This is a genomic window from Nostoc sp. JL23, from assembly GCF_017115065.1.
GTDB lineage: Bacteria > Cyanobacteriota > Cyanobacteriia > Cyanobacteriales > Nostocaceae > Nostoc > Nostoc punctiforme_A.
The window spans coordinates 1-115,343 of the sequence record NZ_JABXKN010000145.1 but is presented as its reverse complement, the minus strand read 5'-3'; the positions used below and the strand labels follow the sequence as shown (position 1 = coordinate 115,343).

Annotated in this window: 89 protein-coding genes and 4 pseudogenes (1 of these 93 running past the window's edge); 41 read left to right on the top strand and 52 right to left on the bottom strand. The window is 41.3% G+C overall.

Annotation, left to right across the window (positions count from 1 at the left end; translation table 11 throughout):
• Together HWQ42_RS31785 and rimI are read right to left on the bottom strand one after the other, a co-directional pair.
• Positions 1 to 801, bottom strand: the 5' end (the start) of a protein-coding gene (locus tag HWQ42_RS31785; RefSeq protein ID WP_292740456.1) for an ATP-dependent Clp protease ATP-binding subunit. Its footprint begins 1,668 nt before the window's first position; only the first 801 of its 2,469 coding nucleotides appear in the window; the start codon lies at positions 799 to 801; its stop codon lies beyond the left edge, outside the window.
• A 419-nt stretch (positions 802 to 1,220) separates the two neighbouring features.
• Positions 1,221 to 1,772 carry a ribosomal protein S18-alanine N-acetyltransferase gene (gene rimI / locus HWQ42_RS31780; protein WP_292819142.1) on the bottom strand — a complete coding sequence of 184 codons (552 nt, stop codon included), beginning with the start codon at positions 1,770 to 1,772 and terminating at the stop codon, positions 1,221 to 1,223.
• 92 nt (positions 1,773 to 1,864) lie between these two features.
• Here rimI and lysA point away from each other — a divergent pair, with 92 nt between their 5' ends.
• From lysA to HWQ42_RS31765, 3 genes are all read left to right on the top strand, one after another.
• The gene (gene lysA / locus HWQ42_RS31775) at positions 1,865 to 3,262 is read left to right on the top strand and encodes a diaminopimelate decarboxylase (RefSeq protein ID WP_292740460.1); all 1,398 of its coding nucleotides are present in this window, start codon (positions 1,865 to 1,867) and stop codon (positions 3,260 to 3,262) included.
• A gap of 88 nt (positions 3,263 to 3,350) precedes the next feature.
• On the top strand, positions 3,351 to 4,274 hold the full coding sequence (gene cdaA / locus HWQ42_RS31770; RefSeq protein WP_292740462.1) for a diadenylate cyclase CdaA: 924 nt from the start codon (positions 3,351 to 3,353) through the stop codon (positions 4,272 to 4,274).
• The gene (locus tag HWQ42_RS31765; RefSeq protein WP_292740464.1) at positions 4,271 to 5,020 is read left to right on the top strand and encodes an isoprenyl transferase; all 750 of its coding nucleotides are present in this window, start codon (positions 4,271 to 4,273) and stop codon (positions 5,018 to 5,020) included. Before cdaA ends, HWQ42_RS31765 begins: the two co-directional genes overlap by 4 nt.
• 70 nt (positions 5,021 to 5,090) lie before the next feature.
• Here the strand turns inward: HWQ42_RS31765 and HWQ42_RS31760 are convergent, their stop codons facing one another.
• Positions 5,091 to 6,107 carry a TrkA family potassium uptake protein gene (locus HWQ42_RS31760; RefSeq protein WP_292819139.1) on the bottom strand — a complete coding sequence of 339 codons (1,017 nt, stop codon included), beginning with the start codon at positions 6,105 to 6,107 and terminating at the stop codon, positions 5,091 to 5,093.
• A gap of 327 nt (positions 6,108 to 6,434) precedes the next feature.
• Here HWQ42_RS31760 and HWQ42_RS31755 point away from each other — a divergent pair, with 327 nt between their 5' ends.
• Both HWQ42_RS31755 and HWQ42_RS31750 read left to right on the top strand, forming a co-directional pair.
• A complete protein-coding gene (locus HWQ42_RS31755; RefSeq protein WP_292740468.1) occupies positions 6,435 to 7,058 on the top strand; it encodes a Uma2 family endonuclease in 624 nt (207 codons plus the stop codon).
• A gap of 372 nt (positions 7,059 to 7,430) precedes the next feature.
• Positions 7,431 to 8,738, top strand: a complete 1,308-nt coding sequence (locus HWQ42_RS31750; protein WP_292819136.1) for an aspartate aminotransferase family protein — start codon at positions 7,431 to 7,433, stop codon at positions 8,736 to 8,738.
• A gap of 46 nt (positions 8,739 to 8,784) precedes the next feature.
• Here HWQ42_RS31750 and HWQ42_RS31745 read toward each other — a convergent pair whose 3' ends face one another.
• The 10 genes from HWQ42_RS31745 to HWQ42_RS31700 all read right to left on the bottom strand — a co-directional run bounded on the left by HWQ42_RS31745 (position 8,785) and on the right by HWQ42_RS31700 (position 22,405).
• Positions 8,785 to 9,390: a DUF4129 domain-containing protein gene (locus tag HWQ42_RS31745; protein WP_292819133.1), complete on the bottom strand. Its 606-nt coding sequence runs from the start codon at positions 9,388 to 9,390 to the stop codon at positions 8,785 to 8,787.
• 140 nt (positions 9,391 to 9,530) lie between these two features.
• The gene (locus HWQ42_RS31740; RefSeq protein WP_292740474.1) at positions 9,531 to 10,019 is read right to left on the bottom strand and encodes a DUF2243 domain-containing protein; all 489 of its coding nucleotides are present in this window, start codon (positions 10,017 to 10,019) and stop codon (positions 9,531 to 9,533) included.
• Positions 10,020 to 10,115: 96 nt separating this feature from the next.
• On the bottom strand, positions 10,116 to 10,508 hold the full coding sequence (locus HWQ42_RS31735; RefSeq protein ID WP_292819130.1) for a pentapeptide repeat-containing protein: 393 nt from the start codon (positions 10,506 to 10,508) through the stop codon (positions 10,116 to 10,118).
• Positions 10,509 to 10,595: 87 nt separating this feature from the next.
• A complete protein-coding gene (locus HWQ42_RS31730) occupies positions 10,596 to 11,033 on the bottom strand; it encodes an Rrf2 family transcriptional regulator (RefSeq protein WP_292819127.1) in 438 nt (145 codons plus the stop codon).
• A gap of 183 nt (positions 11,034 to 11,216) precedes the next feature.
• Complete coding sequence (locus tag HWQ42_RS31725; RefSeq protein WP_292819124.1) at positions 11,217 to 12,566, bottom strand: ATP-binding protein; 1,350 nt, start codon at positions 12,564 to 12,566, stop codon at positions 11,217 to 11,219.
• Between the two features lie 243 nt (positions 12,567 to 12,809).
• On the bottom strand, positions 12,810 to 15,779 hold the full coding sequence (gene pgmB, locus HWQ42_RS31720; protein ID WP_292819121.1) for a beta-phosphoglucomutase: 2,970 nt from the start codon (positions 15,777 to 15,779) through the stop codon (positions 12,810 to 12,812).
• Positions 15,780 to 15,810: 31 nt separating this feature from the next.
• Positions 15,811 to 16,275, bottom strand: a complete 465-nt coding sequence (locus tag HWQ42_RS31715; RefSeq protein WP_292819118.1) for a hypothetical protein — start codon at positions 16,273 to 16,275, stop codon at positions 15,811 to 15,813.
• Positions 16,272 to 18,683 carry a sucrose synthase gene (locus HWQ42_RS31710; protein WP_292819115.1) on the bottom strand — a complete coding sequence of 804 codons (2,412 nt, stop codon included), beginning with the start codon at positions 18,681 to 18,683 and terminating at the stop codon, positions 16,272 to 16,274. Before HWQ42_RS31710 ends, HWQ42_RS31715 begins: the two co-directional genes overlap by 4 nt.
• Positions 18,684 to 19,028: 345 nt before the next feature.
• Positions 19,029 to 19,412, bottom strand: coding sequence for a sulfur transferase domain-containing protein (locus HWQ42_RS31705; RefSeq protein WP_292819112.1), 384 nt, complete (start codon positions 19,410 to 19,412; stop codon positions 19,029 to 19,031).
• 146 nt (positions 19,413 to 19,558) lie between these two features.
• A complete protein-coding gene (locus HWQ42_RS31700; RefSeq protein ID WP_292819109.1) occupies positions 19,559 to 22,405 on the bottom strand; it encodes a PAS domain S-box protein in 2,847 nt (948 codons plus the stop codon).
• 475 nt (positions 22,406 to 22,880) lie between these two features.
• Here HWQ42_RS31700 and HWQ42_RS31695 point away from each other — a divergent pair, with 475 nt between their 5' ends.
• A complete protein-coding gene (locus HWQ42_RS31695) occupies positions 22,881 to 23,132 on the top strand; it encodes a hypothetical protein (RefSeq protein ID WP_292819106.1) in 252 nt (83 codons plus the stop codon).
• A gap of 539 nt (positions 23,133 to 23,671) precedes the next feature.
• Here the strand turns inward: HWQ42_RS31695 and HWQ42_RS31690 are convergent.
• Positions 23,672 to 23,893, bottom strand: a complete 222-nt coding sequence (locus tag HWQ42_RS31690) for a DUF4327 family protein (RefSeq protein WP_292740488.1) — start codon at positions 23,891 to 23,893, stop codon at positions 23,672 to 23,674.
• Between the two features lie 613 nt (positions 23,894 to 24,506).
• On the opposite strand from HWQ42_RS31690, the gene HWQ42_RS31685 reads away from it, so the two are divergent.
• A complete protein-coding gene (locus tag HWQ42_RS31685; RefSeq protein ID WP_292819103.1) occupies positions 24,507 to 25,739 on the top strand; it encodes a cysteine desulfurase-like protein in 1,233 nt (410 codons plus the stop codon).
• 259 nt (positions 25,740 to 25,998) lie between these two features.
• On the opposite strand, the gene glp is transcribed toward HWQ42_RS31685, so the two are convergent.
• Positions 25,999 to 27,240, bottom strand: coding sequence for a gephyrin-like molybdotransferase Glp (gene glp / locus HWQ42_RS31680; RefSeq protein WP_292819100.1), 1,242 nt, complete (start codon positions 27,238 to 27,240; stop codon positions 25,999 to 26,001).
• 23 nt (positions 27,241 to 27,263) lie between these two features.
• The gene (locus tag HWQ42_RS31675) at positions 27,264 to 27,890 is read right to left on the bottom strand and encodes a PEP-CTERM sorting domain-containing protein (protein ID WP_292819098.1); all 627 of its coding nucleotides are present in this window, start codon (positions 27,888 to 27,890) and stop codon (positions 27,264 to 27,266) included.
• A gap of 310 nt (positions 27,891 to 28,200) precedes the next feature.
• Here HWQ42_RS31675 and HWQ42_RS31670 point away from each other — a divergent pair, with 310 nt between their 5' ends.
• The 6 genes from HWQ42_RS31670 (at position 28,201) to HWQ42_RS31645 (ending at position 32,536) form a co-directional block, all read left to right on the top strand.
• Positions 28,201 to 28,758 (top strand): RDD family protein, encoded by a 558-nt coding sequence (locus tag HWQ42_RS31670; protein ID WP_292740495.1) that lies wholly within the window; start codon positions 28,201 to 28,203, stop codon positions 28,756 to 28,758.
• A 44-nt stretch (positions 28,759 to 28,802) separates the two neighbouring features.
• Positions 28,803 to 28,997: a 50S ribosomal protein L33 gene (rpmG, locus tag HWQ42_RS31665; RefSeq protein WP_012411241.1), complete on the top strand. Its 195-nt coding sequence runs from the start codon at positions 28,803 to 28,805 to the stop codon at positions 28,995 to 28,997.
• A gap of 5 nt (positions 28,998 to 29,002) precedes the next feature.
• Positions 29,003 to 29,218: a 30S ribosomal protein S18 gene (gene rpsR, locus HWQ42_RS31660; protein ID WP_012411240.1), complete on the top strand. Its 216-nt coding sequence runs from the start codon at positions 29,003 to 29,005 to the stop codon at positions 29,216 to 29,218.
• 138 nt (positions 29,219 to 29,356) lie between these two features.
• On the top strand, positions 29,357 to 31,417 hold the full coding sequence (locus HWQ42_RS31655) for a ribonuclease catalytic domain-containing protein (RefSeq protein ID WP_292740497.1): 2,061 nt from the start codon (positions 29,357 to 29,359) through the stop codon (positions 31,415 to 31,417).
• A 12-nt stretch (positions 31,418 to 31,429) separates the two neighbouring features.
• On the top strand, positions 31,430 to 31,582 hold the full coding sequence (locus HWQ42_RS31650; protein ID WP_334813485.1) for a type II toxin-antitoxin system RelE/ParE family toxin: 153 nt from the start codon (positions 31,430 to 31,432) through the stop codon (positions 31,580 to 31,582).
• Positions 31,583 to 31,687: 105 nt separating this feature from the next.
• Positions 31,688 to 32,536, top strand: coding sequence for a 2-isopropylmalate synthase (locus tag HWQ42_RS31645; RefSeq protein WP_292819095.1), 849 nt, complete (start codon positions 31,688 to 31,690; stop codon positions 32,534 to 32,536).
• An 18-nt stretch (positions 32,537 to 32,554) separates the two neighbouring features.
• On the opposite strand, the gene HWQ42_RS31640 is transcribed toward HWQ42_RS31645, so the two are convergent.
• The 5 genes from HWQ42_RS31640 to HWQ42_RS31620 form a co-directional block, all read right to left on the bottom strand.
• Complete coding sequence (locus HWQ42_RS31640) at positions 32,555 to 33,691, bottom strand: FAD-binding oxidoreductase (protein WP_292819092.1); 1,137 nt, start codon at positions 33,689 to 33,691, stop codon at positions 32,555 to 32,557.
• A 44-nt stretch (positions 33,692 to 33,735) separates the two neighbouring features.
• The gene (locus HWQ42_RS31635) at positions 33,736 to 35,334 is read right to left on the bottom strand and encodes a B12-binding domain-containing radical SAM protein (RefSeq protein ID WP_292819089.1); all 1,599 of its coding nucleotides are present in this window, start codon (positions 35,332 to 35,334) and stop codon (positions 33,736 to 33,738) included.
• A gap of 248 nt (positions 35,335 to 35,582) precedes the next feature.
• Positions 35,583 to 36,542: an NAD(P)-dependent oxidoreductase gene (locus tag HWQ42_RS31630; RefSeq protein WP_292819086.1), complete on the bottom strand. Its 960-nt coding sequence runs from the start codon at positions 36,540 to 36,542 to the stop codon at positions 35,583 to 35,585.
• 174 nt (positions 36,543 to 36,716) lie between these two features.
• Positions 36,717 to 37,778, bottom strand: coding sequence for a uroporphyrinogen decarboxylase (gene hemE, locus HWQ42_RS31625; protein ID WP_292740507.1), 1,062 nt, complete (start codon positions 37,776 to 37,778; stop codon positions 36,717 to 36,719).
• Between the two features lie 361 nt (positions 37,779 to 38,139).
• On the bottom strand, positions 38,140 to 38,826 hold the full coding sequence (locus HWQ42_RS31620; RefSeq protein ID WP_292819083.1) for a PEP-CTERM sorting domain-containing protein: 687 nt from the start codon (positions 38,824 to 38,826) through the stop codon (positions 38,140 to 38,142).
• A gap of 663 nt (positions 38,827 to 39,489) precedes the next feature.
• On the opposite strand from HWQ42_RS31620, the gene HWQ42_RS31615 reads away from it, so the two are divergent.
• Positions 39,490 to 40,227 carry a hypothetical protein gene (locus HWQ42_RS31615; RefSeq protein ID WP_292819080.1) on the top strand — a complete coding sequence of 246 codons (738 nt, stop codon included), beginning with the start codon at positions 39,490 to 39,492 and terminating at the stop codon, positions 40,225 to 40,227.
• Positions 40,228 to 40,304: 77 nt separating this feature from the next.
• Here the strand turns inward: HWQ42_RS31615 and HWQ42_RS31610 are convergent, their stop codons facing one another.
• The 3 genes and pseudogenes from HWQ42_RS31610 to HWQ42_RS31600 form a co-directional block, all read right to left on the bottom strand.
• A complete protein-coding gene (locus tag HWQ42_RS31610) occupies positions 40,305 to 41,615 on the bottom strand; it encodes an ABC transporter substrate-binding protein (protein ID WP_292819077.1) in 1,311 nt (436 codons plus the stop codon).
• A 70-nt stretch (positions 41,616 to 41,685) separates the two neighbouring features.
• Complete coding sequence (locus tag HWQ42_RS31605) at positions 41,686 to 42,429, bottom strand: bifunctional 2-polyprenyl-6-hydroxyphenol methylase/3-demethylubiquinol 3-O-methyltransferase UbiG (RefSeq protein WP_292819074.1); 744 nt, start codon at positions 42,427 to 42,429, stop codon at positions 41,686 to 41,688.
• Positions 42,430 to 42,736: 307 nt separating this feature from the next.
• Positions 42,737 to 43,085, bottom strand: a pseudogene (locus HWQ42_RS31600) (hypothetical protein).
• 55 nt (positions 43,086 to 43,140) lie between these two features.
• Here HWQ42_RS31600 and HWQ42_RS31595 point away from each other — a divergent pair.
• Positions 43,141 to 44,187, top strand: coding sequence for a glycosyltransferase family 4 protein (locus HWQ42_RS31595; protein ID WP_292819071.1), 1,047 nt, complete (start codon positions 43,141 to 43,143; stop codon positions 44,185 to 44,187).
• A gap of 76 nt (positions 44,188 to 44,263) precedes the next feature.
• Here the strand turns inward: HWQ42_RS31595 and HWQ42_RS31590 are convergent, their stop codons facing one another.
• The gene (locus HWQ42_RS31590; RefSeq protein ID WP_292819069.1) at positions 44,264 to 45,178 is read right to left on the bottom strand and encodes an LD-carboxypeptidase; all 915 of its coding nucleotides are present in this window, start codon (positions 45,176 to 45,178) and stop codon (positions 44,264 to 44,266) included.
• 155 nt (positions 45,179 to 45,333) lie between these two features.
• Entirely contained in the window at positions 45,334 to 46,806 is a 1,473-nt protein-coding gene (gene dacB, locus HWQ42_RS31585; protein WP_292819066.1) for a D-alanyl-D-alanine carboxypeptidase/D-alanyl-D-alanine-endopeptidase, read from the bottom strand.
• Between the two features lie 213 nt (positions 46,807 to 47,019).
• On the opposite strand from dacB, the gene HWQ42_RS31580 reads away from it, so the two are divergent.
• On the top strand, positions 47,020 to 47,619 hold the full coding sequence (locus HWQ42_RS31580; protein ID WP_292819178.1) for a hypothetical protein: 600 nt from the start codon (positions 47,020 to 47,022) through the stop codon (positions 47,617 to 47,619).
• Positions 47,620 to 48,132: 513 nt separating this feature from the next.
• Positions 48,133 to 49,518 carry an ATP-binding protein gene (locus HWQ42_RS31575; RefSeq protein WP_292819063.1) on the top strand — a complete coding sequence of 462 codons (1,386 nt, stop codon included), beginning with the start codon at positions 48,133 to 48,135 and terminating at the stop codon, positions 49,516 to 49,518.
• 54 nt (positions 49,519 to 49,572) lie between these two features.
• Here HWQ42_RS31575 and HWQ42_RS31570 read toward each other — a convergent pair whose 3' ends face one another.
• The 3 genes from HWQ42_RS31570 to HWQ42_RS31560 all read right to left on the bottom strand — a co-directional run bounded on the left by HWQ42_RS31570 (position 49,573) and on the right by HWQ42_RS31560 (position 53,171).
• Complete coding sequence (locus HWQ42_RS31570; RefSeq protein WP_292819060.1) at positions 49,573 to 50,094, bottom strand: hypothetical protein; 522 nt, start codon at positions 50,092 to 50,094, stop codon at positions 49,573 to 49,575.
• 8 nt (positions 50,095 to 50,102) lie between these two features.
• On the bottom strand, positions 50,103 to 51,380 hold the full coding sequence (locus tag HWQ42_RS31565) for an AAA family ATPase (RefSeq protein ID WP_292819057.1): 1,278 nt from the start codon (positions 51,378 to 51,380) through the stop codon (positions 50,103 to 50,105).
• Positions 51,381 to 51,569: 189 nt separating this feature from the next.
• Positions 51,570 to 53,171, bottom strand: coding sequence for an alkaline phosphatase (locus HWQ42_RS31560; protein ID WP_292819055.1), 1,602 nt, complete (start codon positions 53,169 to 53,171; stop codon positions 51,570 to 51,572).
• Positions 53,172 to 53,408: 237 nt separating this feature from the next.
• On the opposite strand from HWQ42_RS31560, the gene HWQ42_RS31555 reads away from it, so the two are divergent.
• Positions 53,409 to 54,311 (top strand): ABC transporter ATP-binding protein, encoded by a 903-nt coding sequence (locus tag HWQ42_RS31555; protein WP_292819052.1) that lies wholly within the window; start codon positions 53,409 to 53,411, stop codon positions 54,309 to 54,311.
• Positions 54,312 to 54,313: 2 nt separating this feature from the next.
• On the opposite strand, the gene HWQ42_RS31550 is transcribed toward HWQ42_RS31555, so the two are convergent.
• The gene (locus HWQ42_RS31550; protein ID WP_292740534.1) at positions 54,314 to 54,994 is read right to left on the bottom strand and encodes a tetratricopeptide repeat protein; all 681 of its coding nucleotides are present in this window, start codon (positions 54,992 to 54,994) and stop codon (positions 54,314 to 54,316) included.
• A gap of 662 nt (positions 54,995 to 55,656) precedes the next feature.
• On the opposite strand from HWQ42_RS31550, the gene HWQ42_RS31545 reads away from it, so the two are divergent.
• Both HWQ42_RS31545 and HWQ42_RS31540 read left to right on the top strand, forming a co-directional pair.
• A complete protein-coding gene (locus tag HWQ42_RS31545; RefSeq protein WP_292740536.1) occupies positions 55,657 to 55,983 on the top strand; it encodes a YbjQ family protein in 327 nt (108 codons plus the stop codon).
• A 353-nt stretch (positions 55,984 to 56,336) separates the two neighbouring features.
• On the top strand, positions 56,337 to 56,969 hold the full coding sequence (locus HWQ42_RS31540) for a hypothetical protein (RefSeq protein WP_292819049.1): 633 nt from the start codon (positions 56,337 to 56,339) through the stop codon (positions 56,967 to 56,969).
• 161 nt (positions 56,970 to 57,130) lie between these two features.
• Here the strand turns inward: HWQ42_RS31540 and HWQ42_RS31535 are convergent, their stop codons facing one another.
• Both HWQ42_RS31535 and sufR read right to left on the bottom strand, forming a co-directional pair.
• Entirely contained in the window at positions 57,131 to 57,391 is a 261-nt protein-coding gene (locus HWQ42_RS31535) for a hypothetical protein (RefSeq protein ID WP_292819046.1), read from the bottom strand.
• Positions 57,392 to 57,473: 82 nt separating this feature from the next.
• Positions 57,474 to 58,157 (bottom strand): iron-sulfur cluster biosynthesis transcriptional regulator SufR, encoded by a 684-nt coding sequence (sufR, locus tag HWQ42_RS31530; RefSeq protein WP_292819043.1) that lies wholly within the window; start codon positions 58,155 to 58,157, stop codon positions 57,474 to 57,476.
• A 402-nt stretch (positions 58,158 to 58,559) separates the two neighbouring features.
• Here sufR and sufB point away from each other — a divergent pair, with 402 nt between their 5' ends.
• The 7 genes and pseudogenes from sufB (at position 58,560) to HWQ42_RS31495 (ending at position 65,507) form a co-directional block, all read left to right on the top strand.
• Positions 58,560 to 59,999: a Fe-S cluster assembly protein SufB gene (gene sufB / locus HWQ42_RS31525; RefSeq protein ID WP_099103157.1), complete on the top strand. Its 1,440-nt coding sequence runs from the start codon at positions 58,560 to 58,562 to the stop codon at positions 59,997 to 59,999.
• Positions 60,000 to 60,102: 103 nt separating this feature from the next.
• Positions 60,103 to 60,891 (top strand): Fe-S cluster assembly ATPase SufC, encoded by a 789-nt coding sequence (gene sufC, locus HWQ42_RS31520; protein WP_292819041.1) that lies wholly within the window; start codon positions 60,103 to 60,105, stop codon positions 60,889 to 60,891.
• Complete coding sequence (sufD, locus tag HWQ42_RS31515; protein ID WP_292819038.1) at positions 60,891 to 62,261, top strand: Fe-S cluster assembly protein SufD; 1,371 nt, start codon at positions 60,891 to 60,893, stop codon at positions 62,259 to 62,261. The genes sufC and sufD overlap by 1 nt, the downstream gene beginning before the upstream one ends.
• Before the next feature lie 14 nt (positions 62,262 to 62,275).
• Complete coding sequence (locus HWQ42_RS31510) at positions 62,276 to 63,538, top strand: cysteine desulfurase (protein ID WP_292819035.1); 1,263 nt, start codon at positions 62,276 to 62,278, stop codon at positions 63,536 to 63,538.
• A gap of 103 nt (positions 63,539 to 63,641) precedes the next feature.
• A pseudogene (locus HWQ42_RS31505) lies at positions 63,642 to 64,250 on the top strand (hypothetical protein).
• A gap of 1 nt (position 64,251) precedes the next feature.
• Complete coding sequence (locus HWQ42_RS31500; RefSeq protein ID WP_292819033.1) at positions 64,252 to 64,884, top strand: Uma2 family endonuclease; 633 nt, start codon at positions 64,252 to 64,254, stop codon at positions 64,882 to 64,884.
• 47 nt (positions 64,885 to 64,931) lie between these two features.
• Positions 64,932 to 65,507: pseudogene (locus HWQ42_RS31495) on the top strand (Uma2 family endonuclease).
• Here HWQ42_RS31495 and HWQ42_RS31490 read toward each other — a convergent pair.
• Together HWQ42_RS31490 and HWQ42_RS31485 are read right to left on the bottom strand one after the other, a co-directional pair.
• Positions 65,485 to 65,727 carry a hypothetical protein gene (locus HWQ42_RS31490; protein WP_292819031.1) on the bottom strand — a complete coding sequence of 81 codons (243 nt, stop codon included), beginning with the start codon at positions 65,725 to 65,727 and terminating at the stop codon, positions 65,485 to 65,487. The pseudogene HWQ42_RS31495 and the gene HWQ42_RS31490 overlap by 23 nt on opposite strands.
• 250 nt (positions 65,728 to 65,977) lie before the next feature.
• A complete protein-coding gene (locus tag HWQ42_RS31485) occupies positions 65,978 to 66,460 on the bottom strand; it encodes a tetratricopeptide repeat protein (RefSeq protein ID WP_292740555.1) in 483 nt (160 codons plus the stop codon).
• A 218-nt stretch (positions 66,461 to 66,678) separates the two neighbouring features.
• Here HWQ42_RS31485 and HWQ42_RS31480 point away from each other — a divergent pair.
• Positions 66,679 to 66,855 (top strand): annotated as a pseudogene (locus tag HWQ42_RS31480) (hypothetical protein); the annotation flags it as partial.
• A gap of 691 nt (positions 66,856 to 67,546) precedes the next feature.
• Positions 67,547 to 67,951 (top strand): DUF2294 domain-containing protein, encoded by a 405-nt coding sequence (locus tag HWQ42_RS31475; protein ID WP_292819028.1) that lies wholly within the window; start codon positions 67,547 to 67,549, stop codon positions 67,949 to 67,951.
• Here the strand turns inward: HWQ42_RS31475 and HWQ42_RS31470 are convergent.
• Together HWQ42_RS31470 and HWQ42_RS31465 are read right to left on the bottom strand one after the other, a co-directional pair.
• The gene (locus tag HWQ42_RS31470; protein ID WP_292819025.1) at positions 67,932 to 68,315 is read right to left on the bottom strand and encodes a response regulator; all 384 of its coding nucleotides are present in this window, start codon (positions 68,313 to 68,315) and stop codon (positions 67,932 to 67,934) included. The two genes, HWQ42_RS31475 and HWQ42_RS31470, sit on opposite strands and share 20 nt — an antisense overlap.
• A gap of 400 nt (positions 68,316 to 68,715) precedes the next feature.
• Positions 68,716 to 70,020, bottom strand: coding sequence for a CCA tRNA nucleotidyltransferase (locus HWQ42_RS31465; protein WP_292819022.1), 1,305 nt, complete (start codon positions 70,018 to 70,020; stop codon positions 68,716 to 68,718).
• 86 nt (positions 70,021 to 70,106) lie between these two features.
• Between HWQ42_RS31465 and HWQ42_RS31460 the strand changes: the two genes are divergently transcribed.
• From HWQ42_RS31460 to tsaB, 3 genes are all read left to right on the top strand, one after another.
• Positions 70,107 to 70,355: a Ycf34 family protein gene (locus tag HWQ42_RS31460; protein WP_251960287.1), complete on the top strand. Its 249-nt coding sequence runs from the start codon at positions 70,107 to 70,109 to the stop codon at positions 70,353 to 70,355.
• Between the two features lie 173 nt (positions 70,356 to 70,528).
• The gene (locus HWQ42_RS31455) at positions 70,529 to 71,020 is read left to right on the top strand and encodes a 6-aminohexanoate hydrolase (protein WP_292819019.1); all 492 of its coding nucleotides are present in this window, start codon (positions 70,529 to 70,531) and stop codon (positions 71,018 to 71,020) included.
• Between the two features lie 160 nt (positions 71,021 to 71,180).
• Positions 71,181 to 71,837, top strand: coding sequence for a tRNA (adenosine(37)-N6)-threonylcarbamoyltransferase complex dimerization subunit type 1 TsaB (tsaB, locus tag HWQ42_RS31450; protein WP_292819016.1), 657 nt, complete (start codon positions 71,181 to 71,183; stop codon positions 71,835 to 71,837).
• Positions 71,838 to 71,868: 31 nt separating this feature from the next.
• Here the strand turns inward: tsaB and HWQ42_RS31445 are convergent, their stop codons facing one another.
• Positions 71,869 to 72,786, bottom strand: a complete 918-nt coding sequence (locus tag HWQ42_RS31445; protein ID WP_292819013.1) for an AEC family transporter — start codon at positions 72,784 to 72,786, stop codon at positions 71,869 to 71,871.
• A gap of 102 nt (positions 72,787 to 72,888) precedes the next feature.
• Between HWQ42_RS31445 and HWQ42_RS31440 the strand changes: the two genes are divergently transcribed.
• Positions 72,889 to 73,698 carry a D-alanyl-D-alanine carboxypeptidase family protein gene (locus tag HWQ42_RS31440; protein WP_292819010.1) on the top strand — a complete coding sequence of 270 codons (810 nt, stop codon included), beginning with the start codon at positions 72,889 to 72,891 and terminating at the stop codon, positions 73,696 to 73,698.
• A gap of 273 nt (positions 73,699 to 73,971) precedes the next feature.
• Here HWQ42_RS31440 and mrdA (HWQ42_RS31435) read toward each other — a convergent pair whose 3' ends face one another.
• Together mrdA (HWQ42_RS31435) and mrdA (HWQ42_RS31430) are read right to left on the bottom strand one after the other, a co-directional pair.
• Complete coding sequence (gene mrdA, locus HWQ42_RS31435; protein WP_292819007.1) at positions 73,972 to 75,810, bottom strand: penicillin-binding protein 2; 1,839 nt, start codon at positions 75,808 to 75,810, stop codon at positions 73,972 to 73,974.
• A 341-nt stretch (positions 75,811 to 76,151) separates the two neighbouring features.
• Positions 76,152 to 77,999, bottom strand: a complete 1,848-nt coding sequence (gene mrdA, locus HWQ42_RS31430; RefSeq protein ID WP_292819004.1) for a penicillin-binding protein 2 — start codon at positions 77,997 to 77,999, stop codon at positions 76,152 to 76,154.
• Between the two features lie 288 nt (positions 78,000 to 78,287).
• On the opposite strand from mrdA (HWQ42_RS31430), the gene HWQ42_RS31425 reads away from it, so the two are divergent.
• Positions 78,288 to 79,415 (top strand): ABC transporter ATP-binding protein, encoded by a 1,128-nt coding sequence (locus HWQ42_RS31425; protein ID WP_292819001.1) that lies wholly within the window; start codon positions 78,288 to 78,290, stop codon positions 79,413 to 79,415.
• Positions 79,416 to 79,766: 351 nt separating this feature from the next.
• Here the strand turns inward: HWQ42_RS31425 and HWQ42_RS31420 are convergent, their stop codons facing one another.
• Positions 79,767 to 81,665, bottom strand: a complete 1,899-nt coding sequence (locus tag HWQ42_RS31420; RefSeq protein WP_292818998.1) for a PAS domain S-box protein — start codon at positions 81,663 to 81,665, stop codon at positions 79,767 to 79,769.
• A gap of 225 nt (positions 81,666 to 81,890) precedes the next feature.
• A complete protein-coding gene (locus tag HWQ42_RS31415) occupies positions 81,891 to 87,731 on the bottom strand; it encodes an AAA family ATPase (protein WP_292818995.1) in 5,841 nt (1,946 codons plus the stop codon).
• Positions 87,732 to 88,230: 499 nt separating this feature from the next.
• On the opposite strand from HWQ42_RS31415, the gene HWQ42_RS31410 reads away from it, so the two are divergent.
• From HWQ42_RS31410 to HWQ42_RS31400, 3 genes are read left to right on the top strand one after another with little or no spacing between them, the layout of a single operon-like run.
• On the top strand, positions 88,231 to 89,316 hold the full coding sequence (locus HWQ42_RS31410) for a spermidine/putrescine ABC transporter substrate-binding protein (RefSeq protein ID WP_292818992.1): 1,086 nt from the start codon (positions 88,231 to 88,233) through the stop codon (positions 89,314 to 89,316).
• Positions 89,317 to 89,337: 21 nt separating this feature from the next.
• Positions 89,338 to 90,231, top strand: coding sequence for an ABC transporter permease (locus HWQ42_RS31405; RefSeq protein ID WP_292819175.1), 894 nt, complete (start codon positions 89,338 to 89,340; stop codon positions 90,229 to 90,231).
• 54 nt (positions 90,232 to 90,285) lie between these two features.
• Positions 90,286 to 91,014 (top strand): Uma2 family endonuclease, encoded by a 729-nt coding sequence (locus HWQ42_RS31400; RefSeq protein WP_292818990.1) that lies wholly within the window; start codon positions 90,286 to 90,288, stop codon positions 91,012 to 91,014.
• Positions 91,015 to 91,096: 82 nt separating this feature from the next.
• Here the strand turns inward: HWQ42_RS31400 and HWQ42_RS31395 are convergent, their stop codons facing one another.
• The 8 genes from HWQ42_RS31395 to HWQ42_RS31360 all read right to left on the bottom strand — a co-directional run bounded on the left by HWQ42_RS31395 (position 91,097) and on the right by HWQ42_RS31360 (position 103,500).
• Positions 91,097 to 94,714, bottom strand: coding sequence for a hybrid sensor histidine kinase/response regulator (locus HWQ42_RS31395; RefSeq protein WP_292819172.1), 3,618 nt, complete (start codon positions 94,712 to 94,714; stop codon positions 91,097 to 91,099).
• A 172-nt stretch (positions 94,715 to 94,886) separates the two neighbouring features.
• Positions 94,887 to 94,967: a hypothetical protein gene (locus tag HWQ42_RS31390; RefSeq protein WP_292819169.1), complete on the bottom strand. Its 81-nt coding sequence runs from the start codon at positions 94,965 to 94,967 to the stop codon at positions 94,887 to 94,889.
• 247 nt (positions 94,968 to 95,214) lie between these two features.
• Positions 95,215 to 98,523, bottom strand: a complete 3,309-nt coding sequence (locus tag HWQ42_RS31385) for a GAF domain-containing protein (protein ID WP_292818987.1) — start codon at positions 98,521 to 98,523, stop codon at positions 95,215 to 95,217.
• 124 nt (positions 98,524 to 98,647) lie between these two features.
• The gene (locus tag HWQ42_RS31380) at positions 98,648 to 99,121 is read right to left on the bottom strand and encodes a chemotaxis protein CheW (RefSeq protein ID WP_292818984.1); all 474 of its coding nucleotides are present in this window, start codon (positions 99,119 to 99,121) and stop codon (positions 98,648 to 98,650) included.
• A 124-nt stretch (positions 99,122 to 99,245) separates the two neighbouring features.
• The gene (locus HWQ42_RS31375; RefSeq protein WP_292737695.1) at positions 99,246 to 99,608 is read right to left on the bottom strand and encodes a response regulator; all 363 of its coding nucleotides are present in this window, start codon (positions 99,606 to 99,608) and stop codon (positions 99,246 to 99,248) included.
• Between the two features lie 486 nt (positions 99,609 to 100,094).
• A complete protein-coding gene (locus HWQ42_RS31370; protein ID WP_292818981.1) occupies positions 100,095 to 101,303 on the bottom strand; it encodes a response regulator in 1,209 nt (402 codons plus the stop codon).
• 609 nt (positions 101,304 to 101,912) lie between these two features.
• The gene (murQ, locus tag HWQ42_RS31365) at positions 101,913 to 102,839 is read right to left on the bottom strand and encodes an N-acetylmuramic acid 6-phosphate etherase (RefSeq protein ID WP_292737699.1); all 927 of its coding nucleotides are present in this window, start codon (positions 102,837 to 102,839) and stop codon (positions 101,913 to 101,915) included.
• A gap of 232 nt (positions 102,840 to 103,071) precedes the next feature.
• Positions 103,072 to 103,500, bottom strand: coding sequence for a DUF3110 domain-containing protein (locus HWQ42_RS31360; protein WP_292737701.1), 429 nt, complete (start codon positions 103,498 to 103,500; stop codon positions 103,072 to 103,074).
• A 260-nt stretch (positions 103,501 to 103,760) separates the two neighbouring features.
• Here HWQ42_RS31360 and HWQ42_RS31355 point away from each other — a divergent pair, with 260 nt between their 5' ends.
• Entirely contained in the window at positions 103,761 to 109,742 is a 5,982-nt protein-coding gene (locus tag HWQ42_RS31355) for a translocation/assembly module TamB (RefSeq protein WP_292818978.1), read from the top strand.
• Between the two features lie 14 nt (positions 109,743 to 109,756).
• Here HWQ42_RS31355 and HWQ42_RS31350 read toward each other — a convergent pair whose 3' ends face one another.
• Together HWQ42_RS31350 and HWQ42_RS31345 are read right to left on the bottom strand one after the other, a co-directional pair.
• Positions 109,757 to 110,332: a DUF2887 domain-containing protein gene (locus tag HWQ42_RS31350; RefSeq protein ID WP_292818975.1), complete on the bottom strand. Its 576-nt coding sequence runs from the start codon at positions 110,330 to 110,332 to the stop codon at positions 109,757 to 109,759.
• Complete coding sequence (locus HWQ42_RS31345; RefSeq protein ID WP_292818972.1) at positions 110,316 to 111,242, bottom strand: carbohydrate ABC transporter permease; 927 nt, start codon at positions 111,240 to 111,242, stop codon at positions 110,316 to 110,318. The genes HWQ42_RS31350 and HWQ42_RS31345 overlap by 17 nt, the downstream gene beginning before the upstream one ends.
• 169 nt (positions 111,243 to 111,411) lie before the next feature.
• Here HWQ42_RS31345 and HWQ42_RS31340 point away from each other — a divergent pair, with 169 nt between their 5' ends.
• The 3 genes from HWQ42_RS31340 (at position 111,412) to rtcA (ending at position 114,797) form a co-directional block, all read left to right on the top strand.
• Entirely contained in the window at positions 111,412 to 112,074 is a 663-nt protein-coding gene (locus HWQ42_RS31340) for a GIY-YIG nuclease family protein (RefSeq protein ID WP_292818970.1), read from the top strand.
• Between the two features lie 187 nt (positions 112,075 to 112,261).
• Positions 112,262 to 113,605 (top strand): FAD-binding oxidoreductase, encoded by a 1,344-nt coding sequence (locus HWQ42_RS31335; protein ID WP_292818967.1) that lies wholly within the window; start codon positions 112,262 to 112,264, stop codon positions 113,603 to 113,605.
• Positions 113,606 to 113,750: 145 nt separating this feature from the next.
• Complete coding sequence (gene rtcA, locus HWQ42_RS31330; RefSeq protein WP_292818964.1) at positions 113,751 to 114,797, top strand: RNA 3'-terminal phosphate cyclase; 1,047 nt, start codon at positions 113,751 to 113,753, stop codon at positions 114,795 to 114,797.
• A 344-nt stretch (positions 114,798 to 115,141) separates the two neighbouring features.
• Here the strand turns inward: rtcA and HWQ42_RS31325 are convergent.
• Positions 115,142 to 115,343: hypothetical protein (locus tag HWQ42_RS31325; RefSeq protein ID WP_292818961.1), on the bottom strand; the 202-nt coding region annotated here is incomplete at its 5' end.

Here is a 115,343-nt window from a genome sequence, read left to right as displayed (position 1 = left end):
GATTTCATCCATGATTTTTTTCAAGCGTTCTTCAAATTCACCCCGGTACTTGGTTCCTGCTACGAGCAAACCAATATCCAACGTGACGACGCGTTTATCTTCCAGGATGTCAGGGACATCTTTGGTGGCAATGCGTGAAGCTAAACCTTCAGCGATCGCTGTTTTACCAACCCCTGGTTCCCCAATCAACACTGGGTTATTTTTAGTTCGGCGACCCAATATCTGAATCACCCGCTCAATTTCCTTGGCGCGTCCCACCACTGGATCGAGCTTATTGTCAATCGCCATCTGGGTTAGGTTTGAGCCAAATTCATCCAGAGTCGGGGTTTTTGTGCGCCCGGATGAACCGCCTGGTGAAACTTCGGCAGTTTCTCCCAACATCCGAATGACTTGGGTTCTTACCTTAGATAGATCCACACCGAGGTTTTCTAGCACCCTGGCTGCGACACCTTCCCCTTCGCGGATTAGGCCCAACAGCAGATGCTCGGTACCAATGTAGTTATGCCCCAGTTGGCGTGCTTCTTCCAAGGAGAGTTCTAGAACTCGCTTTGCCCGTGGCGTAAACGGAATTTCCACGGCAACAAAGCCTGATCCCCGTCCTATAATTTTTTCAACTTCAATTCGGGCATCTTTGAGATTGACGCCCATTGATTTCAGCACCTTGGCAGCCACACCAGTGCCTTCGCCAATCAGACCCAGGAGGATCTGCTCGGTTCCAACAAAGTTGTGACCTAAACGGCGGGCCTCTTCTTGGGCCAGCATGATTACCTTAATGGCTTTTTCTGTGAAGCGTTCAAACATGGCATTTTTCCCATCACCTGCGGTCGTGCCGGTATGCTGATTTTAGCACAGGCAAAGCTTTTGGATGCCTGTATAACAGATTATAGACATCCTGAAGCTATGACTTGGGTTGATGGGCTTATTGTTAACTATTCGCTACTTTTATCTGGCTAGTGTACTGAGGAGCTTTAGTTCACCAGCGTTTTTGGGATTTATTACAAATAGCTGACTGCTTAGATTAAGGGTTTTTTGACTCAATCCCAAACATTTATATTTAACATATATTTTTTTTTAGAGCAAGCAAATATAATTCATATAATATTTACTTATTAAACTATTTATATAGATAAAATATTTAAATAATAATAGGCGATATAAAGTTGCATTTTTTTGCTGAAGCCGATCGTAAGCCCCAAAAGATGAAAATTAATAATGCCCAACTACTTAAAAAGCAAGTGCCAAGAGGATTTGTCCAAGCGATCGCTGACAATGGAATACCATTGGTCTAAAGTTGCTTTAAATTTGCGGTGTTGTAAATCTGGGAGCCAAAGGATTAAAGCATCCTCATCGTTATCTTGGTAGTAACGCCGCCGCCGCCCAGCTGTTTTGAAGCCAAATTTTTGATATAAAGATATTGCCGCCAAGTTGGAAGCTCGGACTTCGAGGGTAGCTCGTTCCATTTTGCGATCGCAAGCTGTCTTAATGAGTGAATATAATAAAGCCGCACCCATTCCTTGACGGTGATATTGAGGATGAACCGCCAAAATTGTAATGTGAGCTTCGTCTAAAATTGACCAAAAGCAACCCATTCCTAGCAAACTTGTGCTGGAGGAGGGAGAAAATAAACCGAGTAAATCGCTGTTGGGACTATCCAATTCTCGTTTGTAGCCGTCCAGAGTCCAAAGTCCGCCAAAACAGGCTTGATCGAGTTCCAGAATAGCACTGAGATTTTCTAATGCCAGTAATTTAATTTCTAAGTCTAATGAAATCACATTTATTGAATAACGTTACAAACCCTTTGTAAACTGGGAATCGGGAGACGAACTCAAAGCCCGTAATTTGAACAAGGAAAACTTTTATAGTTATGGTATCGACTCACCCCACTGGGGTTCAACATTCTGGAAGTCAATATTTACCTCAAAGGCACGACACCAAGGCAAATCCATCGCCTAATCAAGAACTTTTACCCTTGACTGCCAGAGTTCATCATCATGACCTCTTGGAAATTGGTGGGTGTGATGTCACAACCCTAGTTGAGCAGTTTGGTTCACCTTTATATATTTTAGATGAAGAAACCCTGCGTTCGGCTTGTCAGCAATACCGAGATGCTTTCAAGCAATACTATAAGGGTGAATCTCAAGTATTGTACGCCTCAAAAGCTTGGAATTGTTTAGCAGTTTGTGCGATCGCCGCCTCTGAAGGTTTAGGAATCGATGTCGTTTCTGGCGGCGAACTTTACACCGCCTTGCAAGCGGGTGTTAGTCACGATAAAATTTACCTTCACGGAAATAATAAATCTCGTGAAGAATTAATTTTAGCGATCGAGTCTGGTGTTACCGTTGTGGCGGATAACTGGTATGAGTTGCATACCCTTGTGGAAATTGCCCAACCTGGTCAATCAATCCGCATCATGTTACGGCTTACTCCCGGTATCGAGTGTCATACGCACGAATATATTCGCACGGGACACTTAGATAGCAAATTTGGCTTTGATCCCAACGATTTAGATGAAGTTTTTGCCTTTGTCAGTCAACAATCTGCCCTGAATTGCGTAGGAGTACACGCTCATATTGGTTCCCAAATTTTTGAGCGCCAACCGCATCAAGATTTGGCGGCTGTTATGGTGCAGTGGCTGCGGGATGCCGGGAAGTATGGTTTAAATATTACAGAGTTAAATGTTGGTGGCGGTTTAGGGATTAAGTACATAGAATCAGACGATCCCCCTAGTATTGAAGAGTGGGTGAAGGCGATTTGTGAAGTAATTCAAGCAGCTTGTGCAGCCGAAAATCTGCCTTTGCCGAAATTACTGAGTGAACCAGGGCGATCGCTAATTGCTACAGCTTGCGTTACTGCCTATACTATTGGTTCATCCAAAGTCATCCCAGAAATTCGTACCTACGTAGCAATTGATGGCGGAATGTCTGACAATCCCCGCCCGATTACTTACCAATCAGTTTATCGGGCAGTCATTGCCAATAAAATGTCTTCTCCCCTAAGCCAAACAGTCACAATTGCTGGTAAACATTGTGAATCAGGAGATATTTTGATTAAAAATGCTCTACTCCCAAAGACTGAACCAGGGGATATTCTCGTAGTTATGGGAACTGGTGCGTACAATTACAGTATGGCATCTAACTACAACCGCTTGCCCCGACCGGCAGCAGTCGTAGTGGCGAATGGCGAAGCAAATTTAATTTTGCAACGTGAAACTTATGAAGATTTAATTCGACAAGATCGCCTACCAGAAAGATTAAAGAAATAGTCATTAGTCATTAGTCATTAGTCATTTGCAAATGACTAATGACTAATGACCAACTGTAAATTAGAGGCAAAAGTTTAATCCAGATGTCATGAGAGATTGGTGGAAGCAATGGCTGACAAACCTGGGGTGGTCACAGTCCTTGCTACTTGGGACTCTGGATATTGTGTTAGTGCTGGCGCTGACGTACATGATACTAGTTATTATTAGTGAGCGCCGGACACTATGGATGGTGCGGGGATTCATTATCTTAATGCTAGCCTCAGCACTAAGTGGCAGATTCGGACTACCTCTGCTAAGTTTTGTACTAGAAAAGTTGGTGATTGGCTGTGCTGTGGCGATGGCAGTTGCTCTACAGTTAGAGTTTCGGCGGTTTTTGGAGCAATTGGGGCGTGGCGAATTCCGCCAGATGTTTCAACCCGACCGTCTGGCAATCCCCAAATCTGATAGTGTAATTGATGAAATTGTTGAGGCTGTTAAAGAATTGTCAAAAAACCGCATTGGAGCTTTACTAATTGTGGAAACCACGGGGCCAATTGATGAGCGAGATTTTTCTGTGCCAGGAGTAAAGCTAAATGCGGAAGTTTCTAAAGAACTGATCCAAACAATTTTTCAGCCGAAAACTTTGTTACACGATGGAGCGACATTGATTCGTGGCTCACGGATCGTGTCATCAGGTATAATTTTACCACTTTCGGGACGCACAGCCTCACGCCAGCTGGGAACACGCCACCGAGCAGCAATGGGAATTACTGAGCGGGTCGAAAATTGCATTTGTGTCGTTGTCTCTGAAGAAACAGGTTCTATTTCCTTAGCGGAACGGGGAACCCTAAATAGACCGCTGACGATTAGGAAACTGAAAGAGTCATTAGAAGCTCTTTTGTCTCCAACCGTGGATAGGGAAGCTGTTGCTCCTGGTCTGTTGAGTTTTGTTCGTCGGATAGGTGGGAAGACACTAGCACTGGTTTCACGTTTACTCAGATTACCATCGACCGCTTCTCGAGATAAAAAATGACAGCACAACAAACTAAACTGCAAGATTTACCTACCGATTTAAAACGAGAATTATTGCCGCAGCACGTTGCGGTAATTATGGATGGTAATGGTCGATGGGCTAAACGTCAGGGTCTACCCCGAATTATGGGTCATAAACGAGGAGTAGATGCTCTTAAGGATTTACTTCGTTGTTGTCAGGATTGGGGAATTCAGGCGTTGACAGCTTATGCTTTTTCAACGGAGAACTGGAAAAGACCGCAGGAAGAAGTAGATTTTTTGATGACTCTGTTTCAAAGAGTTTTGCGCCAAGAACTGCGGGAAATGGTCGAAGAGAATGTTCAAATTAAGTTTGTAGGGAATTTGCAAGACCTGCCGCGATCGCTCCAACAAGAAATTTCTCGTTCAATGGAAGCAACTAAGAATAATCGTGGTATCCGGTTTTCGGTAGCAACTAATTATGGCGGACGGCAAGAAATTTTACAAGCTTGTCAGGCGATCGCCAAACAAGTTCAGCAAGGGCTGCTACAACCCGATGAAATTAATGAACAGGTCTTTGAGAGCCACTTGTACACAGCCGGAATTACTGACCCAGATTTATTAATTCGCACCAGTGGAGAAATGCGCCTTTCAAATTTTCTTCTCTGGCAAATGGCTTATGGAGAAATTTATATTACCGATGCTCTCTGGCCCGATTTTGACCGCGCCGAATTTCATCGTGCCTTGTGTGCCTACCAGCAACGGGAGCGGCGATTTGGGAAAGTCTAAATTTTCTTACGCAGTTATACTTATAAAACTATAGTCAACTAGTATAAAATAGTAATTAAAGAAAATATAATCAAGTATTTTTCGGTCGTCGCAGTTTCTTGGAATTCATTGGGCCGAGAATTTGATTCAGGCTACGCAACTGCTCTGCTGTACCCATACCAATTAGCCGATCTCCCGGCATTAAAATTGTATCGCCAGTGGGGCCACCGATTAAAGTCCCATCAACGCGGCGAATTGCAAGAACCAATGCTCCAGACTGCGATCGCAATCTCGCCTTTTGCAAACTTTGACCCACAAAAGGACAGAAAGCCGGGTCGAGTAAAAATTCTTCCATATACAACTGGCGGTCTGCACCTGTCAAAATCCCATCTACAAAGTCCAACACCTGGGGTCTAAGTGCCGCAGCAGCCATCCGCTTTCCACCAGTAATATAGGGGGATATCACTTCATCTGCGCCACCGCGTCGTAACTTCTGCAAAGCTTCTTCTGTACTTGCCCGTGCAATCACCCGAATTCCCGAATTCAGTGTTTTAGCCGACAATACGATGTATAAGTTTTCAGCATCAGAAGGAAGGGCTGCAACGATACAAACCGCCCGTTCAATACCAACTTTCAAAAGTGTGTCATCTAATGTAGCGTCACCCTGGTATGCTGTATAACCTTCAGTCTGCGCCCTTTGTACTGATTCCATCTCCGAATCAATCACCACAAAAGGTGCGTCTTCTGCCTGAAATTCCTTGGCAATTTGACGACCAGTCCGGCTAAATCCACAAATGATGTAGTGTTCTGTTAGGGATTCCATTAACCGCCTCTGTTGCTGTAGCCGAATTCCTTCTTGAAAGTAGCCTTGAATGATCGCTTCGGTAAATCTATTGACAATGTAACCGATGTTAACTACACCCAACAAAATCAGGGCAATGGTAAATAATCTTCCTCGGCTACCTAGTGGGTGCGTCTCTCCATATCCCACAGTTGCTAAAGTGATGACTGTCATGTAAGCTGCATCTTCCCACGCCCAGCCCTCAACTAGTGCGTACCACGAAGTGCCAATTAGGAAAACACCGCCGAGAGCGATCGCCCCAGCCATTAACTCCTTTTGGATACGTTGATATTTTTGCTCAAGTGTTGAGAATGACGTAAAAATAGTACTTTTAACCCAATATTTCTAGTTTTCTAGTAACTTTTTAATATTCGTCCTTTTTAGTATATTTAATCTAAGTAAGTGGGCAAGAATAAATCAAACTAAGTTACGCCATGTAAAATTAATTAAATTGTCTCTTAGCAAGGGCTGAAGCCGCTTACTACAAACCTTTAATTATTCATACTTATTTACTTACAAGTTATTTAAGTAACTCATGACTACTTAGATTGTTTCTTCTTTTCAGCTCATAAGTTTCGCATTGAGGATTAATCGATGACTCAAGCCCTACAAAGAAAACTAGTTACATTTGAAGAATTTATCGCTAAATACCCCGACAACTCAAATAAACGCTACGAATTACACGATGGAGTAGTAATCGAGATGCCACCACCTACAGGCGATCATGAGGAGATTATTTTATTTTTAATCGAGAGATTTATTTTAGAATATACCCGACTAAAACTACCTTATGGCTGCCCCAAAACAGCATTGGTTAAACCATCTGAAAGTGAATCCGCTTATTTACCAGATGTGCTGTTGTTAAACCGCCCCAATCTAGCAAATGAACCTTTGTGGAAAAAAGAATCTACTCTTACTCAAGCAGAGTCAATCCCTTTGGTAGTTGAGGTTGTAAGTACAAACTGGAGAGATGATTATTTCACGAAATTGGGTCGTTATGAAGAAATCGGCATCCCGGAATACTGGATTATAGACTACGCAGCACTGGGAGGCAAGCGATTTATTGGCAACCCCAAACAACCGACAATATCGATTTATTCACTAGTTGAGGGCGAATACCAACTCTATCTGTTTCGTGGAAGCGATCAAATTATCTCACCCACTTTCCCAGAATTGAATTTAACCGCAGAGCATATTTTTAATGCTGGTAATATTTAAACGGCATTTTAAAAAGCTCAAAGTTGAACAATGTTACAGTTTTCCCAGACACAGCAAAGGTAATTTCGTCATTTGCCCTAGTACCATCAAAATTGTAGGCTAGTATTTGACGAGTCAGGCTTAGACATCAGTGAGAAAACCCCTACACGCTACCCAAGATTTGGACGGCTGCGTCTATGGAAATTGCCTGTTGCTCATACTCTTGCTCAAGCGTTGAGTACAAAATTTTTTTCACCACTGCCAAGCGTTTGAGGTGACATAAGCGTTAGCCTAAGAAGAAGTACGATCTGTGCTAAATAAAAAGTATTTTTTAGGGATTTCTAGGAAACTAGTAAATAACTATATAATGAAAAACTTTCAGGAGGAGCGGTAGTGAGCCTACAAACTCTCGTTGACCAAGCCACCATCCCCCCAGATTCAGGGTCAGCATCTAGTCCCTTTGATGCAGATAGCTTTAATGAAGCTGTCATGTCTACCTACGCCCGGTTTCCCTTAGCCCTAGAACGGGGTGCTGGATGCCGGGTTTGGGATACGCAGGGGCGGGAATATCTGGATTTTGTAGCGGGAATTGCTACTTGTACTTTGGGACACGCCCACCCAGCGATGGTAGAAGCGGTAACACGCCAAATCCAAAAGCTGCACCATGTCTCTAATTTGTATTACATTCCTGAGCAAGGTGAATTGGCAAAATGGCTTGTCGATCATTCCTGTGCCGATCGCGTATTTTTCTGCAACTCTGGAGCGGAAGCTAACGAAGCCGCAATTAAACTGGCGCGGAAATATGCCCACACAGTATTAGAAATTGACAAACCAATTATTTTAACCGCCAATGCCAGTTTCCACGGACGGACTTTGGCGACCATTACCGCTACCGCACAACCGAAGTATCAAAAGTATTTTGATCCCTTGGTTCCTGGGTTCCACTACGTAAATTACAACGATATTAACGCTGTGGAAGTGGCGATTAGCGAGTTGGATGAAGGCGATTACCGGGTAGCGGCAATTCTGATTGAGCCATTGCAAGGAGAAGGCGGTGTGCGTCCAGGAGATGTTGCCTATTTCAAAAAGCTCCGGCAGATTTGCGATGAAACTGGCATTTTATTGATTTTTGATGAAGTGCAAGTTGGTATGGGACGCAGTGGCAAATTATGGGCTTATGAACATCTCGGCGTTGAACCGGATATTTTCACCAGTGCCAAAGGCTTAGGTGGCGGTATCCCCATTGGTGCAATGATGAGCAAGAAATTCTGCGACGTTTTTCAACCAGGAGAACACGCTAGCACCTTTGGTGGTAATCCTTTTGTGTGTGGCGTAGCACTCAGTGTTTGCCAGACATTGGAACGAGAAAATATTTTGCAGAATGTGCAAGACAGGGGTGAACAGTTGCGATCTGGATTAAAAGCGATCGCAGCAAAATATCCTCAGCACATTGGCGAAGTTCGGGGTTGGGGTTTAATCAACGGTTTAGAGTTGCGAGCCGATATCCAACTAACCGCAGCCGATGTCGTCAATGCTGCTATCAAAGAGGGTCTATTACTCGTACCCGCCGGGCCAAAAGTAGTTCGATTTGTGCCACCGCTAATTGTCACAGAAGCAGAAGTAAATACTGCCTTGGAAACTTTGGAAAAAGTGATGTCTAACGAAAAGACGCAGAGCGCCTACGCAACTGCCACAAAGTAGGCAATCTGGAAAATAAATTAGGGTAGCACAGATGTGCTATCCTTTTTCATTCCGGGGAGATTTCCCGATAAGCTTGCCGACACTGTTCATAATTGTCTGGCAAAATCTCAGCATTCCCGAAACATAATTGTTCGTGAGTGGTAATTAAAGTTTCGTAAGGCTGTACGGGAGTCACAGACGATCGCAGCAATTGCAGATATTCTCCATCGGTACGGCTAAGTTTGTGGGGTGCGATCGCTTTTTGATGCAACTGCTGTAACATCGCTAAATAAACACAACGGCAAGCTTCACGGTAGTTACCTTGACGGTAGAATTCTTGCGATCGCTCCAACAAAAGAGCAATAGATGAATCATTAGAGCGATTTTTGACGCGAAAATCAGTGATATTGCCACTTCTATTTAGCCAAGAATAAACATAAGGACTGAATTCTCGCCATAATCGCCAACCCACCCAGGCTATAAATAATCCCAATACCAGCCAAAACAGGAATTTCAGCAATTCACTAAGCCTTGGGCTAATTGACCATCCAGTAGGCAATTCTGGTAGAGCTTGTTCAAAGCGGTAAAACTGGTATTCCCACCATTCACCCGCTTGTTGTTGGAATTGAGATAAATGCCAACTCCAGCTAGTTTTTTCAAAAGTATCTGTCATAGAGGAGAGTGGAGAGTGGGGTGGTAGAGGAGCAGGGGGCAGGGGAGCAGGGGGGCAGGGGGAGAATTATTGAACAAGTCTCTTCCTTGTCTACCTTGTCTCTTCTCCATACCCAATGCCCCATGCCCCATGCCCAATTACTAATGACTAATGACTGTTGACTCTTTTTTTATCATTAGCCAGCCGATGGCGACAAGTAGCGCACCTAACGCAAGAAATCCTAAGTCCCAAGCTAACTCATTTGGACCTGATTTCACATGATGGACACCGAGAATTTGGTGGTCAATTAAACCTTCAACCAAGTCGAACAACCCAGTCCCAATCAGTATCGATCCGATAAAGGTTTGTGATGACCAAGGAACATCATCACGTCTTCCAGCACGCCATAGTAACACAAGTCCTGCCACGGTGAATACCCAATTTAAGGTATGAAAGAACCCATCCCATACCATGTTCAAATCTATATTCGCCCTGTTTGTCAGAGGTCTAATGTTACTGAGCATGTGATGCCACTGGAGGATTTGATGCAGTAAAATTCCATCAATAAACCCTCCAAGACCCACACCAAGAAAAATTCCAGCAGTAATTAGTGGTGCGCGTCGGTTGAGGGTTTCACTTTTCGCCTCCATTGTCAACCTCATAGATAGGCTTTTTTACCAAAATACAACTCTTTTGAGAGAAATATCTTCTATCTTGAGGCAAGTACCATGTTTAACTTAAATTAATCAATCTTCAAATTTAATCTGCATACCCGCTTTCACTGGGTCGAAATCTTGAGGTAAATGGGTGTTGCGATCGTAGTCTGCTTTTTCGAAGTTTGCTCCTTTGAGAGCGGCTTGGCGGAGATTTGCTGACATCAACAATGCTCCCCTAAGATCGGCATCCTTCAGATTAGCTTGACCCAGATCGGCAAAGCTCAAATCAGTCCCCCTCAAATTAGCGCTACTCAGGTTAGCTTCACTCAAGTCTGCATAACTCAGGTCAGATCCTTTCAAGTTAATGCCTTGCAAATCGGCATTACCCAGTTCTGCTTTACTAAAGTTCCGTTTTCCTGCTGCATAACTCTCCACGAGAGTAGCGGCACTATTTATAGGCTGTTGAAAATTGACTTCAGGCATATAACAGCGTCACAGGTTGCTCGTTATTACTTTCACGTACCCTTTTTAATTACGAATTACGAATTAGTAATTATTTGGTCATCCTTCCTAAATGTAATACATTAGTTCCTTCTGTTCTCGGATCGATCTTCGTTCACAAAGGTCTTGGAGGGTATATTTTTCCAAAACGGAGTTAGCAGCCTGACGTGCTTCTTGCCAAACTTCCTGAATTAGCTCACCTTCTACCGTGTTGGGAGTCGGCTCACAGGGAGAGACAACAATATCTGACCCTTCCATGCAGCTAAAAGCATCCAAAACTGTAATCTTTCCGGGATCTCGTGCCAGAACATAGCCACCTTTGGCTCCGCGTATACTCTTAATTAAACCTCCACGTCTTAATGTTGCTAGGAGTTGTTCTAAATAGCGGTTCGGGATGTCTTGCAATGCCGCTATCTCTCGAATTTGTAGGGCTTCACCGTTAGGGTAGCAGGTTGCCAACTCTAACAGGGCTAGAAGTGCGTATTCTGATTTGTTAGAGATTACCACAGGCGTAATATTTTAAGCTCATATTTAAAGATACAAAGTTTTTGAGTTTGTTTCCCTAAGCTACTGCGAAGAAAAACTTTACAATCAACCTATTGTTGACCGGCTTACTCTACTTTAAAGACCTTCTAGCATACAAGCAATTACTTTTTTTTTTAAATCCAATAAATAAAAGTGATTGATTAGCTATACATGGAAATTTATTGAAAATGGGAGAATGACTGTAAAGGTAGTTCCCGCACCGATCGCACTTTCGACTGTAATCTCGCCGCCATGTAAATCTACAGCCTGCTTGACGATGGACATCCCCAATCCCATTCCTGGAATATTGGCTGTATTACTAGCGCGATGGAAGGGTTCAAAGATGTGTTCAATGTCAGAAGGGGGAATGCCAATACCAGAGTCTTGAGTCTGAAATATAGCTTGCTCGTTGCTAGTGGTTAGAGAAAACCTAACTGTACTACCAATGGGAGAATATTTTAGACAATTCGAGAATAAATTACTCAAGATTTGCCGTAGTAGTTTGGCGTCTAAATTAGCTCTTGTAGATTGGCACTCACTGCTAAAAACGATCGCATGTTGTGAGCGATCGCTCTGTTGTAATTCTTCTAATAAATCGCAGCAAAATTCCACCAAATTTATAGGTGTTGGATTAAACTCTAACTTGCCTGTTTCATCCTGACTCACCACTAAGACATCATTCAACAACTGGGTTATATGCATAACTGATGTTTGAATACGACGCAAGTGCGTTTCTTGTCGCTCTTGGCTCCAGAGGTGGCGATAATGTTCTAGTAGTTCCGCAGAAGAGTGGATGGTAGCCAAAGGGGTGCGAAACTCATGGGAAGTGATGGTGAGCAAGCGGGATTTAAGTTCGCTAAATTCCCTTTCTTTGGCAAGCGCTTGTCGCATCGCCTCTTCTGCCCATTCTAGCTTGGCTTGGGTTCGCTTGCTTTCGCTAATATCCCGCAATAGCCAGCGCAGACCAACTAACTCACTATATTGATTACGGATAGCAACCACCTTAACCGCAGCCATAGTAGATGTTTTGTCACGTGGTCGCAGGTTTACTTCCCACTCTTGCATTTTCCAGTCTGGGAATTGGGCGCGATCGCGCAGATGAGTTAGTTTCAAATGAAAAGCAATTATTTCTTTCTCAAGTATAAAAATCCCTATGGAGTGGCCCAACAATGAACTTTTAGAAATGTTAAGCAGAGTGGTGGCGGCTGAGTTAGCTTCCTGAATTATCCCTTTTGTATCAGTCACAAAATAAGCGTCTGGTACTTCCTCAAATAGTTCTTGGTAGCGTTGACGTTGTGCTAACAAGGCCTGTTGAGTATTGGATAATTCTTCATTCTGTTGCTTTAAATCTTTATTCACTAGTAGGAGTTCTTCCAAAGTTAGGTAAACTTCTTTGAATACTGCGGTGACGAGTTCAATATCTGCCTGTGCTTTTTGCTGTTCACTCTGGCGTAGCAAGAGGGCGACGCGCTTACGCATATTCTCTATCTGCAAAGCTAAATCGTCCAAATTCACGCTCTTGCTCCTAATTGCTAAAGTCGGGTTTTATTTTAGATTCCCTATTTAGACGATCTTAGCTTTTGGAGTTTAGCAGTTATCAGTAATTTCAGTGTAGTTTTAGGTAGTTTCAGTTCTTTGGGGAGATTAGGACTGAATACAGCAGAATTCAGAAGTAAAACACGTTTTCTAACTGGCTTTAAGACGAATCGTTATGTACTTTATCTTCCTTCAAATCTGCTGTAAGTAATCAAGCGGTTCTCATTTGTTCACTGTTTTTGTCTGGAAATAGTTACTCAATTGCTCTCGTAGGTCTGCCCATGTAATACCTTCTAGGCTGGGTAAAACAATATGAGCGGCTCCAACTCGTTCAACAGGGCCGAGTCCTAATGCCCACATACCAGCAGCTAGAGCAGCTTCAACACCTGCTGCGGCATCTTCTACAACTATAGATTGCTCTGGTTCGATTCCTAGCTGCTTGGCTGCGTACAGAAATAGGTCGGGGGCTGGCTTGGGTTCTTGTACACTGTAACCGTCTGCGATCGCATCTACTTTGCCGGCAATGCCCAATCGCTCTAGCACTGGGCGGGCATTTTTACTCGCTGAACCAATACCGATCTTAATCCCAGCTTGCCGCAGTTCATCCAACAAGGCGATCGCACCTGGCAATAAATCCTGGGGTGTCATATTTTGGATAAATTCCACATAATAGCGATTTTTACGCTCCATCATCTCCTCGATTTGTGCTTCCGAATACGGTCTATCCGCAATAATCAGCATCAGGGAAGCACGACGAGATACACCCCGCAGCGCTTCGTTAGCCTCCCGATTAAACGGTATACCCTCTTCATCTGCTAGCTTTTTCCAAGCTAGATAATGGAGTTCTGCTGTATCTGTTAGCACACCATCTAAATCAAAGATAAATCCTTGGATGTTGGGCATGGGCGAGGGTTCATGGGAAACAAGAGGCAGAGGCGGAGGGGAAAAACTTACTGCAACTTCTCCCCCGCTCCCCCGCTCCCCTGCCCCCAATTCCCCATGCAAATCGAAGTCATGCCATTCCCCGCGCCAGTGCAGTTTAAATTTCAGGCGCTTCCAGCCAGGGGGAAGATGGGGATTGGCTACGGGGCCATTTTCGGTTAGCTGGATGCCACCGAATCCAAAAATTACAGCTTGCCAAATGCCACCTGCACTAGCACCATGAATTCCATCGTTGGTGTTTCCTCGGTTATCTTCAAGATCAACCATTAAGGCTCGCATAAATTGTTGGTAAGCTTCGGTTGATTTGCCCAAGTCGGAAGCTAAGATAGCCTGAACTGCTGGGCCAAGGGACGAACCATAAGTAATATCAGTGCGGGGTGCGTAATAGTCCCAGTTTGTCTGCAATGCTTTTTCGTTATAGGGAAAATCTGCTGATTCCCGCATTAAATATAGGAGCATTAATATATCTGGTTGCTTGATTACTTGATATTTATTGATTTGATTGACACCTAAGATGGCTTGCATGGAGCGATCGCGTGGTTCATAATCTGCTAAATTGATATCTTCTGATTGGAAAAATCCCTCGAACTGCTCGATTAGTTCTGTTGATGGATCGTAGAGAAACAAGATTTTAGCGATGATATCTTGCCAGTGCAATCGTTCCTCTGGGGTAAGCTTTAGTTTCTGTTCTAGTTCGGTAGTTTGTTCGGGGAATTTGTGAGCCAACCAATCATAGACTGCGATCGCTTTCTCTAGATGCCATTGCGCCATCCGGTTTGTAAAGGCGTTGTTGTGGACGAATTCATGGTATTCATCTGCTCCGATTACTCCCCGAATTTCATACCGTTCGCGCTCAGGATTGAATTCAACTCGACTACCCCAAAATATTGCCGCATCTAAGATAATCTCTGCGCCACACTTTTGCATCCAGTCATCATCACCAGTAGCTTGCCAGTAGTTCCAGACTGCGTAGGGGATATCTGCATTAATATGAATTTCGCGATCGCGGCACCAAATCCGCACGTCTTCACCATAAAAATCATTGCCGATAGCCCAACGTGGTGTCACTTCATCTCCAGTAACAGCACTTTCCCAGGCAAACATTGCTCCTTGATAGCCGTAATGGGCTGCCTTGCGTCTAGCTCCTGGTAAGGTGTGCCAACGGTAACTGAGTAAATTGCGGGCGATCGCTGGTTGGGTAAACAGAAACAACGGCTGCATAAAAATTTCTGTATCCCAAAAGATATGACCGCGATAGCCAAACCCAGAAAGGGTTTTAGCAGGAATGCTCACCTTGTCATCATGCCGTGGCGCAGCAATCAGCAGTTGAAACAGATTGTAGCGAACAGCAAAAGTAGCTGTGCTATCCCCTTCAATGAGGATGTCACTTTGCTGCCAAACCTCATCCCATGCCTGTTCATTGGCTTTTAGTAATGTTGTGTAATCGGGCAGGTGCGCGAGTTTTTCTTGAGCAGCTGTTACTGGTGTGTCAATCTCCCGCGAGGTAAAAACTGTCACAATCTTATCCACCGTTACGGTCTGTTGCACTTTAGCCAAGAAGGTCGTGCTTAAAGTTGGATAACCAGGTGCAGTACTGACTTGCAAAGATGCTTCACTGCCTAATATTGTCACCTTAGCTGCCATACCGAGTTCAATTCGGGAACTGCGGGTGCGGCGTTGTAACCAAATTCCTTGGTCGATTTTGCCCTGATCTAGTCCTTCCCAGTGATTTAAACCCTGATTTTCTGGATAGCCATTGATACTAGCTTGAATTTCGATTAACCCCTCAAAATCTACTGGGGTTAGATGGCAGCGTAACGCCAACACATGCGGATCTGCAAGACTAGCAAAGCGTTCAAAGCTGATGTCTATGGTATCGCCACTGGGAGAGCGCCAACGCACGGCTCGGATTAGTAATCCTTGGCTTAAATCAAGTTGGCGATCGTAGCGCAATATCTCACCTTGATCGAGACGGAAGCGATCGCCGTTTACAATCACTATCAAGGGTAGCCAGTCAGGGCAATTTACCAGTTCAGTGTAAACTACAGGCACATCATCGTAGACACCGTGGATAAAAGTAGCTGGCAATGCATGAGGATAACCTTCCTCAAAACTGCCTCTTGTTCCCAGGTATCCATTGCCGATCGTAAAGACGGTTTCTTTGGAGTGCAATTGCTCAGGGTCAAACTGGGTTTCGATTAATATCCAGTCTGTGTAAATAAAATGGCGAGAACGACCTTTTGTTTGCATAAGTTGTGAGTGGGGATGTTGAGTCTTTGAGCTAGATGAACGGAGTTCCGAGGTGGATGAATCCAGTTCCGAGGTGGATGAACGGAGTTCTGAGGTGGATGAATCCAGTTCCGAGGTGGATTAACGGAGTTCCGAGGTGGATTAACGGAGTTCCGAGGTGGATGAATCCAGTTCCGAGGTGGATGAACGGAGTTCCGGGGTGGATGAACGGAGTTCCGGGGTGGATGAATCCAGTTCCGAGGTGGATGAACGGAGTTCCGGGGTGGATTAACGGAGTTCCGAGGTGGATGAATCCAGTTCCGAGGTGGATGAACGGAGTTCCGGGGTGGATGAATCCAGTTCCGAGGTGGATGAATCCAGTTCTGAGGTGGATTAACGGAGTTCCGAGGTGGATGAATCCAGTTCCGAGGTGGATGAATCCATTTCTAACTCTCCCTTGCTCCTCTGCTCCCCTACTCCCCTGCTCCCCCGCTCCCCTGCTCCCCCACTCCCTCATCCCCCCTTATGCTTTTCCAAAATCTTTTCGACTCTGGGTTTATAAATGAGATGAAATAAGGTTTCCATGTAGCGATCTCTAGCTTCGTTATTTTCGGGAGCAACAAAGTTCCAAAAACTAAACATTTTAGCAAGCAGTAGTAATTGATTGCTATGTAAATGCCAATTATATTTGTGATGAATTCGCTGACTCATCCATTCTGAAACTTCTTGCCAGTATTCAGCACGAGCATCACATTTTGCAAGAAAGTCTAAAATTTTCGTTGTCGTTCCTTCTAAGTCTGTAGGATTAACATTAAACTCATTTTCTTGGTTCTCAAGAATTTCTAAAGAGCCGCCAAATTGGGTAGTGAAAGTAGGTAAGCCGGAAATCATGGCTTCCAAAATACTCCGTCCAAAGGATTCAAAGTGGGCAAAATGAATATAAATTCCTTGAGAATCTGCAACTACTCGGTAGGCTTCGCCGAGTTCCCTACTAGGGATACGCATCCCTACCCAGCGAATCTTGCCATAGAGATGATATTGATCGATAATGTCGTGAAGTTTTTGGATTTCTTCTGCTTCTTCTGAGTTTGTAGCTTCATCTGGACGAAGTTTACTAGTTAAGAAAATCAGATTGCAATGCTCTTGCAAAGCCTGACTTTTACCAAAGCATTCAGCTAAACCAGTGAGATTATTGATTGATGTGACAGTATCAACAGCAAATATTGCTCGCTTATTAGGCCGCTCTAACTGACCAATTATTTGAGAGTCTTCGCGGCTAAATAGTAAGTCGTGAACTTGTGTGCAAAGGTTAGAATCTCGCTTTTCTTTTTGGCTATAGGGAAAGAAAATATTTTCATTTACCCCCGGTGGTACTAAGTTGAATTTAGGACTAAATAAATCAATCCCATCAACAACATGATATAACTGCGGCATCGTAAACCACTTGTACGACTCGTATTGACCTATGGTGTCGGGTGTGCCAACAATTTCTTGATAGGACGATGTAATAATGAAGTCGGCTGCATTCATGCTAATCAAATCGGCGGTGAATTGTGCCGAGAAGTGGTATTTATCTTCTAAATCTTGCCAATACAAATTGCTAAATAGATATTTAGGTTTTTCCAGGGAATGGGCAATATTGCACTGGGTGACTTTCATCCGTCGAGATAAGAGAAAAGCTACTAAATTACCATCACTGTAATTGCCAACAACTAGATTAGGCTTGTCTTTAAAATGAGCTAGTAATTCTCTTTCTGCATCTACAGCAAACTGTTCTAAATAAGGCCAAATCTCAAATTTAGAAATCCAATTATTGGTAATTTCTGGATTGAATTCACCAAAAGGAACGCGCAATATCCAAGCATTTTCGGTATCTTGGACTTTTTCTAAGGGCAGGTTACAAAATGTGCCTTCACAGTTAGGGATTAATCGGGTCAGAATAATCACATGGGGTTTAAGACCTAACTGGTCGAGTCCAGCGAGTTTGATTTGTTCGCGCAGCTCGTTTTCTAAGCTACGAGCTTGTTCGAGGACGTAGATAACTTGACCGAGTGTTTCATCTCTTCCCAAAACATCCTCCTGTCCCACCCAGCCGTGGACTGAAACAAGGACGACGCGAAAGACAGCGGGGACGCGAGCTACAAATGTTTCTAAGATGCCGGGTTCTGGGGAGTAAATGAGTCGGTCGAGAAGTTCTAAAGTTTCAGAGACTCGCGCCGCAGTGTTACCCCAACCCGGCTCAAATCCGAGTTCTTGGAGGTCAAAGTTAAATTTTTCATAAGGTTCATCAGGCGATCGCTCACTCAGCAATTTGAGCGCTAGCTTAATTTGTTTGGCTAACTGAATACCAGAAGGAATGCGATCGCTCAACAATAGGCGAATACCGTTGCATTGCAGCCCATGTAATGCTTTAAATAACATTTCTACCCAATATTGGGGGTTAGTCAACAATTGACTGCACAGATAACGGTTGAGGAAGGCTAAACCTTGACCAATATTTCTAGCGTCGTCGATTCTTGGAGAACTCTCATAGAAGGGGTGGAGGTCGATTTCGAGGATATGGGGTTGGTAGCGGTTGACTAGACGATCTCTCACATCTAACAGCGCTTGAGGCGTCATCTGCTCGAACCTGCTAAAATCGGCTGTCAGTTGCCAAACTTCTTGATTGGCAATCTTCGGTCGAATTACGAACCACGTACTTTCCTCTTCGAGAATTATTTCGTGGGTGTATTGTATTAGTTTGCCAACAGAAGAAGAGTAGTAAAAATAGGCTGGCTTTTGGGATTGATGACAGTAATCGGCAAAAGCTTGCAAAATCTCATTTCTTAGAAAGTAATGCTTACCTGAAGCACTCAACGCATAAATCAACTGATGTAGAGCAGTTTTTTCATCACCGTTGGAGAGAGCTTGAACTAATTCATACATGATGACGAATTCCAGAAATTTAGCTAGGCAACAACCTCATTTTTCTTTCCAGTCTTCGGTTTGTTGAGGTATATTCCCCAAACGATAATAAATGACTATAAAAATATTCGCGTCTAGCTCTGGGATGAAAGGCTGTGAGAACTTCAAATCTATGGGATGAGGGATTGAAGGAAGGCGGACAAGGGAGAATTATTGAACAAGTTTCTTTCTCAATCAGGTATAAAACACTATTCCCAATTAAGTACTAAAGCAAAATTGGAGCGATCGCTAGTAGAGCATCACCCCATAATTAACAATTAAAAATTAATTTATTTTAATTTTTAATTCCGCCTTGCGGTACTAGTCTTATATCAAGCCTAAACTAATAACTTTTTGTAGTGCTTTTTCAAAGCCTATACCCTGTTTGATGGCGATATACAAAAATACTATTGCAGCTGAACGAATTGAATTATCGCAATGTATCAGAGTCGGTTTGGGTAGCTTAGTGATGAGCTGATATATCTCGATCATACCTTGATGATTAATATTTTCCGCTTGAGTTTGGAGATTAACATAATACAATCCCAAAAGCTCAGTCTTTTCCTGCTCATGAGCGAGTAAGCCTGTTTCGTTAGCCAAACGTAGGTTCAGTACAGACTTATAACCCTCATCAGCTATTTGTTGCAGCTGATTTAGTGTAATTTGCCCAGCGATCGATAACTCATCATTAATCTTCCTAACAATATTCATCAGCCGCATTAACCCTATTTTGGCAAACTTGCCTACACTCTAAACTTAGGAAAACAATCTGAGGATCTTGTGAGGGATTGGACATTGGGCAGAAGAAGCAGAGGGGAAAAGTTACTGCAACTTTTCCCCTGCTCCTTTTATCTTTACTACCCTCTAAATAGATGGTGTAAAGTGTTCAATAATTCTCTGGCCGTATAGGGTTTTGATAAAATTACTTGCACATTCACATCAGCAGCTTGAGTAAACACATCCATTGAGTTCAGCCCGCTACAGGCAATAATTTGCAGCTGATTGCTCATTTTTCGCAAGGTGCGAATAGCAGTGATGCCATCCATTTCTGGCATCATTAGATCCATCAATACGGCATTTATTTGATGCTTGTGTTGGGCGTAAAGTGCGATCGCCTCAATGCCGTTACTGGCAGTTAGTATCTTATAGTTATGATTTTCTAGGATGATTGTGGCTATCTCCCGAATTTGGGCTTCATCATCTACAACTAAAATCAATTCTCCCTGTCCTGGAAGCACATCCAGGTCTTCTATCTTGAATACTGGGGTTGCTTCCACAGCTGGTAAAAATAGGTCAAATTTGCTGCCTCTACCAACATTGCTAGACACTTTAATAAAACCATCATGGCTTCTCATAATGCCCAGCACTGTTGAAAGTCCAAGCCCCGTACCTGTGTTGACCTCTTTGGTGGTGAAAAATGGCTCAAAAATTCTATCTAATATTTCTGGTGGTATCCCAATTCCATTATCGGCAACGGTAATCACAATATAATGCCCAACCTTGGCATCAAGATTCATTCTGGTATAAGCTTCATCAATAAACTTATTTTCCACAGAAATATTGATATTGCCACCATCTGGTAAAGCATCGCGGGCATTTACTAACAGATTCATTAACACTTGATGCAGTTGTGTAGTGTCCCCAGCGATCGCCCAAATCCCTTCTGGAATAACGGTGGAAAATTCAATAGATTTGGGAAATGTCTGTTTAGCAATTTGGATAATTTCTGAAATCAGATACTGGACTTGGATAATTGTCGGCTCTCCTTTATATCCTCGCGCAAAGGATAAGACTTGCTTCACTAAAGCTGCTCCGCGTTTAGCGTTGCTTTCTATCAGTGTCAGCAATTGCCTAGAAAGCTCCTCGTCTTGGAAACATTTTCCTTGTAATAATTGAGCCGCTGCCAAAATTGGTGTCAATATATTGTTCAAGTCATGAGCAATACCACCTGCAAGGGTACCAAGGCTTTCCAATCGCTGGGTGCGAAAAAACTGCTCTTCGAGTTGTTTCTTTTGGGTGATGTCAGTGTCAACTGTCAGGATGGATTTGGGATCTCCTGCAGAATCGCGCATCAATGTCCAACGGCTTTCCACAATAATCTTCTGACCGGATTTTGTAACTTTATGTAACTCACCTTGCCACGAGCCACTTTCAATTACGCTTTTTAGTGGTTCTTTCAATTGCTGGTGAGTTCCATCTGGGTATAAAATCTCGTGAAGGTCTTTGCCAATAACCTCTGTAGAAAGCCAACCGTACATCCGCTCTGCACCTTTATTCCAGAATAAGATTTGAGACTGGAAATCTCGAACTAATATGGCGTCGGTAGCGATATCAAGAAGAGCAGCTTGTTCGGAGATTTTTTGTTCCGCCAGCTTGCGCTCAGTGATATCCCGATTTGTACCGATGATCCGAATCGGCTGACCGACTTCGTTATAGTAGACTTGACCTTTGCAGTTTAACCAGTGTAGGCTGCCGTCGGGCCAGACAATTCGATATTCTGTAGATCCCTTTCCTTCCTCAATCATCCGAGCTATACTCGCAGCTACAGATTCGCGGTCTGCTGGATGGATTAAATTGAAATAGTCTTCAACAGTTGGACACAAGGTATTGCTCGGCAGACCATAAAGTAGCCCCATACTGGCAGACCAAACACAAGTATTGGCGATCAGGTCGCGATCCCATATCCCTATTTGGACAGCTTCGGTAGCTAAACTCAATCGCGCTTCACTTTCTCGCAGCGATTCTTCAGCCAGCTTGCGCTCGGTGATATCTTCGGCAATGCCACCATAGTAGCTAACTTTTCCTTGCTCATCATAGACAGCAAAACCCCGATTCCAAATCCAGCGGATCGATCCATCAGGTCGCAAAATCCGATATTCTGCTGAAATGGATTGACTACCACTAAGCAGTTGCTCGATTGATTGGGTGGCGCGATCGCGATCGTCTGGATGAACTGTGTCTACCCAAGATGTTGGTTGCTCAAATAAACCTTGGGAAGATCGACCCCAAATCTTCTCATAAGCAGGACTAATGTACAAAGGGTAGAATGAATCTGCGCTACCAATCCAGATCGTGGCGTGGGTATTTTCCGAAAAAGTGCGAAATTTCTCCTCACTTTGGCGTAGTGCTGCTTCAGCTAATTGGCGGTCATGTAGCGCGGCTTGCTGTTCGGTAATATCTCTGCCTACCTGTTGTATTTCAACAACCTCTCCTTTGTCATTCTGAATTGCGATCGCATTCCATTGAAAGTAGCGAAGACCGTTGGCTGTCAATGCACATCGCTCACAACTAGTCAAGGTATAATATGAAGATCCTAAAGCTGTGATACTTTCCATCACTTGAGGCAAGTCATCTGGATGAAGAAACTGTAAAAATGACTGACCACGAAACTCATCTTGTTTCCAGCCGAAGGTTTGACAAGCTGCCACATTGGCAAAGGTAATCTGCCCCTGCAAATCAATGCGGATAATTATGTCAGTTTGGCTCTCTACGAGTTGGCGATAGAGGTTTTCGCTCTGCCGTAATGCAGTTTCTGCGCTTTGGCGTTCAATAATTTCTTGTTGCAACAGGACGTTAGACATCACAAGTTCTGCTGTCCGTTCTGTCACTCGTTGCTCTAACTCCTCGTAAGCTTGGTGCAGTTTTTCTTTCACAACCTGGAGTTCTTCGAGGGCTTGCTGAAGTTCCTGATTAACTTGCATCATTTGAGCCGATTGTGCCTCAACCCATAATTTTAAATTATTTTGACTTTGGCTACGGACTTGCTCTATCTCAATTGGCTGAATATTTTCTGATTCATCAAGACAATAGCTTCGACTAAAAAACTATCAGGGCTAATCGATCATAGAGAATGATTAATAACATGATTTCAGCTAGCTAATTTAAGCAGTTGCTCGTTGAATCTTATGGTTAATTTGTCAATTATAGTGATCTTCCTGAAATTTATCTGAAGATAATTTGAGGATTTTGTGAAAAAACGGCTAAATCAGCCGGAAAGCATTACTTAAGAAATGTGTATAAGTTTTGCTAAATAATTAAGTATTTTAACTATCTTCACAAGTTTCTCATATTTAAATACTATAGTCAAAATATAGACAGTTTCTTTTAAATATCTACGGGCTTCTCAAGTAGCTGCCCTAATTTGCAATAACACTTTTATGAACAGGATTTGAGAAAAATATGAATTACTGCCCTTGCTGCTCAAGCCTACTTTTAGAACATATACGCGGTGCAGAGACTTACTGGTTTTGTCGCCACTGCTGGCAGGAAATGCCTATTTATAATTGGAATGAATCCAGTTCATTCGCTGATGTTGTCCTGGGTAAACTACCTAGAAAGCCTCAACAAGAAAAACGTAGGAGTACTATTGTCTACGCAAGCCAATGGCAATCGATTACCGAATGGATTGGGTTAGAAGAGTTATCTACCTAATCCAATTTACTGAAATCGTTTAGTATAATTATTTTTCTTTATTTCAGTAATTAATTGCTAAAAATGTGAGATTGTAGCCCAAGGATCAGGTATTAACTGAGACAGATCAAAAAGAAGACAGAAAACTTTCTCAAACCCACAGCCAAAGAGGTGAGGTTGCTTCTAAGGTTAGGCTATGTCCAACTAGAGGAGCAAGCCATAATTAGCCATTCCCATGCAGAGTTACAATTTTTCTTAACTGATCTGTATTGGCTTTTAAGGAGTTCGGTGTCAATAATTATTGTTGGGATAAAGAAGGAAGAAAAAGAGTTTGAGCCTTGTTTACTTTTCTTCACACAGCTTGTTTTGATTGTGGTAACTTGCTTAACAGAGAATTATTGCTACGCTAGCGATGGTTCCCTTATCTTTTCAAGCACCTCAGCCATGCATAAAGATTTATTGCTTACTTTAATAATCTCTTGTTTATAACTCCCGATTAATTCGAGAGTTTTTAATGTTGAAAAATAGATTTGTAATTTTGATTTTATTGGGATGCAGCCTCAATCATCTTCCCAAGATTCATGATTCAGTAAATCGATAATTCTATCTCTGAGTAGAAATTCGTTTTTTTCTAGCTCAAGTTCAAAATTAATCCATTCACGATGAGGAATATATTTACAGAGGGTATAAATTGGCTGCTGACGGTTAACAAGTCTCTTTTTAACAAGTTGAAGTGCTTCTTCCTGGATAACCTTGATGTCATATTTAACCGTAGTATTCATAAGTCGTTCCTTTATTTTCAATCAAGGAATTAAGACTCAAAACAATAGTTGCTTTGACTCTCCCTTAAAGTTATCAAATAAAATTGGCGAAAATTGTGAAGAATCAAGACATTAATAGTTGCTGGAAGTTAAATACAGAATATTTCAACTTCTCTACGAACACGAACAGCTTGTCAAAGATAGAGGCTACGCCAACGTGAGATACAGAAATACCCAACCACTTTCCCTTTTGTAAGGGTTGCCACTACCTTGATCGACCCGACTCACTTGTTCGCTCTTAGCGTTCCTGCTATAAAAGCAAGTGGAGTGAGGTTTGGGGAGGGGTGTAACTTTTATAGTTACAAATAGTAAAATATTCTTTATAGGTTTAAGTATACCCTCTTTAGATAGGTTATTGCAGAAGACATCTTTAGAAATTAAATAATATGCACGATCTAGAACGCTTGTAGAGACATAGCAGTGCTACATCTTTCTACATACTTTTTCACCAGATGTCTAGAGCAAGAAGGCTGTCACAATCAGATGCAAACATCAAAAGAGAATATAGATGTTCTCTGGGCGACTTGTCAGAAGGTAGGCTAGGGTAAAGAACATTCTCTATAAAACTTATACTATGCTCTTGAATCTTGATAAAGTTCGTCAATATTTTCCTGCTCTAGCTGGTGAATGGACTTTTTTTGATAATGCTGGTGGGTCACAAACCTTGAAAAAAGTAGTAGATAGAATTAGCGAATTTCTCCTAAGTTCTGATGTCCAGTTGGGAGCTTCTTATGGGGTTTCTCAACTTGCTGGAGAACGATTGGCTTTAGCAACTAGGGGAATGGCTACTTTCATTAATGCCAATTCTTCTAAAGAAGTCGTTATGGGCCCATCTACTACAATGATGTTGAAAGTTCTCTCAATGTCTCTGGGTCAAACCTTTATACCTGGTGATGAGGTTATTGTTACTAATTGTGACCATGAGGCCAATATTGGTGCTTGGGTAGCTCTTGAAAAACAAGGAATGAAGGTTAAAGTGTGGCAAGTTCGTCCAGATACTTTAGAACTTCATTTAGCAGATTTAGAACTATTGATGAGTCAGCGCACAAAACTGGTAGCCTTGACTCATGCTTCTAATGTTCTGGGAACCATCAACCCGATCAAAGAAATTGCTGCATTTGTACACGATCGCAACGCTATGATTTGTGTAGATGGTGTAGCTTATGCACCTCATAGATTAGTTGATGTCCAAGATTTAGATGTTGATTTTTATACTTTGAGTTGTTATAAAGTCTATGGGCCTCACCATGCCTTACTTTATGGAAAAGAAGAACATTTATTAAGATTGCCTGGTCTTAACCATTATTTTATTGACCAGACAGACATACCTTATAAATTTCAGTTAGGGAATGTCAATTTTGAATTAAGTTATGGAATGTTAGGTTTATGTGATTATTTAAGTGAATTAGCACAATTGCACTACGGAAATGAAACTGCACCTGATTTGAGACATAAAATGGTGCAAGCATTTGATTTAATTAGCATACATGAAGAACATATTAGCGATCGCCTCCTAAATTACCTCAACAGCAAGGCTAATGTGCGAGTGATTGGTCAAGCAAAGGCTGACCGTCAATTCCGTGTACCAACTATATCTTTTGTCGTCGATGGAATTAATAGCTCAACCATTCCAGCAAAAATTGACCAACATTATATAGGAATTCGCTACGGGGACTTTTATGCTAAACGGCTCATTGAATACCTTGGTTTAGCATCCCAAGGTGGAATAGTCCGGGTGAGTATGGTGCATTACAACACCCTTGAGGAAGTTAACAACTTGATTGAGGCTTTTGAGCAGATATTTTAAGATTGGGGATTGGGGATTGGGCATGGAGAAAAGACAAGGGAGAGACTTGTTCAATAATTCCTCCTTGTCTCCCTGACTTTTCACGGTATCTGGAAAACCTCTCTCTAAATCTCTCTCCTTTTAGGAGAGAGACTTTGAATTTTCCCCCTTCTCGTGTCGGGAAGGGGGTTAGGGGGTTAGGTTTTTCGTGCGCTTTTCCACATAACGTGAAAAGTTAGCTTGTCTCCTTGTCTCCTCACTCCTGACTCCCTACTCCCCATTACCTGTTACTAAGCTGTAAAACTTGCACTTCTTCTTGTGGCAAAATTACTGTTTGACCCACAGGTAGAACAGCTAAGGCATTGGTTTGAGCTAAATTAATTAAATTCCCAGAACTGTGACTACCACCAGCTTTGTGAAATTCATAAACTCCATCAATTAAATGCAATTTCCCCCAAAGGTAAGTTTCACGTTTGCCATCCGATCGCAATTCATCATGCGATCGCACTTTCAAAAATAGTGGTTCCCAACCTTCAGTAATTCCCGAAAGTTTCTTGATTGCTGGTAGCACGAACCGCCAAAATGTCACCAACACAGCAGCAGGGTTTCCTGGTAAACCAAAGTATAGTGCTGAATTTTGAGTTGGGAAAGTGGCGACAGTAAGGGGTTTTCCTGGACTTATCTGTACAGCCTGAATGTGGATTTTTGCTTGTAGTGACTCTAAAATTTTGTCAACATAGTCATAATCTCCTACTGAGACGCCACCAGAAGAAAGAACTATATCAGCGATCGCAATGGCGTGAGCAATGACTTTCTCCAGAGCAACTGGATCATCTTTCACAATGCCTAAAATTAACGGTTCTGCACCACTTTGCCTCACTAAAGCTGCCAGCGCATACTGATTAGAATCCACAATTTGCCCTGGTTGCAACGGTTGATCGACTGTCACCAACTCATCACCTGTGGAAAAAATTGCCACACGCGGACGGCGGTAAACACTTAATTGCCGACACTGTGCAGCTGCTAAGACAGCAATTTCTGAGGCATTTAACTTAATTCCTGCTGGTAGTAGTTGTGTTCCAGCTTGATAAAAAGATGCTTTGCGTCTGACAAATCCTTGCGGTTTTGGCACATCCAGGATAAACACGCGGTTTTCTTCGCGGCGTGTCTTCTCTTGCATGACTACAGTATCCGCACCTGCTGGGATTACCGCACCTGTGAAAATCCGTGCGGCTTGCCCTGGTTGAATCGTAGACTTCGGCTGATATCCAGCCGGAATCTCTTCAACAATTTCCAAAATGGCTGGTTGTTCGGTGCTAGAGTGCTGTACATCTTCATAGCGAACTGCGTAGCCGTCCATTGCCGAATTATCCCAATGGGGAAAATCTAGCGGACTGGTGACAGGCGTTGCCAAAATGCGACTATCTGCTGTCAATAAATTTACAACTTCTGTATCTCGTTGAAGATCCAACGGCTGCACCAAATTTAAAATAATTGCTTGTGCATCGCTGACTGATAACATAGCGATCGCCTCCGACTTTTCTTTTATTCTTGGGTAGCTTTGTCTAGATTTCTATAAGTGGTAAGTCCCAAGCTACACACTGCTAGTAAACCGATAATTATGCTTCCTTCGGGGATTTTGGATACCTGAACCGAATTGTTGCTTAAATCTAGTATTTGCTTTGTGCCTACTGTATCTCTATTGTTAAAACCAAATTCTTTAGCTAGAACCTCATCACTAAAACCTTCGTCTATGAGTGCGAGATTATTATTAAGCCATGTGTCGCCAGGAAGCTCATCATCCTTGCCAACATCGAAGGGACCAAAGATTTGCTCGGTAGTGTTATCAAAGTTGAATCTCAAAAAGCCGTAGTTAGATATCCCACTAAGCACTGGAGTGAAACTATTTATGAGATTACTCAAGGGATCAAAAAAGGAAATTGAGAGAGATTGCAAGTTCTTCGTAGCTCCCAAGCCTGTTTCAGAAATGACGCTGGGAGCAGTTGTTGTATCGTAGTTAAATGAACCTTGAGCTAAATAACCAGTGTCTCCTGTCCAGTTAAATTTGAACTCAGCAGCATGAGCTAGGTTGTTCGTGTTTATGGCGATCGCTAACGTTAAAGCAGTAGTCGTCACCAGACTAATAGCTGTTTTAGTAAACAGATGTGTCATAGATACAACTTCCAAATTAATTAAAATGAAGTTTCTACAACAATACAATACAGATGTACAACCCTACTGTATGTTGCATTCATGAGGTGTAGCGGCTACTCTATGAGATGCCAACCAAGTACCAGCAGGGTATGAAAACTGGCATAGCTGCTTAATCCTATTTTTGAGTTGTACAGTTGGTAGTTGTACAAATTTTTGTTGGCTGGTTTTTGTTCCTTTACAGCGCAGCAACTAGCCAAGTCATCATCCTAATATTAAAAACAGGAGCGATCGTTATTTCCCAACCCCTAAATAAAAATACCTATTGTGTATGACTATCGAACGACTTCCCCAAAAACACTATCCCAAAGCTGAGATTGGGCGACGAGGTATGGCATTAGGACTTGATTTCCTTGGTGTCTGGTTAGTCAGTTCCCTGCTGGGAGGCGGCGATATCGGGATTCAATTTGTGGAAATCTTAGTTTTTGTCATACTTTGGCTAGTTTCGCGGGTGCTGGTGCCATATAACAATCAAGGGCAAAGTTTAGGGCGTTGGGCGTTCGATTTAAAGGTGTTGGAAGTTGAAGATGGAGAAGTAGTGGGCAGAATTCCCGATTTGCTCTCACTGGTGAAGCGAGAGGCGATTATCGGTTTGGGTGCTTTATTAGTGTCAATTGCCCTGAGCAATATTAGAGCCAATCCCACTGCTATACTGCTAGTAATTCCCCTAGCAATTGATTGTGGGACTGCCTTCTCTGATACCCAGATGCGGCAGGCTTTACACGATCGCTATTGTGGAACTTTCATCGTTTCGTCGCGTCGTGGCTACTCGCTCGATATAAAAATTAAAAGATTAGTTGAAAATATGCGGCGGAATGTGAGAAGATAGTCATTTGTGTTAATTTCTCTTCAGGCTTCACTGTTTGTAAGATTATGGCTAAGAGTAAAGGTGCCCGCATTATTATCACACTAGAGTGTACTGAGTGCCGGACAAATTCAGATAAGCGTTCTGCTGGTGTTTCACGTTATACCAGTACTAAGAATCGCCGCAACACCACCAACAGGCTAGAACTGAAAAAGTTCTGCACCCACTGCAACAAACATACCGTTCACAAGGAAATTAAGTAAAAAAGATGAGTTATTTCCGTCGTCGCCTTTCTCCGATCAAGCCAGGAGAACCAATCGATTATAAAGATGTTGATTTATTGCGTAAGTTTGTCACCGAGCGGGGAAAGATACTGCCACGTCGGATTACCGGGCTTACGTCTCAGCAACAGCGAGAGTTGACATTAGCAATTAAACGTTCGCGGATTGTGGCTTTGTTGCCATTTATCAATGCGGAAGGCTAAAAAGAGTGATGAGTTATGAGTAGAGACGCGATTAATCGCGTCTGTACAAAGAGTTAAGAATCAAAACTCCTAACTCCTAACTCCTAACTCCTAACTTAAAACTATTTAAACTGTTCACCAAATTAGAGTGCGAGAGTTGTGGAGAAGGGGACGCTAGTTGAATTTAGGGTTCAAGGCGATCGCCGTCTGGGCATCGTAGAACGTCCAGACGGTAAAACCCGCTGGTTTGTGGTAGACGAACGTGGACAATCCCACAGCCTCGCGCCTAGACAAATAACCTATACAGTTACCGGACAGACTTACAAGGCTTCTGAGATTGCCAGCTTTTTGGAGCAGATCAAGCCTTATTTAGACCCATCTAGTTTAGAAGTGGCTTGGGAATTACTGGTTGAAGATGGCGAAACAGTTACCCCAGACCAAATGGCGAATCTGCTATTTTCAGAATCAGCCGCACCTCCTCGTTACGCCGCCTATTGCTTGTTATCAGACGACAAACTTTATTTCAAGCAAAAAGGAGACGCTTACGAGCCGAGAACTGCTGCTCAAGTGGCAGAACGCAAGCACCAACTGGAAGTAGAGGCACTAAAAGCTAAAGGACAGCAGGAATTTTTAACTCGTGTAGAGCAGGCGCTCAAAGGTGAAGCAGTAGAGTGGCAGCGCCACGATCGCCAGCGCTTAGAAGGGCTAGAAAAATATGCAGCGCTAATAGCTGACACGGTGCGGACGGGGGTTAATTATGACTCCTTGGCTCGCGCTTATCCGCCCAGCGCTCCAGTATTAGAAACTATGACCATGCTGGGACGGCCCACAACGCCCCAGGGGGCTTTTCAACTATTAGTAGATTTGGGTTGCTGGAGTCCTTATGAAAACTTGTTCCTGCGTCGTTCTTCAATTCCGATTCAATTTCCTCATAAGGTATTAGAAGTGGCGCAACAGCGTTTGGATTTCCCGCCGATTGACTCAGATGCAAACCGCCTTGATCTGACTCACCTGAAGGTTTACACCATTGATGATGAAACTACCACAGAGATCGACGATGGTCTAAGTTGGGAAGTACTGCCCGATGGACGGGAACGGTTGTGGGTGCATATCGCCGATCCCACAAGATGGTTAGTACCGGAAGATGAATTAGATTTGGAAGCCAGAAAGCGCGGTAGTACAGTCTATTTACCGACGGGAATGATTCCCATGTTTCCAGAGGTGTTGGCAACTGGGCCAATGAGTCTGATCCAGGGAAAAGTTTGTTGCGCCCTGAGTTTCGGGATTATTTTGGGTACAACTGGGGGAGTAGAAGATTACAGCATTCATACCAGCTTTATTAAGCCGACTTATCGCCTCACCTACGAAGATGTAGATGAAATGCTGCAATTGCGGGTACAAGCAGAACCAGAAATAGCTGCGATCGCCACTTGGGCACAGCGGCGTAAAGCTTGGCGTTACGCCCAAGGGGCAATTAGCATCACCATGCCCGAAGCGACGATCAAAGTCAAAGGTGAGGAGATCCACATCGATATTTTGGACGATTCCCCATCGCGGCAATTGGTAGCAGAAATGATGATTGTTGCCGGTGAAGTTGCGGCTCGTTATGGTAAAACTCATAACATCCCTTTGCCTTTTCGCGGTCAACCGCAACCAGAATTACCTCCAGATGAGGAATTGCTTCTACTTCCAGCCGGATTCGTTCGCGCTTGCGCCATGCGTCGTTGTATGCCCAAGAGTGAAATGAGCATTACGCCTTTGCGCCATGCTGGTTTGGGCTTGGATACTTACACTCAAGCAACCTCTCCCATCCGCCGCTACAGTGACTTACTCACCCACTTTCAAATTAAAGCCCATTTGCGGGGTGAAGTTCTGCCATTTTCCGCAGATCAACTTAAAGAAGTGATGATGACTGTCACCAGCATCACCCAAGAGGTGACGATGGTGGAGCGACAAACTAATAGATATTATGCTCTAGAGTATTTACGCCGTCATCCAGAGGAAACTTGGGATGTGACAGTGTTGATGTGGCTGCGAGAAGACAGCAACTTAGCCCTAATTTTGTTAGAAGATTTGGGCTTGCAGTTGCCAATGGCTTTCAAACGTTCTGTGAACTTGGGCGAACAGATAGTGGTGAAAGTTAGCCACGCCGATCCACAAAAAGATATGATCCAGTTCCAAGAAATAATTTATCAAGAAGCCCAAACAGCGGCGAATTAACTAATTTGTCATTTGTCATTTGTCATTAGTAATAATCGCCTAGTATTATCATTGGCTGATTTTCCTAATATGGGGCAAAGTTTCGATAATTTTGCCCGCGGTTTACGGAGTTTTCCAGTAGAAGATTATTTAATATTTTATCGCCCTATTGATGGTGGTGTGTAAGTTGTACGTATTGTCAGCGGTTATCGGGATTTAGAGACAGTTTTCTTAAGTGAGGATATTCCTTAATATTGCATTTGATGTAAGCGATCGCTATCTCTAGCCAATATGTCAGAAAATAATCAAAAAATAATTATTTTTGATACCACCATGCGTGATGGAGAATTGACGCCTGGTGTAAAGATGAATTTACAACAAAAAATCATCATCTCCCAATTGCTCGAAGAAATGGGAGTAGATATTATTGAAGTTGGTTATCCAGCAAGTTCTCAAAAAGATTTTGATGAAGTCTTTAATATTTCTAAAATAATTAAAAATTCTACTATTTGTGGACTAGCTAGTTCAAATTCAAATGAAATAATCACTCTTGCTGAAGCAATTAAACCAGCAATCAGAGCTAGAATTCACACTTATACTCCGGTAAATCTGAAAAATAAGTCTAAATTAACCAAAGAAGAAGTATTAGCAACAATCAAAGAGAGTGTTTCTCTGGCACGCAATTACTGTGATGATGTAGAATGGAGCGCTTTTGATGCTCCTAGAAGTGAGCCAGATTTTTTGTGTAAATCTATTGAAATTGCAATTAAGAGTGGTGCTACTACTGTTAGTATTCCTGATAGCTTAGGTTTGGCATCGCCAGAAGAGTTTTCGCAACTTCTGCAAATGATTCTGAATCGAGTACCCAATATTAACGAAGTTGTCGTTTCAGTACACTGTCATGATGATTTGGGTATGGCAGTAGATAATTCACTCATTGCTTTAAGTTGTGGCGTGAGGCAAATTGAATGTGCAATTAATGGTTTGGGTGCGAGGAAAGGTAACGCAGATTTCAGTAAAGTTGTGATAGAGGTTTTAAAACAAGGGAATTATCAAATTGATATTGACACCTCATTAATTAATAGAGCCTCAGATTTAGTTAACGAAATCACTGGAATTAAAAAGAAAGAAGAAACCTAAAATATTATCAATACAGGTTTAGCCAGACTGAGGTAATGAGGTATGACTGAAGCGATCAACTGCGAAGGGACTTAAGTCGGTGGAGACTGGTCTGTTAAGCACCAAATCGGCAGCGATCGCACCAGAGTAGGGCCCTACTTGCAGCCCATACCCACCATGCCCGGTGGCAAAATACACATTTTCAAAGCCAGGTACTTGCCCAATAAAAGGTTCAGTATCCTGGCTCTGCGGACGAAAACCGATACGCACATCCTGTACAGTGGCAGACTCTAGTCCGATCGCCATTCGCAGCCCCTCGTTGATAATCTCCCGCATTCCGCCCATAGTCACACGATAGTCATAGCCGACATTATCGCGTGTTGCGCCCACCACTATGCGATCGCTCGGAAAAGTCAGGATGTAGTGTGTAAATCCCATAACAATAGACCATCCTCCAGTCTCGGTCTTAGGAACAACTAAATGGGCGATCTGGCCACGCTGTGGATACACTGGCATCGTTATACCGAGTTGCTTGGCTAGGGTGGCTGACCAAGCGCCAGCAGCAACAATTACTGCTTCGGCCGCTATAGTCTGACCTTCAACCGTGACGGCCGTCACTTTTCCTTGATCAACCACCAACTCAGCACGACCATGAACTAGAGATCCACCGCGCTGAACAATTGCCCGTTCCAGTGCGCTACAGAGTAGTTGACCGTCAACACGAGCAGCTTCAGGAATATGAATCGCAGCCTTAACTGGGCTGAGGGCTGGAAAGAAGGATCTAGCAGCGTCGGAATCGACTATCTTGGCATCCCCGATGTGATTAAATCCAGCTGTCCGGCGTTCCTGGATTTGTTCCAGTAACTTCGACATTTGGGACGCCTCTTCGTCGGTAGTAGCAACATGAAGTGCCCCCACCTTCTCATACCCAGTATGGTATTCACCGTCCTCAGCCAGACTTGCAATCAACTTGGGGTAATAAGCATGGGGTTCCTTTAAAAGCGGCAGAATCGGATCGCCAGACGGGAACCGATTGCCTGGCGATAAAATTCCTGCACCCGCCGTCGTAGCTTTGCCTTCATCAGCCCGATCAACTAGGACTACTGGCACGCCATAACGCGTTAGTTGGTACGCAGCGCTCATACCCACAAGTCCACCACCGATTACGACTACCACCTTGAAGTCCTTCTGCAATGGGATATTGTTTGATTTGGAAGTTCTTAACTAACTACCGCTTCAGCTTTTTCCTCAGCTTTTTCTTTAACTAGAACATAAGGCGTTTCTGCACCTTGTGCTAAATATTCAGCTAGCTGACTTTCAATTTGATCGCGCACAATTTGGCGATACTCCAGAAAATGCTCGTTGTGGGCGCAAGCAGCGATGTAATGTTCAATAACTCCAGGGTTCCGCTTGAGAATGCTGAACAAATGATGCCAGAATTTCCAACGGGTTTCCCGTTTGATTCCTTGTCGCCAAATTACAATTAGCAACGCTTTTATAACTACCCACTCTGGCATTTTCGCTGGGGCTTTCCAACTCGGCAAGCCCATCATCAAGAAGCAGCGATAGGTGCGATCTAAGTACTGTATTGGGTCGTATAAAGTACAGAAGGCTTCAATATATTCTCGTGCAAGTTCTTCTAGAGGACGGGTAGGCAGGAAGTTCATCAATGTTGTTTGGTTGATGTTGCCATCTTGATTCTCCCGTAATCGTCCTTCCTTTTTCAGGCGATGCCAAAGCGCAGTATTAGGTAACGCTTGCAACATGGCAAAGGTAGTTGAGGGAATTGCTGCTTGTTCCGCAAAACGGACGATGCGATCGCCTGCGCCGGCTTTTTCGCCATCAAAGCCGATGATAAACCCAGCCATTGGGCGCAATCCCGCTTTGATGATAGTTTCAACTGCCTCAGTTAGAGAACTGCGAGTATTTTGAAACTTCTTGGTCATTTGCAAACTATCCTCATCCGGCGTTTCGATTCCCAAAAATACCGCCGAGAAACCAGACTCAACCATCAACTCCAACATTTCTGAGTCTTGGGCTAAGTCAATTGAAGCTTCAGTGTCAAATCGGAAGGGATATTTGTGTTCTGCCATCCAGACTTTTAACTCTTTCAGCAACAATTTCACATTTCGCTTGTTGCCAATGAAGTTGTCATCCACCATGAACACACCCCGCCGCCAACCCAATTCATAGAGGCAATCTAACTCTGCTAAGAGTTGGGCTGGGGTTTTGGTGCGCGGTTTGCGCCCGTAGAGAACAATAATGTCACAAAATTCGCACTGGAAGGGACACCCGCGCGAAAACTGCACCGACATCATGTCATAAGCGTTCAATTCTAATAAATCAAAGCGGGGTATTGGTGTGCTGGTGACATCAGGTTTTTCTGTGGCGCGGAAAGTCCCAGAAGTTTCACCCCTTTTTATTGCCTCAATAAACATGGGCAGCGTGATTTCCCCTTCATCCAGAATCAGAAAATCTGCGCCAACATTTTCAACTTCGTGAGGTACAGAGGTGGGGTAGGGACCGCCAACTGCAACTAGTTTGCCACGTTTTTTTGCTTCCTGAATTTGGTCAAGTAAATCTTGTTTCTGGACAATCATCGCAGAGAGAATTACTACATCTGCCCATGCCCATTCTGCTTCTGTTGCTGCACGGATGTTGCGATCGACCAGCTTGAATTCCCATTCTTGGGGCAGAATCGCCGCTACTGTTACTAAACCCAGAGGTGGTAATAAAACCTTGCGATCGACTAACTCCAAGATTTTTTCATAAGACCAAAAGGTTTTGGGAAATATTGGATACACTAACAAGATTCGCATGTAGTATCAATCCTCACACTTTGATTGTTATCCCACTCTAACGAAAATAAAGAGTTATTGACTTTTTATTAAAGTTGTTTTATTTTACCATTGATATTTTTAACTCAAATCAAGGGACTGGAGAGCAGAGAGGAAAGAGGTAATTTTCCATTCTTCACTCATACCTAATGACCCCAGTCGCTCTCTACGAGATGAGGATAATTTTCTGCTAATATTTTCCAAACGTTGTCAAAAGCCACAGATTATAATCAATTTTTAGCCTTTTCAACACCGCTAATTTTCAAAACATCACTCATGGTTGCACAATAATTTGGCAAGCCGAAACTATCGGGATTGATGAATTTTTTGTATGTAAAATGCCGATAGTTCATGCAAAACCGATCCCAAGCGGCCATCCGAATGCGAAACAGAACAATAATCAAATTAGCTAATGCTATAGATATGGGAATGCGAAAGTAAATCTTTTTGCCAAAATAAGCACAAACTTGTTTCACTGCTTGATTAGCAGTTAATGGTGCTTGAGCTAAAACCAGCCGACGTGGTTGATCGTTTTTGGCAGGATGATCGATTAAATATCGCACTACAGTGGCAATATCTTGTGCGTGGATAAAGTGAAAACTGCCATCTGCTTCCAAAAAACGGATTACATTAATATATTTCGTCACTTCTGTAATACCAGATGTGACAGCAGAATAGGGTTTATTCGCATCACCGCCCAATACTACAGTCGGAAAAACTGTGGTAATTTTGGGTGCGATCGCTAATTTTTCTTTTTTCTCTAAGCACTCATATTTAGAACGGATATAATCTGTCCCAATTTCCCCGGCTTCTTTCAATGGTTGATTGTAGCGATCCAAAACGCTAGCTGTCGAAAAATAAATTACCTGCTGGCAACGTTCGGGATCTAGCAGTTCGAGTAATTCTATTGTCTTGACGACATTAATATCAAATGTCCGATCGCCACCCCAAGCTGTGGCTGTAAGTACCGCTGTATCAATTGTGGATAGCAAATCGCCAAACTGGCGAATATTTTGCATATCACCTTGTAAAACGTTGATGCCTGAACGTGCCTTGGTATCAACTTGTAGCTTGCTTGGGTTCCTAACTAATAGATACAGTTCGTGATTTGTTTCTTTAATTAAGGCTTCTGTTAAATAATGACCTACACAACCACTTGCACCAGTCACTAAAATCCGCTTCTGGCTCATAAAGAGTTTTTCAAAATTTAGGAGTTAAAACTAAAGAGTTAAGAATAAAGTTAAAAGTTCCGAATCAGGAGTTAAAAATCAAGTTAGGAGTGACAAGTGAGGAGTTAAAAATAACTTTGCACTTCGCAACTGATAACTCCTAACTGATAACTCCTAACTCATAACTCATAACTCTTAACTCTTAACTCCTGCAAGATTCAATTCCTTTGCGGTTTCAAAGAAGAAAGCGACATTTTCTTCGGGAGTTTCTGGTAAGACACCGTGACCGAGATTGAGAATGTGACCCCAATTGCCAGCTTTGCGAACCGTATCGAGAATGCGATCGCGGATAAACTGTTTAGAGCCGAATAACACGCCTGGGTCAAGATTTCCTTGAACTTTTACTTGTTTACCCAATCTGGCTCGTGCGTCTGCCATATCAACTGCCCAGTCTACACTGACAATATCAGCACCCGATTGTCCCATTCTTTCCAACACACCCGCACTACCGCTAACTAGCAAAATCAAAGGTGTATCGGGATGGGTTTGCTTGACTTGCTGGAAAACTCGCTGCTGATAGGGGAGAGCAAAAGTATCATAATCTTGAGGACTCAATTGACCCGCCCAAGAATCGAACATTTGCACAACTTGAGCGCCACAGTCAATTTGGTAGCGGGCATAGATGGCGATCGCATCTGCTAATTTAGCTAACAGTTGATGCAATATCGTCGGATCTGAAAATGCCATGTTTTTGATGATGGAATAGGTTTTAGAACCTTTTCCCTCTACTGCATAAGCTGCTAATGTCCACGGCGCACCCACAAAGCCCAGCACCGTTGATTTATCGCCTACTTCCGAACGCAGCGCTTGCAATATTGTCTTGATAAATGGTAGAGCTGCTTCTGGTTCTAAAGGATGCAGAGCATCGATTTGTTCTTGAGTGCGGAGGGGTGAGTGAATGATTGGCCCTTTACCTTCGGCGATGTCCATGTCAATGCCCAAACCAGGTAAGGGGGTGACAATATCAGAAAATAAAATTACTCCATCTGGTTGGAAGGCTTTCCAGGGTTGCAAGGAAACTTCAATTGCTACTTCTGGAATTTCGGAGCGATCGCGAAACGAAGGATACTTCTCTCTTAAGTCTCGATATGCTTTCATATACCGTCCCGCTTGTCGCATCATCCATACAGGGGGACGATCTACTACTTCACCACGAGCAGCCCGTAAGAGATGAGGAGTCGTTGAATAAACACCCATTTATTACTTCATCCTATTTATGCCACTGTTTAGCTTATCATTCTGGGATTACGCTTTTCCAGCAGGTTTTCAGGAAAAGGTGAATAGCAGGGCATAATAGTAATATTTTATAATATTTTGATTATTGGATATGAGCGATCGGTTGGCTTGACTACAGTATTAATGCCAGCAAGTGCTACAAGTTATTGTTTTTTTGGCTTATCCCATGAAATCATTGCTTTAAGTCCCATGTAGAAATGCACCTCTCACTTATGCATCAGTAGGAGCGTATGAGGAAAACTCCATGAAAAATAACAAATGTGTCTCTACGCTTGCGTAGAGACACATCCTTAAGGGTTTTTAACAGCTATCCTGATAAATATTATCCTTTCACTGCCACTTTCTGTTGTGAGCGTTTGAAGACTGACATCATACCACAAGCACCTATTGCTAACACACCTAACATCGCATTAGATTCAGGAACGCTCTGGGCTAGTCTATAGGCATGGTTATCTGTTTCAAAGGCAATACCATCTGAGCGCATCACAACTCGGTCAAATGTTTCTCCTGTATTAGCTACAAGATTGATAAACATATTAGCTTCAGTGCTAGTCCAACTACCATTAGCTATAGCAGTTGGCACATCTGCACCACTAAAAGTCTTTAACAACTGATTACCTTTGTAAATGTCAACAAAGTTGTAACTATCCAATGAACCTGCATAAAAACCGAAGTAATTAACAGCTTCTTTGAAGTTAATATTGACCAAACCACTGTCGCCTGCAACATTACTACCTACTGGAGCAATTGTGAGAAATTTGGTGTTATCTCCATAAGGTGAAGCATATTGACTAGATACGCTACCTTGAACAATGTTACTAGTAATATTAGAGTAAGTAACAAATCCATTAGGATCATTTGCTGTGCCATCGTCAAAGGTGACAGTTTTGGCATCAGCGTAGCTAGAAAACGGGCCACTATTGACTTGTAGAGTTACGGCACTAGCTGGATTCGCACTCATGACCACAGCAGTCATTCCGAGTAAAGCCAAGGAGATTTTTTGCAGCATTCTAGTAATAAACCTTGAAGGACACAAAGAGAATTAAGACTGAACTTTTCTTTAAACCTAGCTCTGAAAAGCTGGTTTCCTTACTCCAACAAATTAGAAGAAAATCACAAAGATTATTAGGTCTTTATGTATGACTATTGTTGGGTAAAACCAGATCGAAGATGTAAGTTTATCTTGATGCTTTGTAATCCTATTTTGATTTTTATAACTCGTAAAAGATACGGTGTATATACTAATTTTTCTTTAAAGATTAAGTGAAGGTTCTTGTGCAATTGTAATGGGCAGGGCAAACGCATCTAAATTACTCTTGATCACAACCAAGGTTAAGAACTAACAAAAAATCACTATTTATCGTTTGGTTTAGTTTCCCAGACTCAAAGCGATGTCTATGATAGGCTACCCCTAAATCTTTAGCAATAAGAATAGGTTAATGAGATTCTATTGAGAATAGACTGTTATTATTGACATAATATTCTCGCCTTGGGGAAGTCGCGAGTGGCGAGTGGGGAATGGAAAATAGGGACTGGTAATTGAGAAATAGAGTAAAACAAGAATCAATATTTAATTGAGGATTGGCCAAACAGGGCATTAGTTAATTCTCCCCCTGCTCCCCTATCTCCGTGATCTCTGTGATCTCCTATTCCCTCACTCTCCTAACTTCTTATGCAAACTGACTCTAACAGTCCCGATCATCTTACATCTGCTAATAACGAGCCTAACCCAGGAAAGTTTTTGATCCCGCGATCGCAGCGACAGAGGTTCTTTATTCAGTTTACCTTAATGACCATCATCGGATGGGTTGTGGGTGGCGTTGCTAGTATCGCTTTAGAGAAAATTATTCTCCAAAGTCTCTCACCTAACATTGCTAATCAACCACAAACATGGAGCATTTTGGTTAGAAGTCTCAGTAACGTTATATTTGCCGTGATTTTCGCTGCTGACCAAGCTCTTGTCCTTTACCGATATTTACCGAGTTGGCAGTGGCTATTTGCTACTAGTGTAGGTTGGCTGATTGCCAACGGTGTTTCTACAGCCTGGATTAACTACATTTCAACCATTGCCTCATCATCTTCTGAAGATACTTTGATTTTTGGATTTTTGTCTGCGATCGCATATATAATTTCTGGAATTTGGCTAGGTATTTGCCAATGGCTGGTGTTGAGGCGATATACAGCAGGCATTTGGTGGTGGAATTTTGTACCCTCAATCTCTTTTTTCTGGATCACTATTTTGGTTTGGTTGCTTTTTCTGGTGCAAAATTTGATTCCAGAAACAAACCGTAACTTTATATTGTATTGGAGTGGACAAGGGCTTACAGCAATAATTTTGGGACTTGTACCAGCAATTGGCTTGTGTACTTTGAAAAGAAATTCACATCGCCGGAGTGGAATTTCTGGTTGATCATAATTAAATCGGGCTTGAAACCTAGTTTGGTGCAAGGCTAAGTAAAAAGGAAGCCTTAGTTAGGATTTTAGATTTCATCTAGATTGCAGGGAATCCCAAATTGAATCGAGGTTTGCTTGAGCTTGTTTGAGTGCTGTTTCTGGAGACGCACCTAGCATGGTGGCTTCGATAGCTCGACCTAAACTGTCAGACAAGCGACTATAGCCAGGAATGATTGGTCGAGAACCTGATACAGGCATTTGGTCAATAAAGACTTTCAAGACAGGTTTTTGCTGGAGAATTTCTTGATAAGCCTGACTTTGGGCAGATTTGATGTTAACTGGTAAAAAGCCTGTCCCTATACTCCATTCTGTTTGGAATTCTTCACTTAAAACATACTCTAAAAATTTGAGTGCGGCTTGCTCTCTTTCTGGCGTGGTCTTCATCAAATACATATTTCCAGTGGCTGTCACCGTCGCAGGTTTCACATTTGCAGGTATGGGAAATACTTTAAAATCAACATTAGACTTCATTATATAAGTCCAAGGTCCTGTGATCTGCATTGCAACGCGACCAGAAATAAAAGCGTCTTCTTCATAACCTCGCTCTGGGGAAGAAAGGGTTGCTGAACCATCTTTTAATATATCCTGCCAAAATTGTAAGGCTGCGATCGCACCTGGATTCGTCAAATTTGGACGGTTATTGGTCACAATCTCTCCGCCAGCGCTCAATAAAAAGGGGAACCAACTAAATACAGTCCATTCTTCCTTTCCTAAAGGCAGTAACATTCCGTACTGTTCAGGTCGATTGTCACCATTCCGGTCTATGGTCAATTTTTTGGCAACTTCCTTCAAATCTTCCCAAGTCTTAGGAATTTGCGTAATTCCCGCAGCTTGGAAAAGTTTAGGTCGGTAAAAAATGCCTAAATTGCTCGTGTAAAGAGGGATTGACCAAATATGACCGCCTAATTTTAATTCTTCCCATAAGTTGGGGCTAATTTCCGACTTTAAGGGCAATTTGTCCAGCCATTCTTCTAAAGGCCGAATTGCCCCTAATTCCATAAATTGACCTGTCAATTGAGGGTTGAATGACAGAATGTCTGGAGGCGTATTGCCCACAACTGCTGTTAATATTTTTGGCAATTGGGGTTGACCTATGAAAATAGATTCCACTTTAACATCAGTATGTGTCTGATTAAATTTATCTACGAGTTTTTCAAACACATCCCGGTTAACAGGGGGATTGATTGATTGCCACAGTGTCAGATGAATAACTTCACTATTTTTCTGTAGTTGAGCCTGACAACCAAATAAAAATATTGAACATAAACTCAGAACAATTCCCAGAAATGAAAACTTCCAGATAGAACGGTTATTTCTTATACCAATCTTCCTTTGCGATCTCACTGTTTTGTTGTAATATCTTTGTTGAGTTGAGAATGAAGGTACATACGAAAACAAAAATCAAATATTTAATTCATCTCCATTTACGGTAGCACCGAGCTGTTATCAGGTAAGGGTGAAAAACTTCTATAAAATTACTCTGAATTGTTTGGAAGAAAGTATTTACTACTTGAGGATCATCTATATGAAAAGGATGCTCTTGATTAAACCCTTTAAAGAAATACCAGTTGAGAATTACTTTACCCTCAGGTTGCAAAATTTGATGAAATTGTAGTAGTTGTTGACTAGGATCGGGCAAATGTTCTAAAACGTCGAAAGAAATAATGGTATCAAAAGTTTCTTTTGGAGATATTTCCTCAGAAATAATAATTTTGTTGCTCAGACCTAGTTGTTCGGCTCGATAACGAACAAAATCACAACTAATAGGATTAAGATCGCAATAAATTACTTCTTTAACTTGAGGACAAAGAGCAGCAGCAATAGTATGAGTTCCAATCCCACCACCAAAATCTAACACCCGACCTTGAGCATGATCCGTAATTAATAGCAGCGTACTTTCAATGTAGTCATAACTTTTTAGATGCCATGCTGCTAACTCAAATAAGTAGAGTTCTCCTACCTTGTCACGATAAAAAACAGCAGATTTTTCCCAATCAAAATCTTTGTTACCTAACTTGGTCATTTGTTCCTGACCATTTTTTAACTTCGTCTCTAGAGTTTTTTCATCTGAATTTAAAAATTCTTGGAGATGCTGTTTTAAATTAAATGAATCTTTCCAATAACTTTTTAAAAAAGCCGGAACTGATATTGTATTCATAAAAATTATTTATTTTACTCAATAAGGTTAATATTTTAGACTAACACCAAAAAACTTACACTTCATAAATATTTTTTAGGTGTACTAACAACATTATTCCATATCGTTCACCGTTCGCGTAATCAACGGTAAGTAAAGATACTGAACGGTAAAAGGATTGATTTCTCTGCTTTGCTGCTTCTTCGCTCATAACAGAACGCATAAATGATATTATCATGCTTCTGTTCCATGTCATGATGCAGATAGAGCTGTCAGAACTGCTGAATCGAAATCTACGACTCACTTATTGCCTGATATCTAATATTCTCTAATTTGCATCTAAGGTTGCTTGTATACCCACTGGTAAGGCTGCATTAGGCACAACATGACCGAAAGGCAAGCCTGAAACAATAGGAATACCCAAATCACCTAAGCGATCGCGTAATACTTCCTCTACACTAAAGCTAGGTATATTTGGTGGGGTGATTTTCCTCTGTACTTGCTAGATATCCTCATCTGTCATCTATTTTAGAAAATATTTCGACTTGATAGCCGTGCGATCGCCAAATTCCTATACTCCTCTCAAATGCTTTAAATTCTTGCAAAGCCCCACTAGGAGCAATTACTCGTACTAAGTCGCCAGGTTTCAGAGGCGGTGGTAAGATTTTAGATTGCATAAATAGTTTGTTGTTAATAAAAATTATGGTAATACCACCTTACAAATTATTGTTTATGTCTACTCCAGTTGGGGCGCTAGGTACAGGATTAGGTGGGGGCGTGGAGTTAATCTTATTTAATTACGCTCAAGAATTACTGCGGCGAGGGCATAAAGTCGAGGTTGTAGCACCGCAAGGGTCAGCTATGGGTTCATTGTCTATCAAAGAAATCCCTGGAGAACTTCAAGTACCAGGACAAACTCAATCCCGTACTGACCCAGTTTACATACCAAATAACTCTGTTTTGGCGAATATGTGGGATTATGCTCGCCAAGTTCAAGAAGATTATGATTTGATTCTTAACTTTGCTTATGATTGGCTACCATTATATTTAACACCATTTTTTAATCGTCCGATCGCGCATTTTATAAGTATGAGTTCTTTGACAGATGCAATAGATCAGATTATCAAATTGGTAGTAAATAATTTCCCTGGAACTGTTGCTGTTCAGGGTAAAATTCAAGCATCTACTTTTATATTTCCAGAGCAATTTACCTATCTATCTAATTGTGTAGATGTATCTGCTTATCAGTTTTGTAATCAACCAAGTTCAGCCTTGGCATGGGCAGGCCGGATAGCACCTGAAAAAGGGCTAGAAGATGCAGTTGCAGCAGCAAAAATCACAGGTATTACCCTAAAAATTTTTGGACTGCGACAAAATGAAGCTTACTGGGAGCAAATTTGTCAAGAATACCCTGATGCCCCAATTGAATATATAGGATTTTTACAGACAAATGAGCTACAAAAACAATTAGGTAAGTGCCGGGCATTCTTAGCAACTCCCCGATGGATAGATGCTTATCCTACCGTAACACTGGAAGCACTTGCTTGTGGAGTGCCATTGATTGCCTATTCTCGCGGTGGGTTGGCAGAAATTGTCAAAGATGGCGAAACTGGCTTTTTGGTTGAGCCAGATAGTGTCAAAGGTTTAGTAGAAGCCATTTACCGCCTAAATGAAATTGACCGTCGTGCCTGTCGTCAACGAGCAGAAACTTTATACTCTCTACAAGCTATGGGCGATCGCCTAGAACAATGGTTTCAAAAAATCTTAAAAAATGAATAATGATCTCCTTTAACTTGGATATTATTTGATTTTATTTACTATCCAAAGTTTTTGTTATAAAAATGTTTGCGGGAAACTATGGCGCGTAGCTTGCCGCCGCAGGCATCGCTAATATTCCCGCATCTCCATCTAAAGTTACCTCTACACCCACTGGTAAGGCTGCATTGGGACTATCATGGCCAAAAGGCAAATCGGAGACAATGGGAATCCCCAAATCGCCCAAGCGATCGCGCAATACTTCTTCTACACTAAAACTAGATATAGTTGGTGACGCTTCACAGCGAGTAAAACCCCCCAAAGCAATACCGCAGACTTGAGACAAAGCACCACTCAAACGCCACTGTGTCAGCATCCTATCGATGCGATAAGGTGCTTCCGTAACATCCTCGAAGGCCAGAATTACACCATCTAGATTTGGCAGGATTGGTGTACCCAAAAGGTGAGTAGCCACCGTGAGATTACCTGGTAACAAAGTACCAGTAACTACGCCACCACCCCAACCGCAACCTTTGAGAGGGGCAAACGAAATACCTTCTACCCAATCGAATAATCGCTTAATTGACCAATCTTGCTCATCTGCCAAAGTTGTCATTACAGGGCCGTGAACGCCGGAAATTCCTGCTGTATAAAGGCTCCATAATAAAGCTGTGATATCAGAAAAGCCTATGAGCCACTTGGGCGGCCCTGAGTTTGGCCAATTCCAATTTTCTAAGATGCGGGTGCTGCCAAAACCACCTCTGGCACAGAGAATACCACGACAGTCAGGATCTTGCCATGCTGCTGCTAGCTGTTGACGACGATTTTCGTCTGTTCCAGCTAGATAACCCCATTTGTCATCTATCTGCGGACTGATTTCTAATTGATAACCACGCGATCGCCAAATTTCTAGACTCTGTTTAAATTCCTCAAATTCTCGCAAAGCACCACTAGGGGCAATTACTCGTAGTAAGTCTCCAGGTTTTAGGGGCGGTGGTAAGATTTTGGCTGGCATGAAAAAAGTTATGAGTCAAAAGTATAATAGACTTCTTGCAGAAGTGGGGAAAAGGTTAAGGGTTAAAGGGTAAAGGTATGGAATTTTCCCTTACCCTTTAACCTTTAACCTTTCCCCAATATCTTGCAAAAGTTACTTTTGCAAGATGTCTAATATTAACAATGCTGCAACTGTGTCAACAACACAACAACTTCATCAATTGCCTGTCGTACAACTGTTGCAGACTGATCCGACTGATTGACGATAATACTAAAAACTAGCGGCTCATATTTCGGCGCATTCATATATCCAGATAGAGAAACTACACCCGTTAACGTCCCTGTTTTTGCTTGCACAATGCCCTCAGCAGGTGTATCTTGAAAGCGGCCTTTCAGAGTTCCACTTTTACCAGCCACGGGTAAAGATGCGCGATATATATATGCTGCTGGAGTTTTTGCCATTCCCCGCAAAATTTGGACAAAAGCTTCTGGTGTCACTAAGTTACGACGTGATAAACCGGAACCATCCACTAAAATATAATTTGCTGGATTGACCCCCAATTTAGTTAAACTTGCTTTGACAACTTCTAAACCGACATCAGCACTAGTCTGATTTTTCAGTCTGGTCTTTTTCACAGCTAATGCTCTCAGTAATGCTTCAGCATAAAGATTATTACTATTTAAATTAGTTTCTGCTAATAATTCAGCTAAAGGTGGCGACTCTACAAATGCTATTTCCTGTTGATTCACACCACCATTTACTACTAATGTCTGTCCCAAAGTAATTTTTTTTGTTGCTAAAGCAGTACGGAAGCGCCGTAAGAAGTAATAATTAGGATCGACTACAGGCAAATCTATTAAAGATTCTTCAGAATTCGTTGTCAGTTGTCCTTGAATTCGTAATACTGTTCCTGATAATTCGCGGGTAACATTGACGTAGCTCGGTTGATTTTGAGGGACGGTTATTGACTGATTAATTACCCGCCACTGTTTTGCTTCGTCAGCATCAATCCATACCACTTGCAAAGATTTACCTACAGCCTGTGGTACAAGTTTAAAGCTAAAAATATTTTTATTCAGAATAAAGCTGCTGACTGGTACGCCATCACTTGACTGCACATCTTCCCATTGCCAGGTGGGGTTAACAATATCACCTTGAATATAACTATCATCAGCACTCAACTGCTGAATTTGGGTAATCCTTTTCTGTTTTAACTGCTGTGCCAATTTTTGCAGTTCTGTATCACTTAAGCTAGGATCTCCCCTGCCGACAACACGTAAAATACCATTGCCATTCTGATAAATAGAGGTGCGAATCCGAAAATTAGCACCCAATTCCTGCAACGCGGCTGCTGTTGTCAGCAATTTGAGGTTAGACGCAGGAGTAAAATATTTTTGAGCATCTCGACTGTAAAGAGTTGGCCCCGTTGACAGAGGTTGTATCAAAATTCCCCAGCGCCCCCGACTAAATAAGGGACGATTGATTACAGCATCTATCGCTGTTCCCAGTTGGCTAGAGCAAATTGATTTTGTGGTAGTTGTTGGTGCAACTGGGGTTTGTGCTTTTGCAACCCTAGAACTAAATCCTATTTGGCTAGTCAAAAATATTAACAAAACGCCTAGTGGTTGATTTAAAGTCTTAAGTCTCACCAATTTTCCTTATCCCAAAGACAGATATTTTTACTTTGCGAACAACTTCTTTCCGGAGAGAGAAGACTTGGCTCAGTAAAGTTACTTAATTAGTATAGGGAAGATGTTCACATGTTTCATACATAGGCGATTGCACAAACATAATTTATGGGACTACAAAATAGAAACCCAAGTCAACCTGCATATACAGAAATACGAAATCGAGGCAATGGTGTGAGTACATTTTTATCTGGTGTAGCTGTATTACTCTCTACTTTGGCTTTGGGATGTAGCGGCTATGTAGCTTATGAAGTTTTTACGTTGCGGCAGACACTAAATGCTACTAGTACAGCCAGTAACACCATTCCTACTCAAGTCCCAAGTCCTACAGCTACAACTTCTCCACAAGCAACAATATCACCATCCCCAGCTAGTGCTACAACTTCAGCAATTAGCCCTGGTCAATTTGTGCAGCCTGCTTTTGGCAAAAAGGCAGAAGTTGAGTTACTTTCAGCAAAACGAATTAAAGATCCAGAAACTGGAAACCGTGATGTGGTAAATCTGCAAATGCGGATTCGTCGCCTTGCCACAGACGGAGTTGTTGGTAGCGATATTATCTCGGTGGCTAGTACAACAGCCCGCAATCCTGACACTAGCGTAACCTACAAAGGAGTTGCTCTTAATCGCTCAACAGGAAGCGTTTCTTTGTTCCAAGTACGTCCACAAGCCTCCGCAGATGCTTATATCTGGCTAAGAGTTCCCGATGGGATCAATAATTTGGACATTTTTGTGCCAGATACAGCCGCATTTAAAAATGTACCAATTTCATTTTAGCTAGCTAACTGATATCAAATGACTCCCCATCAAAGGGGAGTCATTAGTCGTTGATTATACAAGATAATGCTTTAGTTCTCTAAACAGTAGCCTACAACCGTGAGCAGCAGTCTGAGACATAATAAAATTTCCAAAACTTTTTTTAATTACTTTCTCTTCACTTCAGGAGGAATGTCGTTGACTGCCATTGATGCAGTTTTAGTGTTGCTTATAACTGAGGTTTAAGTTCTTTATTAACCATTGGTAAGATCGTATCCCAAAATAATTTTAAATATTTTAAATAAACAAGAATTATAACGTTACAAGGTTAGCGAATAGGTAACAGAGGATTTTAATTAGTATCAATTTTCCGGTATAGAAAATAATCGGATGCGCTAACATCAGCAGTTTTGCAGCATAACTGTGATTTTCAGCAGTAATCAGGGAAATATAAGTTTGATTAACTTTGCAATTATCGCAATGCTGATTCGGGGTGTTATCAGAAATGTTAACTCAAGGTTAAGGATTTAAAGTATGTTGGCTATACATACCATGACGAATGCTAATAATCTGAACTTGCGATTAGAATCTACTTTACAAGAATTACCACTTTGGTCTGTTTATGTCGAGGCAGATAGTCCAGCAAATGATTTGAATACACTCTTTAAGCAAGAGCCTTTACTACCAGGAATTATCCTGGTGAAAAATCATGACTATCTGGGGATGATTTCTCGACAAAGATTTTTTGAACACATGAGCCGTCCCTATAGTTTTTCACTATTCTCTAAACGACCTGCGATCAATCTGATTAACTTTCTTCAGCCAGATGTGTGTATAATTTCTGAGGATACGCTCATTGTAGAAGCAAATAAGATAGCATTGCAGCGAGAACCTAAATTTGTATATGAGCCGATTTTAATAGAAACTCAGTTAGGTAGTTATAAGCTACTCGATTTCCATCATTTACTTTTAGCTTATTCCCAAATTCATATTTTAACATTAGCTCAACTAGAGCAAGCACAAGAACAATCTAGAATCACCAAAGTAGGTTTTCGTACCCTGAAGAATAACTATGCGCGATTAATTCAAAATGAAAAAATGGCGGCTTTAGAGCAACTCGTTGCTTTAGGGCAACTCGTTGCTGGTATTGCACACGAAATCAATAACCCTGTCAACTTTATCGCTGGCAACCTTGTTTATGCGATTAACTACACCCAAGATTTACTACAATTAATTAGCCTATACCAACACCATTATCCTGCACCAGTAGCAGAAATTAAAGCTGCGATCGCAGAAATGGAACTAGAATTTTTAACTGCTGATTACCTCAAGCTTCTTGATTCTATGAAGTTTGGTACTGAGCGTATCCAAGAGATAGTTCTTTCATTACGCAATTTCTCTCGCCTGGATGAATCTGATAAAAAAATAGTTGATATTCATGAAGGTATTGATAGTACTCTAATAATATTACAAAGCCGTCTTCTAAATCAGCAAACAGATCAGATAATTACTATTGATAAAGAATATGGAAATCTCCCTCTAGTAGAATGCTATGCTGGGTTAATCAATCAAGTATTTATGAATATTCTATCAAATGCAATTGATGCTATCTTCGAGAGTTGTGAATCAGCTTCTTCAACTCTAAAATCACCTGTAATTCGTATTCGTACTGAAGTCACAGACAATCGGCAAGTAGTTATTCGCATTGCCGATAATGGTACTGGAATTCCCAAGGATATACAAAAGCGATTATTTGACCCCTTCTTCACCACTAAACCCGTCGGGAAAGGCACTGGATTGGGGCTATCTATCAGCTATCAAATTGTTGTAGAAAAACATTGTGGTCAACTGCAATGCATATCTACCATAAAAGAAGGAACCGAGTTTATTATTACAATTCCTGTCGAACTTAATTCCTGACAAGTTAGTTAAAGAATCTCTATTTTGAGTAAATAGTAATCGCTCAAGGATATTTTACCTTTTTATTCGACTGCTTCGCCGTGTGGGTGGCTGTGGTGGAGGTGGTTCTTGAGATTTTAGCTTGTCATCATCAGTTAAAAACTCTACATGAAAACCCTTTTGGTGATAGTGCCAACCCAAGATAACAATACTAGCATCACCCATAGAAGTCTCTTGTACAGCCTGAATGGGAAATTGAGCCGCTAAACTTTTTAATGCTGCTGCCTCCCACAGCACAATTTGCTCACTAAAAGCCGCCCAAGGTGTCGTTTCATCAGCAGCATAAGTTATGATTTCGGCAAATTTTTGAGCTGTTGGAAACTTATTTATCGTGTTTATTTTAGCTTGTGCAATGTGATTACCTGTTTCTATAACACTCGCTAAAGGAAGTACCAGTGTTGTTGATTTGGCGATTTCTGCCTGAATTTTCTGATTTACGCGCTCAAAATTCCATTCATTATTACCAGCAGTTTCTCTACCTGGAACTTGTAACCAAACGCATAAAAGCGATGTATCGATTAGTAGCACCTTTCTCATATTAGTAACTATTCATTATGAGAAAGGCTTCTTTCAATTGCACCCTTAGTTGTCATATCACCCAAAGAATATGATGCAAATAACTTAGAAAAATTATCAATATCTTCTAAAAGTGTAAGCTTGCTTTCTCCAGTTTCAGAATCGCGGTGTGCGACAACCACAAAAGGAGCTATCTCTGGGCCTAAAGCATCAAGCAAAGCTGGGTTATGGGTAGTGAGTAAAATATCAATTTTTCTTTTACTGCCAATTTCTCGTAATATTCTTACAAGTAATTCTGCGCGTGATGGATGAAGCCCATTATCTATTTCTTCAATTACTAATTGACTACCTTCTGGTCGAGTAAGTAGTGCTGTGAGAATTGCTATAAAACGTAAAGTTCCATCGGACATAGTTCTAGCATCGATCGGCGTTGGCTCTTGGCCAGGTTTCCATTGTTCTTCACAGTAAAGCATTGCATCAGTTCTAAATCTGCCCACTTTTTCTCCCCATACTCTTTTAATATCACCTTCTGGTAAATCTTTGACGTAGTTAGATAGCGTTGATTCTACTTCTCGTTGCCGTTTATCAGATAATGTTGCTAGCACACCCGCAATATTAGATGCATCACTTTCAAAGGTGTCAGACAGGCGTGAATAATCACGCATTTTTGAAGGTACAGGATTGAGAATTAATATATTTTCTAACTTAGAGATTACATAATCTTTAATTTTCTGCTTGAAGGTTGCATATTCATTGTATGTATTTTTAAAATCTTCAGTCTGAGTATCTATTTGTATCGGATTATTATTGATATTTAAATCCTTTTTAAAATTTATTATTTCATTTATATTAATAGGAGAGTTCACTTCTTTTAAGCCACTTCTAGTTGGAAAATGCCAACTTTTAGCATTAATTATATTTAAAGAATTATTTAAAGCATTTTCACTTAATATTTGAAGTTCTATATATTCTTCCATAACTCTAATTTCAGGGATTGTTTGAATTTTTATAACATACAAGTAATCAGTTTTTTCATCTTCATCTGCAACCAGCGCTTTTAATGTAAATTCTTTTTCCGATTTAAGTGCAGCCCACTCTACACCACCACGAATAGATGAAAGTATTTTATCTCCCGCTAAAGCTGCTTCAATATTCTCCCCTCGTGCTATCCTTTGTAAAAATTCTAAAGCTTCAACCACATTAGATTTACCACTTGCATTTGTGCCAATCAAAACAGTCAACGGGTCAAGTGGAAGCTCCGCATAACGGAAACTTTTCCAATTTTCAAGGATGAGTTGCTTAAACATGATCAACTCCAAAACTCTACTACTTAAATTTAGCTCCTAACAGTAGCGTTGGCAAAGCCCGCCGCAGGCATCGCACAATTTTTTCATCCTTCAACATCCCACCCAAAAAACAACAAAGCCAGCAGACAAAGTAAAAAATTGCGTAATTACTCTATCTAACTGGCTACATATCACTATGATTTTGGCGATTTATTTTTCTGGCGGTAAATCTACACTGTAAACAGTCTTCCCAGCCAAGTTACGCAATGTTACCGTCATTACTTTTGTATTTCCATCAATTTTAACTCCTCCAAAGAATTGCAAACCTTCAGTTGGCGGTCGATTTGCTTTTGTACCTGGAGGGAGGCTTTGAAATATCAATTGTGGGCCAAAAGTATTTTCTAATTCGTTTGGCCCAAATGTACCAGAGTTAAGAGGCCCAGCGACGAACTCCCAAAAAGGCTTAAAGTCAGTAAACTGTGCTTTAGCGGGGTTGTAATAGTGGGCTGCTGCATAATGTACATCAGCAGTTAACCAAACAACATTCTGGATATTCTTGTTTTTGATAAATCGTAGTAAATCGGCAAGTTCTAATTCTCTTCCTAAAGCTGGGCCATCTCCATTAGCCCAAGCTTCAAAATTGGTGCTACCGTCTCGAACTATCAGCCCCAAAGGCATATCACTAGCAATCACTTTCCATGTTGCTTTTGATGACAGCAATTGCCTTTTCAACCATTGCACTTGTTTTTTGCTCAAAAAGTCTGTTTCTTTACTTGGTACTGGCTGATTATTAGGGGAATTTGGCCCCCGGTAGGTGCGCTCATCCAGCATGAAAATGTCTAATAATGGGCCATAGTTGAAAGAGCGATAAATTTTCGCTTTATCTGGATTATTTGTTTCATATCCAATAGGCAGATATTCTAAAAAGGCTTGTCTTGCCCTTTGAGCTAGCAAGTTAACATCCTTAACTGTATAACGGTCATCGTTGAGGATAATTTGCCCAGGATACCAATTGTTTCTGGTTTCGTGGTCATCCCACTGTGCCAATATGGGAACTTCAGCATTGAAACGCTTGATGTTTTCATCCAGCAAATTATAGATATAGTTACCACGATATTCTGTGAGAGTTTCTGCTACTTTGGATTTTTCTGGTGTGGTGATATTTTTCCAAATTGTGCCGTCGTCTAAAGTCACTTCTGATTGAATCGGGCCATCAGCATAAATATTATCGCCCGAATGAATGAAAAAATCGGGATGAAGTTGGCGCATAGTTTCGTAAATTTTCATCCCACCGAAATCAGGATTAATCCCCCATCCTTGACCAGCGGTGTCGCCACCCCACACAAAGAATACATCTCGCCCAGATTTTGGGGGAGTTCGGAAAGTACCATAAAAAGGAGCGCTGCAAGTCCGTTGATAATCTAAATCTTGGAAAATCACTCGATAAAATAATTTTTGGTCTGGTGGTAGATTCTTCAGATAAAGTCGTGCTGTAAAGTCGCTATTTTTTAAAGCATTAGGCCCGACAACTCGCTGCACATTGCGAAAAGATTCGCTGGTAGAATATTCTACAATCATTTTGGCGGGGCGATCGCTCCGACTCCAAATCACAATGCTATCGTTAGATATATCTCCACTTGCTACACCATAAGGTATGCCAGGACGCATTCTATCAGAGGTGATAATTGCAGGTGCTTCGCCAAAAGCTGGTGATTTAGCGACAAAATTTGTCGAAATAATTCCACCGGCTGTGATAGCTGAACGTAGCAAAAACTGACGCCGATTTAGCTTCAATGGGTGATGAGATTCCATACTAAATAACAGCAACCTTAAACTAAAGTATTACAGGATAAGTGTTTACCACACTCTGTTATCACAACAAGTAAAGATTGAGTTATCTAAGGGTTAATAAAATATATTTAGTTTGATGTAGTCAGAATGGTAGTCTTGATTATGAACTGGTGTGAGCAAATTTATCCATGACCAAAATTTATTAGTTTGTTAATTTTGAATTTTGAATTTTGAATTTTGAATTCGGAGCGAAGCGACGTGACTGCTGCTGTCTTTCTAGAAAATGTCTACAAGTTTTACAACAATGTACCTGTAGTCAATGACTTGTCATTCCAAATTGAAGCGGGGGAGATATTTGCTCTACTTGGCCCGAACGGTGCGGGTAAATCAACCACAATTCGGATGCTGACTACACTCACGAAACCATCCCAAGGACGCATAGAAGTAGGTGGATATGATGTGATGCGCCAAGCAACGTTGGCAAAACAGAGTATTGGTGTAGTCTTGCAACAGGTCAGTGTGGATAACGATTTAACCGTCTGGGAAAATATGGAACTGCACGGGAGACTACATCACATTAGCAATCCGCAGCGACAAAAATTGATAAATCAATGGCTAGAATATGTTGAGCTAGCAGAAAAACGTGATGATTTGGTAAAAACCCTGTCTGGGGGTATGAAACGACGCTTGCAAATTGCGAGAGCTTTATTGCATCAACCGCAAATTTTGTTTTTAGATGAACCAACCGTAGGACTAGACCCCCAGACCAGGCGACGCCTCTGGGAAATTATTCGAGATTTAAATAAACAAGGGATGACGATGCTACTGACGACCCATTATATGGATGAGGTCGAATTTTTGTGCGATGCCTTTGGTTCTACCAAGCCAGGACGCATCGGTATTATGGATAGTGGTAAACTGATTTCTTTGGGAACTTTACAACAGCTGCGTTCTGCTCACGGTGAAGGTTTAGTGATGAAACAATTAGGTGTGTCTAATGTGGGAAGTGATGGCGCTCGTAATTGGGAATATCTGTTTTTTCCATCCTTGGAAGCAGCAAATATCTACTTGAATGAACAGCCCGATAAAACCGGAATGATGGTGCGTCCCTCTAATCTGGAAGATATTTTTGTGGAATTAACGGGACGCCAGTTAGATTAACTTCATCCTCCTAACTGCCGCAGCATGGCTTCTACCCTTTCTACGCCATCTGAGTCATTGCGCCGTTTGTACAAGTCACGGGCTTTCTGAAGCAAGCTGTTTGCTTGTTTGGCTTGTCGTCGCTGTTTATACATTGAACCCATCAACTCATAAGTCTGGGCGTTGTTTTTATCCAAGTCGATTGCTTGTTGGTATGCCCAGGTAGCGGCATTATAGTCTCCCATACGAGATTGGGTCACAGCCAATCCTAAATAGGCGTTGACGTTGTTACGGTTCAGCTGTATTGCACGACGATAACCTTCCTTTGCCCCACGTGTGTCGCCCAAATTGGCTTTAATGTAACCCACAGCGTAGTAAAAATCACTATTGTTAGGGTTGATACCGATCGCCCGACGATAAGCTGCTAATGCTGCCTGGTAATTTCCCTGTTGAGCGTATAAATACCCAATACCTGAATGTATTTTAGCATTCTTGGGGTCTATACTAGCTGCTTGCTGATAAACAGCGATCGCACCACCATAATCCCCGCCATTCACTAATCTTCGTCCTTCCTCCAGTAATTGCTTTAACTCTGGGTTTTTGGCTTGCGCCACTAATACCTGAGCCTGAGCTACTAAAGGTATGGTGAAAGTAAAACATCCTAGTAACACCACACTAAACACGAATGATGTTGGCTTGTACACAGTAAATTTCCTGAAATTTTAGAGGACTTTTTCTTGTACATTAAAACAAAAATATGGACTTTTGAAAACTGTATTTCTTCGTATTCATTAAGATGTTAATAGTTTATTCTCCTTTCTTTTACATTTAGCACTACATAACAGAGTTTTTACTGAAGGATGAAGTGTAAGCGATCGGATAACAGGTGAAAGTACTCTATATATAAACTAATACATAGCGAAATAACACCTTTTTTAATCAGTAGTTATACGTGTTAGCTGAAAAAATCACAGGTATCTAACTTAATCCTAGATTCTGATGCACTAAGCTTACAGGCTTTGATATCTATTGTTATTTTTATTTAATTTCATAATTTGCTAACTCTGTATCTAATTTCATCTCACATTTTTAGTCTTTGATACTACCCTTTGAGAAGTTATCATCGAGATATTCACATCCTTTTTTGGCGATTAAAAGGGTAAGATAAATCTAATCTGTAAAATGTTCCTTTAAATTCTGGTTTGTGCTTAAAACAAGACTCAAAAGCAAAGTGTAATCTAAAATTGTTTGAGAGGATGTTTATCAAACCTGTATTCTGTAATAATAGTTACAATTTCTCAATTGCTTTGAGAAATACTTTGGATGATCAATATATAAGACATATCCCATATTAGGAGGTTAATTTATGATTATAACTACCACTGATGTAATTCAAGGAGCCGTGATTGAGTCATATTTAGGCATTGTGACAGCAGAAGTAGTCTACGGCAGCAATTTCTTGCGGGACTTTTTGGCTGGGATTCGAGATATTATCGGTGGACGCACTGCTAGCTATGAGCGTCTATTTGAGCAGGGTCAACGCAAGGCACTAGAAGAATTAGAACAACGCGCACAACGTTTAGGAGCAAATGCTGTAATTGGGATTGAAATTGATACTGGCACAATCAATCTTGACCAGTCAGGAGTTCTTTTGCTGATTACTGCCACAGGCACTGCTGTAAGGACGCGTTAATTTTTGATGATTTTAACTTTTGACAATCATTACAAAGCTTTAGTTATCATTACAAAGCTTTAGTTAGATTAAGTCTAATGGCATACATCTTTAAAGCTGGTTTCTGATAGCTAACTAATAGTTATATTTTAAGTTAAGAGTTTTTAAATGGAAATTTTAGGAAAAATACATAAATAAACACTAAACTATATTAAAAATTGTTAAATAAAGTTTTTTTCTGGCTAAAGATAGACCTATTAAATCTTTCTATCGATAGAGATTAAAACAGAACATTTAGTTATTTAATTTGAAGCATAAAGATGAATATACCCTGAGCAGGAACTTTGCTGAAACAGCACTGGAGAACATAAGCGATGTCATACGTAAATCGGACAGGTGATGACGTTATATCTACTGATACTGTGGTAGCAGGTCGAGTAGCTGAATATCACGACCGTGTTCGCTGGGGGCCAATTATTGCTGGTTTGTTGGTTTCTTTAGCTACACAATTAATTTTGAGTTCTATAATTGCGGCGGTTGCGGCAGGCACAGTTGCAGGTTCAGGTGCACCTAGAACAATTGCTCCTAACGCTGCGGGTAATGCGGGGCTTTGGTCAACTATCGCTTTACTAATTTCCCTATTTACTGGTGGTTGGGTTACAGCCCGTGCTTGTGGACCGATGAACCGCAATACAGCTCTTCTGAACGGCGCAATCCTTTGGGCAACGACTTTGGCAGTTAGCTCATGGCTTTTAGCAAGTGGAGTATCTGGTGCTTTTGGTGTTGCTGCTTCTAACGCAGGAGAAGTCATAAACCAGGTACAACAGCAAGGTGGTGTTAATGTACCACAAGCAAACATAAGTGCCCAACAAGCTCGTGATACGGCAGCTAATATACGTTCGGGATTGTGGTGGTTTGTGTTTGGTTCTTTGTTGGGTTTAATAGCCTCAATGATTGGAGCCGTAACTGGCGCTCGTAGTCATCGTACTAACAATTACAATGCTTAAATAATTGTTTGACAAAGAAAATGTTATTTATTTTCAAATAAAAGCACCTTCAAAAAGGTGCTTTTTATTTATTATTTAAAATTAGAGTATTATTATTACCAACAAAATTACAACTAACTAGAAATAACTACTATGACCTAGAAAAACCCACCTTCCACGGTTCACCATTTGAGATATGAACCTTCAATTCCCTGCTCACGACGAATTTTGCCATCTTTTTCAAACCAGGCAATTACTTGCTGTGTTGTCAAATCTTCAATAGCAATACTGTACTCTTGGGCAATATGCTTCAAAAGCTTCAGTGATGAAATTGTCAATCTTGTTAAAAATTTTTCTGGGGAAGACAACAACGCCGCGTCTACTTTTGCTGACTCTTCCAGGGTTAAAAATTGTGTTGATGGTTGCTGTGGTGGTACATCCATAAATGCTATCTCAAACTTAGTTGCTATTCAGCTATTATCCATTACCACGACTAGATGTAAACCGAGTTTGTTTATGAGAACTTTACTGACGAATTTGTACTAAATAGCCACAACGGTGTTCGCCATCAATAATCCAGTGGGTGCGTTCTACGGTACAATCAGGTAAGACGGCTGCAAACATTTCTAATTCGTGACCACAGATGCTGGGGAAAGATTCGGCAACGTTAGAAATTGCACAGTTATGCTCCATTAAGATAAAGCGATCGCTCTCAAAGCAGTCATTCACATCAACAGGGTGATACTCCGCCATGAAGCCTTCCGCTTTTCTCAACTCTACTAAGTTGGCTACACGTTCTCGTAGTGAACCGTTACCGACGCGATCGCGGTATTCTTTAGCTTTGCGCTGCCACTGTTTCTCTAAAATCGATTTAAATTGGTCGTGTCCTACCGTTTCCGCTAAGGTGTCTAGCAGCGAAACCGCAAAATTTCCGTGGCCATCACCAAAGCGATAGCTCATTGTTCGATGCAAGCGATCGCGTCCTTGACGACTCAGTTCATAAAGATGCTGCGGTCGCCCCATCCCCGCCGCCTGCACTGATGTCGAATACAAAACTAGCTCCTCCGTCTCCAAATCTTTGAGATGGCGACGAATAGCTTGGGGGGTAACGTCTAAAACTTCAGCTAGCTCCAAAGCCGTTGCTTTTTCGTGTTTGTGCAGATATTCTAGGATATCTTGCTTGGTTGAGGACTGGTGGGTAGTCGCCATCTTCATGTGGTGCGAGACGTTCAGCGAACGCCCCAAAAATTAATTTCTTGGAAAATTTGACTGTGCCGATTTTGGATTTTGGATTTTGGATTTTGGATTAAAAAAGTTTTCTGGTATATGCCCCGTTACGCTATCGTCAATCTAAAATCCTTGAGCCAAGCACCTTTGTGGTCTTTTTAAATCTAAAATTGCAAATCTAAAATCCAAAATTGTTTGACTTAGACAACATTGTTGTTGTTAATTTAGCGTAAAATGAAGATAGATTAAACAACATAGCTGTTGTTTTACTCTCCACCACTATTCTAGCAGGCGTGTAACCATTCCGTAACGGGAGATGGAAATCGGTTAGCCGCAGCCCGTCTCCCATCCTAAAAGAGTTCAGAACACGAGAGATTATTACTGATGAGTGCCACTGTCAAAACCTTAGTCAACCAACCCTACAAGTACGGCTTTATTACAGATATTGAAGCCGACACTATTCCGCGTGGACTAGACGAGGACGTTGTTCGCTTGATCTCATCTAAGAAGAACGAGCCACAGTTCATGCTGGACTTTCGCCTCAGAGCTTATCGCCAGTGGCAAAAAATGACGGAACCAACTTGGCCGAATGTCAAGTATCCGCCAATAAATTATCAGGATATCATTTATTACTCAGCACCGAAACGCAAGAAAGAAAAACTGAACAGCTTGGATGAAGTCGATCCAACTCTTTTAGAAACCTTCGAGAAGTTAGGCATTTCTTTATCTGAACAGAAACGACTGGCAAACGTCGCCGTCGATGCAATTTTCGATAGCGTTTCTGTTGCCACTACATTTAAAGAAAAGCTAGCGGAAGATGGCGTTATTTTCTGTTCGTTTTCGGAAGCGTTGCAAGAACACCCAGAACTAATCAAAAAATATTTGGGTAGCGTTGTTCCTATAGCTGACAATTATTTTGCCGCCTTGAACGCCGCCGTATTTAGCGATGGTTCTTTTGTCTATATTCCTAAAGGCGTAAAATGCCCAATGGAACTGTCTACCTACTTCCGCATCAACTCTGGTGATACGGGACAATTTGAGCGGACTTTGATTGTCGCCGAAGAAGGTAGTTATGTTTCTTACCTCGAAGGTTGCACCGCACCGATGTATGACAGCAACCAGCTGCACGCCGCCGTTGTGGAACTTGTCGCCCTTGATAACGCCGAAATTAAATACTCTACTGTGCAAAACTGGTACGCTGGCGATGCCAACGGTAAAGGCGGTATTTACAACTTTGTCACCAAGCGCGGTTTGTGTCAGGGCGTAAATTCCAAGATTTCCTGGACTCAAGTAGAAACAGGTTCGGCAATTACTTGGAAATATCCTAGCTGTGTGTTGGTGGGTGATAACTCTGTGGGTGAGTTTTACTCGGTGGCGCTGACAAATCATCAGCAGCAAGCTGATACGGGTAGTAAGATGATTCACGTTGGGAAGAATACCCGCAGTACAATTATTTCTAAAGGAATCTCGGCAGGTAATTCTAGTAATAGCTACCGGGGTTTGGTGAAAGTTAATCCGACGGCGAAAGGGGCGAGAAATTATTCTCAGTGTGACTCAATGCTGATTGGGGATAATGCCCATGCGAATACTTTCCCTTATATTCAGGTGCAAAATAACGGTGCGAAGGTGGAGCATGAAGCTTCTACTTCTAAGATTGGGGAAGATCAGTTATTCTACTTTGCTCAACGGGGTATTTCTTCGGAAGATGCTATTTCGATGATGATTAGCGGCTTCTGTAAGGATGTTTTCAATCAGCTACCGATGGAGTTTGCTGTGGAAGCTGATAAGTTGTTGAGTTTGAAGTTGGAAGGCAGTGTTGGATAAGTGGAAGGAAGGATAAACACAGGGACATCGGGGTTCTGTGTTTATCTTTTGGAAGAATGACGAACCGCAGAGGCGCAGAGAGCGCAGAGAGAAGGGAGAGAAGATGATTATTGAAAATAGTGAAGTTGTGCTGTCAGTACGGAATCTGACGGCTAATGTTGATGGGACACCGATTCTTAAGGGTGTGAATCTTGAGGTGCGATCGGGTGAAATTCATGCGATCATGGGGCCGAATGGTTCTGGTAAGAGTACTTTTTCTAAGGTGTTGGCTGGGCATCCGGCGTATGAGGTGACTGGCGGTGAGGTGATTTTTCAGGGGCAGAATTTACTTGAGTTGGAACCGGAAGAACGCGCAAGAAGTGGTGTATTTTTGGCGTTTCAGTATCCGTTAGAAATTCCGGGTGTGAGCAATTTGGATTTCTTGCGGGTGGCGTACAATTCCCGTCGGAAGGCGCAAGGTTTAGAGGAAATAGACGCTTTTGATTTTGACGATTTGATTGAGGAAAAGCTGGATGTGGTGAAGATGAATCCCAGTTTTCTCAGTCGGAGTTTGAATGAAGGGTTTTCTGGTGGCGAGAAGAAGCGGAATGAAATTCTGCAAATGGCGTTGCTGGAGCCAAAGTTAGGAATTTTGGATGAGACAGATTCGGGTTTGGATATTGACGCGCTCAGAATTGTGGCGAATGGGGTAAATCAACTGGCAAGTCCAGACAATTCGACAATTTTGATTACTCACTACCAACGGTTACTCGATTATATTGTGCCAGATTTTGTACATGTGATGGCACAAGGGCGAATTATTACGAGTGGTGGTAAAGAACTGGCGCTGGAATTAGAGTCTCGCGGTTATGACTGGGTGCTAGAAGAATTTGCTGCTGAGGTGGGTGTGTAATGAATATTCAAGTATCCCCTAGCCCAATACCTAATTCAAATGCAGTCAGTTTAACATCGATGTTAGATAGAGATGATTATCTGACTGGGTTGTTAAATCAAGTAACAGCGACTAAAACAGAAGGTTGGTTGCAGGAATTACGCCAAAGTGCTGCTAATTGGGTTCGCCACTCGATTATCCCGACTACCCGCGAGGAAGAATGGCGATTTACTGATTTGTCGTCTCTACGAAAGGTGCAATTTAATATAGAGACGGGAAATTTTGCGTCTCTAGAATTTGATATTTTGCCAGAGGCGGCTAATAGTCGTTTGGTATTTGTTAATGGCGTTTTTGCGCCGGAGTTATCCGCAGTTTCAGATTTACCATCTGGAATTGTGGTGAGTAATTTGGCTGGTTTGTCTGTCGTTGAGCAGGAAGGTGTACAGCAGTATTTAGCTCAAGCTGAGGGAGCGCAGGAGGTTTTTACTGCTCTCAATACGGCTGGGATAACTGATGCAGCTGTGGTGTGGGTGAAGAAGAATGTGCTAGTTGAAACGCCAATTAATTTGGTGTTTATTTCGGTTATGGGTGAGACGGCGACGATTTCACAGCCGCGTTGTTTGGTGGTGGCCGAAAGTGGTTCGCAAGTGACGTTGGTTGAGGAGTATACGAACCGCAGAGGCGCAGAGAGCGCGGAGGAAGGAGTTTATTTAACTAACGCGGTTACGGAAGTTTGGGTGGGTGACAATGCGGAAGTTAGTCACACTAGGGTTGAGGAAGAAGGTGCAGAGGCTTTTCATATTGGGAAAACTGCGATCGCACAGGCTCGTGATAGTCGATATACTTGTCATGCCATAACTTTAGGTGCAAAGTTGTCGCGGCACAATTTAGAAATTTTGCAAACTGGTGAGCAGACACAAACTACTCTCAATGGTTTGACGATAATTTCTGGTAAACAATTGTCTGATACTCACAGTGCGATCGCACTTAACTATCCTCACGGTACAAGTGACCAATTGCATAAATGTATTGTAGGCGATCGCGCTCATGCGGTGTTCAATGGTAAAGTTTTTGTACCCAAACTAGCGCAGTTAACAAATGCATCCCAGTTGAATCGCAATTTGCTGCTATCGTCTAAAGCCAGAGTTGATACCAAACCCCAATTGGAAATTACGGCGGATAATGTAAAATGCGCCCACGGTGCTACCGTTAGCCAATTGGAAGATGATGAAATATTCTATCTGCAAAGTCGGGGAATTGATGAAAACGATGCTCGAAAGTTATTAATTAACGCCTTCGCTGCTGAAGTTATCAACAAAATACCAGTTCCTTCTCTGCGAGAAATCCTTTTAAACACAGTGAATAATCTCAAGTCCCTGACTAATGAGTAATAACTAATCTACCAATGACTTTCACCTCTACCAAAACCCTTGCTGATAAAGTTCGCGCTGACTTCCCGATATTGCATCAGGAAGTCAACGGCAAACCCTTGGTCTATCTAGATAATGCTGCAACATCGCAAAAGCCTTTGTTGGTGTTAAATACCCTGCGGGATTATTACGAACACTATAATGCTAACGTGCATCGAGGTGCCCATTCCCTGAGTGCTAAAGCTACTGATGCTTATGAAGGTGCGCGAGATAAAGTTGCCAAATTCATTAATGCTGCATCCCGTCAGGAAATCGTCTACACCCGCAACGCAAGTGAAGCGATTAACCTAGTAGCTTACAGTTGGGGAATGAATAATTTGCAGCCTGGGGATGAGATTATTCTGTCGGTGATGGAACACCACAGTAATATTGTGCCTTGGCAATTGGTAGCACAAAAAACGGGTGCAGTACTGAAATTCGTGGAACTGACACCTGAAGAGACTTTTGATTTGTCACAGTATAAAAAGCTGATCTCCGACAAAACCAAGTTGGTGTCGGTGGTGCATATTTCTAATACTTTGGGTTGCATTAACCCAGTGGCAGAAATTGGTGCGATCGCTCACAGCTACGGTGCTAAATTCTTAGTTGATGCTTGCCAAAGTGTTCCTCACTATCCTGTTGATGTACAGAAAATAGATTGTGACTGGTTAGTAGCATCCGGTCATAAGATGTGCGCTCCAACTGGGATAGGATTTTTGTATGGCAAGTTGGAATTGTTAGAATCAATGCCACCATTTTTTGGTGGTGGTGAGATGATTGCAGAGGTGTATTTAGACCATTCCACTTATGCAGAATTACCGCATAAATTTGAAGCCGGTACACCTGCAATTGGAGAAGCGATCGCACTTGGTGCTGCGATAGATTATCTTAGCAGTATCGGCATGGATAAAATTCACGCCTATGAAGCAGAATTAACCGCTTATTTGTTCCAACAATTAGAGCAAATTCCCCAAATTAGAATTTACGGCCCCAAACCAAATGCAAAAGGTGAAGGTAGAGCTGCTCTTGCGTCATTCACCGCCGGGGAAGTTCACGCCAACGACTTATCTACATTATTAGATCAAGAAGGCGTTGCTATCCGTTCTGGACACCACTGCACACAACCATTACACCGTTATTTAGGTCTTGCTGCAACCGCACGAGCAAGTCTATCTTTCTACAACACCCGCGAGGAAATTGATATTTTCATCAAAGCACTGAAAGAAACTCTCGACTTTTTTGCAGGTTTCCTTGCTTAAAGTTACAAAATATTTAGATAGTGATTGTGCCAAATATCAGCAACATATCTTGCTAATAGTTGGCACAATTTAATTATCTGGATTATTTACAAGAGAAACTAAAGTGCTATACAGTGACTTTACTTTAGACAGAGTTAGAAAAACCTTTGGCTTAACTATTTCTGACAAAATTGATATATTTGCATCTGTACATGAAGTAGAGTGTTCACCATTACTTGCAGAAGTCTTGCGGGAAAATGTACCTTTAGCTCTTGCTAGTAATACTGAAAAATCCCGCTCAGAGATGATTACTGCACCTATTTTAATTGCTGTAAGGAAATATTTAAATAATCAAATAAGTTTATTTTCTGGTATCGATTTTACTGTTGATTCAGCACAAGGGTTAAATGGAAATTGCGATTTTATTATTAGCCGTTCAGCAGAGTTACTAATTTTGAACGCACCAGTTGTCACAATTGTAGAAGCTAAAAAATAAAATATCAATGCGGGATTAGGTCAGTGTGTAGCAGAGATGTTAGCAGCTAAATTGTTTAATGAACGTGTGGGTAATAACATTCAGGCAATTTATGGAACTGTCACCACTGGAACTAACTGGAAGTTTTTGAAACTTATTGGGCAAGTGATTGAAATTGACTTGAGCGAGTATTATATTAATGACATAGGTAAAATTATCGGAATTTTATCTAATATTCTGACAGAAAAAGTATTGTAATATGCTTGTCAAGTCAACCCTTGCGGAACAAAGAACAGTCTTACACAACGTTAGCTGGGAAACCTTTGAAGCCTTGCTGAGAGATACAGGTGAGCATAGAGGTTCTCGGTTTGCTTACGACTGCGGCATTTTAGAAATTATGACTCCACTTTTTGAACACGAAAACCCAAAAATTCAGTTTGACCGATTGATATTCGCTTTAGCAGTGGAATTAAAAACTAAAATTAGAAGTGCTGGTTCTACAACATTAAAACGTAAACCAATAACAAAGGGAATAGAACCCGATACTTGCTATTATATTCAAAATGAGCCATTAATTAGAGGTAAACAAGAATTAGATTTAAGAACAGATCCAGCACCGGATTTAGCAGTTGAAATTGATATTACTAGCAGTTCTGTTAATAAATTTAATATTTATGCGGCTTTAGGTGTAGGAGAATTATGGAGATATGACGGTGAAGTTTTAAAATTTTATCAGCTAGTAGCAAGTGAATATATTGAAATTAAGTCGAGTATCGCTTTCCCTTTAATTTCTGTTAGTGATATGAATAGATTTATCCAGCAAAGTAAAACTATGGATGAAATTGATTTGGTACAATCCTTCCGCGCTTGGGTGCAGGGGAAGATAGGTTAAAGTTTACCTAATTGATAAATATAATTACTGGCTTATTTTTCTAAGATATGCTTGTCAAGTCAACGGTTGGTGAACAAAGAACAGTGCTACATAACATTAGCTGGGAAACCTTTGAAGCCTTGCTGAGAGATACAGGTGAAGATAGAGGTTCTCGGTTTGCTTATGACTGCGGTGTTTTAGAAATCATGACTTCACTTTTTGAACATGAAAACCCCAAAATTCAATTTAACCGTTTTATTCTAGTTTTAGCTGAAGAATTAGGAATTGAAATTAGAAGCGCTGGTTCTACAACATTGAAGCGGAAAATATCAAATCGGGGAATAGAACCTGATACTTGCTACTATATCTAGAATGAACTAGCTATTAGAGGTAAGCAAACTTTAGATTTAGAAAATGATCCGCCGCCTGACTTAGCAATTGAGATTGACATTACCAGCAGTTCAGTTAACAAATTGGGGATTTATTCAGCGTTGAGTGTAACTGAACTTTGGAGATACGACGGGCAATATTTAAAGTTTTATCAGTTGATAGAAGGGCAATATGTCGAGTGTAAGTTTAGTATTGCCTTTCCTATAGTTTCAGTAAGTGAGATAAGTAGATTTATTGAGCAGAGTAAAAGATAATATCGGCAAGAATTTTAATTGCTGAGTTGGGATGTGCAATAAGACACCAGGAGTCTTTCTTGAAAACTGCTGTAACTGTGGCTATGGCATTCACGGCATCCATACCATAACTCATAAAGGAATCTACCGTACCCCCATCAACAATTGAGTACCACTGAGAACCCAGAGACCACTCGTTTTGATAGTTACATCTTAAACCGTAGTCTTTGACCAGTGACATAGGCGCAGACCGTCGTAGACATCGCTTAGTAAAATCCATCGTGTTCCGCTTGCGCTATCTAGTTTGTACTAAAGTTAACTTTATTCAACTGAGAATTGTTAGTTGACGGTTAGTTGCTGTTAGTACAAGCAGCAATGACGCTGCTATTAATTCAGATAGAAGTGTATTGAATAAAATTATGACGACTAAGGCGATAAATTGTTGTTGATGAGGATGATAACGGATTCATAAAACAGTATGATGCTTTCTCCTATCTGCCGTTGTAGCTGAATCTAAATGTACATTCTAGAATCAACTTTTGATTCACTAAAGAATAGGGCTGAATTTCTAAAGCACGTTGAAAAGCTCGGATAGCTTGACCATACTCTCCTAGTGCTGCATAACATAAGCCCATACCATGAAGCGCCCCAAAATGTATTGGATTTATCTGTATAACCATCTGACAATCTGCCAGAGATTTTTGATAATCGCCAATACTGTAATAGAGGAAAGCTCGACGATTCCAAGCTTCGGCAAAATCTGGCTGGTCTTTAATTAATGCCGTCAGCGATGTTTCAGCTTCAGCAATTTCACCTGCATCCAGTAACTTTTGACTGCGGTCAATTATTTCCAGCCCATAGATCCCCTTTTGCTGAAACCAGATCCGCCAGATTTTTCTGGTTGCCTTGTCGCGCACTGTGGCATCCGGGTTTTTCAACTCTTCAAGTAATGAATTGATAAATAAAGAATCCATGAATTTGAGATCAGTGAATATACCTTTGTATTAACTTTCTCACAAATTTTCTCGATTAAATCATTTTTAAAGTCATCTTTAAATTAGCCGTGATTAATCGCTAATTATGAAATTCCTGTGAGATTTATTGTGTTCAACAATACGACTAATACCATACTAGATATTTGGAGTCATAAAAATAAAAACTGACTACAGGTAGCTAACAAATCCCTTTGGCACTATTTATTACTCAAGCTCACATCAATATGCCAGAACTGCAAGATGCAGTAGACAAAGGTTATTTGCAGGTAGATAGCAAGATTATGAAACCAGGCGGTAATTTGGTTATCACCAAAGCCACAGTTGAGCCAGTTTGGTATTTACCAGGAATTGCCAAGGGCTTGGGCATTGCAGAATCACAGACAATACTTTTCGGATAAACGCCAACAATCTCTCTTTTGGTCTGGGGAAAGGTTACTGGGCTTGGGGTAAAGCTAAATTCAAACCCTTTCCCTTTCCCCCTTAACCGAAAAGTATTGCAATCACAGTTGCTTCGTCCGTACACAATGTGTCGCCAGAATGGAAGATATAGCCTTATAAGAATTAATGCCGAATATATTGTATTGGTTTTTCAAAAATCGTCTCAGTGGCTAACATACTCTTTATTAGAACCTAAGTTTCTCTGCTTATTCACTGCACAGCAAGGTATAGAGAGTTTTGTAATGTACATTACATTCTGATGTAACACTGTATGAGGCTGTCATTGATGACCATTTGGATGAACATGGCTATATTATTCCTGGGTTGGGAAATGGACGACGGGCTACGCCTAAGCTTATTTGGCACAAAATAAGCTAATTATTCATGAGCAAATGACGATTAAATCCAGTTATTAGCCGAACACTGCACAAATCGTTAGTTAACAAATTTTACTCCGTCAAATTTGGAAATATTCTTAAATAAATGCATACTAAATACATCACATTGATACACTAACTTCATATAAAATAGTGATTGATTTTTTCAGACTCTTCCATAATCATCTACTATAATGTTGGATACTTAAATTCCCCGATTAGAAAGATAAATATTACATAGTAGATACTAATGGTACAACCGACTATTGGACAATTAGAAACAGAAATATCACAGCGCATCATAAATTTATATAACGATCGACTAGGAAAGTCTCCTAGCCAAATTATTTGTCATTTTTTTGATACCGAAATCGTAATTTCTCTAGAAAGCTCTGTTACCAAAGCTGAAGAAACTTTACTGAAAGGAGGTTATGATACTTTAGCTGAACAAGTACGATTATATTTAGAGAAAATAATTAAACCAGATTTAAAAAATTTGATTGAGGAAATTATTGGTCAACCTATCCTTTACTTGATGGCAAACACCAATTTAACAACAGGGCGTACTGGGATTGTTGTGATTCTCAAGGAATTACCTGAAGTTCGTAATCCCGAATCTATTCCCAAGATAAATGTTAGGAATTTAGCTGACTGATGTGGCGACTGATTACCACTTCTAATTGATTAAAATCATAGGGTTTAGTAATGCAATCATCAAATGCTGGGAGCATCGTGGAGCGATCGTCTTGTACCCTTTTTAAAGGTGTGACTGCAATGATTGGAATGCTAGCAGTTTTTGAGTCATGTTTGAGATCGTCAATGACTTGGTTCGCACTCAAATTAGATAGCTTCATATCTAGCAGGATTAAATCTGGTTGATGAGTTTGTGCCAACATCACAGCCCTCACCCCTTGTTTAGTACAAATACATGAAAAATTTAATATTCCTAGATGAGAATTAAGTAGCTCTAAATCATGTAAACTCTGTTCTACAACCAAAATTAAAGGCTGTCCATTCATAAGCAGTTAGTCCTGTCCAAGAAAAGCTAGGCATAAAAACTTTATCCATCAAGAAAACCTGAAAATCTTTTTTTCTAGTAAGTGTTTAAGTAAATGTACGAGAGTATCTTCAGACGACCAACTAAGGCATAAAAATGAATAGCTTAGTGTATAATTCATTCGGTTGTCTATCGGCACTAAATTTCAGGAAATAACATAGCAAAGCAGCCATAACATCAAGCAAATATTAGCATAAGTGATGTATGTAATTGCCAGAATTGACTATAAAAGATTGGTATTTTATGGTAAATAGGGGAATACTTAAAGTACTTGAAGTTGCAGATTTACTAGCCTTAGCCAGGAGTGCTAAAATTGCGTAGGCATCGCCTTTGTTACATTACCATAAATTAATTAAGTATATTTAACCATCAAGTAACTGACGTGCATAAGCGATCGCCTCTGTTGGGGTTGAAAGTTTCCCCTCAGCTTGTGCTACACCAATTTCAGTCAGCAGTTGACCGATAATTGGCGAAGCTGGAATATCTAATGCTACGATCAACTCCTTCCCGCTTACTAATGGAGTGGGATGAGCGATCGCATCATCAGGGTTGAGGTAGCGGTCGATCAAAGGTGCTAAGACTTGGTAGCTCAAAGATTTAGTTTCCACTGCTGTGTGTAGTGGCTTGTCACTAGATATTGCCTCTACCAAATTATTAATTGCTACAGCTAGCACTGCCGTAGCGGGGAACACAATATCTGCGTTATGAAACAAAAAGTATTGTTCTCGCAAGGACATATCCACTACTTGAAATTGCGGTAACAGTTTCAGAGCAGTAGTTACACCTCGGATTTCGGCACGACTATAAGTTAGTTCCTGTAGCTCTATTTCTGCTAATACTGGATCTAGGTTGACAAGACAAGCAAGTTTGGCAATACCTAGCCAAGTAGTTTTAATCCTATCGCGGACATATTCTTGCAGTTGTGCCCCTAGCTGTTGCCAATTTTCTGTAAGTAAGGCGGCGGCGGTGTCAACTGCTGCTAGTTTGAGCAAGCTTTCACGGGTAGCATTTTTGAAGAAAGGGGCAAGTAAACCATCTTCCCAAGCCGTTGTGATCCAAGGAGTACCCTGAGAATTTGCCAATAGATAGCCAATTTCTACCCTAACTCTTTCGGCTGCAACTTTGCTGATATGCGATGCCAAAGCACGAATTGCGGCTTGGGTAGCTGGCTCAAGAGTAAAACCTAGTTGAGCAGCTTGGCGATAACCTCGCATTAACCGCAAAGGATCATCTTCTAGGTTCGCGGGTGATACCATTCGCAAAATGCCCTGTTGTAAGTCTACATAACCTTGCAGAGGATCGATAATTTCTTGCGTATGGGGATTATAAGCGATCGCATTTACTGTAAAGTCGCGTCTGTGCAAATCAACTTCTAAACTATCTCCTTCCTGTTGGGCAAAATCAGCCGTGGCGTGGGGAAAAACCACACGAGCAATTTGTCGTTTTGCATCAAGTAACACAAAACCAGCTTTGTAATGATGAGCGATCGCTCTCGCTACCTTTACCGCCTTAGATGGTATAACAAAATCTAGATCCAGATATTCGCGAGTTCTGCCCAGGATCGCATCTCGGACAGCGCCACCTACCATGTAAGCGGGTTGTGGTAGGAATTCTAAGCTGAAAGGCCAATTTTCGGGAGCGAGGGTAGAAGGAATTGATTCAAGCATTGTAATAAAAATCAACCCAGCAACTCATGAATAACAGTTGGGCTTACGTTAGATTAACAATAAAGGCCCCTGGAGTTGGTTCTATTATGTGTATTTGCGTGAATTGCCACTATGTAGACAGCTGTGTTACCTATCATGCCGTAGAAGGGCAGCACCAACAGCCTCACTTGACTGAAACACCTGATTTTGATCCCAATGAACCTTCTATCAATGTCAACATTCGGACTAAAGATGATGTAATTGAAATGGAATGGGATGTTGTTGGTTGTCTGAGCTTTAAGCGGGAAACAGGTAAGTGGTCAAAATTGCGTCCTGGTGAATTAGTGCCCACTTGATAGAAATGATTGGTGTATCTTACAGCTATTTTCAGGTAAACAGACTACGCGGTAGGGGCGCAAGGCCTTGCGCCCCTACAACCGATATGGTCAAAATACATGATTTCTGCTGTAATGAGATTTTGTCTATCAGCGATCGCAGAAGATAAAGAAGCCAGCCAAGCAAAAACAGCATGACCAACGCACAGCGATTAGACCATGTAGAAGATGAACTCGAAACTGTTAAGCGATTGCTAGTTTCTACTGCTAGCTACGCAGAATCAGCGAACAGACGGCTTGATGAGTTGACTATAAAACAAGACCGCACCCAATCTCACCTTGATGAGTTGACCATAAAACAAGACCGCACCCAATCTCACCTTGATCAATTAGGGGCACGTGTTGACCAGATAGGGGAAAAGGTTGACCAAGTTTCTGATAAGGTTGATAGTTTTATCACTCACACACAACGTCTATTTACAAAGGCAGGCAGTGAAATAGAGGAAACAAAGGCACGAACTGAGCGATTAGAAGCACTTATGCTAAAGCTTGATCGTAACTTTGAGGAACAAAAATCTCAGTTTCAGGAGTTTCAACTGACTACGGGTGCTGCCTTGGAGCGAATTGACCGAGTTTTGGACTATCTATTGAGACAGCAAGGCGGTAATCCAAATCCCCCATCCTAGCCGCGATCGCTATTAGAAAGTCAACAGCATTGGCTCTCACAAACCTTGTAACAAGACTGTTTGACTGATTATTACTCAGTAGTTTTTCAATTAAGAACCGCTATGTTATATGCTTAAATAAATCGCGTTAACTCTATAAAAATAGATATTTTAAATAATTTTGACAACGAAACTAAAAGACATTGCAATAAATAAATACGCTTTGGCACTACATACTACCACACCAGAATTAGGTTTGGTAATTAGTAATTTTGATGGTGAAACTCGCTCTCAAATTTGGAATTTGGGGCGTGATTTATCTAGCTTGGTGCATCAATATTTAATTGAATTTATCAAACCGCAAACTTGGGCAGATTTGTCCTTTATAGCAGTTGCAAAAGGCCCCGGCGGTTTTACCGGAACTCGAATTGGTGTTGTTACTGCTCGGACTTTAGGGCAACAGTTAGATATCCCTGTATTTGCGATTTCAACTTTGGCTGCGGTAGCTTGGGCAGAAGCAGGCAAAAGTCAAAATTTAAAAACTTTTGCTGTGGAAATGCCAGCCCAAAGAGGTCAAATTTTTGCTGCTATTTATCAGTTTGAGCCAGATACTTCTAAACTAAAAGTGTGTTTGTCAGATAGAGTGTTTACACCAGAAGCATGGCAGGAAACTTTAACGAATTGGAACACTAATTATCAGTTGATTCAAGCTCAATCTGGTCTAGCAGCGACAGTGACAAGTATTTTGGAACTAGCTAATCTCGATTGGCAAGAGGGCAAATTCCCTAATTGGTCAGAGGCGTTACCATATTATGGGCAGCATCCAGTGGAAGTTTAACTCAGATGTGTCACAATCCATAAATCTATAATCAAAATAGCCACAGCCAAACAGGAAGAGTAAGCAGCAATAGTATAACCCCAGCAGCTAAGGCAGTAACTGCTAAATCGCGATCCAGATTGAATGTCTCAGCAATTACCAGTGTACCGAAAGCTGGAGGCATAGCCATTTGTAAGACAATTACCTTTGCTGTAGAACCAGTTAATCCAAACAGCGGTAATATGCTGCCCAATATCAAGGGAACTAGCAACATTTTGATTCCCAAGCTGATTCCTGCTTGTGGTAGGCTACCCCAAGATTTAAGCAGCCCTAGTCGCATTCCGATTAACACTAGAGATAAAGCTACACTACACCAAGCAAATTTTTCCAAGTAGAATTCTACTACTGTGGGAATTGTCGCTTCTCGAACCAGCAAGCCAAATCCGAAACTCCATAAGGCAGGATTAATTAAGATGGTCTTAGCAGTCTGCCAATGATTCTGGACACCAACGCCAAAACGCGCTGCTAGCAACACACCCAAGCCGTAAGTTCCTGGGAATGAACCTAACAAATCGTAAAATAGCGCCCAAGCAAAGTATTCCTTGCCTACCATTGCTAAGGTAATGGGAAAACCAAGATAACCAGTATTACCCAACATTGCGGCTAATATCAAGCTAGCCTGAGTTGGTGGTTGGGGGACAGTCTTTCTAAAATAGGCTTGTCCTTTAATGGCTAACCAAGCTAAAAATGCTCCTAGTAAAATGGCTAAGTAAGCGATCGCAGGTGCAATCCAAATTTGCCCTGATAAACTAGATTGACGCAAAAACGATACTATGCTTATGGGTACTCCCACCCAAAAAAGAAACAGTCCTAAACGTGTAGGAACTGTCACAGGTAGTTTGCGTCCCAGAATAAAACCTACCAGGACTAATCCTCCCAGCTTGACGTATAGTTCTAAAAGGTTTGTCAAGATTGCGCCCAAGAACCACAGATGTAAAATGCTACCTGTTACGTTTACTTTTGTCCAGTGCAAAATCTGTTATGGCTATTTCACAAAAACAGGAGTTTACCCTTGAATAAGGCAGGGTTTTCTGGAAAACCGCAAAACTCATCGAACGATTTTGGTGATGATATTCCAGTGGCTGTACGCGATACCCCTGATGCAACACCTAAAATTTGGTTGCAAACCCGAATTTTGCTGATTGGGGGAGTAATGGCATTTGTTCTGCTGGCTTTAATTAGCGGTTTTTTGTTTTTCGTCACTGCACCCAAAAAAACCGTCGATTCTCAACCTTTACCAGCCACTTCTACTCCTACAACTCCAAATCCGACAGCATCTAATAATTCCAGCGATACTGTATTAGGGCATTTTCCATACCCAGAAGCCCCTGAGTCAGAACTAGCAACCATCTCCGCAAATAGGGGCATTAGAATGCGAAAAGCTGCTGCCCAAAAGTTTGAGGAGATGGTAGCAACAGCCCGGAGTGCAGGTGTAATTTTAGTACCAATTTCTGCCTTTCGCTCAGTCAAAGACCAAGAGCAGTTGTTTTTTGCTGTCGGTGCCCAGCGAAATCAAACGCCAGCAGAACGAGCCGCCCTCAGCGCTCCTCCTGGTCATAGCGAACATCACACAGGTTATGCTGTGGATGTTGGAGACGGAGCAGTACCAGCAACTAATCTTCAAACTAACTTTGACAATACCAAAGCTTATCGGTGGCTGCAAGCTAATGCAGCGCGTTTTGGCTTTGAAATGTCATTTCCCAAAGATAATGCTCAAGGTGTGAGTTATGAGCCGTGGCACTGGCGTTTTGTAGGCGATCGCAATAGTTTAGAAATGTTCTACAAAGCCAGAAACTTGAAACCCGCTAAGATATCGCCATAAAAGACAGCAGACAGGAGTCAGGAGCAATTGATTTTATCCCGCTCTCCTTACTCTCTCTTTGCTAATTGAGGCTGAAGCACTAGTTCTGTAAGGGCTGGACAGTAGTATTCAGCAATTTTCTTAGCGATCGCATCTGGTCGAGATATTTTATCTAGATTGCAAAGGTAGAGGTAAATTCAAACCCTTTCCCTTTCCCCCTTAACCGAAAAGTATTGGAGCAGGAAGACAAGGTGATTTAGTCTTTCCCCTTGTCCTCTTACCCTTTTCCCACGCTTAATTTCGTTTGCTATTTCCTGGATTTTCAGGCGCTGGTTTTTGATACTTATCTGGATACTTGCGCTGAAAGTATTCCTCCATAATTTGTAAGATCATGGGCGCAGCAATGCTGCCACCACCACCACCGGAATGTTCAGCAAATGCCACAATCACAACTTCTGGCTGTTCAGCAGGTGCATAAGCTCCAAACCAAGCGTGATTTTGCTTAACACGGGCTTTCCACGCTTCAGCAGTGCCACTCTTACCAGCCACTGAGGGAACTGTTGGCTGCTTCAAAGCTTTACCCGTACCTTCAGCTACTACTTTCCGTAGTCCCTGACGAAGAACACTTATGGTTGTCGGCTTCATATTTAAAGATGCTCGCCAGCTTTTTGCTTCTTCATTGTCTTTAAGCAAATGCGGCTGGATTCGATAGCCACCATTAGCAGGCACAGCAAACATGATGGCGACTTGTAAAGGTGTTGTTTGTAAAGCACCTTGACCAATTGACATATTAATGCTGTCGCCTACAGTCCAAGGTATCTTCCAAGTTTTCTGCTTCCATGTCTCATCTGGTACTAAACCTTTTGCCTCTTCGTTGCCAAACTCAAAACCAGTTCTTTTACCAAATCCATACTTGCGAGTCCACTCAATTAAAGTTGGGCCGCCGACTCCGCGACCAATTTGATAGAAGAAGGTATCACTACTCCACTGTAATGCTCCGACAAAACCCAATGGCCCGAATCCGGCGTGATTCCATTCACCAAATCGGGTGCCGCCAAAACTCAAAGAACCGTAGGTTTGCAGAACTGTGCTAGGAGAAAATTTACCTGATTCTAGACCGGCTGTGGTGGTAACAATTTTGAAGGTGCTAGCAGGTGGAAAGGCGCTGAGGGCGCGATTCACCAAGGGATGATCGGCACCTTGGACAAATTCCCAATCTTTTTGGGTGAGTTTCTGTTTCGAGAAAATATTTGGGTCAAAGGTAGGATGAGATACCATTGCTAAAACAGCACCGTTCTTTGGATCGAGTGCCACGATCGCACCGTCGCGATCGCCTAAAGCTTTTTCTGCTGCCTTTTGCATATTTAAATCTATGGTCAAGTGCAAATCGTTACCAGCTTTCGCTTGTTTCTCACCCAAAACCCGGAGCGGGCGACCAGCACCATCCACTTCTACCTGCTGACCGCCCCATTCGCCCCGCAGAGTTTTCTCATAAGCTTTTTCAACTCCCATTTGACCAATTACATCACCCAATCTGTAGCCTTCCTGCTTCTTTTCTTTTAACTGACCGCCGGTCAGTTCTCGCGTATAACCTAATACATGAGCTAATTCCTTGGCGTGGGGGTAGTAACGAACGGCTTCTGTATGGATTTCTACGTCTTTAAGTTCAGTTTGATACTCTTTCAATGCTGTGATTTGCGCTTCGTTCAAGTCACGAGCAATTCGGATAAGTGAAGAAGAGTTAGCACCTGCCTCTTCTAGTTTCTTTTCCATCTCTTCTTGGGGAACGTCGAGAATTTGAGATAGACGCGCTCCCACTAATGACCACGCTGGCTTAGTATGTGCCATCGGCCACAAATATACTGAGCGAGGATAGCGAGTACTGGCTAAAAGTTTGCCGTTGCGGTCAAAGATATTGCCTCGTTCTGGTTGTTTGGGGATCATCCGAATCCGATTTGACTCGGCTCGTTTTCGGTGGCTTGCTCCTTCAGTAATTTGCAAATATGCCAAACGAATGCTGATTCCTGTCAGCATCAATAGAGTAAATATAATTAAAAATATCGGCTGGAAACTTTGTCCAACAGTACGTGTATTTTTTTGTCCGCCAAGTGGAGATGGTTTCAGGAAAGTCATAAGGCAAAGAGGATTTCAAAATTAAGATTATCTGTAAATAACTCTGCTAAATTCTTAGCAGGTATTTAAGGGCAAACTAATTGGCAGTAATTAATTGTTTTCAATTGATACCATAAGCTCATCTCTTCTATTGCATCGCCCAAAGGCTTTTTGAATTTTAAACTTTGCACACTACTGGTCTATCGCATTAATTTTGATGAGTTTGTAGTAAGCACTTCAGTGCTTAAAAATCCAGGACTAAAGTCCTTAATACGAACTTTTTCACCCATCAAAACTAATGGGATAGACTAGAAACTCTTACGCTGTATACCTGTTTGAATTTTGACTTTTGCCTTGCGGTATTAGTCTCCAGTGCTATGTCCTGAACTTTGAGTTTTAGCTTCTGATGGGTCAGGCTGAGGTTTTTGATACTTACCTGGATACTTGTGCTGAAAATAAGCTTCTAGTACTTGTAAAACCATCGGACCGCAAATAGTACCGCCATGTTCGCCAGTATTTTCCCCAAAGGCCACAACCACAATTTCTGGCTTATTACTGGGCGCATAAGCACCAAACCAAGTATGATTTGGGCGACCAACACCAGCTTCAGCTGTGCCACTCTTCCCGGAGGCTGGGGCAATTGTCGGCACGTCCAAGCGCTTACCAGTGCCTTCACTCACTACCTTCCGCAGTCCATCGCGAAGAACTTTGATAGTTGTCGCTTTCATATTTAAGGATTCTCGCCAACTTTTTGCTTCTTCGTTATCTTTAAGCAAATGCGGCTGAACTCGATATCCACCATTCGCAGGGACAGAAAACATAATCGCCGATTGCAGAGGTGTCACTTGCAAAGCACCTTGACCAATTGACATATTAATAGTGTCACCAACAGTCCAAGGCGTTTTCAAAACTTTTCGCTTCCATGTTTCATCTGGAACCAAGCCTACTGATTCTTCATCACGAAATTCAATACCAGTTCTTTGACCAAACCCGTATTTGCGACTCCATTTAATTAAAGTTGGGCCACCGACTTTTCTGCCAACTTGATAGAAGAAAGTATCACTACTCATAGCGATCGCTCTGGGAAATCCCAATGGCCCGAATCCGGCGTGGTTCCACTCACCAAATGTCACCCCACCCACGGTAAGGGAACCAAAGGTTTGTAGTATTGAGTCAGGAGAAAATTCACCTGATTCCAGTCCAGCTGTCGTAGTCACAACTTTAAAAGTACTGGCAGGCGGAAAGGCACTCAGAGCGCGATTCACCAAGGGATGATCTTTACCTTGGACACTTTCCCAATCTTTTTGAGAGAGTTTTTGTTTGGAAAAGATATTTGGGTCAAAGGTGGGGTAAGATACCAACGCTAAAACAGCACCATTGTTTGGATCGAGTGCTGCGATCGCACCTCGATGATTTCCCAAAGCATTTTCGGCCGCCTTTTGCACATCCAAATCTATGGTTAGGTGCAAATCATTACCAGCTTTTGCCTGTTTCTCCCCTATAACCCGGATTGGTCTACCTGCACCATCCACTTCCACTTGCTGACCGCCCCATTCGCCCCGTAGAGCTTTCTCATAGGCCTTTTCCACGCCCATCTGACCGATGACATCTCCCAGTCGATAGCCTAACTCCTTCTTGCCATTTAACTGGTCGGCGGTCAACTCCCGTGTATAACCTAGTACGTGGGCTAATTGCTTACCGTGAGGATAATAACGTACAGAATCTGTATTGATTTCCACTTCTGGGAGTTCATTTTTATACTCCTTTAATGCCGTAATTTCTGCTTCATTTAAATCGCGAGCAACCCGGATGAGTGAAGAAGAATTAGCCCCTGCTTGTTCTAATTTCTTTTCCATCTCATCTTGGGGAATGTTAAGAATTTGCGCTAGACGCGGGCCGACTACTGACCAGGAAGGCTTAGTATGTGCCATCGGCCACAAATATACTGAGCTAGGATAGCGAGTACTGGCTAAAAGTTTGCCATTCCGGTCAAAAATATTGCCTCGTTCTGGTTGTTTGAGAATCATCCGAATTCGGTTCGCTTCGGCTCGTTCCCGGAGTTTTGGACCTTCAACAATTTGCAAATAGGCTAAACGAGCCTCAATCCCACTGGTCATTAATAGGGTAAATACGATTAAAAATATTGATTGGAAACCACGTCCAACTGTACGTGTATCTTTTTTGCTGCCAAGTGATGGGAATAAAGACATAAGTATCAATTCAAAATGAATAAACGCAATTCTAGCCAGCCTTTTAGCAATTGCTAATATGCAATTTTAAGGTGTGTTAACTTAATCACAGAATATCCAGTAATAAATTTGGTATATAAAACTACTATGAGTTATATTCCACTTACTGGGTATGAAAGAATCGGGCAAGTATATTCTTGAACAATTGTTTTTGGCGGATACAATAAACCAAAGTGTCAAGTATAGTCTGCCCAAAAGACTAGAGCAATTGACAAAATAACGTAATATCGCGGCATTCTACTGAGGATTATGGCTCAAACTGTCATGCACAATCAGAGGGGGATAACAAGTTTTCAGCCACTTGATGTTGAACTGCGTAACGTGTTCAAGTTTTTTAACCAAGAACCAGCAGTAAATGGAATTGATTTGGATGTCAGACAAGGAGAATTTTTTAGTATTTTAGGCCCCTCCGGTTGTGGTAAAACAACAACACTGCGCTTAATTGCTGGGTTTGAAATTGCTGACGCTGGTAAGGTGTTTATTCAGGGTCAGTCCATGACTAATGTGCCCCCTTACCGCCGACCCGTCAATACTGTATTTCAAAGTTACGCTCTATTTAACCACCTGAATGTCTGGAATAACATCGCCTTTGGACTGCGGTTAAAAAAAATACCCAAATCGAAAATTGAAGCTAGAGTCCAAGAAGCTTTAAAACTCGTGAAAATGGAAAGTTTGCGATCGCGCTTTCCCAATCAACTTTCTGGTGGTCAACAGCAGCGAGTAGCTTTAGCAAGGGCTTTAGTCAACCATCCCACCGTCGTCCTACTGGATGAACCTTTAGGGGCGTTAGATTTAAAACTACGTAAGGAAATGCAGGTTGAGTTATCAAATTTACACAAAGACTTGGGGTTAACCTTTGTGATGGTGACACACGACCAAGAAGAAGCATTGTCTTTGAGCGATCGCATTGCCGTGATGAATCAAGGCAAAATTGAACAAGTTGGCACTCCCAGCCAAATTTACGAACGTCCTTGTACATCCTTTGTGGCTGATTTTATTGGTGATACTAATTTATTCAGTGGTGAAATCGTCGCGGTAGACTCCTCTAATATTAAAATTTCCACAAAAATGGGGCTATCAATTGTTATTAGCCGCGCTGAAGATACACCAACTGAATTATCACAAGCTGTAGTAGTGAGTGTGCGTCCAGAAAAAATACAGCTTTCGCTTTATCCACCTAATTTGCCAGCTAACTGCTTTGAAGGACGGCTTGTCAATGTGATGTATTTGGGCACACACGTTAATTATGTTATGGAATTAACAAATGGCATTAGCATTAATGTGTTGCAACCTAATACTTTTGGCACTTTACCAGACCGCGACACGCCTATTTATGCCTGGTGGGCAGAAACAGATTGTTTAGCTATTAGTCAATAGTTAATGGTCATAGAAAGCGGTGGCCAACCAGTACCGCAAAGCGGAAGTCAAAAGTCAACTGATTTTGGATTTTAAATTTTGGATTTTGGATTGACGATTTGTTCCGCCCACTTTCTTGCGGGGCATGAACCGCAACTTTTCTAAAATCTAAAATCTAAAATCTAAAATTGGCACGGTTAAAAGTCACGCATAATTTTATTCCGAGCTTCTTGCACCATTTGAATCGTATGTTTATTTCTGCGCCCGCTGTACTAGTACAACTTTGTGGTTAAAAAGTAAGCAGATAATTCTGATAAATGAATTTAGAGGCTGGCAACCATTATTTATTTTGTTTCTTTTTTCCTTGTTCGGTCAATGCTGAATTGGAATTGTAATTATAAACTCTGTTCCTGCTGCTGGTGTTGAATGACATTCCAGTTTGCCGCCATGTGTTTCTGTGATGATTTGATAACTGATAAACATTCCCATACCTGTTCCCTTACCTACAGGCTTGTTGGTGAAAAACGGATTAAAAACTTGTTTTTGAATCTGTTCTGACATACCTATGCCATTATCAGCGATCGCAATTTTTACCCAACCTGAATCTATCACTGATGTACGAATGGCGATCGTGGGAGTTAACAACCCAGATGTTAAATTGTCTATTCTTAATTGTGCATTTTCAATTGTCCATTCTTCTAAAGCATCAATGGCATTCGCTAATATATTCATAAACACCTGATTGAGTTCTCCGCCATAGCATTCCACTAAAGGTAATGTGCCGTAGTCTTTGATGACTTGAATGGCTGGAAGCTTTGTTGTTTCTTGGAAGCGATGTTGCAATACCATTAGAGTACTGTCGATGCTTTCGTGAATATCTACTGCTTTAAACTCGGCTTCATCTATGCGTGAGAAGGTTCTTAACGACAGCACAATCTGACGGATGCGCTGAGTACCAACTTTCATCGAACTCAATATTCTTGGTACATCTTTTTGGATGTATTCTAGGTCAATTTCCTCACACAAAGCCTGAAATTCCAACTTATCACCAGATTGCTGCTGATAGTGAATTATTCGTAACAGATCTTGAGTATATTCCTCAATATAAGTGAGATTACCGTGAATAAAATTAACGGGGTTGTTGATTTCGTGAGCAACTCCAGCAACCAGTTGACCCAAACTAGACATTTTTTCTGCTTGAATCATTTGTGCTTGAGTTTGTCTGAGTTCTTGAAGAGTTTGTGCTAAATTTTCCGTTTGTTGTCGCAGTTGGTCTTCCATCTGTTTGCGTTCACTGATATCCCTGGCGACACAAACAACGGTGTTTTCGTCCATGCTGGCAATATTCGCCTCAAACCAAACCTCTCGGTTGCCTATAGGCAAGCTATATTCTACCTTCACAGTTTTTTGAGTTAAGAGTGCTTGTTGAATAGAGTTGAGAAAATAGTCCGCACAAGCAGAGGGTAAAACCTCATGTATTTTTCTGCCCAGCAGTTCCGCAGGAGGTTGGTAGAGTAAGGGCGCACTACTAGGAGCGATTTTTAGGTATCTTCCTTCGGCATCTAAGACAAGAATTACATCCTGCATAGCATTGAACAACGCAAGTAATTCTGCTTGCGAGGCTTTGATTAATTCTTCAGCTTGTTTGCGACTACTGATATCACTAATAGCGCCATGAAGACCAATAATTTCACCGCCTGAGTCGAAAATTGGCGAAGCCACTGACCTCATCCAGCACCAACTTCCATCCTTTTTTCGGTGGCGAAATTCTATTGCGATCTGCTGCCCCTTGGTTTCCACCATTTCTTGGATTTTTCTTTGGGCTAGAGGGAAATCATCAGGATGAAGCAATGGAGCAAAGGGTTGACCAAGTAGGTCTGAAGGTTCCCATCCTAAAACATTTTTATATTGTGGTGAGACATAAGTAAAAAGACCTTGCAATGACATAGAAAAAATTAGGTCGCTGATATTTTCTACGAGTTGGCGATACTTAGCTTCACTCTCAGCCAAAGCAGTTGCCGCCGCTTGGTGATGCCGTCCGCGAATTTTATTTGCTGATTCTACAAAGGTAGAATTATCTGCCAACTTCGATTGTAATTCTATCAGTTGTAAATCCTGTGGGACTTCATCAGTAATTGATTCCCAAATTTGATGTTTTTCGGCTACCAGCGTAGTTGAATAAAGGTCTTGCAATGCTTCTAGTTGTTGCATTAATTGGGAATTTTGCTGACGTAAAAGCAATATTTCTTCATTGATTTTGTTAGTAGACATATTCAACTCCCATTTACTTTAATTAGTGCTGTTTGCGGATAGCTAAGGTTGAGCGAGTCCTGCCTGACTCAGGACTTACGCAAAAATGGCTCAAAAGCTTAATTTATCGAACAGAATTCTTCTTCAACGAACCGCTAAGACGCCTTTCCTACGTGAATGCTACGTGCCCATGAGCAAGTAGGGTGACAAAATCTTCTTAGCTAAAGTTGGTCTACTTAGCACTGTTTATTGCCGCACTGGAATTGCGATCGCAAACTCTGTACCTTTTCCTGGGGACGAGTTGCAGTGTATTGAACCCCCGTGTTTTTCCACAACAATTTGACGGGCGATCGCTAATCCTAAACCCGTTCCTTTTCCCACAGATTTCGTCGTAAACAAATGGTCAAATATCTTTTGCTTGACTGCTTCATTCATGCCATTAGCATTATCAGCAATCGTTATTGTAACCCGATCGTCTTTCAATGAGGTTTGAATTGTAATCTTGTTAGGGTTTTCTTGGATTTCTGCAAAACTTCGCCCAGCATTCGACTCATCTAAGGCATCAATGGCATTAGCTAAGATATTCATAAACACCTGGTTTAATTGTCCAGGAAAACATTCAACTTGAGGCAAACTGTCATAATCGGTTATTACTTCAATTGCTGGACGTAGCTCATTGGCTTTGAGGCGATGTTTAAGAATTAAAATTGTACTTTCAATCCCTTCATGAATTTTAAATGGCACTTTGTAATCTTTATCAGCACGGGAGAAAGTTCTTAAACTAGTACTGATATTTTTCAGGCGATCGCACGCCATCACCATTGAATCTATTGCCTTGGGTAAATCTTCTAAACTATAATCTAAGTCAATTTCTTCTGCATGGCCAATAATTTCAGCACCCGGATTAGGTAAACTTTCTTGATAAAATCTCAAGTGTTGCACAACATCAGCAATAGTGGGTTTAGCTTGTTTGAGACTTGCAGCAATAAAGCCCAAAGGATTATTCATTTCATGGGCTACCCCAGCAACTAAATTACCCAGTGCAGACATTTTCTCACTTTGAACAATTTGTAATTGGGCTTGTTGTAAATCTTCTAAAGCTGTTCTGAGCGCTTGAGATTTTTCTGTCACCGCTGATTCAGCTTGTTTGCGATCGCTAATATTAATAGTTGTCCCAACTACGCGATAAACTTTGCCCGTTTCATCTTTTAATGGACTGAGTGTGGTTAACCACCAAATTTTCTGGTGATTAAATGTTAGACATTCTTCATAGGTGACGGGTATTCCGGTCTGAAAACAATGCAAATATTTTTGCTCGACTGCTGCACCTTCGTCAGGAGCCATTATTTCTTGCGGAGTTTTACCCAGCACTTGAGAAGCAGGTATACCAACCGCTAATTCGCAAGATTTACTCCATCCTGTGTACTCAAACCTACCATGATCACGGATATCAGTCACAAATATCAGACAACCAACACCTTCGTAAATACTGTTTAGGAACTTTCCTCGCTCCTGGAGATGATTATATAATTGGGCATTTTCCAAAGAAATCGCAGCTTGAGTGCAGAGGAAATTTATAATAGAAAGGCGATCGCTAGTAAATACCCCTTGCGTCAGTTTATTTTCTAGGTAAAGAATCCCTACCAAACGCCCTTGATTAATAATCGGGGTACATAATACACTTTGGGGTTGTGTTCGGTGCATATATTCCCCAATCAACCCAATAATATCTGTTTTGCAATTGTCTATAACAACTGTTTGTTGAGTATTTTTGACGTAATTGATGATTTTTGCGGGAATCTCTTGACAATTGTCGATTGGTTGTGGTTTAAAAATAGTTTGGATCTCAATCTGGGAATTTGCTCCATGATTGATAAAGGTAATTGCCCTAACTTGCCAAGTATTATCTTGGGGAAGAATTAGTACAGCTTTTTTGGCGCCAGAGTTTTCTAGAATAATTTGGCTCAAGCTGACAATGAGTTGATCTAATTCCAGAGGACTGGAGATAGCTTGAGCGGCTTTGAGGACAGAGGTAAAATCTAATGTCTGGGAAATACTAGTGCTGCCAGTGGTAGAAGTGCGAGTAGATGAGGAAGTGCCACGAAAGCTAATAGTTTCTAAGGTATTGAAGTTGATTCGTTGCTGTTGCAGAATTGATTGGAGTAGTTGGGGATAGCGTTTTTCTAAGTCTTCTATTTTGGCTTTTGCACCCCAACGAGCGTAACAGTAGTACGCTTCTTGCATATATGCTTGGGCAACTCTTTCTTTACCCCAATCGAGATAAAATTTGGCTACTAGTTTATTGCTAAGTGCTTCTTCTTGGATGTAGCCGTTAGCTTTAGCTAGAGTTATGGCGTGATCGTAATTTTCAAGTGCTTCTGTTTTATTGCCCAACACTCGTTGTTTTTCAGCCTCAACTAAATGCCATTTATGCAAATGATTTGTGGGAGCATTTTGCGCACAACGGTACAGAGTGGTTTGATGGATTTCTACCTGGGCGAGAATTACGGAAAGTTCAATTTCTGGCTGGGTGGAAAATCGGGCTAGGTATGTCAGGGCTGCATAGAAATGGAAAATCGAAATAAAAATCAATCCTGATACGGCGAGTAAATACTTTTCCCCTTCCTCAATATAAGCGATCGCAGCTTTGTAATCACCAAAAGAATAGGCAAGCAACAGTTTGTAGATATACAACTCAGCCATCACCGTGAGTTCATTAGCCTGATGATGCTTGGGAATCATCACTATTTCATCGTAGATACTGCCGCTCAAACAATCGGGCTGAATTCGGGTTTCTCTGAAGTTCTGTGCCGCCTGCCGCATAATACTTACATAAGTCTGGGCAGAATGTTGCTTCGCCTGAGTTAAGGCGGCGTTGTAACTTGCGATATCTAATTCCAAATTGCTGAGTTCAGCGCCACTCCAAAAGACCGCATAGCTGTAACAACATACGTTATAGCCAGCGTGTAAAAAATCGCCAGTTTCCATACCAGAGGTAAAACCAGCTTTCAGCAACGGTATCGTTGTCGAGAGAGCTTCTTGGTGATGTTGAATAAAGCCACCAAACAACATGGAAATTGTGGATTTGAATTCCCGCACATTGAACCGATCTAGCAAATTCAATGCCAATTGCCCAAAGCCGTAGCCCGCTTCAACTTCTCCCAAAAAGGCACACAGCACCATTCCATGAAGTGCATACCCCACAGTGGAGGCGGGTGTATTCCCAAACTGAAGCGATAGGCTGACCATTGTGCAGCTAATCAGGGGCAATAAACCCGGCATTCCTTGGAAAACGGGTGCAAACAACATTCCTAACAGTTGCATGGCTGCCTGTGCTTGGGGATCGGTCATCACTGGTAAGTCAGCTAGTTCCTCAATTCGTTTGCCTGCGAGTTGACTAGCAAGGACTTGTAAAGCTTTACCAATCTCAGCATTGTTTGGCTCAATGGGTAGTTCAACCCCCAATTGCTTTAAAGCATCTCTGCCAACTGCGATCGCTTCTAATAGTCTGCTCTGGGCTGTCTGGGCAGCAATTTGAATTTCGTAAATTTTAACTTTGTCTAAAATCGTCTGGGCTGATTGCAACACCTGTACTGCTATTTGTTCCATGCCATCAAAGTCAGCATTTAAGTAGGCGGCTTCGGTGGCGGCGACATAGAAACTCAGGGTCAATTCATATTGATCTTGCCAGCAGTTGATTGTAAGTAGCTCAATCCCAGTTTGTAAATAGGCTCTAGCCGCAGCATAAGCAGTAGAATTTTTCGCTTTATATCCTGCGGCTAAATTAAGTCGAGCCAAGGCTTCTCGCTCGTATGATTGGGCGATCAACTCTTGTCCTAAATTCAAATGTCCAACAATATCAAACAGTTTTTCTTCTTGTTCTATTTGAGAGAAATTTTGTAGAAGTAATTGACCAATTTTGAGATGAGTTGCTTGTTTTTGGTTATCAGGAATTAGAGAATAGGCAGCTTGTTGTACTCTGTCATGTAAAAATTTATATTTGGCTAATTGTTTATTGGTATTCCCTGTTGACAGCGCCAATTGCTCGTGATTTTCTCCCTGATAAAATTTATAAACATCACTAATTGGTAAAATCAACCCTTCTTGTAAAGCTTTCCATAAACTAGCAGCTGTTTCAATTTCTGAGGACTCCCAAACAATCGCCAAAGTTGCTAAATCAAATTGATTGCCAATACAAGCGGCTAGCTGCAATACATTTTGAGTTGATTGAGGTAGTCTTTGTAATTGAAATACCATGAATTTGACAACATCATCTGTCACCGCTTGCTGATTTATTTGGGTGATATCACATTGCCAAGACCCTGATTCAAAGTTAAATTCAATTAATCCATCTTGGTGTAATGCCTTAAGAAACTGTATGGCAAAAAACGGATTACCTTGAGTTTTTTGAAATACCAGTTGAGAAACAGTTAATGCCGAATCTTTTGTAGATTTAAGTGTGTCAGCCACTAGTTGATTCACTTGCGATTGACTCAGAGGCGCTAAAGTAATCGTATTAATTGTGGCTGCTGTTTTTTGGATATCATTCAAAGTCAACATTAGTGGATGTGCTGAATTGACTTCGTTATCACGATAAGCACCAATTACAAAAAGATGTTTTGTATCAGCCATTAATAACTGTATTAACATCAACGATGCTGAATCTGCCCATTGTAAATCATCTAAAAACATCACTAATGGATGTTTTTCACTGGTAAAGACTTGGGTAAATTTCTGAAATAATAAATTAAACCGATTTTGAGCAGCAGTTCCTGATAATTCTGTAACAGGTGGTTGCTGACCAATAATTCTTTCTAATTCGGGGATGACTTCAATAATTACCTGTCCATTCTCACCTACAGCCGCTAAGATATTGGTTTTAAATTCCTGGATTTGAGCATCGCTTTCGGTTAACAATTGCCCCATTAAATCGCGGAAGGCTTGCACAAAAGCACTAAAGGGAATATTTCGTTGAAATTGGTCATATTTCCCTTTGATAAAATAACCGCGCTTTTTGACGATTGGTTTATGAACTTCGTTAACTACAACGGTTTTACCGATACCCGAAAAACCAGCCACCAGCATCATTTCTGTCGCACCTGTACTAACGCGCTCAAATGCTTGCAGGAGAGTTTCTAGTTCTGTTTCTCGTCCATAAAGTTTATCAGGAATAATAAAGCGATCGCACACATCCCGTTGAGCAATTGGGAAATGCTTAATTTCACCAGTTTCTTGGAGTTGAGATAAACAAGTTTCTAAATCAAATTTCAGTCCCAATGCACTCTGATAGCGGTCTTCAGCATTTTTTGCCATCAATTTCATTACGATGTCACAGAGAACTTGAGGAATCTCTTCTCTATCGCCTAACATTGTTGGAAGTTTTGCTAGATGACAATGTACCAACTCCATCGCGTCGTTTGAATGGAAGGGTAACTCACCCGTCAGTAGTTCGTAAAAAGTGACACCTAAGGAATAGAAATCAGTCCGGTAGTCAATCCCCCGATTCATTCTTCCTGTTTGTTCAGGAGAAATATAACCAAGTGTCCCTTCCAAGACATTGGGATTCATCAGTGTTTGAGTTTCCCGTGGTAGTAGGGATGCAATACTAAAGTCAATTAATTTAACTTGTTTGGTTTCTGGATTAATTAAAACATTGGCGGGTTTGATATCTTTATGAATAATCCGATCGCGATACAATATATCTAAGGTGTTGCACAGTGCGATCGCTATTTCTAAAAACTCCATTAAAGATTCTAAGTTTCGCCCAACCTTCCACTCCCCACTCCTTAATCCCCAATCCTTGAGAGAAATCCCCCCAAAATCTTCCATTACTAACGCATAACCATTTTGATACGGTTCTAGGTTATAGGTTTGGATGATGAGAGGTGAGTTAAGATTTTTAGCTATGGTGTACTGATTACGAAACGACAAGAGTTCGCTGAAACTCGGATAAGAATTTTTCAGCAGTTTAATCACTACAGGTAATGAGTCAGTCTCTCGATACCCTCGATAAACGATGGTTCTAGAACCATTGTAGAGTTCTTCGCTAACCTTATATCCGGGAATATGGACTCTCGTACTAACCATACTACTAAATTTTTAACACTTCCAGATATAGTGTTCCCAGATATATAGCGAACCCGTCGATCCAGGATTTTAAATTTTGAGGATTTAGCAACCACAGGTTAGCCAGAAAAATCAGATAATATCGAACTCTCTGAAACTGGGAGCGAAAGTTTTGCCAATGAGACATTTGGATGATTCCTCCTTACAGTTATGAATCCAAAACTCCTGTCACAGTTTTAACTGGTAAGGTAAGGACAAACTCGGTGATTTTTGCTAGTACAGAAGTGCAGTTTAGCTTGCCACACTGAGTTTCCTTGATAATTTGACGATCGTTTTGTTAATTTTTATACTTAAATTTGATGAAAAAGCGTGCCTAAAACTAGCTGGCAGCAGTAACTTATTAACAGTTGCATAAGTAGATACACTTAAGGTAATCTTTAAACTACCTATGGGCACTCCAATTAAAGGCATATTTAGAATTAATCGACAACAATACAAAAGATGATTAACTATTAACTTAATGACTAACAGACGCCAATTTTTAACAGGGGTGGCAGCGCTTTCTAGCTTATCTTTAGCTGGTTGTGGCTGGAGGCTGGCTCAAGTACGCGCTAATTCTAATACAAATAGTCAGCGTGACCAACTTTATATCTTTACTTGGACACAATATACTGACAACCAATTACTGAAAACTTTTAGCGCCCAAACTGGCATGAAAGTGCTAGCAGATGTGTATGATTCCAATGATGTTATGCTGGCTAAATTGCAAGCTGGAGGCGGTGGCACTTACAGCATCATCAACCCATCTGATTATATGGTGCAAAAGATGGTAGACAAAGGCTTGTTAACAGAAATAAATCACGATCGCTTAATCGGTCTAGAGAATTTATTTCCCCGGTTTCAAGATCCTAGTTATGACCCCAATAACCGCTACAGTATCCCTTTTAACTGGGGGACGACAGGTTTACTTTACAATTCCGAAAAAATCAAAGATGCACCACAAGACTGGGATTACCTTTGGCAAAATCAAGAGCAACTTAATCAGCGAATGACCTTGCTCAATGATGTTCGAGAAGTGATGGGTGCAACCTTACGAATGCTCGGTTATTCTTACAACTCAAAAAATGAACAAGAAATCAAACAAGCTTATGAAAAATTGAAGATGCTAAAACCTGCGATCGCACGTTTTGACACCGACGCTTGGCAAAATCAAATTCTGGCCGGAGATTTACTACTGGCAATGTGTTATTCAGCAGATGCAGTCAAAATCTCTCAAGAAAATCCTAAACTCAAATATGTGATTCCTCGCAGTGGTTCTTCATTATGGACAGACACTATTGTAATTCCCAAAACAGCCCCCAACCAAGCTGGAGCTTATGCTTGGATTAACATGATTTTGCAACCAGAAATAGCAGCCAAAATCACTCAACGCCTAAATATTTCTACGCCGAATAACGCCGGATTTGAGCAATTGCCAAAAACAATCCAAAACAACACTAATTTGTTTCCCCCAGAGACACTATTAAAAAATTGTGAACGTGTTACACCTGTAGGAGAATTTGAAGAGGTTTACGATCGTTATTGGACTCAATTAACTAGCAGTTAAAATAGTTAGGAGTTAGGAGTGATTAATTTGGAAAAAAATGAGATTTCTAAAATAGAAGAATTGCAGCACCCCATTAGAAATTGGCTGCAACCCTTGGTATTGCTTGCACCATCTGGGATTTGGTTATTACTTTTGTTGGTGCTGCCAACTTTGATAATTTTCGAGTTAAGTTTAGTTGCAGACATCCGACCGGGAGATTTGGTCAATCCCAACGGATTCAAAAACTACATCCGAATATTTGACTCCCTTTATGTACAAGTAATTGGCCGATCGCTATTTTTTGCCTTTGGCACTACGATAATTTGTTTAATTTTGGGCTTTCCCGTCGCCTATTGGATTGCTCAGATAGCGCCGCAGCGTTGGCGAAATTTGCTGCTATTAGCATTTGTTCTACCTTTGTGGACTTCTTCGTTACTCCGTTCTTATGCTTGGATTACAATTCTTCGTCCTACTGGTCTATTGAATAGCTTATTCAGCAATTTAGGCTTGCCTACTTGGGAATTACTCAACAATAGTCAAGCTGTATTAATTGGCATGAGTTATAGCTTATTACCCTATATGGTTTTGATTTTATATGCTTCTCTCGAAAAGCTAGATAAGCGGTTGCTAGAAGCCGCGGCTGATTTAGGTGCAAATCCGGTGGAAACTTTTTTCCAAGTAACCGTACCGCAAATTTTTCCGGGAATTGCAGCTGCTTCCATGCTTGTATTCATCACAGGTATAGGGGATTTTGTCGATCCAGAATTACTCGGTGGTGCCTCTAGTATGACGGCGGCGCGGTTAGTTTATAATCAGTTTCTTGGAGCAACCCAAAATTGGGGATTTGGTTCAGCCTTGAGTATGACGTTAATTTTGCTTGTTAGTATTGCGATCGCACTTTTAATTAAGTTTGGGGAAGGTACACCCAAAGGCTAAACTTTGGGTCACTCATTTATAATAAAGGCATCAAACGCCAGCGAGACAACGGTTATGCTCTCACCCGATCTCAAAAATGCGTTACCAACTACTGACGAACTTCCCTGTTCAGACGATACCCCAGTGGATAACGAAGACCAAAACTTTTTGCCCAACATTTTACTCTTCTTACTCAACTCCATTTGGGCAAATCGTATGGATTGGTACTTCGGAGTAGATATGGGAGTTTATCACACCACAGGAGTAAATCCCAGAGTACCTGTAGTCCCAGATGCTTTTTTAAGCCTGGGAGTAGAACGGAAAAAGGGTGGTAAATCACGCAAAAGTTACGCGGTTTGGGAAGAAAATGGGATAGTTCCAATATTCACATTAGAAATGGTATCCCATACCCCAGGAGGTGAATACGACGAAAAGCTAGATATATATAGAAAACTCGGTGTATTGTACTACGTAATTTATAACCCTGAGTTTTGGCGACGCGACCAACATCAACCCTTTGAAGTGTATAAGTTGATCGATGGAAACTACCAATTACAAATAGGTGAACCCTATTTAATGCCAGAGGTGGGTTTAGGTATAGGGCGACACCAAGCTGTAATTGGCGGGATACAACAGGAATTTTTATGTTGGTATGACGAGCAAAAAAAGCGTTATTTGACAGATGCAGAACAAGCACAACAAGAGCGATCGCGGGCTGAACAAGAACGGCAAAGGGCTGAACAATTAGCCGAGTATTTACGTTCTCTAGGTGTAGATCCAAATAATCTACCTGATAATTCGTAATTCGTAATGACGCTCTCTACGAGACGCTGCGCGAACGTGGACTCGCTAACGCTACGCTAACGTAATTCGTAATTACAAATTATCAATTATTTTTCACCGAGACTAAATTATCTAAATCATCTGTATTATTGTTAATTAACTCATTAATTTTAGAGATAAACTCATGCTCTAAAAAAGGCTTAGTCAAGTAAGCTTTTGCACCCAATTCTTGGGCAAGCTGGCGATGTTTTTCAGCGCTGCGAGAAGTAAGAATCATTACAGGTATTTTTGCTAAGTTGGTGTATTGACGGAAATTGCTCAACAACTCAAAACCATTCATTCGTGGCATCTCTAAATCGGAGACAACAACTTGAATTTCTGGATGTAAGTGCAACTTTTCTAGAGCTTCTATACCATTTTGAGCTTGTATGACTTGATAGCCAGATTTTTGGAGAGTCAGAGAGAGAGTTTGTCGGAGACTAATTGCATCATCTACTACTAAAACAACCTTTGGTGATTTATAATCTGGCTCTTGAGAATAACTGGGTTGGGTTTCGATAGTTGTTGTGGAAGTCGATGCCGCAAGTAATGGTGTAGATGAAAAAGTATGCCCTGATATCTGCAAGGTTTTTTTATTTGACGAAGAAGCTACTGGTAGCACCCTGATATCAAGTGTTGTTTGTTGGATTTCGCTAGATTTTACCAGTAACAAAGCATCAATTACTAAGATGAGATTACCATTAGCTAAACTACTACAACCATAAATGTATTTTGGCGGTGCGATCGCATTTCCTAAAGGTCTGATTACCAGTTCTTGTTCACCAATTATTTGGTCAACTTCTAAAGCAACTTTTCCCTGATTTCGCTGGAGCAAAAGCACCGGATTTTTCGCTATGCTTGGGTCGTGAGTATTTGATGTGTTGTATGGAACAGCACTATTAAACAATGAATCATTATAATTAATCAACTTTGAAAGTTGACGAAGGTTGACCATAGTCTCATCATTGTCTATATTCCAATGCAAGACTTTTTTTCCTTCAATTTCTTTAATCTGCTGGTCAGAGGGAATCAATATTTTTTCGATACTGTCCAACATCAGACCATAAACAACACCTTTGGCTTGAACCAGCATTAACTTTTCTGTAGTCATAGAAAAAGGAATTTTGAGTATAAATATTGTTCCTTGGTTGGGTAAGGATTGAACTGAAATCGAGCCGTTGAGTGCGTGCATCTGAGTACGCACAATATCTAAACCCATACCGCGCCCAGAAATTTCACTTACTTTAGTAGCAGTAGTAAATCCAGGGGAAAATATCAAATCTAAAAGTTCAGGTTCCGCCAGATTGAAAGCAGAGCTTCTAGTTTGTTCTTCAGTTTGTATGGGATAAAGTTCAGCAGCTTTTCTGCGAATTCTATCTAGATTCAATCCCTGACCATCATCTCGAACTTCGATAACAGTTTGGCTACCCTGATGATAAGCGCAGATTTCGATTAAACCTTCTTCTGGTTTACCAAACTCTCGGCGAACTTGCGGAGCTTCTATACCGTGGTCAAAAGCATTACGCACTAAGTGTAACAAGGGATCGTAGAGTTTTTCTGCGATCGCTTTATCTACCAGTACTTCACTACCAGTAAGTTTCAATTCTACAAGTTTGGCATGAACATTCCCCAACTTATTTACCATGTGGGGGAAACGATTCAGAATATTACCCAAAGGTGCCATTCGTGCTTCGACTAAGCTATCTATAATATTAAGAGTTAAATTCTCTTGCTTATCACTAATTTGCATAGCTTGTGTCAGAAGCAAGTCAAGAGACTCTGTGGTTTCTTGTAGTTGCAGTGTCTCTTCTATTGCTTCATGCAATGTCATGTGAAATTCTGTATATACATCCATTTCTAAAGAGTCAAAATCCAATGCAAAACTTTGCGTTTGTTGTGAGTTAATATTTTGTATTTGTAAAGGTAGATCGCGTAAATCATTTAAAGTTGTTTGGTGTCTAGTGATTTGCTGTACGAGTTGTTCAATTATTTCTTTGACTTGTTGATCTTGTAAACTACGCCGTTTTTGGTAAATCAGTAATTCTCCTGCTAGATAATTGAGCTGTTGCAGTCTCTCTGTATCTACCCGAATAAATGAAGGCTGGCGAAAGTTTTTAGTTTGAACATACTGTGATTTATCTTCTATTTCTTTATTGATTTGTGTAGCTATATCAGCGATGACTTCAATAGCTGTTTCCGAAACGTCTACAACTACCTGTTCACTAACAGTTAATGAATTCAGCTTTTCTAAATAATTATCAATCTGGGTTGTCACGACTTCAACAGCAAGGTTTTGTCTAGCTTCTTCACCCCATATTGCTTCTAGTAAGTTATCAGTTGATTGAGAAGATACAATCTCTTGAATCACTAACAGTTTTTGTAACTTGGGACTATCAAGCCAATTTTTCTCTTTGCTAGTAACAGGAGTGTAAATTTTATATTCTTTTGCTAATTTGTGAATTTGGTTTTGTAATGTTTTAATTCCTGAGAGGTAACTATCAGATGGTTTCAAATAATATTGAAACTTTGCAACTGCAAATAGGATAATTAAGATGATCCCACGCCGATAAATACAAAGACTTTGACTATCTTCTTCGTCTTGAACAAAACTAAGAAAGTCTTGCAGCCAGTTGTTGATATAATTAAGCAGACTTTTTCTTTCTAATCGGGGAACGAGTAAAGTCAAACTGAGTTCTGACTCTGGTATTTGCATCTGGTGATTAAACCAGCCAAAAATGTAGCGAATTACTTTTAAATAAAACTTGGCAGTTGTTGGTTTTACCGATTCGTTTTTATTGTTATCAGATATAGTAAGAAACTGATAAAACTGTTCTTCGTTAAAGATAAATGTGCTGGCAAATGAATCATTTTGTAATTCTTCAGATTCATTATTTGCCACTATTGTGAGTTTTCGCAAATCTGAAGAAACTTCTCCACCAGATGTGCGATCGCCTTCTAATACTAATTTTTTTGATTGTTGTAAATCTGCAAGGGCAATTTCTGCAATTTGCTTTACCTGACTGGGATTTGCTTGCAGCGCTGAGAGAATCGTTTGGGAAATTTCTCCCAATCCAGGTAAATTTAGAGATTCTGCCAAGCCAAGAAATACTTCAGCTTGAGAGTTTAAAAACTCGATAAATTCATCATTGTTTGGCGGATTGTTAATAACATCAGCAATACTATTTAGACGTTGTTCTACTCCTACTTCAAAAACAGATTGCACAATATCAAACCCCAATTCTTCAGAAGTGGGAATATGAGATTCAGCACCAAATGCATCACCCAGCTTTTCTTGCAACTGCGCGAACACTGAAGTCGCTCGGTGAAGCAGTTCTTCATCATTAACAGTGCTACCTATTAATTCAGTATTTAATGCTATACTCAAACACTCATAAGCTTGTAATAGAAGTGTTTGTAATTCTGCATCAACTACCACTTTTGGATTGTATAAAGCCTTAAATACATCTTCTAAAAAATGGGCGATCGTCTTAATTAATTCTAGCCCAACGTTAGCCGCACCACCTTTAAGTGTATGAGTGGCTCGCATTAGATTGTGAATTTTAGCAATGCTATAATCTTCCGACAAGCTAAATAGTTCTTGTTCAATAATTTGGACTAATTCTGGGGCTTCAGCTAGAAAGTAGATGTACCCTTGTTCGCGAATTTCGTTATCTGTAATCATAATTAGGGAGTTGGGAGTTAGGAATTGATCGACCAATTGATTTTTCAGTTGTCTTGACTATTGAACTCAAAATCCGAATGATTTCGTCTGCATAGATTAGTTCATTAGTTAAATCAATATTTACTAGTTTGGACTGTTGGAGTAGACGTAGCCAGTATTTGATTTCCCTAGCTTATTTGTATACAATATACATTTTTGCCAACAAATCTTTTCTACTCTGACCACCGCTAGCCTCTTCAACATTCGCGCCAATACTTGTCCTACTTCGTAGTAATTGCTTAGAAAGCCATATTCACGTTGCTCTTGTAGTTTGATATATAGGTAAATAATTTCTAAAGCAAATTTAAAACTCTTCTGTTGAATAACACTCTTTGCCAATTACTCTTCTCCTCTCTTTAACTAAAAAGTTATAAGTAATTAAGGTCAAAGCATTTTACATTTGCCAATAACATAGTGCTTTATATAATTAATGCTTTGACCTAATAACTCCTAAGTATTTTTCATTTCACTTTAAACTTACTAGCAGTTGTTAATAGCTCTTGTGCCATTCCTGATAAATCTTGGAACACAGTCGCAATTTCTTGGGATTCAGCAAAAGTTTTATCGGCAATTTCTGCGACATCTTGCATTGATTTAGTTACTGTTACAGATTGCGCCATTTGTTTTTGAGTCGCTGCGGTAATTCGCTCGATTAGCTGACTAATTTCGGCAGTCGCAGAAACGATCGCATTTAAGTTTTGGCGAGTATCGCTAACAAGATTTGTACCTTCTACTACCTGCTGAATACCAGTTTCCATTGCGACTGCAACTTCCCCGGTTTCTGCTTGAATCTCCTGAACTAATTTTTCAATTTCGATGGTTGCTGCTGCTGATTGGCGAGATAAAGAACGGACTTCATCAGCTACAACTGCAAAGCCTTTGCCATATTCACCAGCACGAGTAGCTTCAATCGCTGCATTCAAAGCGAGTACGTTTGTCTGGGTGGCAAAATTACCAATCAAATTCACCACTTTGGAGATTTTTTGCGAGGATTCGCTGAGGCGTTTAATCTTTTTGCTGGTTTGAGCAACGGTTTCACGAATTCCTTGGATGGCTTTTACAGTCAGGTTCATGGCAGTATCGCCAGACTCTACAGTTTTATTGGCTTTTTGCACTGCTAGTTGTACTAATTCAGCATTTGCTACTACAGCTTGAGTAGAGTCCACCATCTGTTGAATGTCATCTAAGGCTGCGGTAATGTCCTCAGATTGTTGTTGTGCCAGATTGGTTAGTCCCGCTAGTGAAGCCTCGCTATTGCTAGAAGTTTGGGCAACTTGTTGAGCAGCTCCTTGTACTTGAACAACAATTTGCCGCAGTGCTTGCAGAGTATTATTGTAAGCATCTGCGATCGTACCTAGCTCGTCTTCTGTAATCGGCGCGCGTACTGTTAAGTCGCCGTTAAGAGCGGGTCTAAGGGCTTTTAAGAGTTGAATGGATCGTTGTTGCAGTAACTCGTTAGCTGCCTTTTCCCGTGTTGCTGCTTCTGCCAATTTTGCTGACTGCGCTTGTACTTGTTGCAAATATTCGGTGTGTTGTAATGCCAATCCTAATTGGCTGCCAATACGTGCTAACAAAGTGACTTCCGATTCGTCCCAATCACGAGTTCCCGAATTTTGATAAGCTGCTAGCAATCCCCACAATTGTTCTCCAAGAAATACAGGAACAATTACATAAGCTTTAGCTTCAAATTGCTCTAAAACTTCAATGTGACAAGGAGAATGACCTGCCTGATAGATATCATTTACAACTAAATTTTCCCCTTGGACATATCGACCTCCCTGAGTTTCTTGTAAATAGGTATCTTCCCAGAGAGTTTTGATATCGGGGCCTACCAGTTTTACCCAAAGATGACCTGCTGACTCTGCGACAAATTCACCACCCCAGTTCGGGTTGAAACGATACACAGCGACGCGATCGCATCGTAATAATTGTCTTACTTCTTGAGTAGTTGTTTTGAAGATTTCTTCTACATCTAAAGATTGGCGGATGCGGTTACTAATCTTGGTGACAGCTTTCTCTTGTTCTGCTATCTGAGCTAGTTTCTCAGATTTCACCCGTACTAATTCCAAATAATCTATCTGTGATTTAGCTAGGCTAAATTGCAAGCTAGTCTGCACCAAAAAGTTCACTTCCCAGCTTCGCCATTCACGAGAGCTAGAATTTTGATAAGCTGCCAGCAAGCCCCACAATTTATCCCCAAAAAATATCGGAACAATGATGTAAGCTTTGGCTTCAAACTGCTCTAAAATCTCAATATGGCAGGGAGCAAGCCCTATTTCATAGATGTCATTAACGATAAAGTTTTCACCTCTGACATACCTACCTCCCTTAGTTTCTTGCAAGAAAGTATCATCCACAATGGTTTTAATATCAGGGCCTACCAGTTTTGTCCAACCAGTACCCACAGACTCAGCTACAAATTCGCCACCCCAATCAGAGTTAAAACGATAGACAGCGACGCGATCGCATTGCAGTGATTGACGCACTTCTTGAGTGGTTGTTTTGAAGATGCTTTCTACATCTAAAGATTGTCTGATGCGGTTGACTATCTTAGTGAAAACTTTCTCTTGTTCAACTATTTGGGCTAGTTGGTCAGATTTCGTCTGCACTTGTTCCAGATATTCCCCTTGTGATATGGCCACACCAAATTGCAGTCCAATTTGAGTTACAAAGGTTTCTTCCCAAGGTTGCCAATCACGAGGCCCAGAATTTTGGTAAGCTGCCAGCAAACCCCATAATTTTTCTCCAGCAAATATGGGTGCAATGATGTAAGCCTTCATTTCATACTGCTCTAAAATGTCAATGTGACATTGAGCATGGCCCATTTGATAAATGTCATTGACTACAAAGCTTTCACCCTTGGCATAACGTCCTCCTTGGGTGTCTTGTAAGTGGCTATCTTCCCAAACCATATAAAAATCAGGGCCGACCATTTTTATCCAGCCATTACCCACTGATTCAGCGACAAACTCACCACTCCAGTCAGGTTTGAACCGATAGACACCGACGCGATCGCATTTTAGTAATTGGCGGATTTCTTGAGTGGTTGTTTGAAAAAGCTTATCGACATTTGATACCCGCAGAATTTTGTCGATGACTTTGGCTACAGATTTTTTTGCTAGTATCCGCTGTTGCTGTTCTTTTTGGAATTCAAAGCTCTGTAATTTGTAAATTAGTTCTGTTGTAAGTTGAGATAGTAGGCTAATTTCTACTTCTTGCCACTGCCGCGTTGAGTAGCAATTATTGACTACTAGTAAGCCCCAGACTTTACCTTCTACTACAATCGGTAAACTCAAACTAGCTTTAATTTGAAATTTATCTAGCAGTTGCTTTTGATAAGGCGTAAGTTGAATCTGATTGATATCGTCAATAACTACAGCTTCTACATAGTCTTGATTGGTATATAAACCAAAAATAATTCCGGGAATATTTTCGCCTAAAGTTGGTGTCCAACCTAGTGTTCTTGATTCGGCTAAAACATTACCGGATTCTCGTGAAGTAAACTGATAAATTAAGGCGCGATCGCAGCCAATCTTTTCTCTAATTTGTGCTACAGTAATTTTCAGTAATGTATCAATGTCTGGGGCTTGGCGCATGTGAGTTGCGATGTCTTTCAACTGTCGCCGCCAATTTTTAAATTCTTTAGCGATCGCACTTAATAAAGTTATTTCATTACTAGCAATATTTGCTATATGAGCGTTACCATTCTGATTTTCTAATTCCGTGATTAGATGCTCGTTATCATGGCTATTGTTATACAAAAATGTCATTTGATTAACCTCCAAATTGTGATGGGTAATAACTTGATATGTGCTGGCCAAAATTATCTGGTGTTTACTCATTAAAGATTAGGAATTTTCAAAACAATCTACCTAATCTCACCTTACTAACTATTCAATTATGAATTCCCCATGCTGGAGATTGAATAATAGTTATGGCATCCAAATTAAAAATTATCTCCTCTGAATCATTAATAAAGTATCCCTGTAAAAAAGGTGATAACTTCGGATAAAATAATTCGGTTGTTGCTGGTTTCAGTTCTTTAGTATCTAGCCATTCAATATCTATAATTTGTTGCACTAATAGTCCCAAATACTTACCCTTATTTTCCAGAACAATCGCCATCATTCTTGAAACTAAATTTGACCCTTGCGAAATAGGAGGATAACCTAACATTGCCTCTAAATCGACTAACCAAAGCATCTCACCGCGCCAATTATAAATGCCCAAGACGCTACTTGGCATCTGAGGAACGCTACATATTTCTGGTAATGATACTTGCAAAACTTCTGTGATGTGTTGTAAAGAAATGACGGCTGTATCACTTACTCCCAAATTAAAACTTAAAAACTTTTCCTGAGTTTCCAAAACTATTTATCCTTTGTCTTTGATTAATTATCTTTAGCCACTATTTGCAGTTATTGGTTATTGTGGGAGAGATTCTATCTAAGAAATAGTGACTTATATTATTTGTTGATTTATGACATTTTTCCTAATTAAGTAATCGTTTTAAAATTACCACTAGCTCGTCTCGGTCAATCGGTTTTGATAAATAACCATCAGCGCCTAACATATTACCCCAAATTTTATCTACATCACTATTTTTTGTAGAGCAAAAAACCACAGGTATATTGCTAGTGTCGGGATTGTTTTTCAGTTCCCGGCAAATTTCAAAGCCACTTTTACCAGGTAAAATTACGTCGAGAAATATTAAGTCTGGTTTGTTTTTATCTATTTTGTCTTGAGCCTCTTCACTGCTAGTGGCGCTAATCACAGAATAACCTGCCTGTTGTAAGTAACGGCTGATTATTTCCCTATCTGTTAAGCCATCTTCAACAACTAAAACAGTATTCATGGTAATTACTCGTTAACTTTTTCTCAAAATGTAAACAAAATATACAAATCCTAAATGATTTCTCAAAAAAGACATGGAAGGGACTAGAGACTAGCCCTAACCCCTTTGCCTTAACTAATATTTCACAAATCAAATAGGACATGCTATAAATACAAAAATTTGTATTTGTCTAATTTTGATTCAATCTTTATTTATCAACCTCAGAAAAAGTACGTAATAAATATAACTTAATGTAATATATTTGAATATAATCTAATTTTAGATTTTGAATTTTGGATTAAATATTTAAAATTACACAATGACTGAGAGTAAGAGAATTTAACGGCGAGAATAAATCTAAAATTCCAAATAAATTGACAACTCTCTGGTTTGATAAATAGAGTAAATCTAAAATTGTTTAACCTCAATAATTTAATTTTTACTGAGGTGAAAAAATATATAAATTTTGAGGAATAATTCAGAATCACAAATCGCCTTTAATTCTCCCTAATTACAAACCTCTAAATTAGATTTACTCTTATCGTGGGATACGTTGGATACGCTGTGTGTCGGTAAATATTTACGTATGATACTCATTACCTTATCAGCCACTACAGGTTTAGTGAGAAAATCTGTAGAACCAACTACTTTGGCACGAACTCTATCTAAAAGACCATCACTGCCTGTTAATATAATTATTGGTGTGTTAGAAAAGGTAGATATTCGTCGTAACTGAGTACAAATTTCGTAACCACTAGCAACTGGCATAATCAAATCCAAGAAAATCAGGTCTGGTTTATCCTGAATGAGGGTTGGTAGAGCTTGTACAGCATCTTGAATTTTGACAAACCTCAATCCATTGGAAGTGACAATATCCTCTAACATTTTACATACTTGAGGGCTATCATCGACGCAAGCTACTAGTGGAGTAATCCGCTTTTTGACTTGTGTGGTGGTAGAGTTATTGTTAACTTCAGTAATTCCTAAAGGCAAGTCAGGTACTTCTACCAATTCAATGATTCCTTTAAGGATATAAGGAAGCAATGAACGGGTGAGTGGTAGTACACTCTGCTTCATTTTCATCGCTAAATCTCGCAGAGTGAATTTGCCATTGATTAAATTCACAAAGTTTTTGTAGACAGATGGACTTACCATCTGCTCAAGTTGTTCTGGTCGCCGTAGAATTGGTGCTAAGTCAGGAGAAAAATTTGCTAAACCAGCTTCTGACCAAATTTTCCATGAGTCTTGCATGTGCTTTACAGACATTTCTGCACTCGTGAAGCTCATTGGGGTTTCTAAGATAACTTCTTGGGTGCGATTGCAACTTAGAGAAGCAAAGTTTCCTTGCAAAGCCAGGTCAAATAATAGTTCTGCTATCGTATTCTCCGCAATAGATTGAATCTGTTCCCTCTGAATTTTCTGTTTTTTATAAAATATTTCTATCAGTTTATAGTCCCAGTAATCAATTGATAAGTCTTGCACACGTAACTGCAACTTATCAACATCAATCTGGGGACAATTTTGAGCTATATTTCTACGCCAACGCCGGAAGGGATGAGTTCCTCCTGTTGCCCAAACTATCCGTCCCAGTCGATAGTAAAAAGTCCATTGGCTACCCTTTGAACTCTTAATATTTAATTTGCCATTGTATTGCAACTGAGTACAAGTTTTAAATTCATTTACTAGGTTATTTGAAATAATTTCTTGATGAGGCATAGTTTGTTCCTTTTATTAAAAAGCTAGCCATTAAAAACCGATACTATTAGAGCACGGCGAAAATCCAGCTACCATCTCAATTAACCAGACAAATCTCTTAAGTTACTTGTTAAAGGTAGGCAACACTTCCGTCACAGTATTCTATCTATATAGCGATGTGAATAAGTGCAAATGCATTTGATATATAGCAGTCTAAATCAAGATTATTAAAAGCGAGGTAGATGTTCAGATGGCAAAACTATTGCTAGTAAATAATTTATTTAGCATAGAGTCTTTATTGGCAGAGTTTACTTTTGTGTTAATATTTATGACTAAAGTAGTTTGTTATCATATAGATCATGATGTATTGATATATTATTTTAATAATTTTCATCCTGAATCATATCCGTATAAGTTCTGAATTTTTGTTCAAAAAAGATTAGCAGTCTCCAAATATCTCTACTTTAGTTATTCACATTGAGCATAGCTGTTAAAAATATTTATTTAAATTTACTATTCTTAATTATGTTAATTAATGTTAGCTTTTCTAGGGAATATTTTTCTAAAAAAAGGCGTACTACTAAAAATAAGTAGCAGCCAGATTAGAAAGTATTTATTTAGAAAATTTATTCAAGGTTGCTTGTGGTTTTGAAAGCTGACAACAGCTGCTCTGAGATTACTTTGGTGTTCTGAAAGCAGCCGATCGCCTTCATCTTTTTCTAAACCAGTCCAGTGCATCAATAGCGCCAGCTTAACCCATTTCCCACTACGTTCTAGTAAAAAACCAGCAGTTTCCCGGCTTAAACCTGTGAGGTCTTGCAGAATTCGCAAAGCGCGATCGCGTAATTTTTGATTTGTTACTGCTACATCGACCATGCGATTGCCATAAACTTTGCCTAGCTTAACCATCACGCTGCTAGAAAGGATATTTAAAGCTAATTTAGTGGCTGTACCAGCTTTCAGACGAGTTGAACCGGCGATTATTTCTGGCCCTGTCAAGAGACGAATGTCAATATCGGCATCAAAGCTAACTTGTTCAGCAGGAACACAAGCGATAAAAATAGTTGTGGCTCCTCGCTGACGAGCAGCATGAAGCGCACCGTGGACATAAGGCGTTGTGCCACCAGCGGTAATGCCAACTACGACATCTAATTGGGTAACGTGCCGCCCTGCGATCGCAGCCTCACCATCTTCAATGCTGTCCTCTAAATCTTCAGAACTGCGTACTAATGCGCCAGCACCACCAGCAATAATCCCCTGTACCAACTCTGGGGGTGTACAAAAAGTAGGTGGACACTCAGCAGCATCTAACACCCCTAATCTGCCACTTGTACCCGCACCTATATAAAATAGGCGTCCTCCGTGGCGCAAACGCTCTGCGGTGCGCTCAATTGCCTCTGCTAACTGAATTTTCGCCGCTGCAACAGCTGCGACGGCCTTTTGGTCTTCGTCATTAAACAACTCCACCAATTCCAGAGAACTGAGCTGGTCTAAGTTCAGACTGTTAGGATTTACCAGTTCAGTTAAAAGATGCCCGCGTTCTTGCAAATTTGTCATTTGTCATTTGTCCTTTGTTCTACCCTACGCTGCCCTTTCTTTGGGCATCTATCTATGTCCGTTGTCATTAGTCAGTTAGCGACCAATGGCTAATGAACCCTTCGGGTGACGCTCGTGCCTCGCTAACGCTGCGCTAACGCCAGTTGCTCATGGGGGAAACCCCCTTGGCGCTAGCCTCTCCCTTTGGGAGAAGACCGCACTGGCTCACCAATGACTAATGACTAATGACTACTTACAACAATCCTTCCAATTTGCGACGAATCTTCTCTAATTCAGAATCAGACAATTCTGGTTCTTCTAGCGGCTGTTGATTGAGAGGGAAAGTGTCTTCAACAGTATCCTCCTTCTGGGCATCTTCTTGCCAATCAGTTTTTTCGACGTTAAGTTCTGGGGGAGTTACAACTAAATTGCTGTTTTCTGGGATGATTTCCCATTCATATCCAGCACTTTCGCAAAATTCCTTGATTTCTTCAGCATCGATCGGCTCCGGTGTGGGTGCGGGGAAATCCTGAGCTTCTAACATCAGGGCAAAGCGCGTGGCATCGTCTTCTGACTCGAACATCAGAATTTTATTGCGATCGCCTTCCCGAATCGTGTGAATCCCCTCATTTTCCGTTCGAGCGTTAAAAATTAACACAAAAACACGCATTGGTGTAATCATCTGTCCTTTTTAAGGTTTATTCATATTAAAGTTCGAGATTGTGCCTCAAGGAAAGTCACAGGAATAATTTTCACTCTATTCAGATTTTCCTGAAAACGCCAATATTATTAAGCATAAGTATTGGATCGAGAAAATACCGTAACTCAACCAATGGGGTCTTGGGTTTAGTTGGCGTATCCTGGAAATGGCATACTGAACCAATGTGCCAGTTAATGCTTGTGTGTGCCAGCGACATCCGGCAATAAATACAGTGAAAGCAAATGACTAAATCTACCAATCAAGATATTCATTCCCCCTCCCCTATCCGCAAACGTTTGTGGTTGCTGGTGTTGAGCCGGGGTAGCATTGCCTTGAGTGGACTTTTGCTGTTAGGAGTTATCGTTGGTATTTGGCGGTTGTGGACTTTTGTCCAAACAGAGTTAACGCCGTTGGCACAACAAAGTTTAACTACTACACTCAACCGTCCGGTAAAACTGGGAAGAGTCACACAATTTTCGTTGACAGGAGTACAGTTTGGAGCTTCAGCTATCCCAGCCACACCCACAGATGCAGACCGGGCTACAGTCGAATCTGTAGAGGTGGGTTTTGATCTGTTACAACTAATTTTTAATCGCCATCTAAAGCTAGATGTAACCTTAGTCAACCCAGATATTTACATTGACCAGGATAACCAAGGGCGTTGGGTTTCCACTACCATCGCGTCGTCAAGTGGAAGCAGTGCAATTAAAACTGATTTGGACTACCTGCGGTTTCGGAATGCCAAGCTGGCCTTGATGCCGCAGCAGAGAGTCGAGGGAGATGAGGGGGCAGGGGAGCAGGGGGGCAGGGGGGCAGAGGGGCAGGGGAGCAAGGGAGAATACCCAACTTCTAACTCAGCACTGGCTCAACGCCCTGCTACTACTAACAACACTCAGCAATTGCCGGTGCTATTTTCTCAACTCAATGGATCTGCTCAACTTTTAGCAAATAACCAGTTGATCCGGTTTGAAGTTGGGGGTCAAGCAGACAGTGGTGGCAATATTTCCATTCAGGGAGAGACACGTTCTAAGGTGCTAGCAGGGACTTTCCAGGTGCAAGCACAAGATTTTCTGGCTGAGAATATTACTCGGTTGATTAAGTTACCAGTTAACTTACAGGCGGGTCGAGCCAATGGCGACTTGTTAATTCGGTTGACACCAGGACAGCAAACTTTATTGTTTGGCAATGCTACTGTGCAAGGGGTAACGCTGCAAATACCCAAAGTCCCGCAATTGTTGAGCAATAGCCAAGGAAACCTCCACTTCCAAGGAACGGAGTTGCAGTTAAATAATGTGGCTAGCAACTACGGCAAAATTCCTTTAGTGGCTACGGGAATCGTCGACACGAAAGCAGGCTTGAAGTTGGCAGCGCGTGTAAATGCAGTAAGTTTGGCGAATGCCCAGGAGACTCTTAAGGTAAAATTACCTGTACCGATCGCTGGACAAGTACAAGCTTCTTTGCAGATTACTGGATCGACTAAAGAGCCAATTCTCTCCGGCTCAGTTGCGACGATTCAAACTGCTCGGATTGATAAAGTTGATTTTAATAGCATCAGTAGTAAGTTTGAGCTTGTTACTAGTTCCTCTTTAATTACCCTAAAAGATATTCAAGGTAAAGCTAAAGTTGGTGGTGAGATTACGGGTGCTGGTACAATTAAACTTGGTAAGAGTCCGCGACTGGATTTAAATTTCGCTGCCAAGAATGTTCCAGGGGATGCGATCGCCAAAGTTTATGAAACAACACCTGCGTTTCAAATCGGCAATGTCTCAGGTACAGCTCAACTAACTGGCGCTCCTACCAATGTCCAAACTGTGGTACAGTTCCAAGCCCCTAATGGAACTTACCCTGGAACTGGTGAAGTTGCCATCGCTCCAAATCGCAACGTATCTTTCCGCAATGTGGCTCTGAATGTAAGTGGTGGGACAGTTCGAGCAACTGGTAGTTATGCTAATGAGCGTTGGCAAGCTGTGGCTGTTTCCTCTGGGGTAAAATTAGAACCCTTTGTAGACAAGAGTCAACTGCAAAATGTCTCTTTGGCTGGGGCACAATTCAATGGTCGTCTGATCCTCTCAGGCAGTACAGCACCATTTGAAATTGCCACAATTCGCAGTGATGGGGCAGGAGTTCAAATTGGTGGCGGCACAGTTGCAGTTTCTAATATCCAACTGCAAGACCAAAGCTTCTCGGCTCAACTTGTAGCTAATGGTGTGCGGTTGGGACAAATATTGAAACAGTCTCCTCAAGCTTTAGATAATCCTTTGGCGGGAACATTCCAAATCGCAGGTAGCAGAGATGATTTCAGCCTGAAAACCATGCGTGGGAGTGGTGAGGGTCGCCTTGCTATTGGCAGGGGTACGGTTACAGCCTCTAATATCCAAGTGGCGAATGGTTTATATCAGGCACAAGTTCAGGCTAAAAATGTGCCTGTGCAGAAGTTGGCAAAAGTACCAAAGCAATTTCAAGGCGCATTAAATGGTCAGTTCAACGTAGCGGGTTCTGTTGAGTCTTTTAAACCGCAAACTATTCAAGCCAACGGTCAAGCGCGGGTAAATGTTGCGGGTGGAACTATTACTGCTTCTAATATCCAAGTGGCGAATGGTTTATACCAGGCGCAAGTTCAGGCAACTAATGTACCTGTGCGGCAGTTGGCAGCAGTACCACCGCAGTTTCGAGGGACGTTAACTGGTCAAGTAAACGTGGCAGGTTCTGTTGAGTCCTTCCAACCGCAAACTATCCAAGCGATGGGTCAGGCGCGGGTAAATGTTGCAGGTGGAACTATTACAGCTTCTAATATCCACGTGGCGAATGGTTTATATCAGGCGCAAGTTCAGGCAACTAATGTACCATTACAGCAGTTAGCAGCAGTACCACCGCAGTTTCGAGGGACATTAACTGGTCAAGCAAACGTGGCGGGTTCTGTTGAATCCTTCCAACCACAAACTATCCAAGCTAACGGTCAGGGACGGCTGGATGTTGCAGGTGGAAATATTACAGCCTCTAATATCCAAGTAGCTAATGGTCGCTATCAAGCTGTAGTTGATGCTGCTGGTGTGGAATTAAATCGGTTAAATCAGCAATTGCGGGGTCAGTTTGGCGGTCAGTTACAATTAGCCGGTACGCTAGGATCGTCCAAATTAGCTGATGTGCGTGCTGCTGGACAGGTGCAATTATCTCAAGGTATCCCTGGTTTAGAGCAACCCTTGACAGCTGCGATCGCTTGGAGTGGTGAAAGGCTGACCATTGAGCGAGCAACTGCTCCCGGTTTAAGTGTTACTGGTAACATATTAGCCAATGCAACAAAGACAGGTATACCGGAAATTACTGCCTTGAATCTTAACGTCCAGGCGCAGAATTACAACTTAAAACAGTTACCGATTAATCTTCCTAATCAGGTTGCTGTGGCGGGGAAAGTAGATTTTAATGGTCAAATCACTGGTAAGCTGCCCTTACCGAATGTAGTAGGGCAAATCAACTTACGGGACTTGGTTGTTCAAGATATTGCTTTTGAGCCGTTGTTAACTGGAAACATCGATTCAGAACAGGGACGCGGTTTGAGTTTAAACTTGGCAGGTAATAGCGATCGCTTATCTTTCAATTTAGATGCCAATAATCGCCCGAAATCTTTCTTAGTCAAATGGCAGCAAGCATCAGCCACAGGCAATGTTCAAGGGAATGATTGGGCGCTAAAAGTTGCCAATTTCCCCTTACAAATATTGAATTTGACTCCGCCACCAATTACTCGACTGGGTGCTGGTAAGATAGCTGGGTTGTTAACTGGGGATGTGCTGTTTAATCAGGAAACATTGGCAACAACGGGAAATTTAGCGATCGCAAATCCGCAAATTGGCCGGGTTAAAGGCGATCGAATAGCTGCTCAATTCCGCTACGGTGACGGTAAAGCCACACTCACTAGTAGCGAATTTGTCAAAGGAAAAAGTAGCTACGCCCTTGTCGGTACTTTTGCCCAAAGCGCTAAAGGGCCTAAATTACAAGGTAAACTGAATGTCAAGCAGGGTGAGATCCAAGATGTTCTGGCTGTAGCAAAGATATTTGATTTACAAAATTTGCCTGGTGGTTCAGCAGAAATCTACGGCACAGCAGCGGATCTGACTACCAACCCCCAAGGAACGCCAAATGAACCCTTATTAACCCAAATCCAACGGTTTTCTGAAATTGAAGCTTTGGTTGCAGAACAGGAAGAACAGCGACTTAATTCCACTCCAATACCAGATTTGGCAGACTTAAAGGGGACTTTCAATGGGGAAGTGGCTGTAAATACAGCTACAGCCAATGGATTATCAGTGGATTTTAATTTGAATGGACAAGACTTTGCCTGGGGTAAAAAGGAAGAACGAAATCGTTTTTATACTGCCGAAAAAGTGATTGCCGAAGGCAACTTTGAGAACGGTGTTTTAAGTTTGCGACCATTACGAATTGAATCTCAAAACAGGCTAATTGCATTTACGGGTAACGTTGGTGGTGATGAACAATCTGGTCAGCTGCGGGTGAATAATTTTCCAGTACAACTATTGAATAATGTTGTCAAACTACCAGTTGGAATCACAGGTAATCTTAACGGTACAGCAGCTTTAGCCGGCAGCATTGCTAATCCCCAAGCTAGAGGGGAATTGCAAATCACAGAAGGAATATTAAATCAGAGCAAAATAGAGTCAGCAACAGCAAGTTTCAGCTATGCCAATGGACGCTTAAACTTTGGTAGTACTGTAGCAGTTGCTGGGCCAAAACCTGTTGATATTACTGGCAGCATCCCTTATAAATTACCTTTTGCTTCCGTCGCACCAGACAGCGATCAAATCAGTTTGGATATGAAATTGGAAAACGAGGGATTGGGGCTGTTAAACGCATTGACTAATCAAGTGGTATTTGAGAAAGGTGAAGGAGAAGTAGACCTCAAAGTGCGAGGAACACTGAAAAAACCCGAAGTAAATGGAATTGCTACTGTCAATGATGCTACTTTTTCAGCCCAGGCTTTGCCACGTAAGCTGAGAGGTGTCACAGGTAGAGTACTGTTTAATTTTGACAGCATCTTAGTAGAAAATCTTCAAGGTAGATTTAGCCGTGGGACGGTAGAAGTTGCTGGTGAAATTCCCATCTTCAACAATGAGAACGTAACTATCAAAAATCCCCTGACTGTTAATCTCGATCAGTTAGCGTTGAATCTCAAAGGACTTTATCAGGGAGGCGCTAGTGGCAATTTGCAGATTACTGGTTCTGCCCTTAATCCCATAATTGGCGGTAGAGTAAATTTATTTGATGGTAAAGTATTGCTGGCAGAATCTACCGACGCTGCGACATCTGCAAATGGTAGTATTGGCGTATCGCCTACAAAAGACAATAAGCAGAGCAAATCTGAAATTGGGAATGGGGTGGGAAATACTAACGCCAGATTTAATAATTTAGATTTGGAATTAGGTAAAAACGTCCAAATTACCCGTGACCCTATTCTCAACTTCCGCGCCAGCGGTAATCTCATCGTTAACGGCTTAATCAATCAGCCGATACCCGATGGCACTATTCAGTTAGAAAAAGGAGGAGTAAATTTATTTACTACCCAATTTAACCTTGCTCGTGGCTATAAACACACTGCAACCTTTAGTCCTTCTCAACCTCGCGACCCCAACTTAGATATTCGGCTATTTGCCAAAGTACTGGATGTAACTCAAAGTAATGACTTCAGCCGGGTAAATTCTACAGGTTTATCAGCGTTAGAGAGTGTTCGAGTCGAAGCTACTATCAACGGTTTAGCTAGCAAACTAAATGAAAATATAGAATTAACAAGTAGTCCGTCACGTAGTCAAACCGAAATTGTTGCTCTTTTAGGAGGCGGATTTGTAGACACCCAAGGACGTGCAGACAGTACTTTAGGTCTAATTAACATTGCAGGTTCGGCTGTGTTTAACAATTTCCAATCAGCTTTTAACCAGATTGGGAGTACCTTTGGCTTAAGTGAACTACGGATATTTCCTACCGTGATATCTGAGAATCCCGAAGCTGGAAGAAGCAATTCAACTTTAGAATTAGCAGCGGAGGCTGGGGTTGACATTTCTTCCAAAATATCAGTTTCCAGTATTAAAATTTTGACAACAAACGATCCCTTCCAATGGGGTATTAATTACCGGATAAACAATGAATTTCGTGTGCGTGCTTCCACTAACTTAACTGATGACAGTCGTGCTGTAGTGGAATATCAAAAGCGGTTTTAAAGAAATCTCTTCAATTACGAATTACTTCCTGTTTCCTCTTCTCCTTGCTTCTCAATAGCCTGTTGTACTTGTTTAACATCTAATTCTAATGCTTCAGCAATTTTCTCTATACTTAAACCCAACTTAAGTAGACGGGGTATCGTATCGAGCTTTGTTTCTTCCTTTACTTCCTGGTAAAATTTGGTTTGTCTCCAATCGGTTAATCCAAACATTGCTTCTAACTCCTGCTGACTTTTGTTTACAAATTTGTAGATAAGCATTCTCTCTACTAATTCTAAAAGATTGCTACGGTTAGCTTCATCTGTTTGTTGTACTTGTTTTATCAAGTTTTTCGCTTGCTGTACGGCTTGATATTCTGCTGCAACTACTAACTTAATTATGCCTAGCCCAATCGAAGATGATGGTACATTATCTAATTCGTCTAAATAAATTATACGAATTTGCTGTGGAGCTAATGATGTTTGATAAATAATTGGAATAAGGTGTAAAAAATCGTGTCTGTTTTCATGCACTCTCGATATTTGAATATTTTCAGATTCTCGGAGATAAGAGAAGATGATTTTTTTAAATTTATTAAATTGTGATATCATCACCTTGCTGATTAATAGCTAATCGCAAAATTGACAATCCTAAAATTATCAAAAATAGCACCAGACCAATTGTGCAAGCATAGCTAATTTCTAAGTTATTGAAGGCTTGCTCATATAAATAATAAACAATCGTTTTCGAGCTACTGAGTGGGCCTCCTTGAGTCATAATGTAGACTTCTTCAAACACTTTGGTCGCAGAAATAGCCGAAATTACCGCCACTAGCGCTAAATATGGCTTCATTAAAGGTATGGTAATATCCCAATGTTTACTGATACCATCAGAGCCATCAATGGCTGCGGCTTCGTACACATCAGCAGGAATTGATTGCAACCCCGCTAAATAAATCACCATGTAGTAACCTAATCCTTTCCATACAGTGACAGCCATAACGCTGGCAAGAGAAATTGGTACAATGCCAAAGATTTTTGCTGGACTAGTTAGCCAAGGAATACCTTCTGGAAAAAGACCTAAAGCTTTAAATAACTGATTCAGTAATCCGTTTTCTGCATACAGCCATTTCCAAGCTATTCCCGCAACAACCATTGAAATTACCACTGGAGTGTAGTACGCTGCTCTAAACCAATTCATTCCCCGCAGTTTCTGATTTACCAAAATTGCCAGTACTAAGGGAGCGATTACTAAAATTGGTACTACACCCACAAGATATAAAAAAGTGTTTTCCAAGGTTTTCCAAAAAACTGCATCCTTCCAAAGCTTGAGAAAGTTGGCGAAACCTATCCATTGTGGCGGCTGGGCAATGTCTTCATAACTGGTAAAGCTGAGGTAAAAGGCTTGCAGTGCAGGCCAAAAGACAGTTAAGCCTAAAAGAACTAAGGCGGGTAATAAAAATAAATAAGGGGTAAGCCGTTGTTTGATGAACATCCAATTTTTAGGTATCAATTGATTCATAAGAAGTTTAATAGTTGTTTTTGCTTTGTCAAAACAAGAATTTGGAGATGTGAGTAGATTTAAGCTTCAATATTTTAAGGGCATATATTTGCTTGCGTAAGCATTGGCGTAGCCTCTGGTAGAGAAGTTCGTCGTAGACATCACTAATTAATAACTCGGAGAAACTGCAATGGAAACTCAGCACAATCCGCCAATTGAACATCAAAATGTCCCCATAAACCACCGTGGGCTGCATGAATTTTTGTATAGTTCTGACAACGAACACGCCGCCATTGAGGTGAGTATAACTCCTGAACTGGCAAACAATGGTACTGAAATCATTGAGTTTGAGGCTTGGAGTGTGGCTGTTCAGAACGCTAAAATTGCCGGAGTTTATGCAGTATTAGATGTAGAACGTCGCACGCAGTATATTGGCTATTCTCGGAATGTGTTGCTTTCCTTAAACAGCCATCTTCGTCAAAATGGTGAGCAAAAGTGTGCTTTTGTACGTGTGCAAGCATTCAAGTTTCCCAAACGTCAAGAAATGGAAGATTTGCGAGATGCGTGGATAGCAGAACTCGAAAGTACGCCACCTGGTAATGCAACTGAAAGCGAAATGTGGGCTAGTACGGTAGGTGAAGCGACTAAGGCGGTAATGTCAGAAGCCCAACTTCAAGCCTACGAGGAGAAAAAGCTAAAACTGCGGAAAGCAATGGCTGATACAACCCTTTCTAAAGAGTTAGAAACAATAGATGCGAGTGACGCTGAACGTCAGCGTCAACTTGAAGCTGCTGTGAACAACGATGACTGGAGTGTAATTATCGACGCACAGACACAGGAAACTAAGTATTGATTTTTGTCTGCTTGAGTGCGCTATTTGACTTTTTGAGTAAGTGGCATGAAAGTTCTGTGAAAGATGAGAGTTAAGATTTTAAAACGCAAAGGGGCGCTGAGGGAAGCGCAAAGGTTCGCAGAGGAGTGAATTCTTTGCGTTCCTTTGCGTAAACCTTTGCGTTCCTCTGCGTTAAAAAAGGATATATATGACGACAAAGTTAGATGCTCTGATTAATTCTCTAGAAGGGATAGAAACTATTACCGATTCTACCCAAGTCGCAAAATTATCCCAGGATTATCACACTTTTAGCCCTGTGTTAGTGTCGAAATTAGAGGGAAAAGTTGGGGATATCGTAGTGCGTCCCGCGAATGAAGCAGAGGTTTTAAAAGTTGCAGCCGCCTGTGCAAAACATCGTATACCTGTAACTGTGCGAGGTGCGGGAACTGGGAATTATGGGCAATGTGTACCGTTGCACGGTGGCGTAATTTTAGATATGACGCGCTTGCAAGAGATTCTTTGGGTAAAACCGGGGGTGGCGAGGGTAGAAGCTGGGGTGAAGTTGGCGGCTTTGGATAAAAAAACACGAGAAATCGGCTGGGAAATCCGTATGGCACCCTCTACGTACCGCACAGCGACAATTGGCGGATTTATTGCTGGGGGAAGTGGCGGTATTGGCTCGATCCAATATGGGTTATTAGCCGATCGCGGTAATATCTTAGCATTGCGAGTGATCACTGTAGAAGATGAACCCCGTGCGATCGCATTACGCGGCGATGATATCCAAAAGGTAAATCATGCTTGGGGAATTAATGGCATCATCACTGAAGTCGAAATTCCTTTAGGGCCGGCTTATCCTTGGGCAGAAGTCATTGTCACCTTTGACGACTTTATGACAGCAGCAAAGTTTGGTCAGGCAATTGGCAATGCTGATGGCATGATTAAGAAGTTGATTTCTGTCTTTGCATCCCCAATTTCCCAATACTTTCACGCAGTACAAGAGTATATTCCTGAAGGAACTCACTCAGTATTTTTGATAATTTCCGAACCGAGTTTGGAATTCTTACCAGCTTTGGTGCAGCAATACGGCGGTCAGATTACCAAAAAACCAGCCGAGGAAGCAGCCAAAGGTACACATTTAGCGGAATTTAGCTGGAACCACACTACCTTACTTGCCCGGAGTGTAGATACTGGTATTACATACTTACAAAGTCTCTTTCCTAATGATTGCAGTTTGCAACTAGTAGAGCAGATGTATAATTACTTCGGTGATGAGGTAATGATGCATTTAGAATTTTTTCGGGTGAATGGTGTCGTAGTTCCTGGCGCTTTGCAACTTGTGCGCTACACCACAGAAGAACGCCTCAATGAAATTATCCGCTATCATGAAGAACAGGGTGTGAGTATTGCCAATCCTCATACGTATATTATTGAAGACGGCGGCAGAAAATTTATCGATCCTGAACAGTTAAAATTTAAAGAAATAGTCGATCCTTATGGGTTGATGAACCCCGGTAAAAGCAAGGTTCTTCAATTCCAAATTCAAAATTAGCAAACTACAGAAACAGGTATCAGAAATTTCTCTGTATATTTGTGTAACCTACCTCCAAAAAGCTAGTTGCTGGGCGTTTATAATTTGTGGTTTGATTTTAACAGCCGTGGGGATAACCCAAAATCCAACATTCCAATAATCGCTCATGATTGAAATTGACGGTTCCTACGGAGAGGGAGGCGGACAAGTTCTTCGCACTTCCTTAAGCCTAGCCGCCATCACCGGTGAACCCATACGAATTACAGGTATTCGCGCTGGACGCAAAAAGCCAGGATTAGCAGCACAACATTTAACAGCAGTTCGGGCTGCGGCAAGAATTTGTAATGCCCAACTACGGGGTGATGCTTTAGGTTCAATGCTGCTGGAATTCATCCCAGGTAGTGCTGTACAAGCTGGAGTTTATACCTTTGATGTTAGTAAAGCACAACAAGGTGGTTCTGCGGGTGCGATCGCTCTAGTTCTTCAAACAATTCTTTTACCTTTGGCACTAGCATCTGGCAATTCTTTGGTGACACTAAAGGGTGGAACTCATGTAAACTTTAGCCCCACAGCGACGTACATTGAGCAAGTTTATCTGCCCATACTGCAACGCATGGGTGTAGAAGCCCAAGTCAAGTTAGGCGCTTGGGGGTGGTATCCCCAAGGTGGCGGAGAGGTAGAGTTACAGGTGGATGGCGGTGGTAAACTCGGTGGGATCGACTTGTTGGAACGGGGCGATTTACAACAGGTGCGAGGACTAGCAGTGGTGACGGAATTGCCTTCCCATATTCCCCAACGGATGGCAAATCGTGCGGAGAATTTGTTACGGTCAGCCCATTTAAAGGTTACTATACAGACCTTAAGAGAAAGAGGTGTAGCACCTGGAGCGGGTATTTTTTTAACTGCTGAGTATCAGAATAGCTTAACAGGATTTGGTGGATTTGGGCGTTTGCGGTTGTCGGCGGAAACAGTTGCAGAGATTGCTTGTCAGCAACTGCTTGAGTTTCATCACACCGGCGCACCAGTGGATGAACATTTAGCAGATCAGTTATTATTGCCAGCTGCTTTAGCTTCACAAGAAAGTCAGTATCGAGTGGCTGAAGTGAGTAGACATTTGACGACTAATGCAGCGGTTATTGAACAGTTTGGGCTGGCGCAAATAACAGTAGATGAAGCTGAGAAAATAGTGTCAGTAAAGAGTTTGAATAGATGAACTAGTGCTATATGGTAGAGTCTTATAAAGCAATATTCTGTAAATTTAAATCAATCTTGTGATCCCTTCTACCTTCAAATAAAAGCTGCAAGTTTTAGCAGACAACTTTGATCAAGATTTAAACCTACTTTCAGAGATTCGAGTCATAAAGCAACTTAATATCAAACATAGCCTTTGAATTTACCTCTGCTAAAGGCATATATAGGACTAGTATTTGATTTTTGAAATGCACATAGTGGACTGTCTACGCAAAATAGTGCATTAGACGTAGACTTTTGTTGGGTGGAGCGGAGCGCAACCCAGCATAGATCAGGATGTTGGGTTACGCAAAGCCTCCATCCAACCTACAATTTTTTTGCAACTTCGAGCTTTGTCGATGAACCTTTGAGCTTTGTCGATGAACCTTCGAGCTTTGTCGATGAACCTTCGAGCTTTGTCAATGAACCTTCGAGCTTTATCAATGAACCTTCAAGCTTTGTCGATAAACCTCTGAGCTTTGTCGATAAACCTCTGAGCTTTGTCGATGAACCTTCGAGCTTTGTCGAT

Bases quoted from the DNA above. Each gene is read 5' to 3' on its own strand.
- lysA (WP_292740460.1), top strand. From the start codon at position 1,865: ATGGTATCGACTCACCCCACTGGGGTTCAACATTCTGGAAGTCAATAT.
- cdaA (WP_292740462.1), top strand. From the start codon at position 3,351: ATGAGAGATTGGTGGAAGCAATGGCTGACAAACCTGGGGTGGTCACAG.
- HWQ42_RS31765 (WP_292740464.1), top strand. From the start codon at position 4,271: ATGACAGCACAACAAACTAAACTGCAAGATTTACCTACCGATTTAAAA.
- HWQ42_RS31760 (WP_292819139.1), bottom strand. From the start codon at position 6,107: ATGGCTGGGGCGATCGCTCTCGGCGGTGTTTTCCTAATTGGCACTTCG.
- HWQ42_RS31755 (WP_292740468.1), top strand. From the start codon at position 6,435: ATGACTCAAGCCCTACAAAGAAAACTAGTTACATTTGAAGAATTTATC.
- HWQ42_RS31745 (WP_292819133.1), bottom strand. From the start codon at position 9,390: ATGACAGATACTTTTGAAAAAACTAGCTGGAGTTGGCATTTATCTCAA.
- HWQ42_RS31740 (WP_292740474.1), bottom strand. From the start codon at position 10,019: ATGGAGGCGAAAAGTGAAACCCTCAACCGACGCGCACCACTAATTACT.
- HWQ42_RS31735 (WP_292819130.1), bottom strand. From the start codon at position 10,508: ATGCCTGAAGTCAATTTTCAACAGCCTATAAATAGTGCCGCTACTCTC.
- pgmB (WP_292819121.1), bottom strand. From the start codon at position 15,779: ATGCAAACAAAAGGTCGTTCTCGCCATTTTATTTACACAGACTGGATA.
- HWQ42_RS31715 (WP_292819118.1), bottom strand. From the start codon at position 16,275: ATGAGGGAGTGGGGGAGCAGGGGAGCGGGGGAGCAGGGGAGTAGGGGA.
- HWQ42_RS31710 (WP_292819115.1), bottom strand. From the start codon at position 18,683: ATGTATGAATTAGTTCAAGCTCTCTCCAACGGTGATGAAAAAACTGCT.
- HWQ42_RS31705 (WP_292819112.1), bottom strand. From the start codon at position 19,412: ATGAATATTGTTAGGAAGATTAATGATGAGTTATCGATCGCTGGGCAA.
- HWQ42_RS31700 (WP_292819109.1), bottom strand. From the start codon at position 22,405: ATGATGCAAGTTAATCAGGAACTTCAGCAAGCCCTCGAAGAACTCCAG.
- HWQ42_RS31695 (WP_292819106.1), top strand. From the start codon at position 22,881: ATGAATTACTGCCCTTGCTGCTCAAGCCTACTTTTAGAACATATACGC.
- HWQ42_RS31690 (WP_292740488.1), bottom strand. From the start codon at position 23,893: ATGAATACTACGGTTAAATATGACATCAAGGTTATCCAGGAAGAAGCA.
- HWQ42_RS31685 (WP_292819103.1), top strand. From the start codon at position 24,507: ATGCTCTTGAATCTTGATAAAGTTCGTCAATATTTTCCTGCTCTAGCT.
- glp (WP_292819100.1), bottom strand. From the start codon at position 27,240: ATGTTATCAGTCAGCGATGCACAAGCAATTATTTTAAATTTGGTGCAG.
- HWQ42_RS31675 (WP_292819098.1), bottom strand. From the start codon at position 27,890: ATGACACATCTGTTTACTAAAACAGCTATTAGTCTGGTGACGACTACT.
- HWQ42_RS31670 (WP_292740495.1), top strand. From the start codon at position 28,201: ATGACTATCGAACGACTTCCCCAAAAACACTATCCCAAAGCTGAGATT.
- rpmG (WP_012411241.1), top strand. From the start codon at position 28,803: ATGGCTAAGAGTAAAGGTGCCCGCATTATTATCACACTAGAGTGTACT.
- rpsR (WP_012411240.1), top strand. From the start codon at position 29,003: ATGAGTTATTTCCGTCGTCGCCTTTCTCCGATCAAGCCAGGAGAACCA.
- HWQ42_RS31645 (WP_292819095.1), top strand. From the start codon at position 31,688: ATGTCAGAAAATAATCAAAAAATAATTATTTTTGATACCACCATGCGT.
- HWQ42_RS31635 (WP_292819089.1), bottom strand. From the start codon at position 35,334: ATGCGAATCTTGTTAGTGTATCCAATATTTCCCAAAACCTTTTGGTCT.
- HWQ42_RS31630 (WP_292819086.1), bottom strand. From the start codon at position 36,542: ATGAGCCAGAAGCGGATTTTAGTGACTGGTGCAAGTGGTTGTGTAGGT.
- hemE (WP_292740507.1), bottom strand. From the start codon at position 37,778: ATGGGTGTTTATTCAACGACTCCTCATCTCTTACGGGCTGCTCGTGGT.
- HWQ42_RS31620 (WP_292819083.1), bottom strand. From the start codon at position 38,826: ATGCTGCAAAAAATCTCCTTGGCTTTACTCGGAATGACTGCTGTGGTC.
- HWQ42_RS31615 (WP_292819080.1), top strand. From the start codon at position 39,490: ATGCAAACTGACTCTAACAGTCCCGATCATCTTACATCTGCTAATAAC.
- HWQ42_RS31605 (WP_292819074.1), bottom strand. From the start codon at position 42,429: ATGAATACAATATCAGTTCCGGCTTTTTTAAAAAGTTATTGGAAAGAT.
- HWQ42_RS31595 (WP_292819071.1), top strand. From the start codon at position 43,141: ATGTCTACTCCAGTTGGGGCGCTAGGTACAGGATTAGGTGGGGGCGTG.
- HWQ42_RS31590 (WP_292819069.1), bottom strand. From the start codon at position 45,178: ATGCCAGCCAAAATCTTACCACCGCCCCTAAAACCTGGAGACTTACTA.
- HWQ42_RS31575 (WP_292819063.1), top strand. From the start codon at position 48,133: ATGTTGGCTATACATACCATGACGAATGCTAATAATCTGAACTTGCGA.
- HWQ42_RS31570 (WP_292819060.1), bottom strand. From the start codon at position 50,094: ATGAGAAAGGTGCTACTAATCGATACATCGCTTTTATGCGTTTGGTTA.
- HWQ42_RS31565 (WP_292819057.1), bottom strand. From the start codon at position 51,380: ATGTTTAAGCAACTCATCCTTGAAAATTGGAAAAGTTTCCGTTATGCG.
- HWQ42_RS31560 (WP_292819055.1), bottom strand. From the start codon at position 53,171: ATGGAATCTCATCACCCATTGAAGCTAAATCGGCGTCAGTTTTTGCTA.
- HWQ42_RS31545 (WP_292740536.1), top strand. From the start codon at position 55,657: ATGATTATAACTACCACTGATGTAATTCAAGGAGCCGTGATTGAGTCA.
- HWQ42_RS31540 (WP_292819049.1), top strand. From the start codon at position 56,337: ATGTCATACGTAAATCGGACAGGTGATGACGTTATATCTACTGATACT.
- HWQ42_RS31535 (WP_292819046.1), bottom strand. From the start codon at position 57,391: ATGGATGTACCACCACAGCAACCATCAACACAATTTTTAACCCTGGAA.
- sufR (WP_292819043.1), bottom strand. From the start codon at position 58,157: ATGGCGACTACCCACCAGTCCTCAACCAAGCAAGATATCCTAGAATAT.
- sufB (WP_099103157.1), top strand. From the start codon at position 58,560: ATGAGTGCCACTGTCAAAACCTTAGTCAACCAACCCTACAAGTACGGC.
- sufC (WP_292819041.1), top strand. From the start codon at position 60,103: ATGATTATTGAAAATAGTGAAGTTGTGCTGTCAGTACGGAATCTGACG.
- sufD (WP_292819038.1), top strand. From the start codon at position 60,891: ATGAATATTCAAGTATCCCCTAGCCCAATACCTAATTCAAATGCAGTC.
- HWQ42_RS31510 (WP_292819035.1), top strand. From the start codon at position 62,276: ATGACTTTCACCTCTACCAAAACCCTTGCTGATAAAGTTCGCGCTGAC.
- HWQ42_RS31500 (WP_292819033.1), top strand. From the start codon at position 64,252: ATGCTTGTCAAGTCAACCCTTGCGGAACAAAGAACAGTCTTACACAAC.
- HWQ42_RS31490 (WP_292819031.1), bottom strand. From the start codon at position 65,727: ATGTCACTGGTCAAAGACTACGGTTTAAGATGTAACTATCAAAACGAG.
- HWQ42_RS31485 (WP_292740555.1), bottom strand. From the start codon at position 66,460: ATGGATTCTTTATTTATCAATTCATTACTTGAAGAGTTGAAAAACCCG.
- HWQ42_RS31475 (WP_292819028.1), top strand. From the start codon at position 67,547: ATGGTACAACCGACTATTGGACAATTAGAAACAGAAATATCACAGCGC.
- HWQ42_RS31470 (WP_292819025.1), bottom strand. From the start codon at position 68,315: ATGAATGGACAGCCTTTAATTTTGGTTGTAGAACAGAGTTTACATGAT.
- HWQ42_RS31465 (WP_292819022.1), bottom strand. From the start codon at position 70,020: ATGCTTGAATCAATTCCTTCTACCCTCGCTCCCGAAAATTGGCCTTTC.
- HWQ42_RS31460 (WP_251960287.1), top strand. From the start codon at position 70,107: ATGTGTATTTGCGTGAATTGCCACTATGTAGACAGCTGTGTTACCTAT.
- HWQ42_RS31455 (WP_292819019.1), top strand. From the start codon at position 70,529: ATGACCAACGCACAGCGATTAGACCATGTAGAAGATGAACTCGAAACT.
- mrdA (WP_292819007.1), bottom strand. From the start codon at position 75,810: ATGACTTTCCTGAAACCATCTCCACTTGGCGGACAAAAAAATACACGT.
- mrdA (WP_292819004.1), bottom strand. From the start codon at position 77,999: ATGTCTTTATTCCCATCACTTGGCAGCAAAAAAGATACACGTACAGTT.
- HWQ42_RS31425 (WP_292819001.1), top strand. From the start codon at position 78,288: ATGGCTCAAACTGTCATGCACAATCAGAGGGGGATAACAAGTTTTCAG.
- HWQ42_RS31420 (WP_292818998.1), bottom strand. From the start codon at position 81,665: ATGTCTACTAACAAAATCAATGAAGAAATATTGCTTTTACGTCAGCAA.
- HWQ42_RS31415 (WP_292818995.1), bottom strand. From the start codon at position 87,731: ATGGTTAGTACGAGAGTCCATATTCCCGGATATAAGGTTAGCGAAGAA.
- HWQ42_RS31410 (WP_292818992.1), top strand. From the start codon at position 88,231: ATGACTAACAGACGCCAATTTTTAACAGGGGTGGCAGCGCTTTCTAGC.
- HWQ42_RS31400 (WP_292818990.1), top strand. From the start codon at position 90,286: ATGCTCTCACCCGATCTCAAAAATGCGTTACCAACTACTGACGAACTT.
- HWQ42_RS31395 (WP_292819172.1), bottom strand. From the start codon at position 94,714: ATGATTACAGATAACGAAATTCGCGAACAAGGGTACATCTACTTTCTA.
- HWQ42_RS31385 (WP_292818987.1), bottom strand. From the start codon at position 98,523: ATGACATTTTTGTATAACAATAGCCATGATAACGAGCATCTAATCACG.
- HWQ42_RS31375 (WP_292737695.1), bottom strand. From the start codon at position 99,608: ATGAATACTGTTTTAGTTGTTGAAGATGGCTTAACAGATAGGGAAATA.
- HWQ42_RS31370 (WP_292818981.1), bottom strand. From the start codon at position 101,303: ATGCCTCATCAAGAAATTATTTCAAATAACCTAGTAAATGAATTTAAA.
- murQ (WP_292737699.1), bottom strand. From the start codon at position 102,839: ATGACAAATTTGCAAGAACGCGGGCATCTTTTAACTGAACTGGTAAAT.
- HWQ42_RS31360 (WP_292737701.1), bottom strand. From the start codon at position 103,500: ATGATTACACCAATGCGTGTTTTTGTGTTAATTTTTAACGCTCGAACG.
- HWQ42_RS31355 (WP_292818978.1), top strand. From the start codon at position 103,761: ATGACTAAATCTACCAATCAAGATATTCATTCCCCCTCCCCTATCCGC.
- HWQ42_RS31350 (WP_292818975.1), bottom strand. From the start codon at position 110,332: ATGATATCACAATTTAATAAATTTAAAAAAATCATCTTCTCTTATCTC.
- HWQ42_RS31345 (WP_292818972.1), bottom strand. From the start codon at position 111,242: ATGAATCAATTGATACCTAAAAATTGGATGTTCATCAAACAACGGCTT.
- HWQ42_RS31340 (WP_292818970.1), top strand. From the start codon at position 111,412: ATGGAAACTCAGCACAATCCGCCAATTGAACATCAAAATGTCCCCATA.
- HWQ42_RS31335 (WP_292818967.1), top strand. From the start codon at position 112,262: ATGACGACAAAGTTAGATGCTCTGATTAATTCTCTAGAAGGGATAGAA.
- rtcA (WP_292818964.1), top strand. From the start codon at position 113,751: ATGATTGAAATTGACGGTTCCTACGGAGAGGGAGGCGGACAAGTTCTT.